The sequence below is a fragment of the Sphingobium sp. genome, assembly GCF_049304695.1.
Classification (GTDB): Bacteria; Pseudomonadota; Alphaproteobacteria; order Sphingomonadales; family Sphingomonadaceae; genus Sphingobium.
On record NZ_JBAQOK010000072.1, the window covers coordinates 56263 to 150765 of the forward strand.

Sequence of the window (94503 nt, forward strand, 5' to 3'; positions counted from 1 at the left end):
TCTGGCTCTGCAGCTGGAAGAATTCGGTCGGGGTCTTGATCGTGGCGAAGCTCTTGAACGAGGCAGTCGCCTTTTCAAGGCTCTTGCGGCTGTAATCGACAGCTTCCTGACCCAGCGTTTCCATGCCCTTGGCAGCGATCTTGCCGGATTCCACCAGCGCTTCGACATTGCCCTTGGTCAGGTCGCTCAGTTCCTCGATCGCCTTGGTCGACTTTTCGACGCCCGACTTGGCCTTCTCATTAAGGTCGGCATAGACGGTTTCGAACTTGGCCTTGGTGTCTTCAGCGAACTTCTTGCCGGTTTCCATCATGTCAGTCATGCTCTTGGTTCCTTCTGCTATCTGCACGGTATGCGTTGTTTCGGGTTCGGACGCGGGAGCCGCATCGACCGCAGTCGTCGCCGCAATGACAGCGATCGGATTGGGATCGACAGGATCAGCCACCGCAGCCCTGGGCGTCGCCGGTTTGGGCGGTGCAACCTTGGGTGCGGCTGCCTTGGGCGCTACCGGCTTGGGTTGAGCGGCCACCGGTTTGGCTGGAACAGACTTTGGCGTGGCAGGCTTTGCAGCGGCTGGGGGCGCAATCGCCGCTTCTGCTGCTTTCAACGCCTGGCTGGCCGACAATGTCGCCATACCCGCCTTTGCAGGCGCCTTGCCCCGTCCCATCTTGGGTGTAACGGCCATGGACCAATCTCCCTTTGTTGCGCTGCACAATATAGCGACTAACAAGAGATTGCAAGCATTATTGTGCAGTGCAGCAAAACCGTCACATCCCGGCCTGCCATGTTGCCGGAAACTGTCGAAGCAATACGACCTAACGCTGCTTTACGTAACGGCCCGGTGCATCTTCAATGACCTTGAGTGCGCCCTTCCCCGGCACACGCCCGCCCTTAACCGGCACCGTCCCCGCATCCACCTGCTCCAGCCAGTCGCGCCAGTCAGGCCACCAGCTTCCCTTCGTTTCTTTCGCATGTGCAACAAACTGTTGCAGGTCGGATTGCGGCGCATCGCAGGTCCAATATTGATATTTCTGCGCGACCGGCGGATTGACCACCCCGGCGATATGCCCCGACCCCGCCAATATAAAGCGGACCGGACCGGACAGATGCTCGGTAATCTTCCACACGCTTTCGAGCGGGGCGATATGATCTTCTTTGCCCGACTGGACATAGGCGGGGGTTTCGATGCGACGCAGGTCGATGGGCGTGCCATCGACACTGATCGCGCCCGGCACCACCAGCAGATTGTCGCGATACAGTTGGGTCAGATAATCCCGATGCCAGCGGGCGGGCAGATTGGTCGTGTCGCCATTCCAGTAGAGCAGGTCGAAGGGCGGATAATCCATGCCTAGCAGATAATTATTGACCACATAGTTCCAGATGAGGTCGCGCCCGCGCAGCAGGTTGAAGGTAAGCGCCATATAGCGCCCGTCCAGAAAACCCTTGGACGATAGCTGGTCCACCAGCTTCATCTGTTCATCATCGACGAAGAGGGTGAGGTCGCCCGCCAGCGCGAAATCCACCTGCGCGGTGAAGAAGGTCGCGCTGGCCACCTTGTCCGCTTCGCCCCGCGCCGCCAGCAGCGCGAGCGTGGCGGCCAGCGTCGTGCCAGCCACGCAATAGCCGATGGTGTGGACGCTTTTGACCTTGAGCAGCGCGCGCACCGTGTCGATCGCGTCGATCTGGCCCCGCAGGATATAATCGTCCCACATCAGATCCTTCATCGTGGCGTCGGCGGATTTCCATGAGACGAGGAACACGCTGATTCCCTGATCCACCGCCCATTTGACGAAACTTTTTTGTGGGCTGAGGTCGAGAATATAGAAGCGGTTGATCCATGGCGGGAAGATGATGAGCGGCGTTTCCAGCACATTTTCAGTGCTCGGCGCATAATGGATGAGTTGGTACAGCGGGGTTTCGTGGATCACCTTGCCCGGCGTGGCGGCGATGTTGCGGCCCAGTTCGAACTGGCTGCCGTCGGTGTGGGTCAATTGCCCCTTTTCCAGATCGGCCAGCATATGCTGCAAGCCCTTCACCAGATTTTCGCCGCCGGTCTCGATCGTTTTCTGCATCACCTGCGGATTGGTGAGCGGGAAGTTGGAAGGCGAGAGCGCATCCACCATGCTGTTGGTGGCAAAGCGCAGCTTGGCCTTTTGTTTGGGATCGACGCCATCGACCGCATCCGTAAGGCCCAGCATATAGTCGGACACGAGCAGATAGCTTTGCCGGATGAGGTCGTAAAAGGGATGCTGCGTCCAGGCGGGGTCGGCAAAGCGCCGGTCTTTGCGCGCCGCCGGGCTGTCGGCGGGCGCAGGCGCGGGCTGATCGCGCAGCAGGCCGCCCGAATCGAGGAAGCGCTGCCACAGGGCCAGCCCTTCGTCGGCAAAGCTGCTCTGGATACGGCTGACCATATCGGGGTCGAAGGACAGGCTTCTGGCGGTTGCGCCCGCTGCCTGTTCCAGCATCAATTGCTGCGCGCGACCCAGCGTGTCGGTCCATTGCTGCATCTGGTCCAGCGTCGGCAGATAGGCCTCCAAGAGGTTGGTCTTTTCCATAGCCACTGTCCTTCTCCTGGCCTTGCCTGCCTGCGCGGCTTTTTCTGGCGCGGCGCGAGCGTGCCGGTTATAGCCAGATTGTGACGCGGCGACTGCCGTGCCGCGCACTATTCCTTACAGAGAGCTTTCAGGAAAGCCCCTATAATGTCCGAAGAATTTTACCGCATGAAGCGCCTGCCTCCCTATGTCATCGCAGAAGTCAATGCGATGCGAGCGGCCGCGCGCGCGGCGGGCGAGGATATTATCGACCTTGGCATGGGCAATCCCGACCTGCCGCCGCCGGACCATGTCATCGAAAAACTGATCGAGGTGGCGCGCAAGCCCGACGCCCATGGCTATTCCCAGTCCAAGGGGATTCCGGGCCTTCGCAAGGCGCAGGCCAATTATTATGGCCGCCGTTTCGGCGTCGATGTCGATCCGGAAACCGAGGTCGTCGTGACCATGGGGTCGAAGGAAGGCCTCGCCAGTCTGGCCACCGCGATTACCGCGCCGGGCGACGTCGTGCTGGCCCCCAACCCCAGCTATCCGATCCACATGTTCGGTTTCATCATCGCTGGCGCGACCATCCGGTCGGTGCCGACCACGCCGGACGAGCATTATTTCACGGCGCTCGACCGGGCGATGGCCTTTACCGTGCCGCGTCCATCGATATTGGTCGTGAACTATCCATCCAATCCGACGGCCGAGACAGTGGACCTGGCATTCTACGAACGGCTGGTGGCGTGGGCGAAGGAAAATAAGGTCTGGGTGCTGAGCGACCTGGCCTATTCCGAACTTTATTATGACGGCAATCCGACGCCCTCCATCCTGCAGGTGCCGGGCGCGAAGGATATTGCGATCGAGTTTACGTCGCTGTCCAAGACTTACTCCATGGCCGGATGGCGCATGGGCTTTGCGGTCGGCAACAAGCAGTTGATCGCAGCGATGACGCGGGTGAAATCCTATCTGGATTATGGGGCTTTCACGCCGATTCAGGCGGCGGCCTGCGCGGCGCTGAACGGGCCGCAGGACATCGTGGCCAAGAACCGCGAACTCTATCACAAGCGGCGCGACGTGATGGTCGAGAGTTTTGGCCGTGCCGGGTGGGACATTCCTGCGCCCAAGGCGTCGATGTTCGCCTGGGCACCGTTGCCCCCTGCGCTCAAAGAGATGGGCAGCCTTGAATTTTCCAAGCAGTTGCTGACCCATGCCAAGGTCGCGGTCGCGCCGGGCGTGGGCTATGGCGAGGATGGTGAGGGCTATGTGCGCATCGCCATGGTCGAAAATGAGCAGCGCTTGCGACAGGCGGCCAGAAACGTGAAGAAATATTTGCAATCTATGGGCGTCAATACGCCTGCCAAGGGCGCAGCCTGAAACGCCACCGGGGGAAGCGGGCATGACGGGGATCGCGGGGATATTGCCGTTGCCGCAAGTCACCCATATCGCGCAGACCATCCAGCTGGCGGTCGCGCCGGTGTTCATGCTGGCGGGGATCGGCGCGTTCCTGAACCTGTGCGCCAGTCGGCTGGCGCGGGTGATCGATCGCGCGCGCGTGGTGGAAAAGGGCGTGCTGGAAACGCGCGGCAAGGAACATGACCGGCTGGTCGCGGAAATACGGATGCTCGACCGGCGGATGAGCGTGGTCAACAGCGCGATCTTTCTGTCGGTCGCGTCGGGCTGCGCCATCTGTCTGGTGGTGATCCTGCTGTTTGCGGCGGAACTGTTCCGGGGGCATCTGGGCAATACGATCGCGGTGCTGTTCATCGTGACGATGGTGCTGCAGGCGGCGGCATTCGCCACGTTCATCCAGGAAATCCGGCTGGCGTCGCGCACGATCCATATCCGCAACGAAGTGCTGTATCATAAGGCGGACGTGGCAGAAGCGGAGGAGGCATGACCCGCTTCACCGTCAATGATCGCCCGGTGCAATATCGCATGGACCCGGACACGCCGCTGCTGTGGGCGCTGCGCGATGCGTCGAACCTGACCGGCACCAAATATGGGTGCGGCACCGGCGATTGCGGCGCGTGTACAGTGGACATCGACGGCGAAGCGGTTCGGTCGTGCCAGGTGACGATCGGCAAGACGGAGGGGCGCTTCGTCACGACGATCGAGGCGCTGTCGCCTGATCGCGGTCACCCGTTGCAACAGGCATTCGCCGCCGACAATGTGTCGCAATGCGGATATTGCATCCCCGGTATCATCATGGCCGCATCGGTGCTGCTGCGCCGGACCAATGATCCCGACGATGCGCAGATCGACGCGGCGATCACCAATATCTGCCGTTGCGGCGTCTATCCCCGGCTGCGTGGGGCGATCAGGCGCGCTGGGCGGATCATGCGGGGCGAGGAACAGGTCGCTGCCGCGCCGCCGCCGGGTATTACGCCCGAGGATGCGGCGCGGACGGTGCCAGCGCTGCGGCGTTAACCGAAGCGGTAGCCCGACACCGCCCAGCCCATGACGATGCCGTGGAAGTCGCGAACCGCCGGATCGTCGCCCCCTGCCCCCAGCGCGACCATCAGGGGAAGCAGATGCTCCTCGCGTGGGTGCGCGAAATGGGCGTTGGGAAGATCGGCCCAGTCGGCTACGCGGGCGGCGCGGCTGGCTGGGTCCGGGTCTGTTACGGCGGCGGTCAGCGCGGCGTCCCACAGCTGTGATGGCGCGGTGGCCTGCCCGCCACGGACGCGCAGATTGTGGAAGCTCATGCCCGATCCGACGATCAATATGCCTTCGTCACGCAGCGGGGCGAGCGCGCGCCCGGCGGCGATATGCGCCTGCGGGTCGAGATCATGGCGCAGCGAGAGTTGGGCGAGCGGGATGTCGGCGTCGGGCAGCGCGACCTTCATGGGAATGAACACGCCATGGTCCCAGCCCCGCGTTTGCTCCTGCGCGGTGGCGAAACCGGCTTGGGCCAACAGATCGGCGGCGCGATGGGCCAGATCGGGCGCGCCGGGGGCGTCCCAGCGCAGGGTGTATGTGTGCGGGGGGAAGCCGTGATAGTCGAACAACAGGCTTGGCCGATCACCAGTGTGGACCGTGAAGGCGACCTCCTCCCAATGGCCCGACACCAGCAGGATGGCGCGCGGGCGTTCGGGCAGGGTCGCGATAAGGCCAGCGAGATAGGCCTGCATCGGATGCCACATGGGGTCGCTATGCGGATGTTGCGGGTCGGTCGGGTCCATGAAGAAGCAGGGTCCGCCGCCATGGGGGATGAGGAGCGTGGGTTGTGTCATGATGCGCATATCGCCCCGCCCCTGCCGCGCGACAAGGAACAGGGCGGAAACCGATCGTTTCGGGCGAGCGTCAGGACGCGGTCGAACAATTGGTCCCACAGGAGGGATGGTTTGATCGGCCAGCCATGCTATGGCCCGCGTCATGCTTCATAATCCAGCCAATAGCGTCGATGTCGACGGCCTCACATATGAATGGGAATTGCGGCGCGAACCGCAATGGAGCGACGCGGAAGGGTGGAAGGGAATGACCATAGCCCTGCTGCAAAAGGATACGCAGCGCGCGGCCCTGCTGGAGTTTCCACCGCCCAAGCGCTTGCTGAAAGGATTGCAGCGTGGCCGTCTCCAGATCAACGACGCGATCATCGCGCGCGGCATCCGGTCGGCCTTGCTTGCGGGGTGGGAACCGGAATCGCGCGGGAAGCCGATGGTCTTCACCGTCGATGCGGAGGGTAACTGACATAGGGGCAAAGCCCGGTCAGTTACCCAGTATCGGTTCCAGCGCCTGCGCCAAAGTCGCGCCGGAATAGGGTTTTTTCACCAGCACCATGTCACGGAAGCGGATCGGGAGTTCCAGGCCGTCGCCATAGCCGGTGGCGAAGAGGAAGGGGATGCCGCGTTCGACCAGCAGGTCAGCGATCGGCAGGCTGGTTTCATTGCCGAGGTTAAAGTCCAGCACGGCCAGATCGACGGGTCGAATCGCGATCGCTTCGCGGGCGCTGGCGACGCTGGCGGCGGTCATGACGTCAGCGCCCAGATCGCGCAGCGCGTCCTCCCCATCCATGGCGATAATCATATTATCTTCGACCAGCAGGACGCTGCGCCCCTTGAGCAGGCCGGGGGTCGCGGCGACGGGCGCCTTCGCCCGCTCGGTGCCGATGCGGTCGGGCAGGACGGATACGACATGGGTGGAGGGGATGCAGAAATGCGCCTCTATCCCGGCCAGCCTGTAATGGATTTCGGCATGGCCGCCCAGATCATAGGGGATGGAGCGTTCGATCACGGTCGATCCGAAGCCACGGCGCGTGGGCGCGATGACGGCGGGGCCGCCGCTTTCGGTCCAGTCGATCAGCAGGCTGCCATCCTCATCCACGCGCCAGTCGATCGACACGGTGCCGCTGTCCGACAGCGCGCCATATTTGGCCGCGTTGGTCAGCATTTCATGAATGACCAGCGCCATCACGGTAAAACAGCCCGGCGTCAGCAGGACGTTGGGACCAGTCAGGCGGACCTGCTCCGACTGTTCGCCCAGATAGGCGCCCGCCTCTACCTCTATCAGGTCATAAAGCCGTGCGGGCGACCAGCGGTCGGCGGTAATCTGGTCATGGGCGCGGGCGAGCGCATGGATGCGGCTTTCCAACGTGCCGATAAAATCCTCCACGCTGCCCGCATTGTCGCGCGTCTGCGACAGCAGGCCACGGATCAGCGCCAATATGTTGCGCACACGATGGTTGAGTTCGGCGATCAGCAGTTCCTGCTTTTCATGCGCTTTTTGCCGCTCGACATCCGCCGAATCGGACATGCGCAGCACCACTTCGAGCAGGGCGGTGCGCAGCGCTTCGGCGACGCGCAGATGCGCGGGCGCAAAGGGAAGGGCAGTGCCTTTGACCAGTTGCGACCAGGCTTCGAAACTTTTGCGTGGGGACAGACGCGGGCCATTAGGACCATGTTCGATCGTCTTGTCCTGCTTGCCCGCCCAGCGCACGGAGCGCAGCTGTTCGGCGCGGAACAGCACGACATAATCGCGCGGACGGCGTGACAGCGGAATGGCGAGCAGGCCGGACACGCGGTCGGCATAGGCGGCGGCTTCGGGCAGCACCTGCGACAGGCAGTCGGTCGTATAAACCTGACTGGCGGCAACGCGGTTCATCATCGTGACGATCGACGCGAAGGCCGGTTCGGTGGGGTGCAGGCCCGACAGGCTCATCCGCCCGTCGATATAGACGCCCACGCCATCGGCGGGAATCGTGTCGAAAATAATGTCGCCCAGCCAGGACGCGTTGGTGAGCAGTTCATGATCCTGCGCCACGGCGGACATCAGGCGGTCGGCCACCAGCCGCGCTTTGCCTTCATATTCTGCGGTTTCGGCGCGCTCACGGCTTTCGAGCATCATCGAGAAGATCTGGCCGAACAGTTCCGCCGCGCTGCGTTGCGCAAAGGTCGGCAGGCGCGGTGCATAATGGTGGCAGGCGAACAGACCCCACAGCCTGCCTTCCACCACGATCGAGATGGAGAGCGATGCGCCCACGCCCATGTTACGCAGATATTCGACATGGATCGGCGACACCGCGCGGGTGAGGCACAGCGACATGTCGAACGCCACGCCGTCGGGATCGAGCGTCGGGACGACCGGCACCGGCTGCGCGTTCACGTCGGCGATCACGCGGAATATGTTGCGCAGATAGAGGGTGCGCGCCTGCGCCGGTATGTCGGACGCGGGATAGTGGAGGCCAAAGAAACTGTCGGTGCCGGGTCGTAGCGCTTCGGCCACGACTTCGCCATCGCCGCCATCGGCAAAGCGATAGACCATCACCCGGTCGAAGCCGGTGAGCGCGCGCACCTGCCGCGCGCCATCGCGCAGGAAGGCGGCCATGCCATCGACCTGGGCCAGCCGGGAAACCATGGAGCGGACGGCGCTGCTCGCCTCAATCTCATCATGAGCGGCGGGTTCGCCCTCTATCACCACAAGCTGGCCGGAAAAATGGACGGCGACGTCGAAGGCGGGACCGCCCTCGGTCAGGGCGAGCGAAAAGACGCGCTCGACCGAATCAGCCCCGCGTAGAAGCGTGATGCGATTGCGCAGCGTATGGATCGCGTCGCTGGTGAAGAAGGCGCTGATCGGCTGGCCGAGCATCCGATCGACGGAGACGCCAAGCATATCCGGGCAATTGGCCGATGCACGCGACACCAGCCAGTCAGCCGTCAGCGCGATCAGGAAACCGAACGGCTGAATCAGCGCGGGAATATGGATCGGTTCACGATCGCAATTGGTCAGATCGACGGCGAAATCCGCCGCATCCTGATCGTGCCGATCATCCATGGGCGCGTGCCGGGACTACGGCCTGTGCCGCGCCGGCAAAAAGGGCGAAGGCAGCGCGCGCACCCTGCACGGCGGCGTCCAGCCAGCCTTCGCCGCCCTCCATCCCGGCGACGTCCATCGCGGTCTGGAAGGCTATCCAGTCTCCCTTGCCATGGGTGGCCGACAAATAGGATTTGGGCAGGTCAGCGCCGACCCGGCGGGCCAGCATCGCGCCGCCCAGCCGTGATCCTTCGAGTGCGTAGAGCAGCCCCCAGCGATAGCCGTCTCCGCCGTTTTCCATATTGTTTTCAGGCAGTACCATCGGCGCGGGCATGGGCGTATCGAGCGCGTCAAGATCGCGTTCCAGCAGAGGCAGCCGGGGCGCTGCGGGCCGGGCGGCAGGCTCCAGCGCGCCCAGCGCACGGGCATGGGCGATCAGGAAAGCGCGATAGTCCCCCTTGTCGTCCAGAGCATGCGGCGAAAACAGCGCATCTACCCTGTCATGATCTTCCATCGTCGCATCGCGCAGGGTTTGGCGGATGCGGCCGGCACCGGGGGATTTCGTCACGCTGTCGTTCCTATCGGGCAGGCCAGGGTGCTGCACTGATCTGCATTAACTTTATGCGCTATTATTTTCCGCCTGTCGCGCACCAGAAACAGTCAGTCGCGACCGATACGGTCATATTCCTTTCTGATTGCTGACGGACGAGTTCAGCATCGCGACATCGCCATCCATGCAAAACAGCCATATCACGGGGCGGTGGCCCCATTTACGAAGAAAGTCACGGCGATGTTCAGGACGATGATGCTGGCGGGGTTGATGGGCGCGACTATGTTGGGCGGCATCGCCCCTGCCTATGCGCAGACTATGGAAAATGGCCGGGGCGATCGCACCGAGCGTTCGGCGCGCGACGGCGACCGTCAACGCGGCGACGCGCAGCGGGGTGGTGTTCAGCGGGTCGATGGGCAGCGCGGGGGCGGGCAGTGGCGGGGCGACAGGCCGCAGCAGCAAGCCCAGACGCAGCCCGTGCAGCGCGATGGCGGTAATGCGCCGCGCTGGCAGGGACGCAGCGACGATCGCGGAGCGCCGGGCCAGCCAGGACCACAGCGGCCAGACCGCCGCTGGGAAAATGATCGCGGGCGGGCCGATGTGAACCGGCCCGATATGAACCGGCCGCAGCCGGGGTCGCAACAGCAGGGCCGCAGCGACGATCGCCGAGGCTGGACCGATAATGACCGCCGCCCGGACCAGCGTGGCGATTGGCGTGACAATCGGCGCGGGTCGGTGAATGGCGGCTGGGCGGCTGGCAACAACTGGGATCGGGATCGGGACCGCAATGGCGGCAACTGGAACAACGGTCGCCGCTTTGACGATCGCACCCGGTGGAGCACGCAGCAGCGGTGGAACAATGGCTGGCGGCAGGACCGGCGCTATGACTGGAACAGCTATCGCAGCCGTTATGGCGATCGTTACCGGTTGGGCGACTATCGAGCGCCGCGTGGGTGGAATTACGGCTATCGGCAATTTTCGGTTGGGATCGTGCTGGACCGATTGCTCTATTCCAACAGCTACTGGCTGAACGATCCATCCAGCTATCGCCTGCCGCCCGCTTACGGCACGCTGCGCTGGGTGCGCTATTATGACGATGCGATGCTGGTGGATATTCGCGACGGATATGTCGTCGATGTGATCCATGACTTCTTTTGGTAACAGCCCTTCCTGAACTGGCCTTCAGGAATCACTGACCCCGGTGCGGTAACGCGCCGGGGTCTTTTCATGGAGCGCGATGCTGTGGCAAAGGCTGCGTCGATGGCTGACGATGATGACGATGGCGGCGCGCCCTCCCCCGCCCGTGCGCGGATTGGCGATGCGGTGCGCGCGCGACTGGACCGCAACCCGATGGTGCAGCGGATCGGCGATGCGCCGGGGTTTGAGATTTACGGGCGGCCCGATTTCCTGAACGCGGAAGAATGCGCGGACCTGCGCGCGGTGATCGATGCAGGCGCGCGGCCTTCGACGCTGTTTTCAGGGAGCGCGAATGCGGACTATCGCACCAGCCATAGCTGCAACCTGACGCCGTGGGATCCGCCGGTTGCGCTGGCGAGCGATCGCATCTGCGCGCTCACTGGCCTGCCATCCGACCATGGCGAGACGTTGCAGGGGCAGCGTTACACGGTGGGCCAGGAATATAAGGTCCATTGCGACTATTTCCCCCCGACCGCCGATTACTGGCAGGCGATGCGCAAGACCGGGGGGCAGCGGACATGGACGGCGATGATCTATCTGTCGCCGGTCGAGGCCGGGGGCGAGACGCATTTTCCCAACTGTGGCTTCATGGTGCCGCCGGTCGAGGGCATGATCCTGATCTGGAACAATCTGGACCGGGATGGCGCGCCCAATGAGAATAGCCTGCACGCGGCAAGGCCGGTCGAGCGTGGCGCCAAATATGTCGTGACCAAATGGTTTCGCGAGCGGCCTTGGACCACCTGAGTTGTCGCGACTGCTGATACACTTTGCGACATAAATGACTGAAAACTGACAGTCGCATTTTCGATCCGTTCAGGCACATAGGCGCATATCCTGTGGCACGGCATAAGAGGAACCAGTCGACGACGACCGGGTTTTCTTCGCCACAATATGGGAGATATAACCATGCGTAAGCTGATCATTCTGGGCCTGTTGGCCGCCACCGTCGCGCCGAGCGTCGCATCCGCTCAATCCTATGGCGAAGCGCGCCGTAGCGAACGCAACCTGCGCCAAGAACAGCGCGACCTGCGTCAGGCGCAGCGTCATGGCGACCGCCGCGACGTGCGCGAGCAACGACGCGATGTGCGCGATGCCCGTCAGGAAGCGCGGGAGGACTGGCGCGATTATCGCCGGAACCATCGCGACGTGTATCGCGGCGGCAACTGGCGCGCGCCATTCCGTTACAGCCAGTGGAATGTCGGGGCGCAACTTCGCCCGGCCTATTATGGATCGCGTTACTATATCAACGACCCCTACCGCTATCGCCTGCCCGCCGTGGGCGCGAACCAGCGCTGGGTACGCCACTATAACGACGTGATGCTGGTCAATGTCCGTACCGGTCGCGTGATGCAGGTGCATCGCAGCTTCTTCTGGTAAGATACAAGAACGGCCCCGGAAATGATCCGGGGCCGTTCCTATAATGCCCCCGATTGGCCGCGCCGCCCGTTGCCGGACGGACGCGGCCGATAGCGCACGCTAGGCGCGCCATCAGTCCGAAAGGGGGGTGGACTGAAGCGGCAAACGCCCTGCCGGGACGATGGTTCCGGCGCCAAGTTGCGCGCCTAGGCGGCGAGTGCCTGCGCGATCAATTTACGGCTGTTGGCGACGCCGTAGAGGGCGATGAAGCTGCCCATGCGTGGCCCCTGATCCGCGCCCAGCAGCGTCTGGTACAAGGCCTTGAACCAGTCGCGCAGTTCGGCAAAGCCGAACGCGTCATCCTTGCCGATGGCATAGACGATATTCTGGATATCCTCCGCCGTGGGATCGGCGGGGAGTGCGGCGAGTTGGGCGTCGAGCTGGCGCAGGGCCGCAGCCTCATTTTCCGTGGGCGCACGGCGTTGGAGCGTCGGCGCGACGAAATCGCGATGATAGGCCATGGCATAGCCGATCAGCGCGTCGAGTTCGGGATAGGTCTGCGCCGATGCGTCCGGGACATAGTTGGCCAGATAGCCCCAGACCTGTTCGCGCGTCGCTTCGCCCATCACGCCGACCAGATTGAGCAGCAGGCTAAACGTCACCGGCAGCTTGCCTTCGGGCAGCTTGCCGTCATGGACGTGGTGGACCGGGTTGCCCAATTGCTGCTCAATCGCCTGCGTCGGGTAGTTGACGCGGAACTGCCAATAATCGTCCACCGCGCGCGGGATGACGCCCATGTGCAGTTGCTTGGCCTTTTTGGGTTCGCGATAGGCGTAGAAGGACAGGCTTTCCTGCGGCCCATAGGTCAGCCATTGTTCGAGGCTGAGACCATTGCCCTTGGATTTGGAGATTTTCTCGCCCTTTTCGTCGAGGAACATCTCATAATTAAAGCCTTCGGGCGGGCGGCCACCCAGAGCGCGGCAGATTTTCGAGCTTTGCGTGACCGAATCGATCAGATCCTTGCCCGCCATTTCATAATCGACGCCCAGCGCATACCAGCGCATCGCCCAGTCGACCTTCCATTGCAGCTTGGCCGCGCCCGACAGAATCGAGTGTTCGACCATCTCGCCCTCATCTTCATAGCGGACGATTCCGGCTTCTGCGTCAATCACCTCGATCGGCACCTGAAGAACGATGCCGCTCTTCGCGCTGATCGGCAGGACGGGCGAATAGGTTGCCTGCCGTTCCTTGCGCAGGGTCGGCAGCATGATGTCCATGATCGCGGAATAGCGCCGCAGCACCTGACGCAGGGCGTCGTCGAACACGCCCGCACGATATTCCTGCGTCGCGGACACAAATTCATAGTCGAAGCCGAAGCGGTCGAGAAATTCGCGCAGCATCGCATTGTTATGATGGGCGAAACTTTCGAACTTTTCGAACGGGTCGGGCACCTGCGTCAGCGGCTTGCCCAGATGCTGCGTCAACATCGCCTGATTGGGGACGTTATCGGGCACCTTGCGCAGGCCATCCATATCGTCGCTGAACGCCACCAGCCGCGTGGGAATGTCCGACAAGGCATGAAAGGCGTTGCGCACCATCGTCGTGCGCAGCACTTCGTTGAACGTGCCGATATGCGGCAGCCCTGATGGACCATAGCCGGTTTCAAACAGGATATGCCCTTTGTCGCCCGCGCCGTTGGGATAGCGCTTCAACAGCTTGCGGGCTTCCTCATAAGGCCAGGCTTTGGACGCGAGGGCGGCGGTGCGGAGGGTGTCGGACAGGATCATGCAAAAGCCCCTAGCCTCGGACAGGGTGAAAAGAAACTGGGTTGATGGCGAAACAACCCTGTGAATCGCTCGCGCATTTAGAGTAGATTAACCCTATAAGTGGATAATCGCTGTTCAGGAGGCTCCATGCACGTCTTGCGCAACCGCGAACGCATCATCGTCGACATACCCATCGTCATCACGACGGTACTGGACTGCCTGGAAGGCGCGATCGTGGATTTGAGCGAGGGCGGCGCGCAGGTGGTCGGTTGCACCCTGCCCGCAGGGTCGCAGTGTCAGATCGATCTGGACGGTCATGTCACGTTCGGCACGGTGCGCTGGTCCGAAGAGGATCGGATGGGCATCCGCTTTCCCTATGAGATGACCGACGGCCCGTTGTTCGACAAGCTGGAACAGGCCCGTGCTGCGTTGCGGGCGCCCGCCCCCTTCCAACCCCGCGTGCGCCCCGCGCAAGCGATGGCGGGTGGCAGCGGTTTTGGCGGTGGTAGTTTCGGCGGTGGCGGTTTCGGCCGTCGGACTGGCTGAAACAGGTTTTCCTTTTGTTCCCGTTCGCTTAAAGCCGACGGGTGATCGACCCCGCTTCCCTGCCTGCCCTGCACGCCAGCCATGGCGGGATCTGGCTGTCCGATGAGGGGCAGACACGCGAAGTGGCCAAGGGTCGCGCGATTGCGCGGGCGGCGGAAACGCCGGTTCTGCTGCTCAATGCGCCGTTGACTGGCCAAAGACTTGGCTATCCCGATCTCAATGGCCTGGACCTGCTGGAATTTTGGGCCTTCATCCACCCGGCCCGGTTTCTGGTGCCTACACCCAAAGGGCTGGCCGCCGCGCTGGGCCTGCCTGCGCCGACGAGCGAGGGGGAGATTCCGCGCCTGCTTCAGACGGCGACGCAGGCGATGCTCGATCGATTAGCGTCATCCGACTGGGCCGAACGGGAGGGCGGATGGACCGCCGCGCAGGGGCTGCACCGGCTGCGCTGGGCATGGGCGCCATTGGTGGCGCAACGGATCGCGCGCCCGGCCGAAGCGGAACGATGGCTGTTTTCCAAATTGCCCGAATGGGAAGAGACGCAGCCCCGCCCCGCCCCGCGCACGGTGTCGCTGAACGATGCGCAGGTGCTGGAACGGCTGGACATGCTGACGGGGCAAGGGGCGGAACCACGCCCCGGCCAGCGCGCCTATGCCACCGCCGCCATCGTTGCTTTTCGTCCACGGGCGCATCGCGACCAGCCCAATATGCTGCTGGCCGAAGCGGGCACGGGCATTGGCAAGACGCTGGGTTATCTGGCCCCGGCCTCGCTTTGGGCAAAGGAAGCGCAGGGGACGGTGTGGGTATCAACCTATACCAAGGCGCTGCAACGGCAGCTTGATCGCGAATCGCTGCGGCTGTTCCCCGATGCGGCGGTCGCGGCCAAGCGGGTGGTGGTGCGCAAGGGGCGGGAAAATTACCTGTGCCTGCTCAATCTGGAAGATGCGTTGCAGGGCGGCTTTACCGGGCGGGCGGCGATATTGGCGCAACTGGTCGCGCGCTGGGCCGCGTTCAGCAAGGATGGCGACATGGTGGGCGGCGACCTGCCCGGATGGCTGCCCACGCTGTTCCGGCGCAACGGATCGACGGCACTGACCGACCGGCGGGGCGAGTGCATCTATGCCGGATGCCCACATTACCGCAAATGCTTCATCGAACGGTCGGCGCGCGCGTCCGCCGACGCCGACATCGTCATCGCCAATCATGCGCTGGTGATGATCAATGCGGCGCGCGGACGTGAAACCGGACAGCGGCCGCAACGCATCATCTTCGATGAAGGGCATCATCTGTTCGATGCGGCCGATTCGACATTCTCCGTCGCGCTGTCGGGGCAGGAGACGATCGAGCTGCGTCGGTGGATCATGGGACCGGAGGGCGGGTCGCGCGGGCGCAGGCGGGGACTCGCGGCGCGCCTGTCGGATCTGGCCAGCTATGACGAGGAAGGCGGCGAAGCGATCCGCGCCGCTGCCGAAGCTGCGCTGGCGCTTCCCGCCGACGAGTGGTTGAAGCGGGTGGTGGCGGGTGAGCCGTTCGGACCGCTGGAAGCGCTGCTCGCCGCCGTGCGCGGCACCGTCTATGCGCGTGCCGCCGACGCGGGCGAAGCGGATGCGGGCTATGGGCTGGAAACCGAGCTGGCCGAACCGGACGGGCCACTGGTGGAGGCAGCGCAGGAAGCGGCGCTTGCGCTCGACGCGCTGCTGCGGCCGCTCACCCGCCTGTCGCGCAGGCTGGAAGCGGTGATCGAGGATGCGCCCGACTGGCTGGACGGCGCGGCGCGGGCCCGGATCGAGGGGGCGGTGGCGTCGCTAGGCTGGCGGCGCGATCTGATCGCGGCATGGCTGGCGCTGCTGGCGCGGATCGGCGGTCCGGCGGACCCCGACTATGTCGACTGGATGACGCTCGACCGGATCGAGGGGCGCGAATATGACATCGGCATCCACCGCCATTGGCTGGACCCCAGCCGTCCGCTGGCCGAAGCGGTGTTGAAACCCGCGCAGGGGGTGATCGTCACCTCCGCAACGCTGAAAGGCGGCGGCGAATGGAGCAATGCCGAAAGCCGCAGCGGCGCGAGCCATTTGCCGCAGGGGGCCGCGCGGTTCGAGGCGGCCAGCCCGTTCGATTATGCGGCGCGCGCGCAGGTGCTGATCGTCACTGACATCAAGCGGGGCGATATTGCGGCGCTGTCAGGCGCCTATGGCCGGTTGATCGAGGCGTCGGGCGGTGGGACATTGGGGCTGTTCACTGCGATCCGGCGGCTGCGCGCGGTCCATGCGCGTATTGCTGATCGGCTGGCGCGCGCAGGGTTGCCGCTTTACGCGCAGCATGTCGACCCGATCGACACCGGCACGCTGGTCGATATTTTTCGTGATGATCCGCGCGCTTCGCTGCTGGGAACCGACGCCTTGCGGGACGGCGTGGATGTGCCGGGCCATTCGCTGCGGCTGGTGGTGATGGAGGGGGTGCCATGGTCGAAGCCCACGGTGCTGCATGCCGCCCGGCGCTTGGCCGCCAGTAAACAGCGGGGCGGCGGCAATGCCTATGACGACCGACTGATTCGCGCGCGGCTGGCGCAGGCGTTCGGGCGGCTGATCCGGCGGGCGGAGGACAGGGGCAGTTTCGTCATCCTGTCCGCCGCGATGCCCAGCCGCCTGCTGAGCGCCTTTCCCCCCGGCACGCCGATCCGCCGCGTGACGCTGGACGAGGCGATCATCGCCGTCAGTGCGCCTGTTCGCGACGAAATGTTGGGCGAACCGCTTGGCGCGCCAGCCGCTTTGGGGCATCAGGGGGTCGAATCCGGCTTGCCCGATCAGGAGTGATAATGAAGCGGCTGACCCTGTTGCGCCATGCCAAGTCGGACTGGGACGATCCGGTGTCCCGCGATTTCGACCGGCCGCTCAACCGCCGTGGCGAAAAGGCGGCGATGTTGATGGGGCAGTTCGCCAAGTCGCGGAAAATGCAGTTCGACATGCTGGTCGCATCGCCCGCCGTGCGCGTGGTCGAAACGCTGGAGACGTTTTTTCAGGGCTTTGGTCAGGTGCTGGACGCGCATTGGGACCGGCGCATCTATCTGGCCTCCTCCGCCACTTTGTTCGATGTCGTGCGCGATTTGCCCGACAGTGTGAACAGCGTGCTGCTGGCGGGGCATAATCCGGGGCTGGAGGAATTGATCCTCGACTTCGTGCCTGACGATGGCGCAAGCCAGTCACGCGAGGATGTGGAGGCAAAGTTTCCGACCGCGAGCATCGCCGTGCTGGACCTGCCGATCAATAGCTGGCGCGCGGCGAAGGAAAATATCGCGATGCTGGCCAGCTTCACCCGGCCACGCGATCTGGACCCTGCGCTGGGGCCGGAAACGCGCTGAACGAGGCGGAGCGATGACGCCGATCATATGGCGGCGCGCCACGGTGGAGGATGCGCCCGCGCTATCCATTCTGGGCGCGGCGACATTTCTGACCAGTTTCGCGTCCGATCATCCGGGGTCGGCACTGATTGCCCATATCCGCAAGGCGCATCATGAGGACTGGTATCACGCCGCGCTGTCCGACCCGGCGCAATGGGTGGTGATCGGGGAGACGCCGCTGGGCGCGCCGGTCGGCTATGCGATCCTGACGCCGCCCGACCTGCCGATTGATACCGACCCGGCGCACGATGTCGAACTCAAGCGCGTCTATCTGCTGCATGGATGGCAGGGCGGCGGGCATGGCGACACGGTGATGACGCTGGTGCTGGACGAAGCGCGGCGGCGCGGGGCGCTGCGCCTGCTATTGGCGGTCTATCCGCGCAATGAACGCGCGCGCCGTTTTTATGCGCGGCATGGCTTTGCGCATGTCGGCGAGCTGACCTTCATGGTGGGGGACGTGCCGTTCCGCGACCTGATCTATGCGCGGCCGCTGTAGCGGATCATGCACCCAGCGCGCGGGCCAGATCGGCGCGAATGCTTTCGAGGCGGGGCAGCAACGTTTCGGCCTGCGCAGCCGGGCCAGTGTCGATGGCTGCGCCACTGGTCACGCCCAGCGCCTTTTGCGCGCCCTTGACCGTGAAGCCTTCCACATTGAGCAGCGCGTTGATGCGATGGGCCAGCGCAACATCGTCAGGCCGGTAATAGCGGCGATTGCCCGACCGTTGCAGCGGGCGCAGTTGGGGGAAACGCGTTTCCCAATAGCGCAGGATATGCTGGGGCAGACCAAGCTCGCCCGCCAGCTCGCTAATGGTCAATAATGCACCCTCGGCTTTTTTCATGACAATGATGTTGCACATGGAAATATGCGAAGGTCAACCATGTGCAATGAATGACTAACCGGAGAAAAAGCATAAATGCGCAAGTGTCAGCGCCACGGCCGCACGTATCGATGCAAAGCCGTAAGTGGTGATCCCAACGGGATTCGAACCCGTATCGCTGCCGTGAAAGGGCAGTGTCCTAACCGTTAGACGATGGGACCACATGCTGAGGCCGACCAGGCGGCGCTGCGAAGCGAAGGCGGCATTAGGAGGCGACTTGCCCCCGGTCAACCCCTTTTTGCGTCACAGAAATACAAGCTGGCTCAATCGATCCAGGCCGCATCCTCCAGATGCAGTTCGGCGGCGGGGCGGTTGCCCCAATCGTCGATCTTCACCCGGCCCGCGACCCACAAGCGGCGATCGCGGGGCGCGGCCAATATTGCTTGCCCAAGGTCCGTCTCCGCCTTGCGAAAGGCGATGGTCTTGATCGATCGCCCGTCCGCGCCCGCCATGATCGCGCGCAGATGGCCGTTGCCCACCACATCCGCCTTCACCACGCGCATCGGCCCGGCAGCGATCAGCGGCGCGGGCCAGCCAGCACCATAGGGACCGCCCGCCTCGATCGCGGCGACGAAATCGGGGTTCACGCCCGATGGCGCCAGCACCGCGTCGAGCAGCAGGGCGCGGTCGTCGCGGGCGCGGGCGACGGAGGCGGACAGGCGTTCGTCCAGATAATCGGCCAGCGCGTCGATCTTGTCCGCCGCCACGGTCAGCCCGGCCGCCATCGCATGGCCCCCTCCCGCGATCAGCAGGCCGCTGTCCTTGGCGGCCATCACCGCCGCGCCCAGATCGACGCCGGAGATGGAGCGGCCCGACCCCTTGCCCACGCCATCCTCGTCCAGCGCGATGACGATGGCCGGGCGGCCCGCCGCTTCCTTGATACGGCCAGCTACGATGCCGATGACGCCGGGGTGCCAGCCTGCCCGCGCGATCACCGCGACGGCGCGATTGCCCTGCGCCGCGAGCAGTTCCTGCGCCTGTTCCTGCACGCTCGATTCGATCGCGCGCCGTTCCTCATTATATTGTTCCAGTTGCGCGGCGATCTGGGCAGCCTCCAGCGGGTCTTGCGTCGTCAGCAATCGCACGCCCAGGTCCGCCTGCCCCACGCGCCCGCCAGCATTGATGCGCGGGCCAAGCGCGAAGCCCAGATCGTGGCACAGCGGCGCACGCGTCAGGCGGCTGCCGTCGATCAGCGCGGCGAGGCCGATATTGGCGCGCTTCGCCATCACCTTCAGCCCCTGCGCCACGAAGGCGCGGTTGAGGCCGCGCAGTTGCGCCACGTCGGCCACGGTGCCCAGCGCCACGATGTCGAGCAGGGCCATGAGATCAGGCACGGCGCGGCTTGCAAACCAGCCACGCCCGCGCAACACCCGCACCAGCGCCGCGCCCAGCAGGAAAGCGACGCCGACCGCCGCCAGATGGCCATGGGTCGCGGCCTCTTCCCCCTCGTCCAGCCGGTTGGGGTTTACGAGTGCGAGTGCGGTGGGCAGGGCGGCGGAGCATTTATGATGATCGACCACCACGACATCGACGCCCGCCCGCGCCGCCATGTCGAGCGCGTCGAACGCCTGCGCCCCGCAATCGACGGTGACGATCAGGCTGGCTCCCTCCCCCGCCAGCCGCACCAGTGCTTCGCCCGACGGGCCATAGCCCTCCATCAACCGATCGGGGATATAGGGGCGGGCAGTCAGGCCCAGATCGCGCAGCAGGCGTATGAGCAGCGCGGCGCTGGTCGCGCCATCCACGTCATAATCGCCGAATATGCGCACATCTTCCTGGCGCTCCACGGCATCGGCGAGGCGTTCGGCGGCAACGTCCATGTCGCGAAACAGGCTGGGGTCGGGCATGAAGGCGCGGATGGTGGGGTTGCGATGCGCCTCCACCGCGTCGCGCGTGCAACCGCGCGCCATCAGCAATTGCGTCACCAGATCGTCGGGCATGTAGCCCGGTTCGCGGGCGTCCGCCCCCTGTCCGCGCCATTTCCATGGCTGGCCGGTGATGGAGCGGGCAACGTCGAGTGCAAATGTCATGGTGTCGCTTTAGAGCGGGGCGCGAGCGGAAGAAAGCGTCATGCCGTCACAGCTTATTGTCCCCCGGCGGGAACCGATGCAACTGTTTGGGCGTATGGAAACTTTGTCGGGCATGGTGGTGGCTGGCGTCGTAAAGGGGCATGGCAGCATTATGAGTAGAAGACAGGCGCATCATGTGCGGCACATGCTGGGTCTGATCCTCGCTGCAACATCCCCCCTGCCACTGATGGCGCAAACTGCAACGCCGCCATCCAATCCTGCCCTTCCCTCTGATGCTTCGGCCAGCGAAGAGCCGATCGTGCCAGACGATCAGTTCGAAGCGCGCCTGCCCAAGGTCGAGGGCGCTACACCGCAATCCTCCGCCGCTTCCGCCCCGCTGCCCTCGATCGATAGCTGGATCGACCAGCAAATGCCGCAAACCGGCACGACGACGGAATTGCCCCCGGCCACCGAACCGGCGCAGGAGCGGGAACTGGCCCAGCCGCTGCCCGCGCTGGACAGCGTGACCGTGCCTGCCAACGTCGCCGACGACGATACGCCAGAGACCAAGCAGCCCGACATCCGCTATGCCACCAGCATCGACGGGTTCGGCAAGACCGAGCTGGAAGACGAGTTCCGCGCCGAATCCGCGCTCATCAAGGGTAAGGGCAAGGCGGAGACCGCCGCCATGGTGCAGGCTCGCGCGAACGAGGATGAGAAGCTGGCCGTGCGGCTTTTCTATTCGCAGGGCTATTATGATGCGACCGCGCTCGCCTCGCTCGACCAGAATGGCGATGGCACGTTGAAAGCCGTGGTGTCGGTAACGCCGGGCAAGCGTTATACGCTGGCACAGATTATCGTAAATGCAGGTCCGACCGTGCCGCCAGACCTGGCACGCAACAGCCTGCCGCTCAAGACGGGCGATCCGATCGTCGCGACACTGGTCGAGGGGGCGGAGGCGAATGTCGCACTGCGCCTGCCCGAACAGGGCTATGCCTTTGCCAAGATCGGCGACCGCGACATATTGCTCGATGCCAAAACGGTGACGGGCGACTATACGCTGCCGGTCGATACCGGGCCGCGCGGCACGTTTCGCAAGATCACCACCAGCGGCGACAATCAGGCGTTCGGCGCGGATCATATGGAAGTGATCCGCCGCTACAAGCCGGGACAGGTCTATGACAGCCGCAAGGTGGATGACCTGCGCAAGGCGCTGGTGGCGACGGGGCTGTTTTCCAGCGTATCGGTCGATCCGGTGAAGACTGGCGAGCCGGGACCGGACGGGACCGAATATGTCGATCTGCACGTCGATCAGGAAGCCGGGCCGCCACGCACGCTGGCGGGTGAGGCCGGTTATGGTACGGGTCAGGGCTTTCGCGCGGAAGCGACATGGACCCATCGCAATCTGTTTCCGCCCGAAGGCGCGCTGATCGGCAGCGTGATCGCGGGCACGCAGGAACAGGGCGTGTCGGGCACGTTCCGCCGGTCGAACGCGGGCAGGCGCGACAAGACGTTTCAGGCAGGCGCGTCGATCAATCACCAGAATTACGCCGCCTATGAAGCGTTTACCGCAGGCCTGAACATGAGTTGGGCGCGCCAGTCCACGCCGATCTTCCAGAAACGCTGGACCTATACCTATGGCGCGGAAATCCTGTTGTCGAACGAACAGACGACGGTGGACGCGGCGACCGGGGCGCAGGATCGCCGGACCTATTTCATCGGCGCGCTGCCAGTGCAGGTGGGCTATGACCGGTCCAACGACCTGCTCAATCCCACGAAGGGCTTCCGCGCCAATTTGCGCGTGTCGCCCGAAGCATCGTTGCAGGGCAATGTGTCGCCCTATGTGCGCAGTACGTTCGACCTGACCGGCTATTTCCCCATATCCGACGCACTGGTCATCGCCGGGCGCACGCGGCTTGGCACGATCAGCGGCACGTCGCGCGACAATCTGCCGCCATCACGGCGCATCTATGCCGGGGGTGGCGGGTCCGTGCGCGGCTATGGCTATCAGGAACTGGGACCAAAGGACGTGAACGCAGACCCGATCGGCGGCCGGTCGGTCAATGAATTCGCGGTCGAAACCCGCTATCGCTTTGGCGATTATGGCGTGGTCGCATTTGTGGATGCCGGGCAGGTCTATAACAGTTCGATCCCGCAATTTTCCGACATGCGTTATGGCGTGGGGCTTGGCGGGCGGTTCTACACCAATTTCGGGCCATTCCGCGCGGACATCGCCATGCCGATCAACCGGCAACCGGGCGAATCCAAATTCGCCCTCTACATCGGCATAGGGCAGGCATTTTGATGGCGCAGGACGACGCCCTTCCTTTCGATGGCGAGACTGTCGTAGTCGGCGACAAGCGCCCGATGTGGCAAAAGGTCGCGATCGGCGTCGTCGGCCTGATCGTCGCATTGCTGGTGCTGGCGGGCGGGCTGCTGCTGGGCCTCAACACCCAGCCGGGGAAAAAATTCCTCATCAAGCAGATCGCCGCACTGCAACTGGAATCCGGCATGGGGATAGAGGTCGGGCGGATCGACGGGTCGATCTATAGCGACATGACGATCCACGACCTGATCCTGCGCGATCCCAAGGGCGTGTTTGCGGTGTCGCCGCGCGTCCATGTCGTGTGGAAGCCGTTCCAATATATCAACAAGCATATCGCCGTCAGCCTGCTGGAAACACCGCTGGTCGTGCTGGCGCGCAGTCCGCAGTTCAACCAGACCCCGACCGATCCCAATGCCCCGATCCTGCCCGACCTCGACATCGACGTCGATCGGCTGAAGATCGGCAAATTCGTGCTGGCCAAGCCGGTGATCGGGCAGAAGCGCGAGATCGCCATCGACGGCGTGACCCACATCGCCGATGGCCGCGCCATCCTGTCCGCCGACGCCATCGTGGACAGCGGCGACCGGTTGCAAGCCAGTCTGGACGCAGTGCCGTCGCAAAACCGCCTGTCGATGAAGGGGACGCTGACCGCGCCCAAGGGTGGCGTCATTGCCGCCATGTCGGGCCTGACCGACGGCATGACCGCGACGCTGGATGGCAAGGGGACGTGGCAGGCGTGGGACGGACGCATCGTCGCAACGTCGCCCAAGGGCGAGCTGGCGAACATCGCCTTGGCCGCGCGTGACGGCAATTTCACCGCCAGGGGGCCGGTGCGCCCCGGACTGGTGCTGGCTGGCACGGTCGATCGCCTGACGGCGCCGCAACTGGACGTGGACCTGTTCGCGGGCCTCAACGAACGGCGCGTCAATATCAAGGGGACGTTGCGCTCCCCTGCCCTGTCCGCCGATGCGCAGGGTCTGGTCGATCTGGGCACCAGCCGGTTCAGCGCATTGCGTATCAACGCCGCGCTGCTGACGCCCGGCGCGATCATGGAAAAGGTGCGCGGGCGGGACGTGCGCGCTTCCATCATCCTCGACGGGCCGATGGCGACGCCGTTCATCGACTATGACATCACGGCCAAAGCGATCGCATTCGACGCGACGGGTATCGAAAATCTGAAAGCCAGCGGGCGCGCGGTGATCGACGCCGATCGTATCCGCATTCCCGTCAGCGCCACCGCGACCCGCGTGACGGGTCTCAATGCCGCAGCGGGCGGACTGCTCCAGAATCTGAAAGTGAAGGGCGACTTCGCTTATGCCGGCGGGAAGCTCATCAGCGACAATCTCAAGATCGACAGTGACCGGATCGACGCGACCGCCATCGTTTTGGCCGACCTCGACAATGCCCTGTATCGCGGAGCGCTGAAAGGTCGGGTCAATGATTATAAGATCGATGGCGTCGGCATCGTCAACCTGAACACCGACGTGAAGCTGGTGCCCGGACCCAAGGGCGGCTTTGGCCTGTCGGGCCGGTTCGGGGTGAAAACCGCGCGCTGGGAAAATGCGTCGGTGCGCGACTTCCTGGGCGGCAACGCCATCGCCAGCGGGCGGATCGGCATGACGCCGCAGGGCAGGTTCACGCTCGACGGGTTGAAAGGCGCGGCGCCCAATTTCACCATCCATAGCGGATCGGGCAGTTACGACACCAACGGCCAGGTCGCGTTCGATGCGCGCGCATCCTCCAGACAATATGGCCCGCTGGCGCTGACCGTGCGTGGCACGATGGAACGGCCCCAGGCGGTGCTGCGCGCGGCGCGGCCCAATGTCGGCGTGCAACTGACCGATGTCGTCGCCAGGCTGAATGGCGAGGCGGCGGGCTATCGGCTCGAAACGACGGGTGGGTCGCCCTATGGTCCCTTCTTCGCCAATATCCTGATCCGGTCGGCCAAGGGTCCGTTGACGATCGACGTTACGCGCGCTCGCTTTGCCGGTGTCGATATGGCAGGCACCGTGCAACAAAGCGTGGCGGGGCCGTTCACCGGACAGCTCAGCCTCAACGGATCAGGCATCAATGGCGCTGTACGGCTGGCGGCCGTGGGCAAAGCGCAGGGCGTGGACCTCAACGCCACGGCCAGCAATGCCAAGCTGCCCGGAGACGCCGACATCGTCATCGGTCGTGCGATCGTGAAGGCGAACATGGTCATGACCGACCAGCCGCGTATCGTCGCCGACGCGCAGATCGCAAACGCTGCCTATGGCGACTATGTGGTGCGCACGGCGCGCGCCAAGGTCGATTATCAGGGCGGTCGTGGCAAGGCGCAACTGGTGGCCGACGGGTCGAGCGGCGTGCCCTTCTCCATCGCCGCCAACGCCGCGCTGCGCCCCAATCTCTACGCCGTGGCTTTGCAGGGGAAGGCAGGCAACATCCCCTTCCGCCTCGCCAACCCGGCGATCATCCGCACCGAACCGGCCGGATATCGGCTGGAACCGGCTACGCTGGTGCTGCCACAGGGCAAGGTCGATCTGGCCGGGCGCTTTGGCGACACGACCGCGATGCAGGCGCGGTTCAAGGATTTCGATCTCGCCATCGTCAATCTCGCTTCGCCGGGTCTGGGCATCGGCGGCAAGGCGACCGGGTCGCTGGACTATGCGCAAAAGGGCAGCGGCTTCCCCACCGCCTCCACGCGTCTGGCCATCACCGATTTCCGCCGGTCAAGCCTGACTGCGGTATCCGATCCCGTGTCGATGAGCATGGAGGGCAAATTGTCGAGCGCGGGCGGCGACATGCGCGGGCTTATCCGTCGGGGCAATGCGACGCTGGGCCGCTTCGTCGCCACGCTTGCGCCACCCGGATCGGGCGCGAGTTGGGCCGAGCAGTTGCAGAATGCGCCGCTGGGCGGTGGCATCCGCTATGCCGGGCCAGCCGACGTGCTCTTTTCCTTCGCGGGACTGGCCGATCAGCAGTTGAGCGGCGGACTGGCGCTGGCGGCTGATTTTAGCGGACGGCTGGCCCATCCACGCGTCAACGGAATCGCGCGCGCCAATGCGCTGACCTATAACAATGAAACATTCGGCACCCGCGTCACGCAGATGAAGCTGGATGGCCGTTTCACCAACGATCGGCTCGACATTCGCGACTTTTCCGGGCGCGCGGGCGACGGCACTGTACAGGCGTCCGGCACAGTCGGCCTGGCCGCCGACAGCGGCTTCCCCATGAACATCGCGGTCAAGATGGACCGCGCGCGTCTGGCCCGGAGCGAGGACATCACCAGCGTCGTGAGCGGGACAATGGCCATTACCAATGACAAGGCCAATGGCGGGCTTATCAAGGGCGACCTGTCGCTGCCCGAAACCCGCTATCGCTTCGCCTGGCAGGGCGGCACGGAAATCCGGCAGTTGCAGGGCGTCCGGCGCAAGAGTGACGGCACCGATCCCCTCGCCCAGCGGATCGCCGCGCGGCAGACGGCGGCCAAGCCAGCCGACTGGAAACTCGACATTCGCGTGCGGGCGGACAATGAAATTTACGTCACCGGCATGGGATTGGATTCCGAATGGAAAACCAACATGCGCGTGACCGGCACCACCGCCAATCCGCGCGTCATCGGCAAGCTGGAATCGATCCGGGGCCGCTACAGCTTTTCAGGCAAGCAGTTCGATCTGGAGCAGGGCGTCATCACATTTAACGGGCCGATGCTGAACCCGGTGCTGGCGATCAGGGCGACGACGCGGGTCGATACCGTGACCGCAGGCATTCAGGTGAGCGGGTCGGCACAACAGCCCGACATTGCCTTCATCTCCACGCCCACCCTGCCACAGGACGAGATCCTCTCACGCATCCTGTTCGGGGACAATGTCGCCAACCTGTCGCCGATGCAGGCGGTGCAACTGGCGGCGGCGCTTAACGGCCTGCGCGGCGGTAGCGGCGGGCTGAACCCGATGGGCAAGTTGCAGGGCGCGTCGGGCATCGACCGCATCGGCATCGTCGGGGGTGACGATACGACCGGGCGCGGGACTTCGCTTGCGGTGGGGCAGCATATTTCGAACAATATCTATGTCGAAGTGCTGACCGATTCGCGCGGCTTCACCGCTACGCAACTGGAGATCGCGCTGTCCAAGACGCTGAGCATCCTGTCGAAGACCGGCACCAACGCCGGGTCGTCGGCAAACCTGCGCTATTCGAAGGATTATTGAGGGTGCGGCACGGGTAGAGTGGACGTATGGATGCTTGCCTGTGCCTCAGACAGGCATCAATATGATCGCAGTGATGCTTTGATGAATGGCAAAACCCAGACTTTCATAAAGCGCGATCGCGCCCTTGTTTGTTGCGTAGCAGTGCAGAAACGGAATCTCGCCGCGATCGAGCATTCGTGACGCGATGACGCGCATGAGATATCCGGCATAGCCACGGCCGCGATAATCGGGATGGCAACATACCCCGCTCAGTTCCGTATAGCCGCCGGGCTTCATCCGCTCGCCTGCCATCGCGACAAGATTGCCATCATGTTTGATGCCGATGAAATGGCCGAGACGATGCGTGTGCCTGGCAAAGGGACCAGGCTGGGTCAGCGTCGCAAGCGCCAGCATCGCGGCGGCATCGTCATCGCCCAAATCGCAGAACGCGCAATCCCGGCCGCCGGGGATAACCGATCGCGCGATCATCTGAACGCACTCAGCGCTTTTAGCGATCGTCCAGCCAGGGGGTGGTGTCGGCTGCCGCTTTTCCATCAGCCATAATGCGTTGCAATCAGGCAGGGAGACGAGCGTGGCCAGCCCTTCGGCGGGATGACGAGACGCGGCGAACGGCCCATATTCCGGCGCGAAACGCAGGCCATGTTCATCGCCCTCCGCCAACGCCGCCTGCCGTCCCGTAAGTGCATGCCAAACCGGCCGATCAAGCACATCGGCCGGTGGCATGGGGATCAATGGTGACATGCTTGCCGTTAGTCCTCGACCTGCCGCACCGTGATCGACTGGGCGTTCATCATGCCGCCGCCGAAGATGGTCATGAAGGCGATGTCGGTCGCGTCGCGGCCTGCGGCGATGCGGACCATGGTTTCTACGGGCGCAAGGCCGGTCGCATCGACCAGATGCCATGCACCATCGAGCCAGACCTCCACCACCGCATGGAAATCCGGCGGGTCTAGGCCGAGGGCATAGACCGATACCAGACGCGCCGGGATGTCGCGCGAACGGATCAGCGCGGCGGTAAGATGGGCGTAGTCGCGGCACACACCCTGTTGCGCGACGAAGGTGTCGGCGGCGGTGGTCGAACCATCGGAACTGCCCGATACATAGGCCAGATTGTCATGGACCCAATCGACCAGTGCCTGCACCAGCGCGCCGCCCTCCAGATCGGGGAAGTGGCCGCCCACGAAGCTGGTGAACCGGTCGGCCTCGCAATAGCGGCTGGGCCAGATGAAGGGCAGCACTTCTTCGGGCAGGCTGGGGAGCGGACTGGTTTGGAGCATAGAAAGATCGACCGTTGGGCGATCGACATCGACGGTCGAACGGTAAGTGCTGACCATCCGGCCAACCCCGGTGCGTGTCCAGGTGCGTCGCCCGATACCGCTGCCGCCGCGCTTGTTCGTCAGCGGCCCGGCGTTGTTGATGATATGCGATTGCGCCACGATCCGCTGGTCAGGCATCGCGGCCGCCTCCACCGCCAACAGGACGTCGGCTGGCTCGGGGAAGTCATAGTCCAGTATCGCCTCGATCTCGACGCGCATTGCGGTGGGTCTTTCCAATGGGAAAAGGATGGGGAGACGCGCGACAGACTTTTCCGAATCCTGTCGACGTTGCAGGCAAGCATTGCTGGCGCGCAGGCACTGCACAAGAGGCCCGATGGGGCAGTCGCACCAGATGATCGTTTATTTCGCGCGCCACTAACCGCCTGTTGCTCCGGATCAGGCAGTCACCCCAATCCAAAGATCGACGCGGCCCGGACGGTAAAAGGCCCGCTGCGATCGGTGTCGCGGCGGGCCTTTTCGGTGCGTGAAGCGAAAGGCGGACGAACCTTACACCATGCCATGCCCGACTGATCCGGCCGGGCGGGCGTTTGGCGTCTCAGTCGTCATCATCCTCCGCTTCGGGTCCGGCCATCAGCGCTTCGGCAACCACTTCGGTCTTGCCCCGGATCGCCTGTTCCAGACGATCCGCCATTTCGGGATGCGCTTTCAAAAATGTCTTGGCGTTCTCACGACCCTGACCGATGCGGACGGAGTCATAGGAGAACCAGGCGCCCGATTTCTCGACGATACCTGCCTTCACACCCAGATCGAGGATTTCGCCCAACTTGGAGATACCCTCGCCATACATGATGTCGAATTCGACCTGCTTGAAGGGCGGCGCAACCTTGTTCTTCACCACTTTCACGCGGGTCGCATTGCCGACGATATCGTCGCGATCCTTGATCTGGCCAGTGCGACGAATGTCGAGACGGACCGAAGCGTAGAATTTGAGCGCATTGCCGCCGGTCGTGGTTTCCGGGTTACCGTACATCACGCCGATCTTCATGCGCACCTGGTTGATGAAAATCACCATGCACTTGGAGCGCGAGATGGAGCCGGTCAGCTTACGCAGCGCCTGGCTCATCAGACGGGCCTGAAGACCGACATGGCTGTCGCCCATCTCGCCCTCGATTTCCGCACGCGGCACCAGCGCTGCGACCGAATCGATCACCAGCACGTCGATCGCATTGGACCGCACCAGCGTATCCACGATTTCCAGCGCCTGCTCACCCGTATCAGGCTGCGACACGATCAGTTCGTCGATGTTGACTCCCAGCTTCTTGGCATAGCCCGGATCAAGCGCATGTTCGGCGTCCACGAAAGCAGCAGTGCCGCCATTCTTCTGCGATTCGGCGATGACATGCAGCGCCAGCGTGGTCTTGCCCGAGCTTTCCGGCCCGTAAATCTCGATAATCCGGCCCTTGGGCAGGCCGCCGATGCCGAGCGCGATGTCGAGACCCAGCGAACCGGACGAGATCGCTTCGATCTCGATCTTCTCCCGGCTGCCCAGCTTCATTGCGCTGCCCTTGCCGAAGGCGCGGTCGATCTGCGCGAGCGCCGCGTCCAATGCTTTCTGTCTGTCCATTGTCCCGTTCTTCTTGGAATCGATGAGTGAGAGCATTGCGGTCATCAGCCTACCTCCTGTCAAGCGGAGCCACCGAATCCATCGGCGTCTTGGGCATGATGTATCCTCTTTGTTCTACCAGAACAAGAGGGGAACGGAAATTTCCTATTCCGCGTTTAATATTTTTCCCAGCGCGCGTTCGACCGCGCCGATGGTGAAGGGCTTGGCGAGTGTCGGGCGGGCCGCGTGGGTGGGAGGCAGATCGTCAGCCATGCCGCCGGTCGCGAACACGAACGGCACGCCCCTGTCGGCCAATATGTCTGCGACAGGCCAGCTTTTCTCACCCTGAAGATTGCAATCGACCAGCGCCGCGTCGAACCCGCCTTCGCGTGCATGGGCGCAGGCTTCGTCCACGCTGGCGGCCACGGCATGCAGCCTGTAGCCCAGCGCATCGAGATAATCTTCCAGCATCATGCCGATCATCGCTTCATCTTCGACGATCAAAATACTCTTGGCTTCGGGCATGCCCACTGGTCCTCTGTTTTACACGCTTTATCCGCTACCGTATCGATCGCCGCTTGCCCAGCCCTATCGCCTTGATCGAGCGCAAGCGTCAGTCCGCAGCAGGCCGCGTCGCCAGCGCGTCGCGTGCCGCTTCGGCCAACTGGCTGACGGAAAAGGGCTTTGGCAGGAAAGCGACGTTGGCGATGTCGATCGACTTGCGCAATTGTTCCTCGGCATAGCCGGACATGAACAGCACCGGCAGGTCGGGGTGCGCGCGCCGGGCATGGGCGACCATGGTGGGGCCGTCCATATTGGGCATGACGACATCGGATATGAGCAGGTCGATGGCAACGTCGCCGGCCAGCACCTCCAGCCCCTGCTCCCCATCGGAGGCGGTCAGCACGGTGTAGCCCTGCCGCGCCAGCGCGCGTTCGGCGACGGCGCGGACCATATCCTCATCCTCCACCAGCAGGATCGTGCCGGTGCCCCATGTCTCGGCACGCTTGACCGGCACCTTGACCGGCGCGGGAAGCGCCGCGTCGGCCCCGGCATAGACGGGCAGGTAGATGACAAAGCTGGCCCCGCGCCCCAATTCGGATTCGGCAAAGATATAGCCGCCCGACTGTTTGACGATGCCATAGACGGTGGACAGGCCAAGTCCGGTTCCCTTGCCCAATTCCTTGGTCGTGAAAAAGGGTTCGAAGATTTTCGACAATATGTCGGGCGGGATGCCAAGGCCGGTGTCCGACACGCGCAGCGCGGTATAGTCGCCCACCGGCAATATCTGCTGGCGCATTTCGCGCACCTTGATCGCGGGGACGCCATAGGTCTGGATATTGACGGTGCCGCCTTCGGGCATGGCGTCGCGGGCGTTGACCGCCAGGTTGACGATGACCTGCTCCAGCTGGCCGGGGTCGGCACGAATTGCGCCCAGATTGCGCCCATGGCTGACGTCCAGCTTCACATTTTCGCCCAGCAGGCGTTTGAGCAGGTTGGACACGTCGGCAACGATATCGGGCAATTGCAGGATTTGCGGACGCAACGTCTGCTGGCGCGAGAAGGCGAGCAATTGTCGCGTCAGCCCGGCCGCGCGGTTGCTGTTCGACTTGACCTGCTGGATGTCGTCATAATCGCTGTCGCCGGGCGTATGGCGCATCAGCATCAGGTCGCAATGGCCGATGATGGCGGTCAAAATATTGTTGAAATCATGCGCGACGCCGCCCGCCAGCTGGCCGATCGCCTGCATCTTGGTCGCCTGCGCCACCTGCCGCTTGAGCTTGGATTCCTCGCTATTGTCCTTGAGCGACAGCAGTACCGCCGCCTCGCCCAGACCGCGCACGCCTGCCAGGCTGAGCGCGATCGGCTCGTCGGGCTGGTCGCGCATGCGCACGGCGATGTCGCCGGACATTTGCGGCCCCACGGCAAAGCGGCGCACCGCGTCGGCCACCGCCGCCTGATCTTCGCGCACCACAAGATCGCCGGGATAGCTGGGCTTGTCCCCGGATTTGATGCCAGCCACACGGGCAAAGGCATTGTTGACGAACAGCACGCGCCCGTCGCGGTCGGCCATGGCGAGGCCGAAAGGCAGCAGCGAGAGCAGGGTTTCGATGTAGGACAGCGCGGACGTGCCACCACCGCCCGCCGGTTCGTCGATCAGCAGCAGCAGCATCGGGCCGTCCTGCGCATTGGATTGTGCGCCGTTCAGCGTGCCGACGGGCTGGATCGCGCGCTTCAACGGCACCTGCAACAGGCGCAGCGGCAGGCCGCCCTGCTCCTCCCGCGCCAGGAACAGTCGCCCCTTGTCATCTACGCGCATATGGGCGGCGAAGTCGCGCCCGGTGATGTTCGCGTCGATCCGTCCGGCCGCGCGCAGCAGGAACGCGCCATTGGCAGCGCGGATGCGCCCTTCCCCGCCGATCATGACGGCCATGATGCCTGCTTCGCCCATCTGCCGCCCGGCTTCGCCAGTCAGGAAGCGATGCACGTCGTCCAGCGCGCTGGGCTGGCGGACGGGGGTGAAGCGCCAGAGCAGATAATCCTCCGACCGACCCGTCCGCGCAATGTCGATGTCGAGCCGCAACGCGCCCTGCGCCACGCCCTCCACCCGCGCTTCGCCATCGCGCCATGCGGCGCGGGCGGCGGCAGACAGGCTTTCGGTCAAAGCTGCATCGCCCGATACGCCGGGCGGGGTGGGAAAGCCTGCAAACCATTCGCCGAACAGGTCGCTGGCGCACACCAGCCGCCCGCCGCGATCAGTTACGGCGATCGCCATGCTGGATGCGTCGGCGGCGGCGCGGGCCACGGTCCAGTCCGGCACTGCTTCGCCAGCGACCGCCTCCGCAGGATAGAGCCGCCGGAACCATGACATAAGGGCCGCGATCGTCAGGGTGGCGGCAGCGAAACCGGCGGCCAGTGGCCAGCTGCCAGTCGCGTGGATCAGCAGGCCCGCCGACACCAAAGCCGCGACCAGCAACAGTGGCAGGGCGATCCGCGACGTGGGCTGCGTCGCCCAGGCATCCTGTGTGCTATTTGCCCGCGCGGCCATGACCGGCCCTTACCCCCTGCATTAACACCGAAATCCGACGCGCCGACCGTCAGACCGGAGCGACTTCCTCCAATGCGCTGCTTTCATGGATCTTGCCAATCCTCAATTTACGCGCCTGCCATTTGCGGCCCATGCGATGCCGCCAGAACCAGTCGGCGATGACATAGCCGACGATCGCCGACACGACGGATATGATCGCGAGGCCCAGCAGCATAGCGGGCGCGGCTTCGGACACCAGCCAGGCGGTCCATTGACCGATCGACGCATGACCATCGACCAGCGCCATGAAGCCCGACGCGTCGGCGCTGCGCCCCAGCATCCAGTTGCCGATATAAACCGACGCCCACAATATGAGCGGCGTGGTGGCCGGATTGGACAGAAAGGTCATGGCGGCGGCGACCGGGATGTTCGCGCGAAACGGCAGCGCCAGCAGAGCGGCCCCCGCAATCTGGATGCCGGGGATCAGCAGGAATATCCCAACGAACAGCCCCAGCGCCACGCCACGCGGCACCGAACGGCGCGTAAAGCGCCATAGCGACGGTTCCAGCACACGATGCGCGACGGGCGCAAGGCAACGGCTATTTTCCAGCGATTCGCGCGTCGGGGCATTGGCGTGCCACCAACGGACCAGACGCCCGCGATGCTCGCCATGACTCATTACCCGTGCGCCTTCATGATGCGCTGCTGATCGCGCTTCCAGTCACGATCCTTGATGACGTCGCGCTTGTCGTGGTTCTGCTTTCCCTTGGCCAGCGCCAGTTCGATCTTGGCCCGGCCTTGGCTGTTGAAATAGATCATCAGCGGGACCAGAGTCATGCCCTTGCGCGACACGGCGCTGTGCATCTTTTCGATTTCGCGTTCATGCAGCAACAGCTTGCGGGGACGTTTGGGTTCGTGATTCTCGCGGTTGCCATGGCTATATTCGGGGATGTTGCTGTTCACCAGGAACACCTGCGTGCCCTTAACCTCGGCATAGCTTTCGGCGATATTGCCCTCGCCACCGCGCAACGCCTTCACCTCCGTGCCTTGCAGGGCAATGCCTGCTTCGAACACGTCCTCGATAAAATAATCGAACTTCGCGCGCCGGTTTTCGGCGACGATCTTCTTCTTGTCGAAAGTGGCGGTACGGGGGCGGGCCATGACAGTCTAACTACTCACTTCACTATATGGGGCCACGACATATGGGCCACCGGCCACGACTTTACACGAGGCCTGCAATTTCCAGCGCGCGTTCCACCGCCGCCCGGCTTGATTCCGATGGCCAGGTGATCGGCAGACGCAGATCGCCGGGCATGTCGGGCCGTATGCGGGTGAGCGCATATTTGACCGGGCCAGGTGAAGAATCGCTGAACAGAGCGTCGTGCAGGGGATAGAGACGATCCTGCAACGCCAATGCGCCATCCCAGTCATGGGCCGCGCACGCCGCCTGAAACTCCGCGCACAAACGCGGCGCGACGTTGGCGGTGACGGAAATGCACCCTTTGCCACCCATGGCGTTGAACCCCAGCGCAGTTTCGTCATTCCCCGACAACTGGCAGAAATCCGGGCGGCAGGCGAGCCGTTGCGCGGTGACCCGCCCCAGATTCCCGGTCGCGTCCTTGATCCCGACGATCGTCTGATAGGCTTCGGACAGGCGATGGATCACCGGCACGCCGATGTCGGTAATGGTGCGGCTCGGCACATTATACAGGATGATCGGCAGGTCGCAGCGTTCGGCCAGATAGGCGAAATGCTGATAGACGCCATCCTGATTGGGCTTGTTATAATAAGGCGCGACCACCAGCGCAGCGTTGGCGCCAGCGCCCTGCGCCGCATACATATGGTCGAGCGCGATGCGCGTGTCGTTGGACCCGCAACCCGCGATCACCGGCACGCGGCCCGCTGCCTGATCGACGCAGATGGCGATGACCCGGTTATGCTCCTCCACCGTCATGGTCGCGCTCTCGCCGGTCGTGCCGCAGGGGACGAGCGCGCTCGATCCTTCCGCGATTTGCCAGTCCACCAGTGCGCGGAAAGCGGCCTCATCGACCATTCCGTCGCGAAACGGGGTCACCAGAGCCGGAATCGAGCCGGAAAACATGATTAAACTCCTTCAATTCTCCGGGCGGCCGGGGCATAATCGGTCAAGCGGCGCGCTATAGCGCGTCATTCAGGGCGTGATAAGGATGCATTTGCGATAATGTCCAGCATGGCGACGTCACCCATTATCGAAAGTTATCTGATCCGTATGCCCCTTATCGCCATCCTGTTGTTCGCCGCCGGTGCCAGCGCGCAGACCGAATCGCTCGCCCAGCTTGGCGCGCCCGCCTACCCGCCCGGCGCGGTGGTGCAGCCGCTGCCCGGACAGGGCGGCGGCCAGGGTAGCGCGCCGAGCCAGTGGAATCAGGTCGCGGCCCGTGTCGGCCAGCCCAGCGACGCTTCCATCGTATCAACCATCAACCAGTGGCGCGCCTTGCAGCAAAGCGACGGGTTGGGCTTTTCCACCTATGCCAATTTCATCATCGCCAATCCCGGCTGGCCGGGCGAAGACCGGATGCGGCGGCTGGCGGAGGGCGGGATCAATCCCGACAGCTTCGACCCACGGCAGGTCGCTGCTTTCTTCGCGCGCTTCCCCGCGCGCACGGCGACCGGCCATGCGCGCAATGCGATGGCGCTGGCGCAGCTTGGTCGCATGGGCGAGGCACGGATCGCGGCACGCAGCGCGTGGATCGGCGGATCGCTCGGTCCCAGCGACGAAGCGCGATTGCTGTCGATGTTCGGCACTGGCCTGACGCCTGCCGATCATGAACAGCGCGCCGACATGCTGCTGTGGGGCAACGACATATCCGGCGCTGAACGCTCGCTCGCCTATGTCTCGCCCGCACGTCGCCCGGTGTTTCAGGCGCGCATCGCGCTGCGCCGCAAAAGTCCCGACGCCGCCGGGCTGATGCAGGCGGCCGAACCCTATGGCGCTAACGATGCGGGCTTCGTCGCTGACAAAGCGCTGTGGATGCGCGACAGCGGCAACTGGGTCGGCGCGCGCCAATATCTCGCCAACCGCGCGGCGCTGACCTACCGCCCGGCGAACGCGGAAAAATTCTACGAAGTGCTGCTCAATCAGGCGCGCGCCGCCGCCAATGACAGCCAGTGGAGCTTCGCTTACGGCATCGCCAGCAAGATTGACGATGCGGTTCCGCCGGGCGTCGATGTCAGCGATCAGCCGATCGGCGTACGCGACGATTATACCAGCCTTGCCTGGCTGGCGGGCAGCACGGCCTTCTACAATCTCAATCGGCCCACCGACGCGGCCATCATGTTCCGCCGCTATGCCGATGCGGCCAAGTCGCCACAGACCCGGTCGAAGGGCTATTATTGGGCGGGGCGCGCCGCGCTCCAGTCCGGCGACGCGGCCACCGCCAACAGCTATTTCGCGCAGGCAGGTGCCTATGCCGACCAGTTTTACGGCCAGCTGGCGCTGGAACGGCTGGGCCGCCCGATCCCGGCGCCCGCCACGGTGGAGCGTCCTGTCCCGATTTCCGCCGCCGAACGCGCCGCCTTCGACCAGCGATCAGTGGTGCGCGCGGTCAAGGCGCTGGGGCAGATGGGCTATTGGGAGGACCAGAGCAAATTCGTCCGCGCCATCGCCAACAATGCCGACAGCGACGCCGACCATTTCCTGTCCGCCGAACTGGCAGAGGCAATCAATCGCCCCGACATGAGCGTGATGGTCGGCCGCCGCGCCGTGTCGAGCGGCCTGACGGGCTATGGCAGCGCCGCTTTCCCGCGCGTGCCGGTGCCGCCGACCGCGCAATATAACTGGACGATGGTCCATGCCATCGCACGACAGGAAAGCCAGTTCGACAAGCAGATCGTCAGCCATGCCGGCGCACGCGGCCTGATGCAGCTGATGCCCGGCACTGCGCGGGAGCAGGCGGGCAAGCTGGGGCTGGGCTACAACCCCGCCTCGCTCAACGACCCCAGCTACAACATCATGCTGGGTTCGGGCTATTTCCAACGGATGCTCGACTATTATGGCGGCAGCTATCCGCTGGCCGTCGCGGCCTATAACGCTGGCCCCGGCAATGTGAACAAATGGCTGCGCGCCAATGGCGACCCGCGCATGCCGGGCGCGGACATGCTGCGCTGGATCGAACAGATCCCGCTGTTCGAAACCCGCAACTATGTGCAGCGGGTGCTGGAAAACGCGGTCGTCTATGAAGCGATGAACCCGGAGCGGGCGAAGTTCCGGGGGACTACGGCAGTGCTGAGCCGCTATCTGGGCAAGCAAACGCCGGGTTAAAGCTCACGCATCACCCTCGTCATCCCGGACCTGATCCGGGATCCCGCTTCTTCGATCCAACGTTGATAAAAAAGCGAGATCTCGGATCAAGTCCGGGATGACGAAAATGAAAACAGGGGTAAGGATCGCGGAATGACCACCCCCTATCCCAACTATATCTCTCCCGAAGGCTTCGCGAAGCTGCGCGCCGAATATGACCATCTGCTGGGCGTCGAGCGCCCCGCGATCGTGGAGGTGGTCAGTTGGGCGGCGGGCAATGGCGACCGGTCGGAAAATGGCGACTATCTCTATGGTCGCAAACGGATGCGGGAGATTGATTTCCAGCTCAAGCGGCTGTCCAAAAAGATGAAAGACGCCAAGGTTGTCGATGCGCGGGTCCAGCCCGACAAGGGCCGCGTCTATTTCGGCGCGACCGTCACCATCGCGGACGAGGATGACGCCCATCGCACCGTCACCATCGTCGGCAATGACGAAACCGACATCGACGCAGGCCGCATTGGCTGGTCATCCCCCATCGCGCGCGCATTACGCGGCGCGACGGTGGGTGACCTGCGCCGGGTGATGCTGCCAGCGGGAGAAAAGGAATATGAGGTGATGGCGATCGCCTACCCCAACTGACTCGCCCGCCAGCACAGCCGCTATTCGTGCGGGCGCAGCGCCCGGTTCAGGCTGTCGAGCACTTCCTCGATCGGTTCGGTCACGGTGACGCTGCGCCCCTCGCCAAAGCGGATGCGGGTGCCGTCGTTGATCGACGATACGAATGTGACCTGATTGGGATTGACCGCCGTCTGGGTGCGGTCGGCGCCGACGAACATGACGAGCATCACTGTCTCTCCTATATTATGGCTATTGGTATGGATAGGCAGCCTAACGCGATTTGCCGCGTATGCCAGCGCTTTAATGGGGTCAGGCCGCGCCGATCGCCGCAATGAAACCGCCCGCGCGCGTTTCCAGCCGCCGGGCTTCATCCGCCAGCCGTTGCGCGACCGTTTCCATCGCCACCGCGCCCTGCGCCGTCGCCTGCGCATTGTCGCTGATCGCGCGCGCCCGGTCGCGAATATGGTCGCTGGACGATCCCGCCTCCGCCACTTCATCGGCAATTTCGCGGCTGAACCTACTCTGCCGCGCCATCGCGTCGAACAGGGCGGTGGACAGCCGATCGGCCCGCGCCATCGCCGCATCGACCTGCGCCTGTCCCGCTGCCACATCGCCCGCCGTCATGCGGATATGGTCGATCCGCCCGGCTATGCCCGCCGCCGCCGCGCGCGTCTGCGTCGCGAGCGACTTGACCTCCCGCGCGACGACGGCAAATCCCGCTTCCCCTGCCCGCGCCGCCTCTATGCCCGCGTTCAACGCAAGCATGGCGGTGGCCGCCGCAATCGAATCAATCAGGGCGACGACCTCGCCAATCCCCTCCGCCTCGTCGCGCAGCGCCGCACTTTGTGCTGCACCAGACCGGCTGCGCGCTGCCGCGTCACGCATCGCGGCGCCCGCGTCATGCGCTTCGCCCTCCATCGCCTGAAACAGTTGCCCCAGTTCGCTGCCGCCCATGGCGATATGTCCCAGCCGGTCGGCGGTCTGCACCGCCGCGACCGCCATCGCGGCGCAATCCGTCTGGTCGCCTGCCGCCCGGTGGGATACGCCGGTGGACAGGATCGACAATTGTTCGGCCATCGCGACCATGTCCGCGATCAGCGCCGCTATATCCTGCCGGAACTGTGCGCTTTCCTGCGTGATCCGCTCGACTCGCGCCATGCGTTCCATCGTCGCGCGCGCATCCCGATCGGCGGTCAGGCGCAGCAGCAGCGGCCCGCCCAGCACTCCGGCATAGCGGCCTTCGTCCGTGACGATCAGCCCGTCGCACCCTGTCCCCTGCGCGGCATAGAGATCGACCAGTTCCGCTACGCTCGCCGTCCGTTCGACAATCGGACAGGGCCGGACATGATCGTCCAGCCGCCCGCCAAAGCTGGGATTGCGCAGCAGCGCGTGGCCATAGGGGTTGAAGAGGATGCGGCGCATTTCCCTTTCATAAATCGCGCCGACGGGCCGCCCGCCTTCATCCAGCACCGGCAACAGCCGCAATCCGGCATCCTGCTGAAAATGATCGACCGCCTCGCTCAATGGCCGCCCCAGCGCGATCGCGGCGCTGCGCTGTGCCAGCGGCAGATCGACGCTCGCGCTGTCGTCGTGATGGGGAACAGAGGCCAGTAACATGGCGGACGCTCTATCTGCCCAATGGTAAACGCCGCGTTAGAATTTGATGACGCTTTTGTTACAACAGTCTGTTTTATTTCGCTTTTATCTGCCCTTCGGCTTATAGCCAAAGGCGTCCTGCGCCAGTTTCACCACCGCCGGATCGGCGGCGGGGAAGTCCATCGGCACCGCCGCTTCCAAACGATCCGCAACATAGGTCAGTGCGGCAATGCGCCCGGCCTTGCGATGACCATTGTCGATCACATGCCAGGGCGCATATTTCGTGTCGGTCTTCTTGAACATGGCGTGCATCGCTTCAAGATAATCGTCCCGCCGCGCGCGGTTGCGATAATCGTCCGCCCCCGTTTTCCAGCGCTTCCATGGCGTGTCGAGCCGCTGGGCCAATTGTTCGTCCTGTGTTTCCTGCGTGATGTGGACGAACAGTTTGACGATGGTCATGCCCACATCGCTATGCTGTTTTTCGAACGCGTTGATCTCGTCATAGCCGCGTTTCCAGTCGGCCTTGGTCGCAAAACCCTCGACCCGCTCCACCAGCACCCGGCCATACCAGCTACGGTCGAAAATGCCGATGTTGCCGCTGGCGGGCAGGCGCGTCCAGAAACGCCACAGGAAATGATGGTCGCGTTCTTCCTGCGTCGGGGCGGAAATGGGATGGACCTGATAACAGCGCGGATCCCACTCGGCGGTCATCCGCTTGATGATGCCGCCCTTGCCCGCCGCGTCCCATCCTTCGAACAGGACAATGCTGCGGCGCTTGTGCAGGATATGCGCGACCTGAATCTTGGCGAGCCGCTCCTGAAGCGCCACCAGATCGGCGTCATAATCGCCCTTATACTTTGCGCCGTTTTCGTAATCCGTCAGGTCGATGGTCATGGCTCAACTCCGTTCGGACCGAGCCTGTCAAAACCATTGAAAAAACGCAATCCTGACCATGCCAAAGCGTTCCCCGGCACAGGCCGGGGAACAGTAGCGCTTATGCCTTCGCCTGCGGCTCCACCACGCGCACATGCAGTTCGCGCAGCTGCTTGAACTCGGCGGCGCTGGGCGCGCCCATCAGCAGATCTTCGGCCTTCTGGTTCATCGGGAACAGCGTGATTTCGCGCAGGTTCTGCGCCCCGCACAGCAGCATCACGATGCGATCGACGCCAGCGGCCATGCCGCCATGGGGCGGTGCGCCGTACTGAAACGCGCGATACAGGCCGCCGAAGCGTTCTTCCACATCCGCCTTTGACAGGCCGACCAGTTCGAACGCCTTGACCATCAGGTCGGGCGACTGGTTGCGGATCGAACCCGATGCGATTTCGAACCCGTTGCACACCATATCATATTGATAGGCGTTGATGGTCAGCGGATCCTGATCGTTCAGCGCGTCCAGCCCGCCCTGCGGCATGGAGAAGGGATTGTGCGCGAAGTCGACCGACTTCGTATCTTCGTCATATTCATAGAAGGGGAAGTCCACGATCCAGCACAGGTCGAACCGATCCTTGTCGATGAGGTCGAGCGTTTCGCCGACCCGCGTGCGCGCCAGGCCCGCCAGCTTTGCGGCCTGCGACTCTTTGCCAGCGGCGAAGAACACGCCGTCGTTCGCGCCGAGACCCAGCGCCGCGATCAGCTTCGCGGTCGCCTCTTCGCCATGGTTCTTGGCGATGGGGCCGCCCGGCACGCCATCCTTGATGTTGATATAGCCAAGACCCGAATAGCCCTCGCCCCGCGCCCAATTGTTCATTTCGTCAAAGAATTTGCGGCTGCCAGCGCCAGCGCCCGGCGCGGGGATCGCGCGGATCACGCTGCCGCTTTCGACCAGCGAGGCGAAGATACCAAACCCTGACCCATGGAAATGATCGGTCACGTCCATAATCTCGATCGGGTTACGCAGGTCGGGCTTGTCGCTGCCATATTTCAGCAGCGCCTGTGCATGGGGAATCCGGCGGAAGCTGCCTGCAGGCGTCACTGGCTTGCCGTCGGCGAACTTCTCGAAGATCTGGGCGATCACCGGCTCCATCGTGTCCCACACTTCTTCCTGCGTGACGAAGCTCATCTCCAGATCAAGCTGGTAGAACTCGCCCGGCAGGCGGTCGGCGCGCGGGTCTTCGTCGCGGAAGCAGGGGGCGATCTGGAAATAGCGGTCGAAGCCCGCGACCATCAGCAACTGCTTATATTGCTGGGGCGCCTGCGGCAGAGCGTAGAATTTGCCGGCATGAATACGGCTTGGCACCAGAAAGTCGCGCGCGCCTTCGGGGCTGCTCGCAGTCAGGATCGGCGTCGAATATTCGGTGAAGCCTGCGTCTTCCATGCGGCGGCGCATGTCGGAGATGATCTTCGTGCGCTTGACGATATTGCCATGCAGCGTTTCGCGCCGCAGATCGAGGAAGCGGTAGCGCAGGCGGATGTCTTCGGGATAATCCTGCTCGCCCGCCACCGGCAGCGGCAGCTCGGCGGCGGTGGACAGCACGGTCACGCTGTCGGCCACGACCTCGATCGTGCCAGTCGCCATCTTGGGGTTGGTCGCCTCGGGACCGCGCGCGACCACGATGCCGTCGATCGTCACGACCGATTCGGCGCGCAGCCCGTCGAGGATGCGCAGCGCTTCGCTATCCGCCTTCGCCACCACCTGCGTCAGGCCATAATGGTCGCGCAGGTCGATGAACAACACGCCGCCATGATCGCGTTTGCGATGCACCCAGCCGGAAAGGCGGACGGTCGCGCCGACGTCGGCTTCACGAAGGGCGCCGCAGGTGTGGGTGCGATAGGCGTGCATGGCGTTTTGCTCTTTCAGCTTCGTTTTACGGAAATGACAAATTGGTGCAGTCCCGCTATGGCCTGCCTTGTCGATTATCGACCAGCCCGCCGGGGCGCGGGCCAGCCCATAATAAGATCGAAGACCATATGCAAATCCATCCGCTGATTACCGACAGCAAGACTCTAGCCGATTTCTGCGCCCGCATCGCCAAATCTCCCTATGTCGCGGTCGATACCGAATTTATGCGTGAAAACAGCTATTGGCCCGAACTGTGCCTGGTTCAGGTCGCCGACCCGCATGAGGCCGCCGCGATCGACCCGAAGGCACCGGGTCTGGACATGACCCCCCTGCTCGATTTGATGTGCGAGAATGAGGATGTGCTCAAAGTCTTTCATGCCGGTGGGCAGGACATCGAAATCGTCCACAACCTGACTGGCAAGACCCCGCACCCGATGTTCGATACGCAGATCGCGGCGATGGCGCTCGGCCTTGGCGAACAGATCGGCTATGGCAATCTGGTCGAGGCATGGATGGGAGTGCAACTGGACAAGGGCGCGCGCTTCACCGACTGGGCGCGCCGTCCGCTCGACAAGCGGCAGATCGACTATGCGATCGGCGACGTCACCTACCTCATCCAGATTTTCCCCAAGATGCTGGAAGAATTGCGCAAGACCGGGCGCGGTGACTGGCTCGATCAGGAAATGGAGCGCATTTCCGATCCATCCAACTATGAAAACAACCCAGCCGACGCATGGAAACGCGTCCGCATTGCCAGCCGCAAAGCGGACGTGCTGGGCCGATTGAAGGCCCTGGCCGCCTGGCGCGAACTGGAGGCACAGGACAAGAACCTGCCGCGCGGCCGCATCGTCAAGGACGAGACGCTGGCGGACATCGCCAGCCACCCACCCCGCACGCAGGACGATCTGGGCAAGGTGCGCGGCCTGTCCGCGACGTGGCGCACCAACGACATCGGCGCGCGGCTGATGAACGCGATCGCCAATCAGCAGCCGCTCGACAAGGACGACATGCCCGACCGCGAACCGCGCCGTCCGGGGCTGGGCAAGGACGGCGCGCTGGTCGCTGACCTTTTGAAACTGCTGCTCAAAATCCGCTCGCGCGACATCAACGTGGCGTCGCGCCTGCTGGCCCGTTCCGACGATATAGAGGCGCTGGCAGCGGGCGTGCGTGACGATTTATCCATCCTGGAAGGATGGCGTTATGAACAATTTGGCCGCGACGCCGTTGATTTGGTGGAAGGGCGGCTGGCTTTCGCCGTCAAAAATGGCCGCCTGAAAATGACTCGGACGGAATAAGGCTCCCATGAAACGCTTCCTGATCCTGACATGCGCGCTGGCAACGGGTGCCTGCGCCACGATGCCCCCACAGGGGGTGGATGGCGCCTGTCGCAACGACCGGCTCGACCGTTTCGTGGGGCATAAGGCGGATGCGAATATAGGGGCTGCGTTGCTGGCGGCGTCCGGCGCGAAGACGCTCCGCTGGGGCGGTCCGGGGATGGCGATGACCATGGATTTCCGTCCCGACCGACTGACCGTCAGCTATGACGCGGCGATGGTCATCACATCGGCGCGTTGCGGCTGACCGCCTGCCCGTTCGCCAGTCCGGCGGACGGACCCTCCCATCGGGATACTCCATGGCCGACATGTTCAAGGCGTTCCTGAAAGCGACGCGCCTCGCCCGCAAGCGACAGGCGCGCACGGCCAAATTGCTGTTTCCTGCCCTGGCTCCGCCCAAGAAGGCGCGGGCCAAGCGCGTGACGCCAGCCAAGCCCCGACCTGTCCGCGTGGCCCGCCCCGCCGCCAGCCGCGCCTTGCCGCGCCCCACGCCGGGCAGCTTCATCAGCGACGATTTCACCTGCGCGCATGGCACGATGACCTGCCGGCTCTATACCCCGACCGGATCGGATCGCCGCCGGATGCCGATGGTCGTGATGCTGCATGGCTGCACGCAGACCGCGTCGGATTTCGCGACCGGCACCGGCATGAACGCGCTGGCCGATCAGTTGGGCTTTCTCGTCCTCTATCCGCAGCAATCCTCATCCGCCAACATGGCGCGCTGCTGGAACTGGCATGATCCGCTGCATCAGGGGCGCGACCATGGCGAACCGGCGGTCATCGCCGCCCTGACCCGCCACGCCATGGCGCTGGGCCGGGCCAATCCGGCGCGTGTCTATATTGCGGGCATATCCGCTGGCGGCGCGGCGGCGGCGATCGTCGGTGCGGCCTATCCCGATCTGTTCATGGCCGTCGGCGTCCATTCGGGTGTCGCGCGCGGAGACATTCGGACCGTGGGCGGCGCACTGGCGGCCATGAACGGGCGGGCGGGGCCAGCCTCCACCGCCACTCTGCCGCGCCAGTTGCCCACCATCGTCTTTCATGGCGATGGCGACCGCGTGGTTCATCCGTCCAACGCAGCCGGATTTCTGACCAATGTCGAGCGATCGGGCGCGGGACCACTGGCCATGCGATCCACCAGCGGACGATCGCCGGGCGGCCGCGACTATACCCGGCGCATCTATAAAAACCGCAGCGGCGACGTGCTGCTGGAGGACTGGACCATCCATGGCAGCGGCCATAGCTGGTCGGGCGGCAATCCGATGGGTTCCCACACCGACCCGGCGGGACCGGACGCTTCGCGGGAAATGATTCGCTTCTTCCTGACCTGCAAACCGCGCTAGAGCATTTTCCAAGCAGGTGAAATCACCTGCTGCTCTAGTCTAGCGGGGGCTAACCGTGGCCCGCGCTCCACGTACCGCCTCGGCAGACTGGCGAAAGGCTGCAATCTCTGCGCCGTCAAGGTCGGGAGTGAGGACGCGCTCGACACCCCCAGCGCCAAGCACGCAGGGGAGGCTCAGATACACATCATCGACCCCGAACTGCCCAGTCAGATGAGTGGAGACCGGCAGGATGACCCGCTCGTTGCGCACGATCGCCTCGCAAATGCGCACGATCGCCGTCCCGATGCCAAAGGATGTATACCCCTTGCCCTCCAGTATCCGATAGGCCGCCTGCCGCACCTGCCCGTTGAGCGATGCCGCCTCCAGCGTCCCGCCATCGCGCGCGAACCCGTCGATCGGCATCCCACCGACCTTCGCGATCGACAAGGCGGCAAAGGATGTGTCGCCATGTTCGCCCAGGATCATCGCGTCGATCGATGCAGGCGCAATGCCAAGCTGCCGCGCCAGCAATGTGCGCAGGCGGTTGGAATCCAGCAACGTCCCCGTCCCGATCACCCGTTCAGGTGGCAGTCCACTTGCTTCCCGCGCGACCATCGCCATGACATCGACAGGGTTGGCCGCGACCAGGATGATGCCATCGAACCCCGCCGCCATCAGTTGATCGACGCATTGCCGCACGATATCGGCGCTGCGCCCCGCCACCGACAGGCGGCTTTCATCGCCATGGGTCGCAGCGCCAGCGGTCAGGACGACGATGCGTGCCGACGCTGCATCGGCATAATCGCCCGCGCGCACGATCGCCGGACGCGCCAGTCCGCCCGCATCGGCGATGTCCGCAGCTTCTGCGGTGGCCAGCTCGGGATTGTTGTCGATCAGGATGATCTCGCGAAACAAGGCCCGCAGCATCAACGCATAGGCCGCCGTCGCGCCGACATGGCCCGCCCCGATGATCGCAATACGTCCCTGATCCTGTGCCATGCTCGATCCTGTCGTTAAGGCTGCACCGTGCGCCACGTCCCCGGCTCTACCCCGTCCAGCGACCAGTCGCCAATGCGCCAACGCACCAGCCGCAATGTGGGATGCCCGACCGCCGCCGTCATGCGTCGCACCTGCCGGTTCCTGCCTTCGCGGATGGTCAGGCTGATCCAGCAATCGGCCACGGTCTTGCGAAACCGCACCGGCGGGTCGCGCGGCCACAGCGCCGGGTCGTCGATCCGCTCAACCTCTGCTGGCAGCGTCCGCCCATCCTTCAGCGTCACGCCCTTGCACAGCGCATCTATGGCCGCTGCGTCCGGTTCTCCTTCTACCTGCGCCAGATAGGTTTTGGGCATTTTGAACCGGGGATCGGCGATCCGCGCCTGCAACCGTCCGTCATCGGTCAACAGCAGCAGCCCCTCGCTATCGGTATCCAGCCGCCCGGCTGGATAGACGCCCGGCACGTCGATAAAATCTTTCAGCGTCGGGCGCACCGGCCCGGTCGTTTCCGGGCTGAACTGACACAGGACGTTAAAGGGCTTGTTGAACAGGATCAAAGTCATCGGCTCATTCCTCTTCAAACGCCAGGCTGCCCTGATCGAGCAGCGCCGTGACCAGGGTGATTGCCGGACCGGACCCCGCCAGCGCAGGGTCGAGCAACACGGTCGGCTCTGCGCATATCTGCACGGCCAGCGCGGCCATGTCGCCTGCGCAATCGAAACAGACCCCATCGGCAAACAGCATCACCGCGCCCTCGTCCCCCCGAATGAAAGACAGACGGCTGGCCGGATTGCGGGCCAGCGCGATGCCTGCGGCGATCAGCGCGCGCACATCCTCCCGCGCGACCGGCTCTTCGGGGCGCCAGTCGGCTTCGGCATATTTGGGCTGGCTGTTATACTGGCCGAACCAGCGGGCGAAGGCCGCGCGATCCGACAAGGCGTCCATCATCATGCCATGCAGCCGGTCGATCGCGGCCCCACGGATTTCCCCGGCATTGTCCTGTCGCGTCAGATCCGGGTCTTCATACCGGTCCTCGTCGCCATAGGCATCGGCCTGATGCGCGCTCCAGTCGTCGATCAGTTCGGCGCGGGACGGTGCGCGAAAGCCGATGGAATAGGTCATGCAATCGTCGCCGACCGCTACCCCGTCATGGCCAAAGCGCGGCGGCACATAGAGGATATCGCCCGGCTCCAGCACCCATTCGTCGGTCGGCGTGAAATCGGCGAGCAGGCGCAGGTCGTCATGGGGCAGCAGCGGTGTGTCCGCATCGCACAATGGCCCCACCCGCCAGCGCCGACGCCCCAGCCCCTGTACCAGAAACACGTCATACTGGTCGTAATGCGCGCCCACACCGCCGCCATCGACAGCATAGCTGACCATCACATCGTCGATGCGCCAGTCCGGCACGAAGCGGAAGGGTTCGATCAGCGCGGCGACGTCAGGCACATATTGGTCCACCGCCTGTACCAGCAACGTCCAGGGACTGCGCCCCATCGCGCCGAACCGGGTTTCGGGCAACGGCCCGTTTTCCAGCGACAACCCCTCACCCTGCAAGGTGATAAGCCGCGATTCCACGCCATCCTCGCACGCCAGCCCGGCCAGTTCATCGGGTTCGAGCGGATTGCGCCACTGGCCCCATGGATTGCGGATCAGCGCCGGGCGTTTTTGCCAATGGTCGGCCAGGAAGCGGTCTATATCGAAATGGGTCAGTTGCATGCTGCGCCCTACGCCCGCGCGCCTGTGCCTGTCAAAGCGCGCTCACATCTCCAGCCCGATCAGCGTGCCGCTGCCAATGCGATCGACATGGCGCTTACCGTCGATCTCCAGCCAGTCGGGCGTCACCTCCAGCCGTCGGCCCCGGATCGTCGTGCGCAGATGCTCTACCGCGATCTTATTGCGCGCAACGATGCGCAGCACGGCCAGACCGTCGCCGCGCGCCGCCATCATCGAATAGCGATCGCCGCGCAACAGGAAGTGCCAACTGCCGTTGGTCGGCATCCATTCATTGCCATCGATCACCTGCACCGGTTCACCTTCGCTATTGCCCAGCCGCACGCTGATCCGCGTCGCGCCATTGGTCCGGCGCGGCGGGGCGAACACCAATATCGGTTCGCCATCCAACGTGATGGGGATGGGCGTGTCGCGCAGCACGCGCGCGCCGCCGACGATCAACTGCGGCAGGTCGGCGGAAAAGGGCAGGCGATCACGCGCGAAATGGCGTTGCCGCACGACGGGGTTCGCATGGAAACTCTGCACCTGCGTCGCGGTCAACCGCCCCTCTTCCACCAATCCATGACAGGTGGGGCATAGCAGGGTCGCGCCCGAATGGTCAGGTAGCGCCAGATAGCGATAGATCGTCACTCCGCATCGCACGCAGGCAAATCCGCACGCCTGCCGGATATCCGCACGCTGCTCGGCCGTCAGATCCGGTAATGACGGCATCACGCGCAAACTCATGCAGACGTCCCCTTATATCGCACGACGCCGCATGATGCGGGTCGGCGTTGCGTTCAGACGTCCTCCTGGCAACCGGGTGGGAACTCTATCGGCTCCCCAACCCCCTATCGTTGAAATAAATGCGGCAAAGTCAAGCACGACGGCATGTCAGAGCGCCTTCGCCGACCGTTGCGGTAACAGGTCCATGTTGCGCGATGCGGCAATCGCACGGATGCGGCCGGGGCGCGGCATGTTCTTGATCGCGATTTCGGCGACGTCGCCTGCACTGAATAATTCGACATGGCCGACATCGAAAATCCGCTGGCCAAGGCTCTGTGTAATACGCACGCTGCGAATGCTCGACAGCGCGACTTCCGTCCGCTGCTTGGCCAGCAGGCCGCGCTCCATCAGCACATCCCGATCGGACAGCGCCAGCCGCTCGCCCTTTTGCGCGATCCACCAGATCGCAATTCCCACGATCCCCACGACCGACACGAGCAGCAGCACGAACAGCAGGGGATGCGCCCGAAACATCGCAGGATGCTCATCATATAACCAGGCTTCGTTCACGCCGCTCATGCCTGTGCCCATTCGTCCGCGCTAACCATCGCCGCTTTCACCATGCCGCACCGCATCGCGTCAAGCCGCACGACCCGCAACCGTCCCAATAGGCACCATTTCGGGTAGTTAACGAAATCTTTGCACGGCCCATGCTACACCATGTCTGATCATCATTGGACATCGACATATGGCCGACACGCTCCACGAACAAGGCGATCGCAACATCCATCGCGGCAATGAATGGCACATTCCGCGCGAAGGCAGTTCACGCATCCTGCCGCAGGGTCTTCTCCTCATCGCGCTGGTCATCGGCGTCGGAGCCGTCCTGCTCGTGGGTCCGACCCTGACCGGCAGCGGAGGCGTGACGCAGGCCAGCGCCCCCATGACGATTTCCGATGCCTTCACCGTCTGCGGCGATACCGGCGGCAATGCCGATGGCCATGCCTGCGTCCTGTCCGCCGACACCTATGTCTGGCGCGGCCAGCGCTACCATGTCGCCGACATGCGCGCGCCGACGCCCGAAGATGCGCATTGCGATGCTGAAAAGACTGCCGCGCTGGCGGGGCGCGACGGTCTTCTCACCATGCTCAACGGCGGCACGGTCGAGGTCTGGCCCGGCCCCGCCGATGCCGATCCCGCCGCGCGCCTGTTGATCCGCGATGGCGTATCGCTGGGCCAGTTGATGATCCTCAAGGGCTATGGCCGTACCCCGACCGCCGAACCGACGGACGCCTGCGCGACCTGACTCCTGATCGGCCGGGCGGACCAAAAAACGCGGCCATCCTTTTATCATATGGCTTCGCCGCCTCCCTGCCGTTAATAGCCGCGCACAAGGACATCATTCCGCGACGGTTGGGAGGGAACGGCATCGACATCAATCTCCTCTATTCCGGCGCGGGCGTGCTGGTGGGCCTGCTGGTCGGGCTGACGGGCGTAGGCGGGGGATCGCTCATGACACCGCTGCTGGTGCTGGCCTTCGGCTTCCATCCCGCCACCGCCGTCGGCACCGACCTGCTGTACGCATCGGCGACCAAGAGCGTGGGGACCGGCATCCATGGGCTGAAAGGCACGGTGGACTGGAAAATCGTGCGGCGCATGGCGATCGGCTCCGTCCCAGCCACGACGCTCACGCTGCTCGCATTGTCCTATAGCCATGTCGAAACCAAATCCGTCGGCGCGATGCTTGCCACCATTCTGGGCACCGTGCTGGTGCTGACCGCGATCGCGATCCTGTTCCGCAAGCGCCTCGTCGATGCGCTGGCGCCGCGCTTTGCCAGGCTGGGCGACCGGCGCATCGGTCATGCAACCATTGCGCTGGGCGCGCTGCTGGGGGTCATGGTGTCACTGACGTCGGTCGGCGCAGGCGCGCTGGGCATGACGGCATTGCTGATCCTCTACCCTCACCTGCCCGTCAACCGGCTGGTCGGGTCCGACATCGCCCATGCGGTGCCGCTGACCCTGATCGCGGGCGCTGGCCATTGGGCGATGGGATCGGTCGATATCGGCCTGCTGCTCTCACTGCTGCTGGGATCGGTGCCGGGGATCATCATCGGCAGCCTGCTGTCCAGCCGCACGTCCGACCGCATATTGACGCCGATACTGGCGGCGACACTCGCCCTCGTCGGGATCAAGATGCTGCTTTAGCCGGTAGCCTGCACTACATCCATTAACCCGTCAGATCTCAGCCCGCGCTCCTACCGCCGCCAGGACATCGCCCGCCAGCCGCACATAGTCCGCGCAGGCGCGCTGCATCGCCGCCTCTGCCGCATCGCCACGCAATCGGCCGAAACACTGCCGGTTCTGCGCCGCCCGCATCTGGCGTAGACGCACCCGGTCCTCGATCGCCAGCCCCAGTTGCGGCCCGGCCCTGCGCCACGCTTCGGCAGCGCTGTAGACCCGCCGCCCCGGATGGATGCCGGGGTCGCGCCCGGCCCGCACGCCCAGCCGGTCGATCCGCCGCGCTTCCACGATCAGGTCGGTCAGGAACAGGTCCAGTTCGCGCAAGCCGTTGCCGATCAGCTTGGCAGGCATCGCCCCGCGCCGCCGCGCACCAGCATGCGGGCACGGGCATAGCGACATGCCATTGGCCAGAAACGCCGCCGCCCGCTCGATCCGAACGACCTGTCCGGCAAGGGCGGCGTAGTCGGGATTCAGCTGTCGTCGCCCATGCGCAGCGCGGCGATGAAGGCTTCCTGCGGAATCTGGACACTGCCATATTCGCGCATCCGCTTCTTGCCTTCCTTCTGCTTGTCGAGCAGCTTCTTCTTGCGGCTGATGTCGCCGCCATAGCATTTGGCGGTCACGTCCTTGCGCATCGCCGCGATCGTTTCACGCGCGATCACCTTGCCGCCGATCGCTGCCTGAATCGGGATCTTGAACAGATGGCGGGGGATCAGATCCTTCAGCCGCTCGCACATGCCGCGCCCACGCGATTCCGCCGTGCCGCGATGGACGATCATGCTCAGCGCATCGACCGGTTCTGAATTGACCATGATGCTCATCTTGACCAGATCGCCCTCGCGATAGCCGATCTGATGATAGTCGAAGCTCGCATAGCCCCGGCTGATCGACTTCAGGCGATCGTAGAAATCGAACACCACTTCGTTGAGCGGCAGTTCATAGGTCACCTGCGCCCGCCCACCGACATAAGTCAGGTTCTTCTGGATGCCGCGCCGGTCCTGACACAGTTTCAGGATGGAGCCGAGATATTCGTCGGGGCAATAGATGATCGCCTCGATCCACGGTTCCTCGATATCCGCGATCTTCGTCGGATCGGGCATATCGGCCGGATTGTGCAACTCGATCTCGCCCGCGCCGTAAGTCAGCTGGATCTTGTAGACCACCGACGGCGCGGTGGTGATGAGGTCCAGATCATATTCGCGCGTCAGCCGCTCCTGAATAATCTCCAGATGCAGCAGGCCCAGAAAGCCGCAACGGAAGCCGAAGCCCAGAGCCGCGCTGCTCTCCATCTCGAAACTGAACGACGCGTCGTTCAGGCGCAGCTTGCTGATCGAATCGCGCAGCTTGTCGAAATCATTGGCATCGACCGGGAACAGGCCGCAAAACACCACCGGCTGCACTTCCTTGAAGCCCGGCAGCGGCTTGGCCGCGCCGTTCTTCACCGTGGTGATCGTGTCACCGACGCGGGTTTCGGTGATGTCCTTGATCTGCGCGGTGATGAAACCGATCTCGCCCGCCGCCAGTTCGGGCAACGTCTCGATCTTGGGGCGCATGCACCCGACCCGGTCGATCAGATGTTCGGTGCCGCCGATCATGAACTTGATCGCCTGCCCCTTTTTGATGACGCCGTTGACGACACGGACAAGGATCACGACGCCCAGATAGGGGTCGTACCAGCTATCGACCAGCATCGCTTCCAGCGGGGCATCGCGATCGCCCTTTGGCGGCGGGATTTTCTTGACGATGGCTTCGAGTATCTCGTCGATGCCGATGCCCGACTTGGCGCTCGCCAGCACGGCCTCGGACGCGTCGAGGCCAATCACATCCTCGATTTCCTTGCGCACCTTTTCCGGTTCAGCGGCGGGCAGGTCGATCTTGTTGAGCACTGGCACGATCTCATGATTATGCTCGATCGACTGATAGACATTGGCCAGCGTCTGCGCTTCCACGCCCTGCGCCGCGTCCACGACAAGCAGCGCGCCCTCGCACGCGGCCAGCGACCGCGACACTTCATAGGCGAAATCGACATGCCCCGGCGTGTCCATCAGGTTCAGCTCATAGGTCTCGCCATCCTTGGCGGTATAATCCAGACGCACCGTCTGCGCCTTGATCGTGATCCCGCGCTCTTTCTCGATGTCCATATTGTCGAGAACCTGGGCGCTCATCTCCCGGTCGGTCAGGCCGCCCGTGCGCTGGATCAGGCGATCCGCCAGCGTGGATTTGCCATGGTCGATATGGGCGATAATCGAAAAGTTACGGATGTGGCTAAGCTGCGTCATCCCCGCGCCCTAGCAGGCCTTGCACGGCCTGTCAGCAGGATCGAACGACCGGGTAAAAAGGGTCATCCGACAGCGCCGCTTTGTTTGAAAGACGTAATGATTGTGTTAAGTCCCGTCGCCATAAACGGGTGGCTAATCGAACAACGATTTTCGCGAACATTGGGGGATGCATAACATGCGGATTTTCACGACAGTCATGGCGGCGACCGCTGCCTTTACGATGGCGGCCAGCCCTGTGCTGGCAGCGGACAAGGGGTCGTCGGGGCGACAGGCGCAGACGAAGAAGCAGATGGAAATCCCCCGCTGCACCAAGCGGCTGGGCACCGTCGCGATCGTCGAGCCGGACAATCAGTGGTGGCGCGAACTCAATCTGGGCAGCCCGGAAGCCATCATCAAACTGTTCGTTCAGCAATCCGGCTGCTTTGGCCTGGTCAATCGCGGCCGGTCGATGGCCAGCCGCAATCTGGAACGCGCCATGGCGGATTCGGGCGAATTGCAGGCCGGGTCGAACTTGGGCAAGGGTCAGGTGAAGGCCGCAGATTATTTCATCCAGCCCGACATCGTGACCACCAACAAGAATAGCGGCGGCAACGCCCTTGGCGGGATGCTCGGCGGGATGCTCGGCGGGCGCGTGGGCGGCGCATTGCTGGGCGGCATCTCGATCAAGAAGAGCGAGGCCAATGTCATGCTGTCGGTCGTCAATGCGCGCACGACCGAAGAAGAAGTCATGGCGGAAGGCTATTTCCGCAAGTCCGATCTCAGCTTCGGCGGCGGCGGCGGCCTTGGCTGGATGGGCGGCCTCGCGGCAGTCGGCGGCGGCGGTTACCAGAATACCGACATCGGTCAGGTCATCGTGCTGGCCTATCTCGACGCCTATACCAAGATGGTGACGCAGATGGGTGGCCTGCCCGAAAACGCAGCAGCAGCCGCGCCGGTCGCGCGCTAAAGCGATCGTCCGTTAAGGAGGGGCGCTGCCAGCGATGGCGGCGCCCTTTTTTCATGCCGGGGCGGTAGCGCTCGCCTTGCCCGCGCGCCGACGCTTCCACCAGCCAAGAATCGCTTCGCCTGCCGGTCGCTCCACCACGCGGTTGATCGCGGTCCCCAGCAATAGCGCAACAGCGAACGCGGCGAAAAAGCCGATCCACGGGCTATATCCGGCCCTTGCGATCTCCAGCATGATGACGAAGCCGACATGCTGGTGGATCAGGTAAAAGGAATAGCTGATCCCACCCAGCCAGATCAGCGGCCGCACCGCCAGGAATCGTAGCCACCCCGCGATCAGGCCCGCGAAAATGATGATGAGCAGGCAAGCCACCAGCACGATGTCCCAGCCTTCCAGCAGCACCACCGACAGCAACGCCAGCGCCAGATAGGGCAGTTGGTCGCGCCAGCGCCGCTTGCCCGCCCATATGCGGTAGGACAGCATCCCGATCACGAAGAAGGGCAGATAGCGCAGCACCAGTAGCATGATGACGCGTTCGGGCATGTCGGGCCACGCGACATATAACAGGCGGATGACCAGCCACCCAGCCAGCATCGGCTCCAGCCTTTTCAGGCCCGCAAATCGCCAGATGGCGACCATGCACACATAAAAGGCGATCTCGACCGTCAGCGTCCAATAGGCGCCATCCACTTCGGGAATGAAGGCGAACCCCTGCAACATCGTGAAATTGGCCAGGATCGCCACCGGCCCGATCAGCAACCGCGTCGCATGGGCCAGATATTCGATCGACAACGTGATCAGCATCGCAACCAGATAGGCGGGATATAGGCGCGCGAAGCGATTGACGACGAAATCGGCCACCGACCCGATCCGGTCCAGCGTGAAGAAGATGGAAAAGCCGGAAATCGCAAAGAACAGCAAGACCCGGTAATTACCCCCCAGAAAGCTGAAAGGCACATGGCTCGCCTGCGGGAATATCTCATGAAAGCGCGTCGAATAGTGAAACACCAGCACGCACAGCGCACCAATCCCGCGCAGCGCATCAAGCTCGGTCAAGCGCGTGCGGGGTAAGGAGGATGCGACCATGCAGCGTCGTAGCAATAATATAGCAACGAATCCGTTAACGGCGCGCGGACAAGACGCCCCGCATCCTATGCGCAAAAGTGCAGCAAATGACCGCAAACGGAATCACACTTCCTCCGTTCATTGCGAGCGAAGTCGAGAAACCCGGCACTGCACTATCGACATCCCAAAAAACAAATGGGCCAGCGCAGCCCTCGCTGCACCAGCCCATCCAAACGCATCTTATTTACTCGCCCGCCGTCGGGCGAGCGCCACCTGTTTATGCAGGCTTGCCGTCCAATATGGCAGCAACCGCCGCCGTCACCACGTCCATGTCCGCCATGCCATCGACACGCGATACGATGCCACGGCTTTCGTAGATGGGCAGGATCGGTGCGGTCTTGGCGCGATATTCGGCCATGCGGGTGCGCACGGTTTCCTCATTGTCGTCGGGACGGCGCTTGAACTCATGGCCTTTGCACTTGTCGCACTCGCCTTCGACCTTGGGCAGTTTGAAGCTGTCATGATAGCCCGCGCCGCAAGTGGCGCAGGTGAAGCGCCCGGTGATCCGCTCGACCAGCGCATCTTCGTCCACTTCCAGTTCGATCACATGATCGAGCGTGCGCTTGCGATCGGCAAGGATCGTATCGAGCGAATGGGCCTGTGCTTGCGTACGGGGATAGCCATCGAAGATGACCCCGGTATCGGCGCCCAGCCCGTCCAGCGCTTCGCCGATGATCCCCGACACGACTTCGTCCGGCACCAGCGCGCCCGATTCCATCAGCGCCTTGGCCTTCAAACCCACGGGCGTGCCCGCCTTTACCGCCGCGCGCAGCATGTCGCCGGTCGATAGTTGCACCATGCCGCGATCATCGACCAGACGACCGGCCTGAGTGCCCTTGCCCGCACCCGGCGGCCCCAGCAAAATGATGTTCATCGCGCGCATACTCCCCTGTTGTACGCCTTATAAGTCGCTGCGTTTAGCGCAGCCGGCCCTTCAGTTTCGCCTTCTTGATCAGATCGCCATATTGATGAGCGAGCAGATGGCTCTGGATCTGGGTCACGGTATCGACAGTGACGTTGACGACGATCAACAGGCTGGTGCCACCCAGATAGAAGGGAATGCCCGCCCGTGCGATGGCAAATTCCGGCACCAGACAGATGAACGCCAGATAGGCCGCACCGATCACGGTGATGCGCGTCAGCACATAGTCGAGATAATTTTCGGTGTTCTTGCCCGGACGGATGCCGGGAATGAAGCCGCCATTGCGCTTCAGATTGTCCGCCGTCTCTTCGGGATTGAACACCACGGCGGTGTAGAAGAAGCAGAAGAACACGATCCCTAAGCCGTAAAGGCCCATATAGACCGGACTGCCGTGCGCCAGATACTGGTTGAGCGTCAGGACGAAATCGCCCCATTTGCTTTCACCCGCAACCGTCTGCCCCGCGAACTGCGAAATCGTCAGCGGCATCAGCAGCAGCGAGGACGCAAAGATCGGCGGGATGACGCCAGCGGTGTTGACCTTAAGCGGCAGATGGCTGCGGTCCGCCTGCATCAATCCCTGACGCGTCTGGCGCTTGGGGTATTGGATCAGCACGCGGCGCTGCGCCCGCTCCATATAACAGATCAGCAGGATCAGGCCGAGCGCCATGACGATGACGAACATGATAAGCAGGCCGGAAATCGACCCTTCACGGCCCGACTTGAACAGGTTGCTCAGAGTCACCGGCAACTGGGCGACGATGCCTGCCATGATGATGAGCGACACGCCGTTACCGATCCCGCGCGAAGTGATCTGTTCACCCAGCCACATCAGGAACATGGTGCCGCCGATCAGCGATACGACGGCGGTCATGCGGAACAGCATCCCCGGATCGACCACGGCCTGCACGCCCGACTGCGCGCCGAAGCCTTCCAGACCCACGGAGATGAAATAACCCTGGATCGCGGTCAGGCCGACCGTGCCATAGCGGGTATATTGGTTGAGCTTCTTGCGCCCGCTTTCGCCTTCCTTCTTCACCGCCGCCAGTTGCGGCGACAGGGAGGATGCGAGCTGCACGACGATCGACGCGGTGATATAGGGCATGACGCCCAGCGCGATCAGGCTCATGCGCGACAGGCTGCCACCCGAAAAGGTGTTGAAGATGTCGAGGATGCCACCGTTCGTCTGGCTATACAGCTGCGACAGGGCCGTCGGATCGACGCCGGGCAGCGGCACGAAGCTGAGAAAACGAAACACGATCAGCGCGCCCAGCGTAAACCACAGGCGCTTTTTAAGGTCGGTCGCCTTGCTGAACTTCGCTAGGCTAAGATTGGATGCGAGCTGGTCGGCTCTCGATGCCATGGTGGCTGCCCTTCAAATCACTCTTGCCGGGATCACATGCCCCGGACCGGAATCGCTCATCCCTTAGCGGGACGGGTTCGGCATGTCGAACGGGGAGTTGCCGCCTTTGCGACAAGGCGCGTCCCCCGATATGCATGACCCCGCCAACCCATATCGGGCAGCGGGGCCACGCTTGCAAGTCTTAGGAAGGGCGAATCAGCCCTTCTTCGCAGCCTTCTTGGCAGCCAGGGTCGTGCCCTTCTTCGCCTTGGCCTTTTCAGCGGCCGGGATCACTTCGATCACGTCGACCTTGCCACCGGTCTTTTCGACGGCTTCGATCGCGCTCTTCGACGCACCGGCAACCAGAAAGCTGACCTTTGCGGTCAGTTCGCCCTTGGCCAGCAGACGGACGCCGTCCTTACCGCCACGGGTCAGGTTGGCAGCGTTCAGAGCGGCCTGATCGATGGTCGCATTGGCGTCCAGCTTGCCTTCGTCCAGCGCCTTCTGCACCGCACCCAGGTTCACGATCGCATAATCGCTGCCAAAGATGTTGTTGAAGCCGCGCTTAGGAATCCGCATGTGGAGTGGCATCTGGCCACCCTCGAACCCGTTGATGGCAACGCCCGAGCGCGCCTTGGCGCCCTTTTGACCGCGACCGGCGGTCTTGCCCTTGCCGGAACCGATGCCGCGTCCAACGCGCATCCGGCCCTTGCGGGCGCCATCATTGTCCTTGATCTCGTTCAGTTTGAAAGTCATGTCGTGCACTCGCTTTCGCTTGGTTCGCGCTAATAGGGTGAGCCGCGCGCGTTAGCGGAAGGCTTTCCCATTGTCACCCGCAAAATTGCGACGCTATCTTTACATGGCATGCACTGGCGCGTTGTTTGCCGGGCCTATCTCGGGTAATTTTGCTTTTCTATCAGCAGGATTGCGCATTTGGCCAATATCATAACCGCCCCGCCTCCCGGCAAACATGGCTTTCGCCCCGAGATTGAGGGGCTTCGTGCTCTGGCGGTATTGCCGATCGTTTTTTCCCATGCGGAAATCAAGGGGTTTGGCGGCGGATTCGTCGGTGTCGATATCTTCTTCGTCATTTCCGGCTTCCTGATCACTGGCATCGTCCTGCGCGATATCGCGGACCGGAATTTTTCCTTCGCGGGCTTCTACCGCCGCCGCATCCTGCGTCTGCTGCCCGCGCTGTTCGCCACCCTGATCACCTGCGCCTGCATCGCGTTCATTGCGATGACGCCCAATGAACTTGTTGGCTTTGCCCGATCGCTGATCGCGACCTTGCTGTTCGCGTCCAACTGCTATTTCTACGGCCACACCGGCTATTTTTCGCACAGCGCCGCCAATGCGCCGCTGCTCCACACCTGGTCGCTGGCGGTGGAGGAGCAATTCTACATCTTCTGGCCGATGCTGCTGGCGTTCCTTGCGCCCCTGTCGGCGCGTTACCTGCGCCCCACCATCGCCGCGATCACCATCATCTCCTTCCTGCTGTCCGCATGGATGGTGAACCATGACATGACCGGCGCTTTCTACCTGCTGCCGTTTCGCGCATGGGAATTCGGCGTGGGCGCGCTCATTGCGGGACTGGCGCTGGAACGGCGGTTGCCGCGCATGTTCCGCGAAGTCGCTGGCGCGCTGGCGCTCATCGTCATCCTGGCCTGTGTCTATAAATATAAGCCGACGATCATCTTCCCCGGCCCCGCCGCGCTTCTCCCCTGCCTCGCCACCGTCGCCCTGTTGATCTGCGGTCCCGACAGCCTCGCCGGACGGGCACTCTCCCTCGCGCCAGCCCGCTTCATCGGCCGAATCTCCTATTCGCTCTACCTGTGGCACTGGCCGATCATCGTCTTTTCCAAACTCTGGCTGTTCCTGCCCACCACGCATCCAGTCATAGCCGGGCAGGTCGTGGCGTCGATCGTCGCGGCCACCATCTCCCACCGTCTGTTCGAGGAGCGCGGAAGGCTGGTCATTGCTCCCCTGCCCACACCAAAGCTGCTTGGCCTCACCGCCGCAGGGCTGGCGCTGATGCTCGGCGCCGCCGCAATCGTCATGGGCGCGCAGGGCTTTCCGGGTCGCTATGCCGCCGACAAGGTTCGGCTTGCCCGCGTCCTCGATCGCGATGAAGAGGTCGGCTATCGACGCGGCACCTGCTTCATCGTCAATGCCGACGATCGCTATCACGCCGACACATGCCTGCGTGCCCGCGCCGATCACCGCCCCACCCTGCTGCTGGTCGGTGATAGCCTGGCCGCGCATTACTGGCCGGGCTTCGCGCGCTACGGTTCAAACTATGATGTTTTGCAGGCCAATATGGTCGGCTGTGTGCCGGGCGTTTACGCGGGCGAGATCCGCTTTCCCTGTCAGCGCTTCTTCCGCAAACTGCTGACCCAGTGGGTTCCGGCACATCGGCCCGATGCCGTCCTGCTCGCGGGAAACTGGACCAGCGACATGCTGCCGGTGGTCGAGGAAACACTGATCGACATGGAAAGGCGCAGGCAACCCGTCATCCTGTTGGGACCAGTCCCGCGCTACACCCTCTCGCTGCCACGCCTGCTGTTCTTTTCGACGAACAAGGATCTGGCACAGCGCAACCTCGATCCCGAAATCTTCGCGGTCGATCACGCCATGCGCGACGCCGCTGCGCGTCATGGGGCGCACTATATTTCACTGACGGACATGCTGTGTTCGGCCAACCACGTCTGCCGCACCTTCGCCAGCCCCGGTGTGCCGTTGCAGTTCGACACCGCCCATTTCACCCATGAAGGATCGGCGGCGGTTGTCCAGATGCTGATGCCGCGCATCGATGCAGCCATGCGAAAGGCGCAGATACATCGCAGGACGCCAGACGCAACAAAGCCGCGATAGTGCGGGTCGCACCATCACGGCTTTGTTATTTTACGAGCCGTCGGACGATACCGCCCGACGGACAATCGCTTTAGTCTACAACCTGCACCATGTGCGGCAGCTTCTTGATCGCACCGCGGACTTCCGCCGTGTCTTCAAGTTCCACCACGCGATGCATCTTGCCCAGGCCCAGACCGATCAGAATCTTCTTCTGGTCGGCGGGGCGACGGATCGGAGACCCGATCTGCTTGATCTTGATGGTTGCCATGTCGGTTACTCCGCAATCGCTTCGGCATCGGCCTGCGCGACATCGGCGGAAGCACCACCACGACGCAGAAGGTCAGCGACCTTCTTGCCGCGACGCTGCGCCACCGACTTCGGGCTGGTCTGTTCACCCAGCGCCGCGAAGGTCGCACGGATCATGTTGTAGGGGTTGGACGTGCCGTTCGACTTGGTCACGACGTCTGCAACGCCCAGGCTTTCGAACACGGCGCGCATCGGGCCACCGGCGATGATACCCGTACCGGCCGGGGCCGAACGCACAGTCACCTTGCCGGCACCGAAATGGCCAAGGCCATCATGATGCAGCGTGCGGCCTTCCTTCAGCGGCACGCGAACCATTGCCTTCTTGGCAGCGGCCGTCGCCTTGCTGATGGCTTCAGGCACTTCGCGCGCCTTGCCATGGCCAAAGCCTGCACGGCCCTTGCCATCGCCCACAACGACCAGCGCCGCAAAACCGAAGCGCTTGCCGCCCTTGACGGTCTTGGACACGCGGTTGATGTGAACCAGCTTCTCGATCAGTTCTTCGCCCTGATCTTCGTCACGGTTACCGCCACGACGATCGTCGCGACGGCCACGGCCGCCACGCTCGTTGCGGTTGCGATCGCCGCCACCGCCACGGTTGCCACGACCGCCACGGCCGGGGCCGCGACCTTCGGTCGTCTCGACGGGCGCGCTCTCGACGGGCGTGCCTGTTTCGATGGTGTTTTCGTCAGCCATGATCAGAACTCCAGCCCGGCTTCACGAGCCGCATCGGCCAGCGCCTTGACGCGGCCATGGAAAAGGAAACCACCGCGATCGAACATGACCTTGGTGACGCCGGCCTTGGTCGCGGCTTCTGCCACGCGCTTGCCGACATCGGCAGCCGCCTGAGCGGTTGCGCCAGTCTTGCCCTGCGCCTTGGAACCGACATCCTTGTCCAGGGTCGATGCCGATGCAACGGTTGTACCCGCTGCGTCGTCGATGACCTGGGCATAGATGTGTCGGCCCGAACGGTGGATCGACAGACGCGGACGCGGGTTCTGGCCCGAGCGCGCCTTGAGGGCGGTGCGAACGCGGCGACGACGCCGCGCGAAGAGGGAAAGCTTTGCCATCTTACTTCTTCTTCCCTTCCTTGCGGAAGATGAACTCGCCGGCGTACTTGATGCCCTTGCCCTTATAAGGCTCAGGCTTGCGCCAGCGACGGATCTCGGCAGCAACCTGCCCGACCTGCTGCTTGTCCATACCGCTGATCTCGACCGTGGTGTTATCCGGGGTCTTGATCTCGATCCCTTCGGGGATCGCGAAATCGACGTCATGGCTGTAACCCAGCTGCAACTTCAGGGTCTTGCCCTGCGAGTTGGCGCGGTAGCCGACGCCGGTGATGAGCAGCTTCTTGGAGAAGCCCTCGGTCACGCCGGTGATCAGGTTCTGGATCAGGGTGCGCTGCATGCCCCAGAAAGCGCGTGCGCGCTTACCGTCATTTGCTGGCGCAACAGCGATGCTGCCGTCTTCGAGCGTATAGCTCACTTCGTCGACCATCGGCATGGCGAGGGTGCCCTTGGGACCCTTCACCGAAAGCTGACCGCCTTCGATCGACGCGGTCACGCCCGCAGGGACGCTGACCGGCTTTTTACCAGTGCGGCTCATCAGAACACCTCCGCGAGCACTTCGCCGCCGACGTTCTGGTCGCGCGCTTCCGCGTCGGACAGAACACCCTTAGGCGTCGAAACGATGGTGATGCCAAGGCCGTTGCGCACGATCGGCAGGTCTTTCGACCCCGAATAGACGCGACGGCCAGGCTTGGACACGCGGGCGACATGCTTGATAGCAGGCTGCCCTTCGAAATATTTCAGTTCGATGCGCAGGCCGGGGTGCTGGCCGAGGGCTTCCTCGGAATAACCACGGATATAGCCTTCGCGCTGAAGCACGTCGAGGACGCGGGCGCGCAGCTTGGAAGCGGGGGAAACCACGCTGTCCTTCTTTGCCTGCTGCCCATTACGGATGCGGGTGAGCATATCACCCAGAGGATCGGTCAATGCCATGAGATGATATCCTTACCAGCTCGACTTGGTGACGCCGGGGATCAGGCCTTTATTGGCCAGATCACGCAGCTGAATACGGCAGAGCCGGAATTTGCGGTAATAAGCCCGTGGACGGCCAGTCAACTCGCAGCGGTTACGCACGCGGGTCGGGTTGCCGTTACGGGGAATTTCCGCCATCCGCAGACGCGCCATCAAACGGTCGCCATCATCTGCGCTGGTATCATTCGCGATCGTCTTGAGCTTCGCATAACGGCCGGCATATTTCTTGACCAGCTTCTTGCGACGCTCATTCTTGTTGATCGAACTCAGTTTCGCCATGACTTAAGTTCTCTTCCTTAGCCTAAAGGTGGGGAAGAGAAGCGGGACCTTTTCAGGCCGCCTGCTTCTCTTCTTCCTGCGGGAACGGGAAACCGAACAGGCGCAGCAGCTCGCGCGCCTCGTCGTCCGTCTTCGCGGTGGTGGTCACGATGATGTCCATGCCGCGCACCTTGTCGACGCGGTCATAGCTGATCTCCGGGAAGATGATCTGCTCCTTGATACCAAAGGCATAGTTGCCACGGCCATCAAAGCTCTTGGGGTTCAGACCACGGAAATCGCGCACGCGGGGCAGCGCGATGTTGATCATACGGTCCAGGAATTCATACATGCGCTCACGGCGCATGGTGACCTTGACACCGATCGGCATGCCTTCGCGCAGCTTGAACTGTGCGATCGACTTCTTCGCCTTGGTGATAACCGGCTTCTGGCCAGCGATCAGTTCCATTTCCTCGGCGGCCGATGTGACCTTCTTCTTGTCCTGGGTCGCTTCGCCCACGCCCATGTTGAGCACGATCTTTTCGATCCGGGGAATTTCCATGACGTTCTTGTAACCGAACTTCTCGGTCATCGCCTTGACGATTTCAGCGTCATAAAGCGCCTTGGAACGCGGGATATATTTTTCGTCGGCCATTACAGCACCTCACCGGACTTGACGGCGACGCGAACTTTCTTGCCGTCGCGATCCTCGAAACGAACGCGCGTAGCCTTGCCGTCACTGCCGGCGACTGCCACGTTCGAAATGTGAAGCGGCGCGGGCTTGCGCTCGAGTCCGCCCTGCGGATTGGCCTGGTCGGGCTTACGATGCTTCACATGCACGTTGATGCCCTCGACAAGAACCTTGTCGGCCTTGGGCATCACTTGCAGCACGGAGCCGGTACGACCTTTGTCCTTGCCAGCCAGGATGACGACCTTGTCGCCCTTCTTGATCTTCGCAGCGCTCATTACAGCACCTCAGGAGCTAGGCTGATGATCTTCATGTGCTGCTTAGCGCGCAGCTCACGAACGACGGGGCCAAAGATACGCGTACCGATTGGCTCCTGATTCTTGTTGATCAGGACTGCGGCGTTACCGTCGAAACGGATGACGCTGCCGTCGGCGCGACGAATGTCTTTCGCCGTGCGCACGATGACGGCACGATGCACGTCACCCTTCTTGACCTTGCCGCGCGGTGCAGCTTCCTTGACGGACACGACAATGATGTCGCCCACGCCGGCGAAGCGCCGCTTCGACCCGCCCAGCACCTTGATGCACTGGACTCGCTTGGCGCCGCTGTTGTCCGCGACATCAAGATTGGATTGCATCTGGATCATGGATCCGGTTCCTTCTTATTTGGCCTACCGGGAAAATTCCCGGCGGTTCCGAATTTCGTGCCTGGACCCTATCAAGTCTTACGCGAAGCGCGGGCCTGTAACCCTTTCCAATCGAAAAGGCCAGCCCCGCGTCGCATTTAGACTCTCAAAAGTCGGTGAGCGTCCCTCAGGCTGCCGTTTCCGGCGACTTGTGAGTGTCCAACCGCTCGATGACCTTCCAGGTCTTGAGCTTGGAAATCGGGGCGGTCTCCTCGATGCGGACCGTCTCGCCTTCCTTGTAGACATTGCCCTCGTCGTGGGCATGATATTTTTTCGAACGACGAATGATCTTGCCGTAAAGCGCGTGCTTAACCTTGCGCTCTACACGAACCACCACCGTCTTGTCGGTCTTGTCGGAAACCACTGTTCCCGTCAGCACGCGCTTGGGCATCGTGTGTTTCCTTTACTTCGCGGCCGAGCGGTTACGCTCGGTCTGCAGGGTCTTGATCTGCGCGATCGACCGGCGGACTTCCTTGACGCGGCTGGGCTTTTCCAGCTGGTTGGTGGCCGCCTGGAAACGCAGATTGAACTGCTCGCGCTTCAGGTTGTTCAGTTCGGTCGACAGTTCGTCGTCCGTCTTGGTCTTCATATCAGCAACGTTCGCCATCGCTTACGCTCCCAGATGCGAGGTGTCGCCGAGGCGGGCGACAACCTTCGTCTTGATCGGCAGCTTCATCGCGGCGCGCGAGAAGGCCTCTGCTGCAAGCGGGCCTGGAACCCCGTCCAGCTCGAACAGGATACGGCCGGGGGCGACGCGGGCCGCCCAATATTCGACCGAACCCTTGCCCTTGCCCTGACGGACTTCGGCAGGCTTCTTGGTGACCGGCACATCGGGGAAGATGCGGATCCACAACCGGCCCTGACGGCGGATGTGGCGGGTGATCGCACGACGGGCCGCTTCGATCTGGCGCGCGGTGATCCGCTCAGGCTCCATGGCTTTCAGACCATAGGAACCGAAGTTCAGCGCAGTGCCGCCCTTCGCATCGCCCTTGATCCGACCCTTGAAGGTCTTGCGGAACTTCATTTTCTTCGGTTGCAGCATGACGCTATTACCTTCTTATTCTCAGCGCGCCGGACGCACGCCGGAGGTCTGAGCCTCCAGCATGAGACGGTCGGTGGCGAACGGATCATGGCCGAGAATCTCGCCCTTGAAGATCCAGACCTTGATGCCGCAAACGCCATAGGCGGTGTGCGCCGTGGCTTCGGCATAGTCGACGTTCGCACGCAGCGTGTGCAACGGCACGCGACCTTCGCGATACCATTCGACGCGCGCGATCTCCGCGCCGCCCAGACGGCCGCCGCAGGTGATCTTGATGCCTTCGGCACCCAGACGCAGCGCGGACTGAACCGCACGCTTCATGGCGCGACGAAACGCAACGCGGCGTTCCAGCTGATCGGCAATGCCCTGGGCGACCAGACGGCTATCGACTTCCGGCTTGCGGATTTCGACGATGTTCAGCGACACGTCCGACGTCGTCAGCGCACCCAGCTTGCGGCGCAGCTTTTCAATGTCCGCGCCCTTCTTGCCGATGATGACGCCTGGACGGGCGGCATAGATCGACACGCGGCACAGCTTGGCCGGACGCTCGATCACGACCTTGGAGATCGCGGCCTGCGGCATGGTCTTGAAAATGAACTGGCGGATCTTGAGATCTTCCAGCAGCAGCCGACCATAGTCGGCGCCTTCGGCATACCAGCGGCTGTCCCAGGTACGGTTGATCTGGAGACGCAGACCGATCGGATTGCTCTTGTGACCCATGGCTTATGCCTCCGCTTCTTCGCCAGCTTCACGCACGACGATGCGCACGCGGCTGTAGGGCTTGAGAATACGGGTCGACTTGCCGCGACCGCGTGCATGGAAACGCTTCAGCGTAAACGCCTTGCCGACCGATGCTTCCGCGACGACCAGCGAGTCGACGTCCAGATTGTGGTTGTTTTCCGCGTTGGCGATGGCGGACGCCAACACCTTGCGCACGTCGACAGCCATCGCCTTGGTCGAGAAGGAAAGGATGTTCAACGCATCCTCAACCTTGCGACCACGGATCAGCGTCGCGACCAGGTTCAGCTTCTGGGCCGAACCACGGATCTGCGCGCCGACGGCCAGCGCCTCATTGTCGGCGACGCGACGGGGAGCTTTTTCCTTGCTCATCAGCGCTTGCCCTTCTTGTCGGCAGCGTGGCCGGGGAAGAAGCGGGTCGGGGCGAATTCGCCCAGCTTGTGACCCACCATATCCTCGTTCACGGAAACCGGAACATGCTTGCGGCCATTATAGACGTTAAACGTCAGGCCAACGAACTGGGGCAGGATGGTGGAGCGACGCGACCAGGTCTTGATCGGGGCGCGGCCACCGGCGTCCTGCGCCGTTTCTGCCTTCTTCAGAAGGCTGAGGTCCACGAACGGACCTTTCCAGACGGAACGAGCCATCGCGGATTACCTCTTCTTCTTGGCGTGACGCGACCGGATGATCATCTTGTCGGTCGACTTGTTATGACGGGTACGAGCACCCTTGGTCGGCTTGCCCCATGGCGTAACCGGATGACGACCGCCCGATGTGCGGCCTTCACCACCACCATGAGGGTGATCGACCGGGTTCTTGGCAACGCCGCGCGTCAGAGGGCGAATGCCGTTCCAACGGTTGCGACCTGCCTTGGCAAGGTTGGTGTTGCCATTGTCCGGGTTGCTGACGGCACCGATGGTGCCCATGCAGTCCGAACGGATGTAGCGCTGTTCGCCCGAAGACAAACGCACCATTACCATGCCGCGATCACGACCAACCAGCTGTGCATAGGTGCCTGCCGAACGGCAGAGCTGTGCGCCCTTGCCCGGCTTCATCTCGATGTTGTGGATGATCGTGCCGACCGGCATCTGGCCCAGTTCCATCGCGTTGCCCGGCTTTACGTCGGTCTTCTTGCTCGCGATGACCTTGTCACCGGGGGCCAGACGCTGCGGCGCGATGATGTAGGACTGCGTGCCATCGGGATAGTTGACCAGCGCGATGAACGCGGTGCGGTTGGGGTCATATTCCAGACGCTCGACCGTACCTTCGACATCCCACAAGCGACGCTTGAAGTCGATGATACGATAACGCTGCTTATGACCGCCACCGATACCGCGCGAGGTCACATGACCCTTGTTGTTGCGGCCACCGGTCTTGCGCTTGCCTTCGGTCAGCGCCTTGACGGGCTTGCCCTTGTGCAGGCTGGACTTGTCGACCAGAATCAGGCCGCGCTGGGCCGGGCTGGTCGGGTTATAATGCTTTAGCGCCATTGTTAGCGCACTCCCTCGGTGATGTCGATCGACTGGCCTTCAGCCAGGCGGACGATCGCCTTCTTGACGTCGGAGCGGGTGTAGGGCTTGCCCTTCCACTTCTTGGTCTTGCCCTTGGTCACGAGCGTGTTCACGCTACGGACGTTGACACCCCAGATCGCTTCGACAGCGGCCTTGATCTCAGGCTTGGTGGCAGTGCCAGCAACCTTGAAAACCACGGCGTTGTTTTCGCTCAAAAGCGTCGACTTCTCGGTGATGTGCGGCGCGACGACGACGTCATAATGACGGTTGTCGACGGTTCCGCTCTGCTTTTTAGCCATTGAAACGGGCCTCCAGCTTTTCGACCGCAGCGCGGGTCAGCACCAGCGATTCGGCTCTCAGGATGTCGTAGACGTTGGCGCCAACGGCAGGGAGCAGGTCCACACCGATGATGTTGGCCGACGCCTTGGCGAAGCTGACATTGACCGCATCGCCGTCGATGAACAGCACCTTGGTGAGGTTCAGCTTGGCAAGGTTGGCGACCAGCGCCTTGGTCTTGCCTTCGGCAACGTCCAGGCTGTCGATGATGAACAGCGAACCGTCCTTCACCTTGGACGACAGCGCCATCTTCAGGCCCAGCGCGCGAACCTTCTTGTTCAGCGAAGGGTTGAAGTCGCGGACGCGGGCGCCGTGCGCCTTACCACCGCCGATGAAGATCGGCGCGCGGCGATCGCCGTGACGTGCCGTACCGCCGCCCTTCTGGCGACCGAACTTCTTGCCGGTGCGGGCCACATCGCTACGCTCGCGTGTGCCACGGGCGGTGCCGCGACGCTTCTCAAGCTGCCAGGTGACGACGCGATGCAGGATGTCGGCGCGAGGCTCGATGCCGAAAACGGCTTCGTTGAGCTCCAGATCGCCAGCTTCCGCCGCGTCGAGGGTCTGTACCTTGACCTTCATGGTTTAGCCCTCCTGGCCTGGCGTACCGTTGGCGTCGTCGCCATCGGTCGGGGTTGCGTTCTGCGGGTCGTTGACACCCTCTTCGTTCGCCTGAGCGTCCGAAGCGGCGACACCGGCCTTGACTTCATCGTCACCGGGCAGCGGCGCAATAGGATGCGCTGCAGCTTCCGGGACCAGACCTGGGGTCGTGTCATCCTCTTCATGGACGACGCCCTTGGCGAGCAGGCTGGCAGGATATGGAACGTCAGCCGGACGAGGCACCTTGACGGCATCCTTGACGGTCAGCCACGTTCCCTTCGCGCCGGGCACGCTGCCCTTCACGAAGATCAGGCCACGCTCCACATCGGTGCGCACGATTTCCAGATTCTGCTGCGTGCGCTCACGATCACCCATGTGACCGGCCATCTTCTTGTTCTTGAAGACGCGGCCCGGATCCTGGCGGTTGCCCGTCGAACCATGGGCACGATGGCTGATCGACACACCGTGGGTAGCGCGCATACCGCCGAAGCCCCAACGCTTCATGGCGCCTGCAAAACCCTTACCCTGGGTATGACCTGCAACATCGACCAGCTGACCGGCGATGAAATGGTCGGCAGCGATCTCTACGCCGACATCGAGGAGAGCATCCTCGGCGACGCGGAATTCGACCAATCGCGCCTTAGGCTCTACCTGAGCCTTGGCAAAATGGCCGCGCTGCGGCTTGGCTACATTCTTAACTTTCGCAATGCCGGCACCCAGCTGCACGGCTACATAGCCGTCGCTGTCCACATCCTTCCGAGCCACGACCTGGTTGCCTTCAAGGGCCAGAACCGTAACTGGAACATGGCGCCCGTCCTCTTGGAACAGGCGGGTCATCCCGACTTTCTTCGCGATCACGCCAGTGCGCATGATCCATACTCCCAATAGAGGCCCGCCACATGAGCGGGCGTATCCAACGAAAAAAACCGCTCAGGATAATTCCTGCGCGGCCAACCCAATGTTTTCAGATCACCCCGTCCGGGTTGGATGCCACCCCCTCTCGGGAATAGCGACGGGGGACCAGGACCGCAGATCATCTGGTTGCCCAGCGCTGCGCGGTATCCCTTGTGTCGTGTGAGCCGCCGGTCGCCCGGCGTACCCGATACCCTGCCCCTCTTGCGAGGGTCAGGAACTTGCCGGCTTAAGCCAGCTTGATTTCTACGTTCACGCCGGCAGCCAGGTCCAGCTTCATCAGCGCGTCGACCGTCTGGGGCGTCGGCTGCACAATGTCAAGCATACGCTTGTATGTGCGGACTTCGAACTGCTCACGCGACTTCTTGTCGATGTGTGGCCCACGGTTGACCGTGAACTTTTCGATGCGCGTCGGCAAAGGAATGGGGCCGCGAATAAGGGCGCCGGTGCGGCGGGCGGTGTCGGCGATGTCGCCGGTCGCCTGATCGAGCACGCGATGATCGAACGCCTTGAGGCGAATGCGGATGTTGCTGTCCATGTCCTGTTACCGATGCGAAAGAGCCAAAAACAAATCTGCCCCGTACGTGTCCTTCTAGCTCAGACAAGAGCCGGAGAAAGACGATCCGGGGCAGCGAAAACTCGAACCGCGCGAATCATCAGACCCGCGCGGTTCGTCGCCTATATTACTTGGAGATCGTTCCGACAACCCCTGCGCCGACGGTACGACCGCCTTCACGGATTGCGAAGCGCAGACCCGAGTCCATCGCGATCGGCGCGATGAGCTTGATGTTCAGCTTCACATTGTCGCCGGGCATAACCATTTCCGTGCCTTCTGGCAGGATGACTTCGCCGGTGACGTCCGTGGTGCGGAAGTAGAACTGCGGGCGGTAGTTGGCGAAGAACGGCGTGTGACGGCCACCCTCTTCCTTCGACAGCACGTAGATTTCAGCGTCGAACTCGGTATGCGGCGTAACCGAACCGGGCTTGGCCAGAACCTGACCACGCTCGACGTCTTCACGACCAACGCCACGAACCAGCGCGCCGATGTTGTCGCCTGCGCGACCTTCGTCGAGCAGCTTGCGGAACATTTCAACGCCCGTGACCGTGGTCTTGCGCGTGTCCTTGATGCCAACGATTTCGACTTCTTCGCCAACCTTGACGATGCCGGTTTCGACGCGACCGGTGACGACCGTGCCGCGACCCGAGATCGAGAACACGTCTTCGATCGGCATCAGGAAAGGCTTGTCCACGGGACGCTCTGGCTGCGGGATCCAGGTATCGACAGCTTCCATCAGCTTGAGAACGGCGTCATGGCCGATTTCAGGCGTCTTGTCCTGCAGCGCGGCAACAGCCGAACCGGGGATGACGGGGATGTTGTCGCCGTCGAAATCATAGCTGCTGAGCAGTTCGCGGATTTCCAGCTCGACCAGTTCCAGGATTTCAGCGTCATCAACAAGGTCGACCTTGTTCATGAACACGACCAACTGAGGAACACCGACCTGCTTGGCGAGCAGGATGTGCTCGCGGGTCTGGGGCATCGGGCCGTCGGTGGCCGAAACGACCAGAATCGCGCCGTCCATCTGGGCGGCACCGGTGATCATGTTCTTCACATAGTCAGCGTGTCCGGGGCAATCGACGTGCGCATAGTGACGGGCTTCCGTCTCATACTCGACGTGGGCGGTCGAGATGGTGATGCCGCGCTCGCGCTCTTCAGGCGCCTTGTCGATATTGTCGTAGCTGGTGAAGGTTGCGCCGCCGGTTTCGGCCAGCACCTTCGTGATCGCCGCGGTCAGCGAGGTCTTGCCATGGTCGACGTGACCGATGGTGCCGATGTTGCAGTGCGGCTTGTTCCGCTCAAACTTAGCTTTCGCCATTTTATCCTACCTTCTAATCAAATCCGATGGGTTTGACCGCTCGGCCGCGCCTTGCGAAGGCGCGTCCATAGCAGCAAATTTACACAATACCAGCCCTAACCGACCCGTTGATGGGGTCGGTCAGGGAAAACATCAGGCCATCTTCGCCTTGACTTCGTCCGCAACATTCTGCGGCACTTCGTCATAATGCGAGAAGGTCATCGAATAGTTCGCACGTCCCTGGGTGAAGGAACGCAGCGAGTTCACATAACCAAACATGTTGGCCAGTGGGACCATCGCCTCGACCACCTGCGCATTACCACGCGTGTCGGTGCCCTGAATCTGGCCACGACGGCTGTTCATGTCGCCGATGACGTCGCCCAGATATTCTTCGGGGCTGACGACTTCGACCTTCATGATCGGCTCAAGCAGCTTGATGCCTGCCTTCTGCGACACTTCGCGCATCGCTGCACGACCGGTGATTTCGAACGCCAGAGCCGACGAATCGACGTCATGGTAGGCGCCGTCATACAGCAGTATCTCGAAGTCGATGATCGGGAAGCCGATGAGCGAACCGCTGGCCGCCGTCTCGCGCATACCCTTTTCGATCGCGGGGATATATTCCTTGGGAATATTACCGCCCTTGATCTCGTCCTTGAAGATGATGCCCGATCCGCGCTCGCCCGGATTGACCTTCACCTTGATGCGGCCGAACTGGCCGGTGCCGCCCGACTGCTTCTTGTGGGTATAATCGACGTCCACTGGCTTAGCCAGATATTCGCGATAGGCCACCTGCGGCGCACCGACGTTCGCCTCGACCTTGAACTCGCGCTTCATGCGATCGACGAGGATTTCGAGGTGAAGTTCGCCCATGCCCTTGATGATGGTCTGACCCGATTCGTGATCGGTCGACACGCGGAAAGAAGGATCTTCGGCAGCCAGGCGGTTGAGCGCGACGCCCATCTTTTCCTGGTCGGCCTTGGTCTTGGGCTCCACCGACAGTTCGATGACCGGCTCGGGGAATTCCATCCGTTCCAGAATGATCGGCTGGCGCTCAGAGCACAGCGTATCGCCCGTGGTGGTTTCCTTCATGCCCGCCAGCGCGACGATGTCGCCGGCATAAGCCGCATCGATATCCTCACGCGAGTTGGCGTGCATGAGGAGCATGCGGCCGATCTTTTCCTTCTTGTCCTTCACGGAGTTCAGGTAGGTGCCCTTGACCAGCGTACCCGAATAGACGCGCAGGAAGGTCAGCGACCCCACGAACGGATCGTTCATGATCTTGAAAGCCAGACCGGCGAACGGCGCTTCGTCGGACGTTTCGCGGCTATCGGGCTGGTCGTTGTCGGGATTGATGCCCTGCACGTCCTCAATGTCGAGCGGCGAAGGCAGATAGTCCACGACCGCGTCGAGCAAAGGCTGAACGCCCTTGTTCTTGAACGCAGACCCGCACAGTACCGGCACGAAGCTCTGCTTGAGCGTGCCCTTGCGGATCAGTGCCTTGAGCGTCGCGACGTCGGGCAGATTGCCTTCCAGATAGGCTTCCATCGCCTCGTCGTCCTGCTCGACGGCCAGCTCGATCAGCTTTTCGCGATATTCGGCGGCCTTGTCGGCGAGGTCTTCGGGAATCTCTTCATAGGAGAATTCCGCGCCCAGATTCTCATCCTTCCAGATGATCGCACGGTTTTCGACCAGATCGACCAGACCACGGAATTCCGATTCCGCGCCGATGGGCAGATACAGAACAGCCGGGATGGCGCCCAGGCGATCGATGATCGTCTGTACGCAATAATAGAAATTGGCCCCGGTGCGGTCGAGCTTGTTGATGAAGCACATGCGCGGAACTTTATACTTGTCCGCCTGACGCCACACGGTTTCCGACTGCGGCTCAACGCCTGCAACGCCATCGAACGCGGCGACCGCGCCATCCAGCACGCGCAGCGAACGCTCGACTTCGATGGTGAAGTCGACGTGGCCGGGGGTGTCGATGATGTTCAGGCGATGATCGTTCCAGATGCACGTGGTCGCAGCCGACGTGATGGTGATCCCACGCTCCTGCTCCTGCTCCATCCAGTCCATCGTCGCCGCGCCGTCATGGACTTCGCCGATCTTGTAGGACTTGCCGGTGTAATAAAGGATACGCTCGGTGGTCGTGGTCTTGCCGGCGTCGATATGCGCCATGATACCGAAATTGCGATATTTTTCGAGCGGATGGCTGCGGGCCATGATGCTTCTCCGTTGCCGGCGCACCGGCGGTTGGGACTCGTGTGATCTTGGTGGCCCCTAAACCAATCCGTCCGCCATGGGTAGAGACCCAAGGCGAACGGACCAATTATCGAACCGGAAGGTTTAGCGAACGCGCAAACGCCCGCTACACCCTTGTTACCAGCGGTAGTGCGAGAAGGCGCGGTTCGCTTCCGCCATGCGGTGCGTATCTTCGCGCTTCTTGACCGCATTGCCACGGTTGTTGGCAGCATCCATCAGCTCACCCGACAGACGGGCGGCCATGGTGGTCTCGCTGCGATTGCGCGCAGCGGTGATCAGCCAGCGGATAGCCAGAGCCTGAGAGCGTTCGGGACGCACTTCGACGGGAACCTGATAGGTCGCACCGCCAACGCGGCGGCTGCGCACTTCGATGCCCGGCTTGATGTTGTTCAGCGCGTCATGGAACATGCCGATCGGGTCTTTCTTGGCGCGGGTCTCGACAGATTCGAGGGCACCATAAACGATCGATTCAGCAACGGCTTTTTTGCCGTCCTGCATGATGCTGTTCATGAACTTGGACAGAACCTGATCGCCATATTTGGGATCGGGCAGGATGATGCGCTTTTCGGGGCGACGACGACGTGACATATTTTAGTCTCCCTTACTTAGGACGCTTGGCGCCGTATTTGGAACGGCTCTGCTTGCGATCCTTGACGCCCTGTGTATCCAGAACGCCGCGCAGCACATGGTAGCGAACGCCGGGAAGATCGCGGACACGACCGCCACGGATCAGCACAACGCTATGTTCCTGAAGGTTATGGCCTTCACCGGGAATATAGGTGATGACTTCGCGCTGGTTGACCAGGCGAACCTTGGCCACCTTGCGAAGCGCCGAGTTCGGCTTCTTCGGGGTCGTGGTATAGACGCGGGTGCAAACGCCGCGCTTCTGCGGATTTGCTTCCATCGCAGGGACCTTGGACTTGGCCTTCTGCGGATCGCGGCCCTTGCGGACCAGCTGGTTGATTGTTGGCATGAAGCCCTTCACCTTTTTCAGTTACTTTACCGTGGCATTCCCGTGTTCTTGCCATTCGAAACGCATATCGCGTCCAAACAGCAAAGGCCCCGGTGGGCAAAAACCCCCTGGAGCCACAAGAGCACCCGACAATGTTCAGCTCTGTGTTTACCCCGGCGGCAGGCAGCAGGGAGAAAGAGAGACTCCGCGCGACAGACCGATGGGCAGCCGGGCCTATAGCCATGCGCGACCGGGGGGTCAAGGGTGTGCGAAGAACGCGCGCATCCATGCCGCAGACCGCCGCCTTTTAGGGAAATGATAACTATATGGGCGGTATTTTCCCATGACGCCGCGATGGCGTAATCATGGGCAGGGGCGTGAACGCACTTTCAACGATCAGTGGCGAATTTCGCTCTCCGCAACGCGAAGCGGCGTTTCAATCCGAACGCCTGCGTGATTCGCGTCGCCATGCACGCAATCTTTTCATCCTCTCGGCGATCCTCAACATCCTCTTCCTGATCAGCGACTGGCGGTTCCACGGCACCGCGCATTTCTGGGTGGCGGTTCCCGCCCGTCTGTGCGTCGTCTTTTATTCGCTGGCCTGCATAAGGTTATGCGCGCGGATGAGGCATTTTTCTGCGTTGGAACGCATCTGCGCCTCATGGCAACTGGTTACCGCCATATGCGTCGCACTGCTGGTCACCTCACGCAGCGACATCGCGATCTTCGTGCTGGTGATGCTGCCGATGGTTTTCTATCTCGTCGTGCCGACCAGTTTTCGCGGCAATGTCGGCGGCGGCCTGGGGTGCGGGCTGGCTCTGCTGATCGGCTATCTGGCCCCTGCCCCTTTCTCGCCCACCACCCCCGGCATGATCATGGCGCTGACGATCCTGCATTCCGGCATGTGGATCGCTATCGTGCGCAACAACCGGCTTCAGCGGATGGAATGGATGGCCGCGCAGGCCGCCCGCACGGCGCAGGCCGCGCTGGCCGACAGTCGCGACACGCTGGAACGCATGTTCATGGCCGTGCCGCTGCCTCTGCTCGTCACCCGGCATGATGGCAGCATCGTGCGCCTCAACAGCGCAGCCAGCGCGGCCTATGCGGTCGGGCGTGACGTCACGCTGCTGCATGTCGATCAGACCTATGTCGATCTGCCCGTGCGCGAACAATTGTTCGAACTGCACCGTCGTGGCGAAACGATCGACCATTTCGAATGCCGCCTGCGCCGGGCAGACGGCGCGATCCGCAATGCGCTGCTCTCTTCACGCCCCATCGTCATCGACGGCAGCCCCTGTTTCATGACCAGCGTAGTGGACATCACGCAACGCAAGGAAACCGAACAGAATCTCGAACGGATGGCCATGTCGGACGGGCTGACTGGCCTCGCCAATCGCGCGCACTTCATGGCTGCCCTGACGCAGGCGACGCTGGCGTCCACGCATCGCGCGCGCCTTGCTGTCCTGCTCATCGATCTGGACGAATTCAAACGGGTCAACGACACCGCCGGGCATGATGCGGGCGACGCGCTGCTGTGCGCCGTGGCGGCCCGCCTGCGTCAGGCCTTGCGACCGGGCGATCTGGTCGCGCGCATGGGCGGCGACGAATTTGCCGTGCTGCTAACCCGGCTGCCCGACGACGACGCGCTCCAAGTCATCCTGAACCGCGTTACCGACCATCTCCACACGCCGCTCGACTATCGCGGCCGGGCGATCGAATCGCGGGTCAGCATTGGCATCGCCCTGTTCCCCGATCATGGCGACGACGTCACCGCCCTCATCAAACATGCCGACATCGCGCTCTACCATGCCAAGAACAACGGACGGGGCCGCGCCACCCTGTTCGGCCCGGAACTGCTGGAAAGCTGGGAGATGGAAGCCGCGATGCTGGACCGCGCCCGCCATATCCTCGCGCATGAAACGCCCCGCCCCTGGTATCAGCCCAAGGTCGCACTCGACACCGGCGTGATCGTCGGGTTCGAAGCGCTGTTCCGCTGCCCCGTCGCAGACGGCACGATCATCATGCCGGCGGAGATCGCCGCCGCGTTCGATCATCCCGAACTTGGCCCGGCCATCACCGCCCGAATGATCGAGGGGATCGTTGCCGACTGCCTGGACTGGCGCGCCGCCGGGCTGGACGTCGGTCCGATCGCCCTCAACGTGTCGGGCGCCGACCTCAATGACGAAAGATTTGCCGACCGTCTGCTCGAACGGCTCTCCCGTGCAGGCCTGCCATCCTCGGCCATCGAACTGGAAGTCACCGAATCGGTGTTCCTGGGCCGCAACGCCGGGCGTGTGGGCACGACGCTGCACCACCTCTCCGAAGCCGGTGTCTCCATCGCACTCGACGATTTCGGCACGGGTTACGCCTCCCTCTCCCACCTCAAACAGTTTCCGATCGACGTCATCAAGATCGACCAGCGTTTCGTGCGTGATCTGGAAACCGACCCGGATGACGCCGCTATCGTGCGCACCGTCCTTAACCTCGCCTACAGTCTGGGCATCCGCAGCGTGGCGGAGGGGGTCGAGACCATCCAACAGGTCGATTATCTGCGCGCGGGCGGGTGCCATTATGGGCAGGGCTATCATTTCAGCCCGGCGGTTGCCGCCGACGCGGTCGAACGGCTGCTGACAGACCGGACATTCGAATTTCGCGCGACGTCATAATCCGTCGTCCGTCACGGAACCAAAGCGGGTTTCGATCATTTCGTCCCGCCCCCGTGACCGCTCGCCCCGACTCCGCCCCTGCGGATTCGCCTGTCGCACGGCGCTTTGCTAACGGCCCGACTCGAAAATATGACGAGGTCGTTAGTGTTGAATTTCCAGAAGGGCGTCACCGCTCTTGGCGCGCGCATCGCCGCGCTGTGCCCGGAGCGGGAGATCCTCCTGCGGTCGGGCCAACAGGTCAGAAGCCTGCATATATCGCCACGCAAACAATGGGCCGCGATCGGCGTCGCATCCATCTTATGTCTCGGTCTGGGCGGCACGGCCCTTTCGATCCGCGCCGACGCCGCCGCCATAGCGCAGGAACGGGCGCTGCTCGCCCAACAGGGCAAGGCCGTCGCCAGTTCGGCGGGCAAGGTCGCTGACTATCGCAAGTCGGTCGATGCCCTCGCCCACGACCTTGCCGAGCGGCAGGATGTCATGGACGATCTCTACAAGTCGCACTTCGGCAACGAAAATGCGCAGGATGCAGGCCCTGACCTGATCGGATCGGACGAGGCACCCGCCAGGATCAGCCTTGCGCCCGAAGCCGCGCCGCTGGAGCGCATCGCCAGTCGGCAGCACCATTTCGCGCGCATGCTGACCAGCGCCGTCGAACGCCGCGCCGACAAGGCGGCCAGCGCCATCCGCAGCTTCGGCCTCAATCCCGACACCATGCGCCGCACCGCCGCCCGCGCACAAGGTGGCCCCTTCATGCCTTGGAAAGGCAGCAAGAGCGCGATGACCGACGATCTGCAACAACTGGCTGGCGCGCTGTCCCGCATGGAATTGCTCGAACGCAGCCTGATGGCCATCCCTTCGGGCAAGCCGACGGCAACACCGATGCTCAGCAGTTCCTACGGCTATCGCAGCGATCCCTTCAACGGCCACGCCGCCTTTCACGCCGGTCTCGACTTTCCGGGCCATTATGGCCAGCCTATCCTGTCGGCCGCACCGGGCAGGGTCAGCTATGTCGGCCAGCGTCAGGGCTATGGCAATGTGGTGGAAATCGATCATGGCAACGGCCTGATGACGCGCTACGCCCACTTGTCCGGCTTTGCCTCTCGCGTCGGTCAGCAAGTGGCGCGCGGCGATGCGGTCGGTCGCATGGGATCGACCGGCCGCTCCACCGGCACCCATCTGCATTTCGAGGTGCGCGTAAACGGCCAGCCCACCGACCCCCGTCGCTTCCTGCAAGCGCGTCAGGACGTTCTCAAGGTCCAGCAAATCGCCAAGGCCCGCGTCGCCGACCTCGACCATCGCGGCTGATTGTCAGGGGAGCCCAGCTACCATCACATCCGTTCGCTTCGAGCGACATCGAGAAGCATATCAATACGATACCGTAACGACATAATTTCCAAAACCGCCAACATGCCTATGTCTCACTCTGGAAATTGCCCCCGCCCAATCAATTGACGGGCGCCCTCCGCCGATAGCTCAAAGCCTCGGCAACATGCACCCGCCCGACCTTTTCGGCCCCCGCCAGATCGGCAATCGTCCGCGCCACCCGCAACACTCTGGTATAACCCCGCGCCGACAATTTCATCGCCGCCGCCGCCTGCGCCAGCAACTGCCGCCCCGCCTCGTCCGGCCCGGCAACCGCCTCCAGCGCCTCGCCATCGACCTCCGCATTGATGCGGATCTTGCTGTCGGCATAGCGCACGGTCTGCTTGTCCCGCGCCGCCGCAACCCGCGCCGCAACCTGCGCCGATCCTTCCACCGGCGGTGGCAACATCAGGTCCGCCGCGCTCACCGCCTGCACATCGACATGCAGGTCGATGCGGTCGAGCAGTGGCCCGGACACCTTGGCCTGATAATCCGCAGCACAGCGCGGCGCGCGAGAACAGGCCAGCGCCGGATCGCCCAGATGGCCGCACCGACACGGGTTCATAGCCGCGATCAACTGCACCCGCGCAGGAAAAGTGACATGGGCATTGGCCCGCGCAACCGTGACCTCGCCAGTCTCCAGCGGCTGGCGCAGGGAATCCAGCACCGCCCGCTGGAACTCAGGCAATTCGTCCAGAAACAATATGCCCAGATGCGCCATGCTGACCTCGCCCGGCCGCACCTTCAATCCACCGCCGACCAGCGCCGCCATCGACGCGCTGTGATGCGGGCTGCGAAACGGCCGCGCCCGGCTGATCCGCCCGCCATCCAGCGTCCCCGCCACGCTCGCCACCATCGACGTTTCCAGCGCCTCGCCCGGCGTCAGTTCAGGCAGGATGCCGGGCAGGCAACTGGCCATCAACGACTTGCCCGACCCCGGTGGCCCGACCATCAGCAGGTTCGGTATGGCTACACTCTAATGACGAGATTGGAAAAATTGTATGAGACAGGAGGTGAAACGCTGCGTTTGATTCGCGAGATCGTAGGCGTCAATTCCACGGATTGGCATCGACCTCAGCCAAGCAGAGCTCCCCGATTCGCGTCTGCACATCACGGGTGGCGACGTCCAGTGTCGCTGTGACGAGTTCATCGCCGGATCCCATGACGACGTAGCGTCCGGTCTCCCCGGCTTGAGCGATCCCGCCGTGGTGTGGATACAGGAGCATCAGCTTAGGGCAGGCGTAGAGTCGGCCGTACGCCATCATCTGATAGACGTCCGCCTGGCTGACCCCCTGCTTGGAATCGTCGATCCGCGCTGCGATGCGCTTCCACTTCGTGTCGATGATCATCAGTGTTTCCGAGCCGCGCCGGACCACGATGTCGGGACGTACCTGGAACCGGCGGACGCCGTCCGACTCGGCGAGACAGTAGAGCCGCCGATCCTGCGACACGACGTGAAGACCGGTTCCCCGGAGCGCGCGGGTCAGCATCTTCGCCACGAACGCCTCGAACAGATCGTTCATGGCGAAGAGCAGCGAGAAGCCCCGGTCGCTTCCCTGCGACGTGGTCTGGTAATCGCCGGCCAGCAGGAGCCGCGCAAGGTCGCACATCTCCCGCCACCTGTGATTGGTCCTATCCAGAACGATCGAGCTCCACTTGAGTGCCTTCGTGGGGACCGCAGCGACATCCTCGTAGAGGTGTGCCAGTTCCCGGAGGCGCCTCTGGTTCTTGGGAGACTGACTGATGCGCGAGAGCCGGCTGACCGCAGCCTTCATCACCTGATTGAGGGCGATATCGCTCGAGAACTCTTCGAAACGGCATGCAAGCCTCTGAGGAGAGGCCGCCAACGCCGTGAATTGCCGCTGGACGTCGAGCCGACCACGCAGCGAGGGAAGGTCGTCGGCATGATCCACGTATCTCCTCGGCATGCCATGACGGAGCACGTCCGTGAGCTTATCGCAGAACACGCCGATCAGGACCTCGAGTAGAGTGTCTCGCTGCGTGCCGAGGTTCGCTGCGCCGCCGACAGCGAGGTCGAGGTCATGCGCGACCGCAAGCATATGAACGAGCCGTTCGCGGATTCTCGTGCGGCTCGTTTCGTCTTCGCCGGACCCGAGCCCCTCGATTTTAGGTAGGATCTCCAGCGTGCAGCCCTCGGCAGCGAGAACGCCGACCACCTGCTGCGCCCGGAGACGGGAATGGTGGTCGGTGAGTATGCCGCTGCCATCGGTCCCTCCGAGAGTGGTGGAACGCGCGACGGCAATCAGCCTCTCGGCATGGATGCGCGAGAAGGCGCCGTCACCTGCCGGCTCGACAGGAACATAGGCCCACTCGCTAACGGTCCGATGAATCACTGCAGGCCGGCATAAGCGTCAGGAGAGAAGTTCTCCCGGACACGCCAGCGATAACGCTCCGCACCGTATTCGCTTTCGAAACCCGGCGGAGCGGCTAGAACTTCCCTGACGAGGAAACGCTCGCCATTCGGATCCCCGAGGACGGCGGCAATCTTCCCCCAGTCTTCGTGGAAGTACTCCGCGAGCAGGGGTATGATCTTGTGCCGCATCACCTCATCGACTCCGGGGCGGTCGGTGCATCGGATCAGATAGGCATGGCCGATCTGATGCTCCCGGTCGAAGAGGTATTCGATCCGGTCATTCAGGCGGCCAAGCAGCCTCGAGAGATCCAACTCGTCGACCTCTCTCAGAAGCATTGGCTCCGGCATCACCTCCTTGAACGTGAACCGACGGCGCAGCGCTGTATCGAGGAGGGCGATCGACCTATCCGCTGTATTCATTGTCCCCACGATGTGTAGGTTCGCGGGCACACCAAACGAATGCTTGGAATACGGCAGCGTCAGGCGCAGCTCGTACTCTGCTCCGATGCGCTTGTCGGGCTCGATCAACGTGATCAGCTCGCCGAAGACCTTGGAGATATTTGCCCGGTTGATCTCGTCGCAGATCAGCACGAACTGCGCCGGCTCGCCAGATCCGCCATCACCGCCGCCCGGAAGCAGCAGCGCGAGCGCCTCCCGATTTAGGTGCCCTTCCCGCAGGAGATAGCAAGAGCGCATCGTGAAGGGCTTGTCGTAGAAGGTGATCGGCAGCGGCTCGTCCGGGAGGTAGAGCCAATTCACGGCGCGCCTGTGGTTGTAGTCGCGCTCATCGGTCGGATTGAACTCGTAAGGCCCGACCACCTCGGCGATCGCGCGGAATCGGGTGTTTCCGTAGGAGACGACGATCAGATCCCCTTCCCTCATCTCCGCACGGAACCGTGCAGTCTGGACGATGTTGGCGTCGTTGCCGTTCGTACCGGGATGGAGCTCGTTCCACTTTTCGTGGATCGCCTCGTAGGTGTCGAACGGCGTCCAGTCGATGTCGCCGCCCCAGCCGAGCACTACGTACCCACCCTCGACCGCGGCGTCGAAGATGTGATCCTCCGAGCCGGCGCGACCGAGCGACATCTTGAACACGCGGCGACCGGTCATGTCGTAGGCCGTACCGGACCCGTGTGAGCGCATTGCCTGCTCGGCAACAGTCGCGAGTTCGCGGAAAACGCCGGGGACCGGCTCGAGCCTGAAGCCGCCGGACGCACTCTCCTGGCCCGCTTCGCCGGTCGTCGGGCGAAGGCCCTCGACGAAGTCCTCATAGGAATAGGACTGATGGAACGTGACGAACCGCACGCGGCCGGCCGCCGCAAGCTCGGCATAGCGCTGGCGGACCTCGTTCTCGCTCTCAGGTGCTTCCCCGTCGCAGAGTCGCACGGCTTCACGCGCCGTTGCGAAGGTCTTACCAGTTCCCGGGGGTCCGTAGAGGATGAGGTTCGTTGGCATCTGCAATCTCTCTGGCCGAGTGGCGTCGTTCACGTTCTCTCCATCGGGTTGGGCGACCGTGTCGGCCCTGTTCACCGCCCAGACGAAGCCTTGCACGTCCCACAGGTCGCGCGGCTTCCAGTCCCATTCGTCGGCCATGATGCGGTAGATCTCGCCAGTCAGCGACGCGACAGCGGCGTACTCTTCCGCCGTCATCGCGTTCCAGCCGAGGAGCTTGCGGCCCAGTAGCGCCTGAGCGGTTTGCTGCAGCGGTTCCGTGTTGATGCCGTATGCGGCTGCCGGCTGCACTAGAGCGGCGAGCATGGTCGGGATGTTCCGGCTTTCGCTATAGGGCTTACTGGACTGCCCCTCAGCGAGGAGGGGCCAGACGTCCGCGACGAACGCCGCTATTCCAGCCTCGACGTCATTGGCGCACGCCAACCTCCCGGCAGCCAGTTCGAAGCGGTCTGGATGCGCAAGTCTGAGATCGGCGAGCCTGCCATCCGTCCTCCAACCCAGAAGCCCACTCGGCGCTCCAGCTCGACCGACCAGGACGTCGAGCAGGCGCGAACCGATCTCGACTTCCGCCCATCCGCCGGCCACGGCATCTTGAGTGAGCGCGATGAGGCGATCCTTGTACGCCCGCTCCTCTTCATAATACCCGCCATCAACTCTCTCGAAGTCGGCGAAATCAGGATAACGAGCGAGGAACAAGCGGCGGTAGCGATCCAAGGCGGCCCGATCCAGACCGCCTTTGCCGTCCGAATACCAGTCCAGCAACTCGCGGAGGCCGCCGACGTCCAGCACCGTCACAACCGATACGCGACGCGGAGACACTCCGCCCGAACGCTCATGCCGCAACCGGGGTGGCAGGTTCGAATGGCGGTTCTGGTCGGCCAAATAGTGGCGGACCTGCGATGCCGGGATCGTCGGCCGCGAAGCGTCGTCCTCGACCCATACTTGCGCGGTCCGCACGTCGCGCTGGAGAGCTATCTGGCGGGAATCAGGTAGCGCGAACCCAATCATCTTGCCGGTCTCGGAAATTGGGCGGCCGAAGCGTGCGCGCAATTCTGCCTCCGCCCACCCAATGGCGTCCGCCGCTGCGAACGAATATCGGAGGCGGACCGTCGAGCTGTTGGCAGGCCCTTGCCGATCAATGATCTTCACACCTGCGAGACTCTCGAACTTGTTGCCGCCGAGAGCGGAGCAGACGGCAGGCATTGCGTTGTCGAGCTGCATGGCTCGATGGATGTCACCGGTGATCAGCTCGACCTCGAAATCTCCGCGGGTTCGTGCAGGGGCGATCACCGTATCTAGGGCGAACCGCCGTATGCGGTCAGCTTGCGATGCGTCCTCCCCGTCCTGCGAGGCGAACCGGCTATAGGCCGTGACGGCCGCCCGGTATGACGCAAGGCTGTCGTAGAGGTCGCCGTTGATGGCGAGTAGGCTCGGATTTGCCTTCGAGGCCGCACGGTCCGAGGTACTGTAGGTAAGCGCGCCGAGCACCCCCTTCAAACGATCGCGCTCATAAAGCTCGTCGAGGTCGCCGTAGTGGTTCTCGACCCGACGGGCATCGGAGACGCGGGTGGACACACTCGATGCAGCTTGGCCCTGTCCTATCAGCCAATCCCGGAATGCGTCATCCCGCATCAGGCCAATCGACTCCCGAAGCTCGCTTGAAACCGCTGCATCATCGCTATCGCCCAGTCGTGCTGGGCACTCCATGTCGACACCGGCGCTTCGTAGCCAGCGTCGAAGGTCGCACGGACTGCGGTCTTCTTGCGGCCGTCCTTCTTCTCCCAGGTGAGGCCCTCTCCCACTTCGGTCTCCACCGTGTCCCGGTCAGCGTGAAGGCCTTCAAACTTGCTGCGGTCGGCATCGTCCTCGTTGTTGAGGTTCACTTGGATCTGGTTTTTCGCCACGCTCAGGCTGACGTGCGAGCCTTTGGTCAGTGGCGCCAGCGGGCACCAATTGCTGCCGGTATTCCTGACCGGTAGACCGGCCTCCGTCGCCTTCGCGGTGAAGACGCTCAGGTAGCGCTCCAATTCATTACTCATCCAAGTCTATCCGATCCGTTGCCTTGTACAGTGATTCGCCGCCTCTGCGCTCCTTCGTCAAGAGCGTTGGCCGAACTCTCCGCGAATATCACGACCCAGATTCGTCTTTCGTCGTCTATTCCATTGTCACGCGACAGGACGGGCTCGAATGATCTTTCCATTTTAGCCTCTCTCAACGAAGTAGCAGCAGTACCTCGAAGAGACCGCCACCGCTTGCTTGCGGGTGAGCAGGAAAGCGCCCGAATTGCGCTTCCATGGCGGCCTTAACCATCACGGGCATATCTACGAATGCGAATTGATAGTCGAGGGCCATCGTCCCTTTGAACACGTCGCCATCGACGAACCCGACAGCTTCTGTAGTAGCGGCGAACCGGAAACCGAACGGCGCGGCGATCGCGCCCATGCCCGGCACCTTCATCTGGGTGCCGGCCGGTGCGTTGCTGTGGATCAGGTTCTGAAAGATCGTGGGTCGTTCCTGATCCGTCGAGATCAGCTCATCGGCGGCATAGAAGTCGTAGCCGTCGGTGACCTCCAGCAACTCCGACAGCTCACCCACCATTGGCATCGCTTTAGCCGTATGCAGCTTTGCATGAAGGCGACCATCTTCTGCCCGGCTAACATTTCCTCCGGTGATCGGCAGCCGCAGCCCGTTGACATCGTTCATTACGAGGTTGAGCAACGGGTGGTTTGAGACGTGGTCTTCGTATTGGATCCAGCCGCCTATTATCTGAACTTCGGAACCAAGTCCTCGACCAAGCGGCTTACCGGCATCCGGCTTCAACAGCGCCATCTTTCGGCGGATAGCGTCCGGCCCGACCAGGTTAGCCAGCGCGAGAAACACCTCTTCGGTGTCCTCGAAGTCCCAAGACATGATAGGGGCGTCAAGCGAGCTGGTGCGATATAGCCGAAAAGACCTGCCGTTCGTGACCATAAAGAACATCGCGGCTACCTCTGGGTGAGCGGCGTAAGTGTGTGCCTGCTCGACGACGTCCCGATCCAGTGCTTCTGCGGGGCTTTTCACTTCCACCACCCAGCGGCCAACGGATGCTACCTCCAAGATATAGTCGGCACGACCCACTAGGGGCGGGTCTTTGGCAGTATTCTTTCGGCCCAAGAACGCCCTTGCGTAGCGGAACGTTTGCTCCGTCCGGATCGTGTTCTCGGTGCCGTGCTCGTACCCGAGGCGGTTGAGCAGCGGGCGCACGACTATCTCTCGAACATCGGTCTCGTTCATTTCATCGAACTTTGGCACATCACCCCCCTTTTTATGTACAAGCGACCAATCGCCTGGTGTCGCTCGCCTCCACCTATGGTCATCTGAGAACGATTCGGTTGGCGTCGACGTGACGGAAGGCCTTGGTCCTGCACGTGAGGAGAATAACCTGCATCCGTTTTGACGCCTCTTGGAGGATGTCCGTCATCGTCTCCAGTCGGGTGTCGTCCGAATAAACCAGCGGATCGTCCAATATGAGTGAGATTGGCGCTCCGTCCTCCAGCAGAAGGTCCGCGAACGCGAGGCGTGTCAGGATTGCCAGTTGCTCCTGCGTGCCCCGACTGAGGTTGCCGCACGCCTCGTCAATGCCAGCACGTGAAACCCCTGCCAGACCAAGCTCCTCATTGAACGAGAGGTCGCTACCCGGCAGCAGCTGCTGGATGTAGCGCCCAGCCCGTGCTGTCACGGGTGCAAGAAATGTCCTGGAAGCATCGTCTGCGGCCTGCGTAAGAGCCTTCCGCAGCATGTCCAGCGTATCCGCCTCGCGCTTGAGACGCTCTAGCGACATCGCGGACGCCTCCTCCTCCTCCCGTGCTTCGACCATCCGACCTGCAGGCCCGCTCGTTCCCTCCCTCGCAACTGCGGATTCGAGGGTGGCGATAGATGCTGTAAGTTCGAGGCGCTCTTCCCCAGCCCGTTTCGCCGCGCGATCGATGTTTTCCATCCGACGACGGATGGCATCCGGGTCGAAGGCGTCGGTTCCTGCGCGCGCCTTCTCCGCAGCCTCGAATTTGGCGGTGCGATCACGTTGCGCCTGCTGTAGCTCCGCCGCCAGCCTCTCGCGATCACCAGCCTCGAGAACGGTCCGAAGTTCCTCAGCCGCCGAGTCCATCTCGCGAACCGCGCTGTCATGTTGAGCGTCCGCAGTCGCCTTTGCGCGTTCCGCTTTCGACAGCGCTTCTCTTGCATCCTCACGCTTACCAGAAGCGCTTGCCTCGAACAGCTTGGCCTCCGTCACAGCATCTTCCAAGTCAGCAATGTTATCTGTTGGTGCAACCGCATCGGCGAAATCGTCGCCCAATGACGCGACGAACGACTTAAGAGCATCCGCACCAGGCGCCAAGGAGATAGACGCGTCTCCGGGACACGCCGATGCAATCTGCTTCCGTAGTGCCGCGAGTTCCCTTTCCGCCGCCGCAGCGCGCTCGTTCCGCGTGATGCCCTCGGAATGCGACTTGATTCCAAGTCTCCTCAAGGAGGCGTCGCGCCCACCCTCCGCAGCTGCCAAATCCGCTTCGATGGTCAGACTGGATCTTTCAGGTGGACGGACGACCACGCTGCCGGCGGTTCCCAATTCGAATCGGGTAGACTTCAAAACCTCGACGTTGGTTACCTCGGCTGCCTCGCCGTCGATTCTGAGGGTCGAGCCATCAGTCAGCTCCACCTCGACCTTCACCGCGCCGGCCTCGAACCTTGCCCGTGCCTGGATCGCAGCCAACTCCAAGTCGGCCAACTTGCCCATATCACTGGCATCGATCCGATTCGCGGACGCCTCCTTCAGCTCCCTCTCCCGCCTTTCGAGATCAGCGAGCGTCCGCCGCGCATCGACGGCCCTTTTGGCACCGGCCGCCGTCGCAAATAGTCGGGCACGATCGCGGGCCCCCGTCAGCGCCAGCTCACGCCTTTCGGTTTCTTGGCGGGCTTGGTCGACCGCTGCACGCAGGCCCTTCTCCTCCTCGATCACCTTCTCAAGGGTGGAGCGCGCCTCCTCCAGCGATCCCCTCGTCTCCTCGAGGAGCTTCCCGGCAGAACTCGCTCGGCCTTCAGCACCGTCAAGCCGCCGGACAACTGCCGCCGCAGTGCTCACGATCGCATCCGCCTGACCGAGCTGAGCTTCGGCGGCGGAGAAGCGCAGCGCTGCCGTTTCGGCTGTCTTCAAATCGCTCTCGAGCTTGCGGCGGAGCTCAACCGCCTCGGGATCGACGAGATCGCGTTCCAGGATCTTCAGGCGGGACCTAGCCGTTTCCAGATCGGACAATGTGCTCTCATAGTCGCGGAAGATGCTCTCTGCGGACTGGCGCGCGGCGGTGGCTTCAGCGAGGCGCACTTCGGCAGCCGCCAGGTCGCCCCTCGACTTGCTGGTTGAGGACGTCCGGAGTGCAGCATAGGCCGTCTCGACACTGGACCGGATCGCGTCGAACCGGCGGCCTCCCGTCACCGCACCCACTTCAGCCTCGAGCACGCCCCGAATGGTGTCGCGCACGATACGATTCGGGTTTTCCACGGCCAGCGCCGTGGCCTGCTCCACCCAGAGCAGGCCTAGCGGACCGCGGGTCTCCACATCCGTGCCGCGATTGTTTCCGCGTTCGAATCCCAGCAGTTCCTGCAGCGCCTCCTCGGCGGCATCGCTCTCCTTCCGCCCGGTCGCACCGGCCAGACGGACGGACGCGGACTTCATGAACTGCTTCTCGAGCGTCCAAGCGTCGGCCCCGATATTAAAGCCGACCGACACTCGGGGCGCCACGTCGTCGCCGATCGGAACGTATGACCGCACCAGCTCGGTCTTGGCGGAATATCGAACGAAAAAGGCGGCACGAAGTGCCTCCAGCAATGTCGACTTTCCGGTTTCGTTCGGCTCCACGACGATGTTGAGGCCGTCGATGAAGCCATCGATCCGGAGAGGCTCTCGGAACTTGCGGAAGTTCGTGACCTCAAGGCTCCTGATGATCATCTCGATACCTCCGCGTCAAACCTGAGAGCTTCGACATAGAGACGCTCAAGCGCCGACGCCGCGATCAGCGCTTCCGGACCACTGGCGTCCGCCTTGGCTTGCAGCGCAGCGGTCGCCCCAGCAAGCGCGCCTTGGACTTCTATCTTGGCGATGTCGTCCGAAGTGGGGCGGGCGATGAGCTCCTCCGTGTCCAGATCGAGATGCCGCAGCTCGTGCGCCAGCCGATCCTTCAGTATCTTCGTCATGGAAACCCTGTCGGAGAGACTCGCCACGCCCATCAGGTTGAGAGACAGCAGGACGTCGGACAGGCGCGACTCGGACCGCAGCGCGGCGATCTCCGTTTCGAGCTCCGCCTCGTTCGCGACGTTCCACCGGCGCGAGATCCAGCGAAACCGTCCGGTGTCGACCCGGCGAAGCTGCGGAGCCTCCTCCGACCGCAGGTTTACCGCGATGCATGCGCCGGGCTCCTCCCGTCCGAACCTGTCGGTTTCCGGTGTACCGCTATAGGCAGTCCTGTCACCGACTGTGAGGTAGCCGTGCCAATCCCCAAGCGCGAGATAGTCCAACCCCGCCGACTTCGCGCGGTCAGGAGGAATGAGATTCGAGCTCTCTCCGGAAGCTCCGAACTCGGTGATCGAGCCATGGGCAAGCCCGATCCGCAGCGCTCCCGGTGGTGTCGTCATATCCACCATCGCGGCTGTAGGATCGTTCGTCGTCTTGCGATGCTCAAGAGGAGCTGGAAGAAGCCAGCCGCCCTCCTCCATCTCAACGGGTTGCGCAGTGTCGACGATGCGCACAGACGACGGCGCGCGGCCGCGGACCCGGCTCCAAAGGCCTCCAGCACGGGCGTGATCATGGTTCCCCGGCATGAGCCACCACGTAACCGGCACTCGTTCCATTCGGGACAGCGCCTGCATAACGATTCGGTCACCGGGCTCGACGTTGTCGAATACGTCTCCAGCCACCACGACATGCGCCGCTCCAGCGTTCGTTGCTGCCTTCCCGAGTTCATCGATCGCGTCTAGACGCGCTTCTGCAAGCGCGTTGCGGACTTCCAGGGGAAAGCGGCCGAACGGCTTACCTAACTGCCAATCGGCGCTATGGATGATCTTGAGCGTTCCCACGAATCACTCCTTCGTTTCCGTTGAACAATAGGTCTCACAGGCAGGCGACAGAAACTGTCACCCTTGAGCGCTTGCGCGCGTCGGCGACGGGTCGCTAATCCCCGATCGACACGATGACAGTGTCGAACATGTCCTGCGCCCGGTCGCTGGTCCTGCGGGTGTTGGCTACGCGGTATTCGTCACCGTCGTTGCGGATCAGCTTGCGAGCAACGGTCTGAAATGCGTCCATTTCGGCATCGGAACCACCGGTCGGCCGGAAGGAAGCGTGGCCCGCGCTCCTCCTGACCTGAAAGCCAGTCCCATTCTCTATCAGGTCGTCTAGATAGCTCATTCGGTCGTTTCTCGGTTCATACATTTACAGTCAGCTCGCCCGTCACGGCAGAGCCGGAAAGACGCGCCGGTAGTCATGGACCATCTCACGCAGCGGCGCCGGCGCCAGCACCTCCACGGCGTCCCCCCACTGATAGAGGTGCCATGTCATCTCGAGAAACCCGGATGCCATGAACCTCACCACGAGCGATCCGTCCTCGTCCTCCTCCGTGGATTGAGTCGGATGGAATACGAAGCGACGTGCCTGAGCGGCGGCATCCGGCCGGAAGCGCCAGACAACCTCGCCGAACTCCCGCTCGCTCTCATACGAACCGAAGCCCTTCTCGGCGTGCTTCTTCAGATTGAAGTCGGGGTCGATCTCGAACGAGCCGGCAAGCATCTCGGCCTCATAAATCTCCTCCACCCGATAGTGCCGGAGATTTGCCTGCGGCCCCTTGGCCGTGTCCCGCGCGACGAGATAGCGGCGCACGCCCAGAAGCAGGCCATGGGGCGCAACGATGCGTTCGCTCGGCTCGTCCTCATCCCGCCTCCGGTAGATGATCCTAAGGAGGTTCGGACCCTTCAGAGCGTCGTAGATCGACTCCACCACGTCCTCGTCGGCTGCTGGCTGAGGACCGGGGCGTGCCGCATGACCGAGCGCCTCAAGGATCGCCTCCTTGTCCACATCGAGCTTAGTGCCCTTCTCCGGCGGAATAAGCGCCCTCACCTTCTTCTCCAGACTGCGGGCATGGGTCGCCTCCTTCGGCATGCCAGCATGATCGAGCTGAGCGATCGCCTCCGCCAGTGCGACGAGCTCCTCCGACGAAGGCGTCAGAAGCGGCGCGATGGCTCGGGCGGAAATGTTCCATCGCGCCCTGCGGTCTTCGCCGATGGCATAGTCAGTCTGGGGAAAGGCGGCCTGGAGCGCGAAGGTCATCCGCTGCGCTGTACGTTCGGAGCATGAGAACTCCTCCTGAATGTCGTCCAGCGTCACGCCACGCCGTCCCGTCGCCAGCATCGCCAGCCTCAGAAGTTCCTGTGCTTTCGAAAAGGCCATGACGATAACCCCGACAGATTTTGTCACCCATATATGCTATTCCGAATCGAAAGGGGAACCATAATGCGCATGCTCGACGGAAAACTCCGACTTTCCGCCTCCGACCTGATGCGATTCAAGGGGTGCAGGCATGCCACCACGCTTGATCTCAGGCTGACGGAGGTGGGCGACATCGTGCCCGCGGCTGATGGTGAGGAGGCGGTTCTGCTCCAGCGCCAAGGTGATGCGCACGAGCTCGCATTCCTCGATAACCTCCGCCAGTCGGGCCGCTCGATCGTCGAGATACCCAAGGATAGCATCCCGCTCGAGCGCTCGGTCGAACTTACGATCGAAGCGATGCGTGATGGACCCGACGTCATATTCCAGGGCGCTCTTCTGGGCGGAGCATGGGGAGGCTACACCGACTTCCTTGAGCGTATCGACCGGCCGTCGGCGTTTGGACCGTGGTCCTACGAGGTGGTCGACACAAAGTTGAAGCGCAAGCCGGATTCGAAGCACGTTCTCCAGCTATCCCTGTATTCCGACTTGCTGACGGATGTTCAGGAACTACGCCCGGAGGCGGCGCATCTCCAACTCGGCGATGGTTCGCGGTTCTCCGTCCGGCTGACCGACGTCGCCTCCTATGCGCGCAATGCTCGAAACGTCTTCGAGACCTTCCTCGAAGAGCGTCCCGAGACCCGATCAGATCCCGTTTCTGGATGCGGGCTCTGCAGATGGAAAGATCACTGCCGCTCGGAATGGGAAGAGACGGACAGCCTGTCGCTCGTCGCCGGCATCACCAAGTCCCAGCGTGGCAAGCTCGAGGCGTTCGGCATCGCGACCCTCAACGGTCTCGCCGATGTCGAAGGAAGAGTTCCGAAGCTGTCGCCCGAGGTCCAGTCCCGACTGACAACGCAGGCGAAGCTACAGCGAAAGCGCCGCGCGGGTGGACCGCCCGGGTTCGAACTGCGCGACTTCCAGCCGGGCAAGGGCTTCGGCCTACTGCCCCGGCCCGACGAAGGCGATCTGTTTTACGACATAGAGGGCGATCCCTACTACGAGGGAGGTCTGGAATATCTCCACGGCGTCTGGTTCCGCGACGCAGGCGAATGGACGTTTCGGGCATTCTGGGCTCACGATCGCGAAGCGGAAGGCCACGCCGTTGCCGAACTGCTGGATTTCTTCGTCAGCCACCTGCGCACACATCCGCACGCACGGATCTACCACTACGCGAACTACGAGATCGCGGCGCTCCGCCGCCTGACGGCGGCCCATCGGGTCGGAGAAGCTGCGATGGACCAGCTCCAGCGCGAACGCCGCTTCGTCGATCTGTTCAAGGTCGTGTCAGGATCGCTGATCGCCTCTGAGAAGGGCTATTCGATCAAGGATCTGGAGGCATTCTACATGCCCAAACGTGACGCGGACGTCACCACGGCCGGTGCGAGCGTCGTGTTCTACGAGAATTGGCGGGAGACGGGCGACGACCAACTTCTCGAGAAAATCTACGCCTACAACCGGACCGACTGCATCTCCACTCAGCTCCTACGCGACTGGCTTGTCCGCAACGTGCGTCCGGCCGACATGCCGTGGCCGAGCTTGGGCGAAGTGCCAAAAGCCGGGGCGCTTTCCAATGTCGCCGAGGAAGACGCCGAGATAGAGGCCCTTCGGTCCCGATTGGCGCCTGCCCGTGCACGACTGGGTGAAGAAGTGGCCGATCTCCTTCTCGACTTAAACTTCTTCCACAAGCGTGAGGACAAGCCCGCCTGGTGGGCGATTTTCGACCGGCTGGCCCAAGAGAGCGAGGATCTTCTCGACGACCTCGAATGCATTCAGGGACTCGAGGCAGTTGGCGACCCCGGTAAGGTGACCGCGAAGTCGTTCGAGCGGACATACCGCTTCCCGCCGCAGGAGACGAAGCTCCGCGCTGGCAAGAAGCCATGCGTGAAGCCTGCTGAAATGCCCGAGGACATCGATCTGCGGGAGCTCGATGCCGTTGCTGGAACGCTTATCCTGCGCCGTTCGACCGCGAAGGGCCCGCTTCCCGACCGGCTCGACCTGATACCGGGCAAGCCGATCGCCAATGCGACGCTTCGGAACGCGGTGGCCGCCATCACCGAGGACATCATCCAGAACACCGGCCGCGCAAGGGCAATCGAACAACTCCTCACCCGCAGCCTCCCCCAGTTCAATAGCGGTTCGCGTGCCGACCGAATCATCGACCCCGATGGCGACCTCCCCTCGCAAACAAGTGCGGCGATCGCGGACATGGCGGGAACGACACTCGCGATCCAAGGACCGCCTGGAACAGGCAAGACCTACGTGAGCGCCCTTTCAATCGTAGATCTCATCCGCGCGGGCAAACGCGTTGCCGTCTCTTCGAACAGCCACAAGGCCATCGGCAATCTGCTCGAGGCAATAGCGGACCGGGCGGCGGACGAAGGTCTAGACTGCCGGATCGTACAGAAGGCCAACGATGATGGCGACGACGACGCGCATCCCGGCATCACGGTGGTGCAGTCCAACGACGCGACGGAAATCGCAGCCGCCCACGTCATGGGAGCGACTGCATGGCACTTCGCCCGCTACGACGCTCCGTCATACGACTATCTGTTCGTGGACGAAGCTGGGCAGGTCTCACTTGCGAACATCTTGGCGATGTCCCTAGCCGCCCACAATCTCGTCCTAGTGGGCGATCCGATGCAACTGCCGCAGCCTCTCCAGGGGACGCACCCTGGGCGGAGTGGCGAGTCATGCCTCGAATATCTCATAGATGGTCATCGCGTGGTGCCAGACGACAGGGGCATCTTCATGCCGGTGAGCCGCCGGATGCATCCGGCGATCTGCAGCTTCATATCCGCAGCTGTCTACGAGGACCGCCTCCACCCCGACGAGGCTGCAGGCATTCAGGCCCTGCATGCCGCCAACGGAATTTCGCTCGTCGGTGCCGGTGTCCGTGCCGTGGCACATAGTGGGCGGTCACAGGTCTGCCCCGAGGAGATCGAAGCGATCAAGGCCCATATCGCCAGAGTTCTGGGTTCGACCTATCGCGGTCGCGACGGCGCGGAACGAACGGTGGGCCGAGGCGACATCTTGGTCGTGGCTCCCTACAATGCGCAAGTCAATGCGCTGCGCGCAGCCCTGCCAGCGGGCATACGCGTGGGCACCGTCGACCGTTTTCAAGGCCAGGAAGCTCCGGTCTGCCTCGTGTCCATGACCACATCGAGCGGCGAGGAGCTCCCGCGGGACATAGACTTCCTATTCTCACTGAACCGAATAAACGTTGCCGTTTCCCGCGCGCAGGCGTCGGCCGTCGTGTTTGCCAGTCCACTCCTTCTGGAAACGCCGTGTAGGACAGTGCCGGAAATGATGCTCGTAAACGCAATTTGTCTCCTTCGAGAACATGGGGGTGTCAGCTTCTGACACCTGCATGTGCGAATCTCCTATCTATCGGAAGAAGGAGTTCAGACATGGGTTTCTCGGATATCGGACTGCGCCACATCGTCGACATCGACGGTCAGCTTCTCGGCATCGACGCCGAGGTGATCGACACCGCGTCGCTGCTCGCCAGGGCTAATTGCCCAGCGGACAGCCTCCTCTGGATGGTTCACGCCGGAGAGCGTGTGGCGGTCGAACCGAAGCAATTGATCCGTCTCTCGGAACAGAACGTGGTCTTCTTCGAGACCTCTTCCGCCTCCAACTGGTCGCCCTTCGAGCTGATGGCCGCCTAGCTTGAAGGGATCAATCCGCCCGCCTACTCAGTTTTGTTCGGCGGAAGAGGTCTTGACGTGCCGTGCAGGCAGATCGGAGCAATCAGATGAAGGTTTTCGTCAGTTCGCTGATTTCGTGCTACGAGCCGTTGCGCGACGCTGCGCGGAAAGCGATCACGACCTTGCGCAACGAAGTGATAATGGCCGAGGATTTCGCTGCCCAGCCTGTTGAGTTGCACTGAGAAGTGACCCGGGATTTTCATTGAGAAGTGACCCGGGTGGGCGAGGTTGATGTGCTGCCTGCGACGAGCAGGGTCAAGCGGGTGATTTGTCCTTTCTGGGTTTTGGGGCG

General features: G+C 63.0%; 90 protein-coding genes, 1 tRNA gene and 1 pseudogene (1 of these 92 only partly in view). 27 read left to right on the forward strand and 65 right to left on the reverse strand.

Annotated features, from left to right (window positions below; genetic code table 11):
- Together WA070_RS12130 and WA070_RS12135 are read right to left on the reverse strand one after the other, a co-directional pair.
- On the reverse strand, positions 1 to 682 hold the 5' portion of the coding sequence (locus WA070_RS12130) for a phasin family protein (protein WP_422634181.1). 143 nt of this gene lie to the left of the window's left edge; the window shows 682 of its 825 coding nt (coding positions 1-682); the start codon lies at positions 680 to 682; the stop codon falls past the left edge of the window.
- Between the two features lie 130 nt (positions 683 to 812).
- Positions 813 to 2552 carry a PHA/PHB synthase family protein gene (locus tag WA070_RS12135; protein ID WP_422634182.1) on the reverse strand — a complete coding sequence of 580 codons (1740 nt, stop codon included), beginning with the start codon at positions 2550 to 2552 and terminating at the stop codon, positions 813 to 815.
- Between the two features lie 144 nt (positions 2553 to 2696).
- Here WA070_RS12135 and WA070_RS12140 point away from each other — a divergent pair, with 144 nt between their 5' ends.
- The 3 genes from WA070_RS12140 to WA070_RS12150 are packed head-to-tail and all read left to right on the forward strand — an operon-like array spanning position 2697 to position 4958.
- Positions 2697 to 3905 (forward strand): LL-diaminopimelate aminotransferase, encoded by a 1209-nt coding sequence (locus tag WA070_RS12140; protein ID WP_422634183.1) that lies wholly within the window; start codon positions 2697 to 2699, stop codon positions 3903 to 3905.
- 40 nt (positions 3906 to 3945) lie between these two features.
- Positions 3946 to 4428 carry a DUF2721 domain-containing protein gene (locus WA070_RS12145; protein WP_422634268.1) on the forward strand — a complete coding sequence of 161 codons (483 nt, stop codon included), beginning with the start codon at positions 3946 to 3948 and terminating at the stop codon, positions 4426 to 4428.
- Entirely contained in the window at positions 4425 to 4958 is a 534-nt protein-coding gene (locus WA070_RS12150; RefSeq protein WP_422634184.1) for a (2Fe-2S)-binding protein, read from the forward strand. Before WA070_RS12145 ends, WA070_RS12150 begins: the two co-directional genes overlap by 4 nt.
- On the opposite strand, the gene WA070_RS12155 is transcribed toward WA070_RS12150, so the two are convergent.
- On the reverse strand, positions 4955 to 5764 hold the full coding sequence (locus WA070_RS12155) for a DODA-type extradiol aromatic ring-opening family dioxygenase (protein WP_422634269.1): 810 nt from the start codon (positions 5762 to 5764) through the stop codon (positions 4955 to 4957). The genes WA070_RS12150 and WA070_RS12155 overlap by 4 nt on opposite strands.
- A 142-nt stretch (positions 5765 to 5906) precedes the next feature.
- Between WA070_RS12155 and WA070_RS12160 the strand changes: the two genes are divergently transcribed.
- A complete protein-coding gene (locus tag WA070_RS12160; protein WP_422634185.1) occupies positions 5907 to 6221 on the forward strand; it encodes a hypothetical protein in 315 nt (104 codons plus the stop codon).
- A gap of 18 nt (positions 6222 to 6239) precedes the next feature.
- Here WA070_RS12160 and WA070_RS12165 read toward each other — a convergent pair whose 3' ends face one another.
- Positions 6240 to 8801, reverse strand: coding sequence for an HWE histidine kinase domain-containing protein (locus tag WA070_RS12165; RefSeq protein WP_422634186.1), 2562 nt, complete (start codon positions 8799 to 8801; stop codon positions 6240 to 6242).
- Positions 8794 to 9348: a biliverdin-producing heme oxygenase gene (locus WA070_RS12170; protein WP_422634187.1), complete on the reverse strand. Its 555-nt coding sequence runs from the start codon at positions 9346 to 9348 to the stop codon at positions 8794 to 8796. The genes WA070_RS12165 and WA070_RS12170 overlap by 8 nt, the downstream gene beginning before the upstream one ends.
- A gap of 237 nt (positions 9349 to 9585) precedes the next feature.
- Between WA070_RS12170 and WA070_RS12175 the strand changes: the two genes are divergently transcribed.
- The 3 genes from WA070_RS12175 (at position 9586) to WA070_RS12185 (ending at position 11904) form a co-directional block, all read left to right on the forward strand.
- Entirely contained in the window at positions 9586 to 10491 is a 906-nt protein-coding gene (locus tag WA070_RS12175; RefSeq protein ID WP_422634270.1) for an RcnB family protein, read from the forward strand.
- A 99-nt stretch (positions 10492 to 10590) separates the two neighbouring features.
- A complete protein-coding gene (locus WA070_RS12180) occupies positions 10591 to 11271 on the forward strand; it encodes a prolyl hydroxylase family protein (RefSeq protein ID WP_422634188.1) in 681 nt (226 codons plus the stop codon).
- 162 nt (positions 11272 to 11433) lie between these two features.
- Complete coding sequence (locus tag WA070_RS12185; RefSeq protein WP_422634189.1) at positions 11434 to 11904, forward strand: RcnB family protein; 471 nt, start codon at positions 11434 to 11436, stop codon at positions 11902 to 11904.
- 185 nt (positions 11905 to 12089) lie between these two features.
- Here the strand turns inward: WA070_RS12185 and WA070_RS12190 are convergent, their stop codons facing one another.
- The gene (locus WA070_RS12190; RefSeq protein ID WP_422634190.1) at positions 12090 to 13670 is read right to left on the reverse strand and encodes a lysine--tRNA ligase; all 1581 of its coding nucleotides are present in this window, start codon (positions 13668 to 13670) and stop codon (positions 12090 to 12092) included.
- A gap of 126 nt (positions 13671 to 13796) precedes the next feature.
- Between WA070_RS12190 and WA070_RS12195 the strand changes: the two genes are divergently transcribed.
- Genes WA070_RS12195 through WA070_RS12210 form a run of 4 tightly spaced genes read left to right on the forward strand, consistent with a single transcriptional unit; the run spans position 13797 to position 18091 of the window.
- The gene (locus WA070_RS12195) at positions 13797 to 14195 is read left to right on the forward strand and encodes a PilZ domain-containing protein (protein WP_422634191.1); all 399 of its coding nucleotides are present in this window, start codon (positions 13797 to 13799) and stop codon (positions 14193 to 14195) included.
- Positions 14196 to 14236: 41 nt separating this feature from the next.
- Positions 14237 to 17011 carry an ATP-dependent DNA helicase gene (locus WA070_RS12200; RefSeq protein ID WP_422634192.1) on the forward strand — a complete coding sequence of 925 codons (2775 nt, stop codon included), beginning with the start codon at positions 14237 to 14239 and terminating at the stop codon, positions 17009 to 17011.
- Positions 17012 to 17013: 2 nt separating this feature from the next.
- Positions 17014 to 17556, forward strand: coding sequence for a SixA phosphatase family protein (locus tag WA070_RS12205; RefSeq protein WP_422634193.1), 543 nt, complete (start codon positions 17014 to 17016; stop codon positions 17554 to 17556).
- Positions 17557 to 17569: 13 nt separating this feature from the next.
- The gene (locus tag WA070_RS12210) at positions 17570 to 18091 is read left to right on the forward strand and encodes a GNAT family N-acetyltransferase (protein ID WP_422634194.1); all 522 of its coding nucleotides are present in this window, start codon (positions 17570 to 17572) and stop codon (positions 18089 to 18091) included.
- Between the two features lie 4 nt (positions 18092 to 18095).
- Here WA070_RS12210 and WA070_RS12215 read toward each other — a convergent pair whose 3' ends face one another.
- The 3 genes from WA070_RS12215 to recJ all read right to left on the reverse strand — a co-directional run bounded on the left by WA070_RS12215 (position 18096) and on the right by recJ (position 20503).
- The gene (locus WA070_RS12215) at positions 18096 to 18434 is read right to left on the reverse strand and encodes a MerR family transcriptional regulator (RefSeq protein WP_422634195.1); all 339 of its coding nucleotides are present in this window, start codon (positions 18432 to 18434) and stop codon (positions 18096 to 18098) included.
- 125 nt (positions 18435 to 18559) lie between these two features.
- A tRNA-Glu gene (locus WA070_RS12220) sits at positions 18560 to 18634 on the reverse strand.
- 102 nt (positions 18635 to 18736) lie between these two features.
- Complete coding sequence (recJ, locus tag WA070_RS12225; protein WP_422634196.1) at positions 18737 to 20503, reverse strand: single-stranded-DNA-specific exonuclease RecJ; 1767 nt, start codon at positions 20501 to 20503, stop codon at positions 18737 to 18739.
- A 151-nt stretch (positions 20504 to 20654) separates the two neighbouring features.
- On the opposite strand from recJ, the gene WA070_RS12230 reads away from it, so the two are divergent.
- Both WA070_RS12230 and WA070_RS12235 read left to right on the forward strand, forming a co-directional pair.
- Entirely contained in the window at positions 20655 to 22787 is a 2133-nt protein-coding gene (locus tag WA070_RS12230) for a BamA/TamA family outer membrane protein (protein WP_422634271.1), read from the forward strand.
- A complete protein-coding gene (locus WA070_RS12235; RefSeq protein ID WP_422634197.1) occupies positions 22787 to 26998 on the forward strand; it encodes a translocation/assembly module TamB domain-containing protein in 4212 nt (1403 codons plus the stop codon). The genes WA070_RS12230 and WA070_RS12235 overlap by 1 nt, the downstream gene beginning before the upstream one ends.
- Positions 26999 to 27043: 45 nt before the next feature.
- On the opposite strand, the gene WA070_RS12240 is transcribed toward WA070_RS12235, so the two are convergent.
- The 8 genes from WA070_RS12240 to dapA form a co-directional block, all read right to left on the reverse strand.
- Positions 27044 to 27739 (reverse strand): GNAT family N-acetyltransferase, encoded by a 696-nt coding sequence (locus tag WA070_RS12240; protein WP_422634198.1) that lies wholly within the window; start codon positions 27737 to 27739, stop codon positions 27044 to 27046.
- An 8-nt stretch (positions 27740 to 27747) separates the two neighbouring features.
- Complete coding sequence (locus WA070_RS12245) at positions 27748 to 28533, reverse strand: transglutaminase-like domain-containing protein (protein WP_422634199.1); 786 nt, start codon at positions 28531 to 28533, stop codon at positions 27748 to 27750.
- Positions 28534 to 28870: 337 nt separating this feature from the next.
- Complete coding sequence (gene recA, locus WA070_RS12250) at positions 28871 to 29944, reverse strand: recombinase RecA (RefSeq protein WP_422634200.1); 1074 nt, start codon at positions 29942 to 29944, stop codon at positions 28871 to 28873.
- 99 nt (positions 29945 to 30043) lie between these two features.
- On the reverse strand, positions 30044 to 30403 hold the full coding sequence (locus WA070_RS12255) for a response regulator (RefSeq protein ID WP_422634201.1): 360 nt from the start codon (positions 30401 to 30403) through the stop codon (positions 30044 to 30046).
- 88 nt (positions 30404 to 30491) lie between these two features.
- Positions 30492 to 32927, reverse strand: a complete 2436-nt coding sequence (locus tag WA070_RS12260) for an ATP-binding protein (protein ID WP_422634202.1) — start codon at positions 32925 to 32927, stop codon at positions 30492 to 30494.
- A gap of 49 nt (positions 32928 to 32976) precedes the next feature.
- Entirely contained in the window at positions 32977 to 33585 is a 609-nt protein-coding gene (locus WA070_RS12265) for a DUF2062 domain-containing protein (RefSeq protein ID WP_422634203.1), read from the reverse strand.
- Positions 33585 to 34067, reverse strand: coding sequence for an SsrA-binding protein SmpB (smpB, locus tag WA070_RS12270; protein WP_422634204.1), 483 nt, complete (start codon positions 34065 to 34067; stop codon positions 33585 to 33587). The genes WA070_RS12265 and smpB overlap by 1 nt, the downstream gene beginning before the upstream one ends.
- Before the next feature lie 61 nt (positions 34068 to 34128).
- Entirely contained in the window at positions 34129 to 35007 is an 879-nt protein-coding gene (gene dapA / locus WA070_RS12275) for a 4-hydroxy-tetrahydrodipicolinate synthase (protein WP_422634205.1), read from the reverse strand.
- 99 nt (positions 35008 to 35106) lie between these two features.
- On the opposite strand from dapA, the gene WA070_RS12280 reads away from it, so the two are divergent.
- Together WA070_RS12280 and greB are read left to right on the forward strand one after the other, a co-directional pair.
- Positions 35107 to 37206, forward strand: a complete 2100-nt coding sequence (locus WA070_RS12280; protein WP_422634206.1) for a transglycosylase SLT domain-containing protein — start codon at positions 35107 to 35109, stop codon at positions 37204 to 37206.
- A gap of 132 nt (positions 37207 to 37338) precedes the next feature.
- Positions 37339 to 37824: a transcription elongation factor GreB gene (gene greB / locus WA070_RS12285; RefSeq protein ID WP_422634207.1), complete on the forward strand. Its 486-nt coding sequence runs from the start codon at positions 37339 to 37341 to the stop codon at positions 37822 to 37824.
- A gap of 20 nt (positions 37825 to 37844) precedes the next feature.
- Here greB and WA070_RS12290 read toward each other — a convergent pair whose 3' ends face one another.
- The 4 genes from WA070_RS12290 to aspS all read right to left on the reverse strand — a co-directional run bounded on the left by WA070_RS12290 (position 37845) and on the right by aspS (position 42178).
- On the reverse strand, positions 37845 to 38030 hold the full coding sequence (locus WA070_RS12290; RefSeq protein WP_422634208.1) for a hypothetical protein: 186 nt from the start codon (positions 38028 to 38030) through the stop codon (positions 37845 to 37847).
- An 82-nt stretch (positions 38031 to 38112) separates the two neighbouring features.
- A complete protein-coding gene (locus tag WA070_RS12295) occupies positions 38113 to 39420 on the reverse strand; it encodes a methyl-accepting chemotaxis protein (RefSeq protein WP_422634209.1) in 1308 nt (435 codons plus the stop codon).
- An 84-nt stretch (positions 39421 to 39504) separates the two neighbouring features.
- Positions 39505 to 40293: a polyphosphate kinase 2 family protein gene (locus WA070_RS12300; RefSeq protein ID WP_422634210.1), complete on the reverse strand. Its 789-nt coding sequence runs from the start codon at positions 40291 to 40293 to the stop codon at positions 39505 to 39507.
- Between the two features lie 100 nt (positions 40294 to 40393).
- On the reverse strand, positions 40394 to 42178 hold the full coding sequence (aspS, locus tag WA070_RS12305) for an aspartate--tRNA ligase (RefSeq protein WP_422634211.1): 1785 nt from the start codon (positions 42176 to 42178) through the stop codon (positions 40394 to 40396).
- A 128-nt stretch (positions 42179 to 42306) separates the two neighbouring features.
- Here aspS and rnd point away from each other — a divergent pair, with 128 nt between their 5' ends.
- From rnd to WA070_RS12320, 3 genes are read left to right on the forward strand one after another with little or no spacing between them, the layout of a single operon-like run.
- Positions 42307 to 43473, forward strand: a complete 1167-nt coding sequence (rnd, locus tag WA070_RS12310; RefSeq protein WP_422634272.1) for a ribonuclease D — start codon at positions 42307 to 42309, stop codon at positions 43471 to 43473.
- Positions 43474 to 43480: 7 nt separating this feature from the next.
- A complete protein-coding gene (locus WA070_RS12315; protein WP_422634212.1) occupies positions 43481 to 43759 on the forward strand; it encodes an I78 family peptidase inhibitor in 279 nt (92 codons plus the stop codon).
- Positions 43760 to 43811: 52 nt separating this feature from the next.
- Positions 43812 to 44855 carry an alpha/beta hydrolase family esterase gene (locus WA070_RS12320; RefSeq protein WP_422634213.1) on the forward strand — a complete coding sequence of 348 codons (1044 nt, stop codon included), beginning with the start codon at positions 43812 to 43814 and terminating at the stop codon, positions 44853 to 44855.
- Between the two features lie 39 nt (positions 44856 to 44894).
- Here the strand turns inward: WA070_RS12320 and WA070_RS12325 are convergent, their stop codons facing one another.
- From WA070_RS12325 to WA070_RS12345, 5 genes are all read right to left on the reverse strand, one after another.
- On the reverse strand, positions 44895 to 45833 hold the full coding sequence (locus tag WA070_RS12325; protein WP_422634214.1) for an L-lactate dehydrogenase: 939 nt from the start codon (positions 45831 to 45833) through the stop codon (positions 44895 to 44897).
- A 14-nt stretch (positions 45834 to 45847) separates the two neighbouring features.
- Complete coding sequence (locus tag WA070_RS12330; RefSeq protein WP_422634215.1) at positions 45848 to 46393, reverse strand: pseudouridine synthase; 546 nt, start codon at positions 46391 to 46393, stop codon at positions 45848 to 45850.
- A 4-nt stretch (positions 46394 to 46397) separates the two neighbouring features.
- On the reverse strand, positions 46398 to 47546 hold the full coding sequence (locus WA070_RS12335; protein WP_422634216.1) for a JmjC domain-containing protein: 1149 nt from the start codon (positions 47544 to 47546) through the stop codon (positions 46398 to 46400).
- 42 nt (positions 47547 to 47588) lie between these two features.
- Complete coding sequence (locus WA070_RS12340; RefSeq protein ID WP_422634273.1) at positions 47589 to 48272, reverse strand: hypothetical protein; 684 nt, start codon at positions 48270 to 48272, stop codon at positions 47589 to 47591.
- Positions 48273 to 48434: 162 nt separating this feature from the next.
- Positions 48435 to 48845 carry a PH domain-containing protein gene (locus WA070_RS12345; RefSeq protein ID WP_422634217.1) on the reverse strand — a complete coding sequence of 137 codons (411 nt, stop codon included), beginning with the start codon at positions 48843 to 48845 and terminating at the stop codon, positions 48435 to 48437.
- Positions 48846 to 49014: 169 nt separating this feature from the next.
- Here WA070_RS12345 and WA070_RS12350 point away from each other — a divergent pair, with 169 nt between their 5' ends.
- Together WA070_RS12350 and WA070_RS12355 are read left to right on the forward strand one after the other, a co-directional pair.
- Positions 49015 to 49572: a nuclease gene (locus WA070_RS12350; RefSeq protein ID WP_422634218.1), complete on the forward strand. Its 558-nt coding sequence runs from the start codon at positions 49015 to 49017 to the stop codon at positions 49570 to 49572.
- 122 nt (positions 49573 to 49694) lie between these two features.
- Positions 49695 to 50471, forward strand: a complete 777-nt coding sequence (locus WA070_RS12355; protein ID WP_422634274.1) for a sulfite exporter TauE/SafE family protein — start codon at positions 49695 to 49697, stop codon at positions 50469 to 50471.
- 30 nt (positions 50472 to 50501) lie between these two features.
- On the opposite strand, the gene WA070_RS12360 is transcribed toward WA070_RS12355, so the two are convergent.
- Both WA070_RS12360 and lepA read right to left on the reverse strand, forming a co-directional pair.
- Complete coding sequence (locus tag WA070_RS12360) at positions 50502 to 50906, reverse strand: hypothetical protein (RefSeq protein ID WP_422634219.1); 405 nt, start codon at positions 50904 to 50906, stop codon at positions 50502 to 50504.
- 71 nt (positions 50907 to 50977) lie between these two features.
- Entirely contained in the window at positions 50978 to 52786 is a 1809-nt protein-coding gene (gene lepA, locus WA070_RS12365; RefSeq protein ID WP_422634220.1) for a translation elongation factor 4, read from the reverse strand.
- A 196-nt stretch (positions 52787 to 52982) separates the two neighbouring features.
- Between lepA and WA070_RS12370 the strand changes: the two genes are divergently transcribed.
- The gene (locus WA070_RS12370; protein WP_422634275.1) at positions 52983 to 53732 is read left to right on the forward strand and encodes a penicillin-binding protein activator LpoB; all 750 of its coding nucleotides are present in this window, start codon (positions 52983 to 52985) and stop codon (positions 53730 to 53732) included.
- 51 nt (positions 53733 to 53783) lie between these two features.
- Here WA070_RS12370 and WA070_RS12375 read toward each other — a convergent pair whose 3' ends face one another.
- The 4 genes from WA070_RS12375 to rplO form a co-directional block, all read right to left on the reverse strand.
- Entirely contained in the window at positions 53784 to 54815 is a 1032-nt protein-coding gene (locus WA070_RS12375) for an acyltransferase family protein (RefSeq protein ID WP_422634221.1), read from the reverse strand.
- 256 nt (positions 54816 to 55071) lie between these two features.
- A complete protein-coding gene (locus WA070_RS12380) occupies positions 55072 to 55728 on the reverse strand; it encodes an adenylate kinase (protein WP_422634222.1) in 657 nt (218 codons plus the stop codon).
- Between the two features lie 43 nt (positions 55729 to 55771).
- The gene (gene secY, locus WA070_RS12385) at positions 55772 to 57136 is read right to left on the reverse strand and encodes a preprotein translocase subunit SecY (RefSeq protein WP_422634223.1); all 1365 of its coding nucleotides are present in this window, start codon (positions 57134 to 57136) and stop codon (positions 55772 to 55774) included.
- Between the two features lie 195 nt (positions 57137 to 57331).
- Entirely contained in the window at positions 57332 to 57871 is a 540-nt protein-coding gene (gene rplO, locus WA070_RS12390) for a 50S ribosomal protein L15 (protein ID WP_422634224.1), read from the reverse strand.
- A gap of 177 nt (positions 57872 to 58048) precedes the next feature.
- Here rplO and WA070_RS12395 point away from each other — a divergent pair, with 177 nt between their 5' ends.
- Positions 58049 to 59986 carry an acyltransferase family protein gene (locus WA070_RS12395; RefSeq protein ID WP_422634225.1) on the forward strand — a complete coding sequence of 646 codons (1938 nt, stop codon included), beginning with the start codon at positions 58049 to 58051 and terminating at the stop codon, positions 59984 to 59986.
- Between the two features lie 70 nt (positions 59987 to 60056).
- Here the strand turns inward: WA070_RS12395 and rpmD are convergent, their stop codons facing one another.
- The 24 genes from rpmD to rpsL all read right to left on the reverse strand — a co-directional run bounded on the left by rpmD (position 60057) and on the right by rpsL (position 74159).
- Positions 60057 to 60233 carry a 50S ribosomal protein L30 gene (gene rpmD / locus WA070_RS12400; protein WP_422634226.1) on the reverse strand — a complete coding sequence of 59 codons (177 nt, stop codon included), beginning with the start codon at positions 60231 to 60233 and terminating at the stop codon, positions 60057 to 60059.
- Between the two features lie 5 nt (positions 60234 to 60238).
- On the reverse strand, positions 60239 to 60964 hold the full coding sequence (gene rpsE, locus WA070_RS12405; protein ID WP_422634227.1) for a 30S ribosomal protein S5: 726 nt from the start codon (positions 60962 to 60964) through the stop codon (positions 60239 to 60241).
- Positions 60965 to 60966: 2 nt separating this feature from the next.
- Complete coding sequence (rplR, locus tag WA070_RS12410; RefSeq protein ID WP_422634228.1) at positions 60967 to 61338, reverse strand: 50S ribosomal protein L18; 372 nt, start codon at positions 61336 to 61338, stop codon at positions 60967 to 60969.
- A gap of 1 nt (position 61339) precedes the next feature.
- On the reverse strand, positions 61340 to 61873 hold the full coding sequence (rplF, locus tag WA070_RS12415; RefSeq protein WP_422634229.1) for a 50S ribosomal protein L6: 534 nt from the start codon (positions 61871 to 61873) through the stop codon (positions 61340 to 61342).
- A complete protein-coding gene (gene rpsH, locus WA070_RS12420; protein ID WP_422634230.1) occupies positions 61873 to 62268 on the reverse strand; it encodes a 30S ribosomal protein S8 in 396 nt (131 codons plus the stop codon). The genes rplF and rpsH overlap by 1 nt, the downstream gene beginning before the upstream one ends.
- A 12-nt stretch (positions 62269 to 62280) precedes the next feature.
- Positions 62281 to 62586, reverse strand: a complete 306-nt coding sequence (gene rpsN / locus WA070_RS12425; RefSeq protein ID WP_422634231.1) for a 30S ribosomal protein S14 — start codon at positions 62584 to 62586, stop codon at positions 62281 to 62283.
- A 52-nt stretch (positions 62587 to 62638) separates the two neighbouring features.
- Complete coding sequence (gene rplE, locus WA070_RS12430; RefSeq protein ID WP_422634232.1) at positions 62639 to 63217, reverse strand: 50S ribosomal protein L5; 579 nt, start codon at positions 63215 to 63217, stop codon at positions 62639 to 62641.
- Positions 63217 to 63528 carry a 50S ribosomal protein L24 gene (gene rplX / locus WA070_RS12435; protein WP_422634233.1) on the reverse strand — a complete coding sequence of 104 codons (312 nt, stop codon included), beginning with the start codon at positions 63526 to 63528 and terminating at the stop codon, positions 63217 to 63219. Before rplX ends, rplE begins: the two co-directional genes overlap by 1 nt.
- A complete protein-coding gene (gene rplN, locus WA070_RS12440) occupies positions 63528 to 63896 on the reverse strand; it encodes a 50S ribosomal protein L14 (RefSeq protein ID WP_188063220.1) in 369 nt (122 codons plus the stop codon). The genes rplX and rplN overlap by 1 nt, the downstream gene beginning before the upstream one ends.
- A 166-nt stretch (positions 63897 to 64062) precedes the next feature.
- Positions 64063 to 64326: a 30S ribosomal protein S17 gene (gene rpsQ / locus WA070_RS12445; protein WP_422634234.1), complete on the reverse strand. Its 264-nt coding sequence runs from the start codon at positions 64324 to 64326 to the stop codon at positions 64063 to 64065.
- Between the two features lie 12 nt (positions 64327 to 64338).
- A complete protein-coding gene (rpmC, locus tag WA070_RS12450) occupies positions 64339 to 64542 on the reverse strand; it encodes a 50S ribosomal protein L29 (RefSeq protein ID WP_422634235.1) in 204 nt (67 codons plus the stop codon).
- A 3-nt stretch (positions 64543 to 64545) separates the two neighbouring features.
- The gene (gene rplP / locus WA070_RS12455) at positions 64546 to 64977 is read right to left on the reverse strand and encodes a 50S ribosomal protein L16 (RefSeq protein ID WP_422634236.1); all 432 of its coding nucleotides are present in this window, start codon (positions 64975 to 64977) and stop codon (positions 64546 to 64548) included.
- Between the two features lie 21 nt (positions 64978 to 64998).
- On the reverse strand, positions 64999 to 65694 hold the full coding sequence (gene rpsC, locus WA070_RS12460; RefSeq protein WP_422634237.1) for a 30S ribosomal protein S3: 696 nt from the start codon (positions 65692 to 65694) through the stop codon (positions 64999 to 65001).
- A 3-nt stretch (positions 65695 to 65697) separates the two neighbouring features.
- On the reverse strand, positions 65698 to 66084 hold the full coding sequence (gene rplV, locus WA070_RS12465; protein ID WP_422634238.1) for a 50S ribosomal protein L22: 387 nt from the start codon (positions 66082 to 66084) through the stop codon (positions 65698 to 65700).
- The gene (gene rpsS, locus WA070_RS12470) at positions 66084 to 66359 is read right to left on the reverse strand and encodes a 30S ribosomal protein S19 (RefSeq protein ID WP_007707899.1); all 276 of its coding nucleotides are present in this window, start codon (positions 66357 to 66359) and stop codon (positions 66084 to 66086) included. The genes rplV and rpsS overlap by 1 nt, the downstream gene beginning before the upstream one ends.
- A gap of 6 nt (positions 66360 to 66365) precedes the next feature.
- Positions 66366 to 67202 (reverse strand): 50S ribosomal protein L2, encoded by an 837-nt coding sequence (gene rplB / locus WA070_RS12475; RefSeq protein WP_422634239.1) that lies wholly within the window; start codon positions 67200 to 67202, stop codon positions 66366 to 66368.
- 2 nt (positions 67203 to 67204) lie between these two features.
- Positions 67205 to 67522 (reverse strand): 50S ribosomal protein L23, encoded by a 318-nt coding sequence (locus tag WA070_RS12480; RefSeq protein WP_422634240.1) that lies wholly within the window; start codon positions 67520 to 67522, stop codon positions 67205 to 67207.
- Positions 67515 to 68138 carry a 50S ribosomal protein L4 gene (gene rplD / locus WA070_RS12485; RefSeq protein WP_422634241.1) on the reverse strand — a complete coding sequence of 208 codons (624 nt, stop codon included), beginning with the start codon at positions 68136 to 68138 and terminating at the stop codon, positions 67515 to 67517. Before rplD ends, WA070_RS12480 begins: the two co-directional genes overlap by 8 nt.
- Before the next feature lie 3 nt (positions 68139 to 68141).
- On the reverse strand, positions 68142 to 69026 hold the full coding sequence (rplC, locus tag WA070_RS12490; protein WP_422634242.1) for a 50S ribosomal protein L3: 885 nt from the start codon (positions 69024 to 69026) through the stop codon (positions 68142 to 68144).
- 271 nt (positions 69027 to 69297) lie between these two features.
- A complete protein-coding gene (rpsJ, locus tag WA070_RS12495) occupies positions 69298 to 69606 on the reverse strand; it encodes a 30S ribosomal protein S10 (RefSeq protein ID WP_007686587.1) in 309 nt (102 codons plus the stop codon).
- A gap of 145 nt (positions 69607 to 69751) precedes the next feature.
- A complete protein-coding gene (gene tuf / locus WA070_RS12500; RefSeq protein ID WP_422634243.1) occupies positions 69752 to 70942 on the reverse strand; it encodes an elongation factor Tu in 1191 nt (396 codons plus the stop codon).
- Between the two features lie 132 nt (positions 70943 to 71074).
- Entirely contained in the window at positions 71075 to 73147 is a 2073-nt protein-coding gene (fusA, locus tag WA070_RS12505; RefSeq protein WP_422634244.1) for an elongation factor G, read from the reverse strand.
- A gap of 156 nt (positions 73148 to 73303) precedes the next feature.
- Complete coding sequence (gene rpsG / locus WA070_RS12510; protein WP_422634245.1) at positions 73304 to 73774, reverse strand: 30S ribosomal protein S7; 471 nt, start codon at positions 73772 to 73774, stop codon at positions 73304 to 73306.
- Positions 73775 to 73787: 13 nt separating this feature from the next.
- Positions 73788 to 74159: a 30S ribosomal protein S12 gene (gene rpsL / locus WA070_RS12515; protein WP_056692058.1), complete on the reverse strand. Its 372-nt coding sequence runs from the start codon at positions 74157 to 74159 to the stop codon at positions 73788 to 73790.
- 356 nt (positions 74160 to 74515) lie between these two features.
- Between rpsL and WA070_RS12520 the strand changes: the two genes are divergently transcribed.
- Both WA070_RS12520 and WA070_RS12525 read left to right on the forward strand, forming a co-directional pair.
- Positions 74516 to 76804: a putative bifunctional diguanylate cyclase/phosphodiesterase gene (locus tag WA070_RS12520; RefSeq protein ID WP_422634246.1), complete on the forward strand. Its 2289-nt coding sequence runs from the start codon at positions 74516 to 74518 to the stop codon at positions 76802 to 76804.
- Positions 76805 to 76933: 129 nt separating this feature from the next.
- On the forward strand, positions 76934 to 78109 hold the full coding sequence (locus tag WA070_RS12525) for a M23 family metallopeptidase (protein WP_422634247.1): 1176 nt from the start codon (positions 76934 to 76936) through the stop codon (positions 78107 to 78109).
- A gap of 139 nt (positions 78110 to 78248) precedes the next feature.
- Here WA070_RS12525 and WA070_RS12530 read toward each other — a convergent pair.
- The 9 genes and pseudogenes from WA070_RS12530 to WA070_RS12570 all read right to left on the reverse strand — a co-directional run.
- Positions 78249 to 79127 (reverse strand): annotated as a pseudogene (locus WA070_RS12530) (YifB family Mg chelatase-like AAA ATPase); the annotation flags it as partial.
- A gap of 88 nt (positions 79128 to 79215) precedes the next feature.
- Positions 79216 to 80520: an McrC family protein gene (locus WA070_RS12535; RefSeq protein WP_422634248.1), complete on the reverse strand. Its 1305-nt coding sequence runs from the start codon at positions 80518 to 80520 to the stop codon at positions 79216 to 79218.
- On the reverse strand, positions 80517 to 83624 hold the full coding sequence (locus tag WA070_RS12540) for an AAA family ATPase (protein WP_422634249.1): 3108 nt from the start codon (positions 83622 to 83624) through the stop codon (positions 80517 to 80519). The genes WA070_RS12535 and WA070_RS12540 overlap by 4 nt, the downstream gene beginning before the upstream one ends.
- Positions 83624 to 84031: a DUF4268 domain-containing protein gene (locus WA070_RS12545; protein ID WP_422634250.1), complete on the reverse strand. Its 408-nt coding sequence runs from the start codon at positions 84029 to 84031 to the stop codon at positions 83624 to 83626. The genes WA070_RS12540 and WA070_RS12545 overlap by 1 nt, the downstream gene beginning before the upstream one ends.
- Positions 84032 to 84203: 172 nt before the next feature.
- On the reverse strand, positions 84204 to 85283 hold the full coding sequence (locus tag WA070_RS12550) for a hypothetical protein (protein WP_422634251.1): 1080 nt from the start codon (positions 85281 to 85283) through the stop codon (positions 84204 to 84206).
- Between the two features lie 61 nt (positions 85284 to 85344).
- Positions 85345 to 87975 (reverse strand): AAA family ATPase, encoded by a 2631-nt coding sequence (locus WA070_RS12555; RefSeq protein ID WP_422634252.1) that lies wholly within the window; start codon positions 87973 to 87975, stop codon positions 85345 to 85347.
- Positions 87972 to 89099: a metallophosphoesterase family protein gene (locus WA070_RS12560; RefSeq protein ID WP_422634253.1), complete on the reverse strand. Its 1128-nt coding sequence runs from the start codon at positions 89097 to 89099 to the stop codon at positions 87972 to 87974. The genes WA070_RS12555 and WA070_RS12560 overlap by 4 nt, the downstream gene beginning before the upstream one ends.
- 94 nt (positions 89100 to 89193) lie before the next feature.
- Positions 89194 to 89430, reverse strand: coding sequence for a hypothetical protein (locus WA070_RS12565; protein WP_422634254.1), 237 nt, complete (start codon positions 89428 to 89430; stop codon positions 89194 to 89196).
- Positions 89431 to 89472: 42 nt separating this feature from the next.
- The gene (locus tag WA070_RS12570; protein WP_422634255.1) at positions 89473 to 90465 is read right to left on the reverse strand and encodes a helix-turn-helix transcriptional regulator; all 993 of its coding nucleotides are present in this window, start codon (positions 90463 to 90465) and stop codon (positions 89473 to 89475) included.
- Positions 90466 to 90528: 63 nt separating this feature from the next.
- Here WA070_RS12570 and WA070_RS12575 point away from each other — a divergent pair, with 63 nt between their 5' ends.
- The 3 genes from WA070_RS12575 to WA070_RS12585 all read left to right on the forward strand — a co-directional run bounded on the left by WA070_RS12575 (position 90529) and on the right by WA070_RS12585 (position 94393).
- Positions 90529 to 93864 (forward strand): TM0106 family RecB-like putative nuclease, encoded by a 3336-nt coding sequence (locus WA070_RS12575; protein WP_422634256.1) that lies wholly within the window; start codon positions 90529 to 90531, stop codon positions 93862 to 93864.
- 47 nt (positions 93865 to 93911) lie between these two features.
- Positions 93912 to 94172 (forward strand): hypothetical protein, encoded by a 261-nt coding sequence (locus WA070_RS12580; protein ID WP_422634257.1) that lies wholly within the window; start codon positions 93912 to 93914, stop codon positions 94170 to 94172.
- Positions 94173 to 94258: 86 nt separating this feature from the next.
- A complete protein-coding gene (locus WA070_RS12585) occupies positions 94259 to 94393 on the forward strand; it encodes a hypothetical protein (protein ID WP_422634258.1) in 135 nt (44 codons plus the stop codon).
- The last annotated feature ends 110 nt before the right edge of the window (positions 94394 to 94503 follow it).

Excerpts from the sequence above, each read along its gene's own strand:
- WA070_RS12380 (WP_422634222.1), bottom strand. The coding sequence starts at position 55,728 with ATGAACATCATTTTGCTGGGGCCGCCGGGTGCGGGCAAGGGCACTCAG.
- WA070_RS12335 (WP_422634216.1), bottom strand. The coding sequence starts at position 47,546 with ATGCAACTGACCCATTTCGATATAGACCGCTTCCTGGCCGACCATTGG.
- WA070_RS12185 (WP_422634189.1), top strand. The coding sequence starts at position 11,434 with ATGCGTAAGCTGATCATTCTGGGCCTGTTGGCCGCCACCGTCGCGCCG.
- rplB (WP_422634239.1), bottom strand. The coding sequence starts at position 67,202 with ATGGCGCTAAAGCATTATAACCCGACCAGCCCGGCCCAGCGCGGCCTG.
- rplD (WP_422634241.1), bottom strand. The coding sequence starts at position 68,138 with ATGAAGGTCAAGGTACAGACCCTCGACGCGGCGGAAGCTGGCGATCTG.
- smpB (WP_422634204.1), bottom strand. The coding sequence starts at position 34,067 with ATGGCCCGCCCCCGTACCGCCACTTTCGACAAGAAGAAGATCGTCGCC.
- rpsL (WP_056692058.1), bottom strand. The coding sequence starts at position 74,159 with ATGCCAACAATCAACCAGCTGGTCCGCAAGGGCCGCGATCCGCAGAAG.
- WA070_RS12135 (WP_422634182.1), bottom strand. The coding sequence starts at position 2,552 with ATGGAAAAGACCAACCTCTTGGAGGCCTATCTGCCGACGCTGGACCAG.
- rpsE (WP_422634227.1), bottom strand. The coding sequence starts at position 60,964 with ATGGCTGACGAAAACACCATCGAAACAGGCACGCCCGTCGAGAGCGCG.
- WA070_RS12245 (WP_422634199.1), bottom strand. The coding sequence starts at position 28,533 with ATGCGCGTCGAGATCGAGGCGATACTGGACTATGACTTCCCCGAGCCA.
- WA070_RS12545 (WP_422634250.1), bottom strand. The coding sequence starts at position 84,031 with ATGAGTAATGAATTGGAGCGCTACCTGAGCGTCTTCACCGCGAAGGCG.
- WA070_RS12155 (WP_422634269.1), bottom strand. The coding sequence starts at position 5,764 with ATGACACAACCCACGCTCCTCATCCCCCATGGCGGCGGACCCTGCTTC.
- WA070_RS12180 (WP_422634188.1), top strand. The coding sequence starts at position 10,591 with ATGGCTGACGATGATGACGATGGCGGCGCGCCCTCCCCCGCCCGTGCG.
- rpsG (WP_422634245.1), bottom strand. The coding sequence starts at position 73,774 with ATGTCACGTCGTCGTCGCCCCGAAAAGCGCATCATCCTGCCCGATCCC.
- secY (WP_422634223.1), bottom strand. The coding sequence starts at position 57,136 with ATGGCATCGAGAGCCGACCAGCTCGCATCCAATCTTAGCCTAGCGAAG.
- WA070_RS12370 (WP_422634275.1), top strand. The coding sequence starts at position 52,983 with ATGGCGGCGACCGCTGCCTTTACGATGGCGGCCAGCCCTGTGCTGGCA.
- rplX (WP_422634233.1), bottom strand. The coding sequence starts at position 63,528 with ATGAGCGCTGCGAAGATCAAGAAGGGCGACAAGGTCGTCATCCTGGCT.
- WA070_RS12525 (WP_422634247.1), top strand. The coding sequence starts at position 76,934 with ATGACGAGGTCGTTAGTGTTGAATTTCCAGAAGGGCGTCACCGCTCTT.
- rpmD (WP_422634226.1), bottom strand. The coding sequence starts at position 60,233 with ATGGCAACCATCAAGATCAAGCAGATCGGGTCTCCGATCCGTCGCCCC.
- recA (WP_422634200.1), bottom strand. The coding sequence starts at position 29,944 with ATGACCGCAATGCTCTCACTCATCGATTCCAAGAAGAACGGGACAATG.
- WA070_RS12325 (WP_422634214.1), bottom strand. The coding sequence starts at position 45,833 with ATGGCACAGGATCAGGGACGTATTGCGATCATCGGGGCGGGCCATGTC.
- WA070_RS12280 (WP_422634206.1), top strand. The coding sequence starts at position 35,107 with ATGTCCAGCATGGCGACGTCACCCATTATCGAAAGTTATCTGATCCGT.
- rplN (WP_188063220.1), bottom strand. The coding sequence starts at position 63,896 with ATGATCCAGATGCAATCCAATCTTGATGTCGCGGACAACAGCGGCGCC.
- WA070_RS12140 (WP_422634183.1), top strand. The coding sequence starts at position 2,697 with ATGTCCGAAGAATTTTACCGCATGAAGCGCCTGCCTCCCTATGTCATC.
- rplR (WP_422634228.1), bottom strand. The coding sequence starts at position 61,338 with ATGGCAAAGCTTTCCCTCTTCGCGCGGCGTCGTCGCCGCGTTCGCACC.
- greB (WP_422634207.1), top strand. The coding sequence starts at position 37,339 with ATGACCACCCCCTATCCCAACTATATCTCTCCCGAAGGCTTCGCGAAG.
- WA070_RS12585 (WP_422634258.1), top strand. The coding sequence starts at position 94,259 with ATGAAGGTTTTCGTCAGTTCGCTGATTTCGTGCTACGAGCCGTTGCGC.
- rpsH (WP_422634230.1), bottom strand. The coding sequence starts at position 62,268 with ATGGCATTGACCGATCCTCTGGGTGATATGCTCACCCGCATCCGTAAT.
- WA070_RS12295 (WP_422634209.1), bottom strand. The coding sequence starts at position 39,420 with ATGTTACTGGCCTCTGTTCCCCATCACGACGACAGCGCGAGCGTCGAT.
- WA070_RS12375 (WP_422634221.1), bottom strand. The coding sequence starts at position 54,815 with ATGGTCGCATCCTCCTTACCCCGCACGCGCTTGACCGAGCTTGATGCG.
- rpsC (WP_422634237.1), bottom strand. The coding sequence starts at position 65,694 with ATGGGTCACAAGAGCAATCCGATCGGTCTGCGTCTCCAGATCAACCGT.
- rplV (WP_422634238.1), bottom strand. The coding sequence starts at position 66,084 with ATGAGCAAGGAAAAAGCTCCCCGTCGCGTCGCCGACAATGAGGCGCTG.
- rpmC (WP_422634235.1), bottom strand. The coding sequence starts at position 64,542 with ATGGCGAACGTTGCTGATATGAAGACCAAGACGGACGACGAACTGTCG.
- WA070_RS12540 (WP_422634249.1), bottom strand. The coding sequence starts at position 83,624 with ATGCGGGATGACGCATTCCGGGATTGGCTGATAGGACAGGGCCAAGCT.
- WA070_RS12345 (WP_422634217.1), bottom strand. The coding sequence starts at position 48,845 with ATGAGCGGCGTGAACGAAGCCTGGTTATATGATGAGCATCCTGCGATG.
- WA070_RS12210 (WP_422634194.1), top strand. The coding sequence starts at position 17,570 with ATGACGCCGATCATATGGCGGCGCGCCACGGTGGAGGATGCGCCCGCG.
- WA070_RS12575 (WP_422634256.1), top strand. The coding sequence starts at position 90,529 with ATGCGCATGCTCGACGGAAAACTCCGACTTTCCGCCTCCGACCTGATG.
- WA070_RS12480 (WP_422634240.1), bottom strand. The coding sequence starts at position 67,522 with ATGGCTAAAAAGCAGAGCGGAACCGTCGACAACCGTCATTATGACGTC.
- rplC (WP_422634242.1), bottom strand. The coding sequence starts at position 69,026 with ATGCGCACTGGCGTGATCGCGAAGAAAGTCGGGATGACCCGCCTGTTC.
- fusA (WP_422634244.1), bottom strand. The coding sequence starts at position 73,147 with ATGGCCCGCAGCCATCCGCTCGAAAAATATCGCAATTTCGGTATCATG.
- WA070_RS12160 (WP_422634185.1), top strand. The coding sequence starts at position 5,907 with ATGCTTCATAATCCAGCCAATAGCGTCGATGTCGACGGCCTCACATAT.
- WA070_RS12190 (WP_422634190.1), bottom strand. The coding sequence starts at position 13,670 with ATGATCCTGTCCGACACCCTCCGCACCGCCGCCCTCGCGTCCAAAGCC.
- WA070_RS12330 (WP_422634215.1), bottom strand. The coding sequence starts at position 46,393 with ATGACTTTGATCCTGTTCAACAAGCCCTTTAACGTCCTGTGTCAGTTC.
- lepA (WP_422634220.1), bottom strand. The coding sequence starts at position 52,786 with ATGACGCAGCTTAGCCACATCCGTAACTTTTCGATTATCGCCCATATC.
- rpsS (WP_007707899.1), bottom strand. The coding sequence starts at position 66,359 with ATGGCTCGTTCCGTCTGGAAAGGTCCGTTCGTGGACCTCAGCCTTCTG.
- rplO (WP_422634224.1), bottom strand. The coding sequence starts at position 57,871 with ATGACTTTCAAACTGAACGAGATCAAGGACAATGATGGCGCCCGCAAG.
- WA070_RS12570 (WP_422634255.1), bottom strand. The coding sequence starts at position 90,465 with ATGGCCTTTTCGAAAGCACAGGAACTTCTGAGGCTGGCGATGCTGGCG.
- WA070_RS12205 (WP_422634193.1), top strand. The coding sequence starts at position 17,014 with ATGAAGCGGCTGACCCTGTTGCGCCATGCCAAGTCGGACTGGGACGAT.
- WA070_RS12350 (WP_422634218.1), top strand. The coding sequence starts at position 49,015 with ATGGCCGACACGCTCCACGAACAAGGCGATCGCAACATCCATCGCGGC.
- WA070_RS12300 (WP_422634210.1), bottom strand. The coding sequence starts at position 40,293 with ATGACCATCGACCTGACGGATTACGAAAACGGCGCAAAGTATAAGGGC.
- WA070_RS12240 (WP_422634198.1), bottom strand. The coding sequence starts at position 27,739 with ATGTCACCATTGATCCCCATGCCACCGGCCGATGTGCTTGATCGGCCG.
- WA070_RS12315 (WP_422634212.1), top strand. The coding sequence starts at position 43,481 with ATGAAACGCTTCCTGATCCTGACATGCGCGCTGGCAACGGGTGCCTGC.
- WA070_RS12580 (WP_422634257.1), top strand. The coding sequence starts at position 93,912 with ATGGGTTTCTCGGATATCGGACTGCGCCACATCGTCGACATCGACGGT.
- WA070_RS12565 (WP_422634254.1), bottom strand. The coding sequence starts at position 89,430 with ATGAGCTATCTAGACGACCTGATAGAGAATGGGACTGGCTTTCAGGTC.
- WA070_RS12255 (WP_422634201.1), bottom strand. The coding sequence starts at position 30,403 with ATGCCCGAAGCCAAGAGTATTTTGATCGTCGAAGATGAAGCGATGATC.
- recJ (WP_422634196.1), bottom strand. The coding sequence starts at position 20,503 with ATGACATTTGCACTCGACGTTGCCCGCTCCATCACCGGCCAGCCATGG.
- rplE (WP_422634232.1), bottom strand. The coding sequence starts at position 63,217 with ATGGCCGACGAAAAATATATCCCGCGTTCCAAGGCGCTTTATGACGCT.
- rnd (WP_422634272.1), top strand. The coding sequence starts at position 42,307 with ATGCAAATCCATCCGCTGATTACCGACAGCAAGACTCTAGCCGATTTC.
- WA070_RS12165 (WP_422634186.1), bottom strand. The coding sequence starts at position 8,801 with ATGGATGATCGGCACGATCAGGATGCGGCGGATTTCGCCGTCGATCTG.
- WA070_RS12320 (WP_422634213.1), top strand. The coding sequence starts at position 43,812 with ATGGCCGACATGTTCAAGGCGTTCCTGAAAGCGACGCGCCTCGCCCGC.
- tuf (WP_422634243.1), bottom strand. The coding sequence starts at position 70,942 with ATGGCGAAAGCTAAGTTTGAGCGGAACAAGCCGCACTGCAACATCGGC.
- WA070_RS12260 (WP_422634202.1), bottom strand. The coding sequence starts at position 32,927 with ATGGCCGCGCGGGCAAATAGCACACAGGATGCCTGGGCGACGCAGCCC.
- rpsQ (WP_422634234.1), bottom strand. The coding sequence starts at position 64,326 with ATGCCCAAGCGCGTGCTGACGGGAACAGTGGTTTCCGACAAGACCGAC.
- aspS (WP_422634211.1), bottom strand. The coding sequence starts at position 42,178 with ATGCACGCCTATCGCACCCACACCTGCGGCGCCCTTCGTGAAGCCGAC.
- rpsN (WP_422634231.1), bottom strand. The coding sequence starts at position 62,586 with ATGGCGAAACTGAGTTCGATCAACAAGAATGAGCGTCGCAAGAAGCTG.
- WA070_RS12175 (WP_422634270.1), top strand. The coding sequence starts at position 9,586 with ATGCTGGCGGGGTTGATGGGCGCGACTATGTTGGGCGGCATCGCCCCT.
- rpsJ (WP_007686587.1), bottom strand. The coding sequence starts at position 69,606 with ATGGACAGCAACATCCGCATTCGCCTCAAGGCGTTCGATCATCGCGTG.
- WA070_RS12340 (WP_422634273.1), bottom strand. The coding sequence starts at position 48,272 with ATGCCGTCATTACCGGATCTGACGGCCGAGCAGCGTGCGGATATCCGG.
- WA070_RS12290 (WP_422634208.1), bottom strand. The coding sequence starts at position 38,030 with ATGCTCGTCATGTTCGTCGGCGCCGACCGCACCCAGACGGCGGTCAAT.
- WA070_RS12215 (WP_422634195.1), bottom strand. The coding sequence starts at position 18,434 with ATGAAAAAAGCCGAGGGTGCATTATTGACCATTAGCGAGCTGGCGGGC.
- WA070_RS12265 (WP_422634203.1), bottom strand. The coding sequence starts at position 33,585 with ATGAGTCATGGCGAGCATCGCGGGCGTCTGGTCCGTTGGTGGCACGCC.
- WA070_RS12555 (WP_422634252.1), bottom strand. The coding sequence starts at position 87,975 with ATGATCATCAGGAGCCTTGAGGTCACGAACTTCCGCAAGTTCCGAGAG.
- rplF (WP_422634229.1), bottom strand. The coding sequence starts at position 61,873 with ATGAGCCGCACTGGTAAAAAGCCGGTCAGCGTCCCTGCGGGCGTGACC.
- WA070_RS12235 (WP_422634197.1), top strand. The coding sequence starts at position 22,787 with ATGGCGCAGGACGACGCCCTTCCTTTCGATGGCGAGACTGTCGTAGTC.
- WA070_RS12230 (WP_422634271.1), top strand. The coding sequence starts at position 20,655 with ATGAGTAGAAGACAGGCGCATCATGTGCGGCACATGCTGGGTCTGATC.
- rplP (WP_422634236.1), bottom strand. The coding sequence starts at position 64,977 with ATGCTGCAACCGAAGAAAATGAAGTTCCGCAAGACCTTCAAGGGTCGG.
- WA070_RS12150 (WP_422634184.1), top strand. The coding sequence starts at position 4,425 with ATGACCCGCTTCACCGTCAATGATCGCCCGGTGCAATATCGCATGGAC.
- WA070_RS12360 (WP_422634219.1), bottom strand. The coding sequence starts at position 50,906 with ATGTCGCTATGCCCGTGCCCGCATGCTGGTGCGCGGCGGCGCGGGGCG.
- WA070_RS12195 (WP_422634191.1), top strand. The coding sequence starts at position 13,797 with ATGCACGTCTTGCGCAACCGCGAACGCATCATCGTCGACATACCCATC.
- dapA (WP_422634205.1), bottom strand. The coding sequence starts at position 35,007 with ATGTTTTCCGGCTCGATTCCGGCTCTGGTGACCCCGTTTCGCGACGGA.